Annotated in this window: 114 protein-coding genes (1 of these 114 cut by a window edge); 48 read left to right on the top strand and 66 right to left on the bottom strand. The window is 55.8% G+C overall.

Annotated elements, in window-relative coordinates:
* Positions 1-1,320, top strand: the 3' portion of a protein-coding gene (locus D0C27_RS09905) for an ATP-binding protein (protein WP_137430886.1). 420 nt of this gene lie to the left of the window's left edge; the window shows 1,320 of its 1,740 coding nt (coding positions 421-1,740); its start codon lies off the left edge, out of view; its stop codon occupies positions 1,318-1,320.
* Positions 1,321-1,640: 320 nt separating this feature from the next.
* On the opposite strand, the gene D0C27_RS09900 is transcribed toward D0C27_RS09905, so the two are convergent.
* The 11 genes from D0C27_RS09900 to clpS all read right to left on the bottom strand — a co-directional run bounded on the left by D0C27_RS09900 (position 1,641) and on the right by clpS (position 16,849).
* The gene (locus tag D0C27_RS09900; RefSeq protein ID WP_021446747.1) at positions 1,641-2,378 is read right to left on the bottom strand and encodes an ABC transporter ATP-binding protein; all 738 of its coding nucleotides are present in this window, start codon (positions 2,376-2,378) and stop codon (positions 1,641-1,643) included.
* The gene (locus tag D0C27_RS09895; RefSeq protein WP_170978563.1) at positions 2,375-3,211 is read right to left on the bottom strand and encodes an ABC transporter ATP-binding protein; all 837 of its coding nucleotides are present in this window, start codon (positions 3,209-3,211) and stop codon (positions 2,375-2,377) included. Before D0C27_RS09895 ends, D0C27_RS09900 begins: the two co-directional genes overlap by 4 nt.
* A complete protein-coding gene (locus D0C27_RS09890; RefSeq protein WP_021446748.1) occupies positions 3,208-4,314 on the bottom strand; it encodes an ABC transporter permease subunit in 1,107 nt (368 codons plus the stop codon). Before D0C27_RS09890 ends, D0C27_RS09895 begins: the two co-directional genes overlap by 4 nt.
* Positions 4,311-5,243: a branched-chain amino acid ABC transporter permease gene (locus D0C27_RS09885; protein WP_021446749.1), complete on the bottom strand. Its 933-nt coding sequence runs from the start codon at positions 5,241-5,243 to the stop codon at positions 4,311-4,313. Before D0C27_RS09885 ends, D0C27_RS09890 begins: the two co-directional genes overlap by 4 nt.
* A gap of 128 nt (positions 5,244-5,371) precedes the next feature.
* On the bottom strand, positions 5,372-6,529 hold the full coding sequence (locus D0C27_RS09880) for a branched-chain amino acid ABC transporter substrate-binding protein (RefSeq protein WP_137430884.1): 1,158 nt from the start codon (positions 6,527-6,529) through the stop codon (positions 5,372-5,374).
* Positions 6,530-6,658: 129 nt separating this feature from the next.
* Entirely contained in the window at positions 6,659-10,432 is a 3,774-nt protein-coding gene (gene putA, locus D0C27_RS09875) for a trifunctional transcriptional regulator/proline dehydrogenase/L-glutamate gamma-semialdehyde dehydrogenase (RefSeq protein ID WP_137430883.1), read from the bottom strand.
* Between the two features lie 111 nt (positions 10,433-10,543).
* Positions 10,544-11,158, bottom strand: coding sequence for a PqiC family protein (locus tag D0C27_RS09870; RefSeq protein WP_137430882.1), 615 nt, complete (start codon positions 11,156-11,158; stop codon positions 10,544-10,546).
* Positions 11,155-12,807, bottom strand: coding sequence for an intermembrane transport protein PqiB (locus tag D0C27_RS09865; protein ID WP_115635109.1), 1,653 nt, complete (start codon positions 12,805-12,807; stop codon positions 11,155-11,157). Before D0C27_RS09865 ends, D0C27_RS09870 begins: the two co-directional genes overlap by 4 nt.
* A gap of 10 nt (positions 12,808-12,817) precedes the next feature.
* Positions 12,818-14,017, bottom strand: a complete 1,200-nt coding sequence (locus D0C27_RS09860) for a paraquat-inducible protein A (protein WP_137430881.1) — start codon at positions 14,015-14,017, stop codon at positions 12,818-12,820.
* A gap of 93 nt (positions 14,018-14,110) precedes the next feature.
* On the bottom strand, positions 14,111-16,432 hold the full coding sequence (gene clpA / locus D0C27_RS09855; protein ID WP_035268183.1) for an ATP-dependent Clp protease ATP-binding subunit ClpA: 2,322 nt from the start codon (positions 16,430-16,432) through the stop codon (positions 14,111-14,113).
* 93 nt (positions 16,433-16,525) lie between these two features.
* Complete coding sequence (gene clpS, locus D0C27_RS09850; RefSeq protein ID WP_026482895.1) at positions 16,526-16,849, bottom strand: ATP-dependent Clp protease adapter ClpS; 324 nt, start codon at positions 16,847-16,849, stop codon at positions 16,526-16,528.
* 165 nt (positions 16,850-17,014) lie between these two features.
* On the opposite strand from clpS, the gene D0C27_RS09845 reads away from it, so the two are divergent.
* Both D0C27_RS09845 and D0C27_RS09840 read left to right on the top strand, forming a co-directional pair.
* Positions 17,015-17,260 (top strand): cold-shock protein, encoded by a 246-nt coding sequence (locus D0C27_RS09845; RefSeq protein ID WP_003801483.1) that lies wholly within the window; start codon positions 17,015-17,017, stop codon positions 17,258-17,260.
* A gap of 46 nt (positions 17,261-17,306) precedes the next feature.
* Positions 17,307-17,777: a DUF192 domain-containing protein gene (locus D0C27_RS09840; protein WP_137430880.1), complete on the top strand. Its 471-nt coding sequence runs from the start codon at positions 17,307-17,309 to the stop codon at positions 17,775-17,777.
* Here D0C27_RS09840 and pcaF read toward each other — a convergent pair whose 3' ends face one another.
* Both pcaF and D0C27_RS09830 read right to left on the bottom strand, forming a co-directional pair.
* Positions 17,778-18,983, bottom strand: coding sequence for a 3-oxoadipyl-CoA thiolase (gene pcaF, locus D0C27_RS09835; RefSeq protein WP_060186001.1), 1,206 nt, complete (start codon positions 18,981-18,983; stop codon positions 17,778-17,780).
* A gap of 384 nt (positions 18,984-19,367) precedes the next feature.
* Positions 19,368-20,189 (bottom strand): acid phosphatase, encoded by an 822-nt coding sequence (locus D0C27_RS09830; protein WP_137430879.1) that lies wholly within the window; start codon positions 20,187-20,189, stop codon positions 19,368-19,370.
* 254 nt (positions 20,190-20,443) lie between these two features.
* On the opposite strand from D0C27_RS09830, the gene bfr reads away from it, so the two are divergent.
* Positions 20,444-20,908, top strand: a complete 465-nt coding sequence (gene bfr / locus D0C27_RS09825; RefSeq protein WP_035268187.1) for a bacterioferritin — start codon at positions 20,444-20,446, stop codon at positions 20,906-20,908.
* Between the two features lie 138 nt (positions 20,909-21,046).
* On the opposite strand, the gene sodB is transcribed toward bfr, so the two are convergent.
* On the bottom strand, positions 21,047-21,625 hold the full coding sequence (sodB, locus tag D0C27_RS09820; protein WP_009455685.1) for a superoxide dismutase [Fe]: 579 nt from the start codon (positions 21,623-21,625) through the stop codon (positions 21,047-21,049).
* A 54-nt stretch (positions 21,626-21,679) separates the two neighbouring features.
* Positions 21,680-23,026, bottom strand: coding sequence for an exodeoxyribonuclease VII large subunit (gene xseA / locus D0C27_RS09815; RefSeq protein ID WP_137430878.1), 1,347 nt, complete (start codon positions 23,024-23,026; stop codon positions 21,680-21,682).
* Between the two features lie 425 nt (positions 23,027-23,451).
* Here xseA and D0C27_RS09810 point away from each other — a divergent pair, with 425 nt between their 5' ends.
* The 10 genes from D0C27_RS09810 (at position 23,452) to D0C27_RS09765 (ending at position 31,066) form a co-directional block, all read left to right on the top strand.
* Positions 23,452-24,057: a MotA/TolQ/ExbB proton channel family protein gene (locus tag D0C27_RS09810; protein WP_137430877.1), complete on the top strand. Its 606-nt coding sequence runs from the start codon at positions 23,452-23,454 to the stop codon at positions 24,055-24,057.
* Positions 24,057-24,461: an ExbD/TolR family protein gene (locus D0C27_RS09805; RefSeq protein WP_083053770.1), complete on the top strand. Its 405-nt coding sequence runs from the start codon at positions 24,057-24,059 to the stop codon at positions 24,459-24,461. The genes D0C27_RS09810 and D0C27_RS09805 overlap by 1 nt, the downstream gene beginning before the upstream one ends.
* Positions 24,458-25,537 carry a tetraacyldisaccharide 4'-kinase gene (lpxK, locus tag D0C27_RS09800; protein ID WP_137430876.1) on the top strand — a complete coding sequence of 360 codons (1,080 nt, stop codon included), beginning with the start codon at positions 24,458-24,460 and terminating at the stop codon, positions 25,535-25,537. The genes D0C27_RS09805 and lpxK overlap by 4 nt, the downstream gene beginning before the upstream one ends.
* Complete coding sequence (locus tag D0C27_RS09795) at positions 25,537-25,722, top strand: Trm112 family protein (protein ID WP_009455665.1); 186 nt, start codon at positions 25,537-25,539, stop codon at positions 25,720-25,722. The genes lpxK and D0C27_RS09795 overlap by 1 nt, the downstream gene beginning before the upstream one ends.
* Before the next feature lies 1 nt (position 25,723).
* Positions 25,724-26,488 (top strand): 3-deoxy-manno-octulosonate cytidylyltransferase, encoded by a 765-nt coding sequence (gene kdsB, locus D0C27_RS09790; RefSeq protein WP_115635098.1) that lies wholly within the window; start codon positions 25,724-25,726, stop codon positions 26,486-26,488.
* A 102-nt stretch (positions 26,489-26,590) separates the two neighbouring features.
* The gene (gene adk / locus D0C27_RS09785) at positions 26,591-27,247 is read left to right on the top strand and encodes an adenylate kinase (RefSeq protein WP_035268201.1); all 657 of its coding nucleotides are present in this window, start codon (positions 26,591-26,593) and stop codon (positions 27,245-27,247) included.
* A gap of 63 nt (positions 27,248-27,310) precedes the next feature.
* Positions 27,311-28,075, top strand: coding sequence for a 3-hydroxyacyl-CoA dehydrogenase (locus D0C27_RS09780; protein WP_060186008.1), 765 nt, complete (start codon positions 27,311-27,313; stop codon positions 28,073-28,075).
* 18 nt (positions 28,076-28,093) lie between these two features.
* The gene (gene murJ / locus D0C27_RS09775; protein ID WP_083053773.1) at positions 28,094-29,647 is read left to right on the top strand and encodes a murein biosynthesis integral membrane protein MurJ; all 1,554 of its coding nucleotides are present in this window, start codon (positions 28,094-28,096) and stop codon (positions 29,645-29,647) included.
* Positions 29,648-29,703: 56 nt separating this feature from the next.
* Positions 29,704-29,967, top strand: coding sequence for a 30S ribosomal protein S20 (gene rpsT / locus D0C27_RS09770; protein WP_009455654.1), 264 nt, complete (start codon positions 29,704-29,706; stop codon positions 29,965-29,967).
* A 157-nt stretch (positions 29,968-30,124) separates the two neighbouring features.
* Positions 30,125-31,066, top strand: coding sequence for a 2-hydroxyacid dehydrogenase (locus D0C27_RS09765; RefSeq protein WP_060186010.1), 942 nt, complete (start codon positions 30,125-30,127; stop codon positions 31,064-31,066).
* A gap of 55 nt (positions 31,067-31,121) precedes the next feature.
* Here the strand turns inward: D0C27_RS09765 and D0C27_RS09760 are convergent, their stop codons facing one another.
* Entirely contained in the window at positions 31,122-31,436 is a 315-nt protein-coding gene (locus D0C27_RS09760) for a DUF3579 domain-containing protein (protein WP_009455652.1), read from the bottom strand.
* A gap of 252 nt (positions 31,437-31,688) precedes the next feature.
* Here D0C27_RS09760 and argF point away from each other — a divergent pair, with 252 nt between their 5' ends.
* A complete protein-coding gene (gene argF, locus D0C27_RS09755) occupies positions 31,689-32,630 on the top strand; it encodes an ornithine carbamoyltransferase (RefSeq protein WP_137430875.1) in 942 nt (313 codons plus the stop codon).
* Positions 32,631-32,869: 239 nt separating this feature from the next.
* Here the strand turns inward: argF and D0C27_RS09750 are convergent, their stop codons facing one another.
* The 7 genes from D0C27_RS09750 to D0C27_RS09720 all read right to left on the bottom strand — a co-directional run bounded on the left by D0C27_RS09750 (position 32,870) and on the right by D0C27_RS09720 (position 41,839).
* Positions 32,870-33,577 carry a response regulator gene (locus D0C27_RS09750; RefSeq protein WP_035268214.1) on the bottom strand — a complete coding sequence of 236 codons (708 nt, stop codon included), beginning with the start codon at positions 33,575-33,577 and terminating at the stop codon, positions 32,870-32,872.
* Positions 33,574-36,243 (bottom strand): sensor histidine kinase, encoded by a 2,670-nt coding sequence (locus tag D0C27_RS09745; RefSeq protein ID WP_137430874.1) that lies wholly within the window; start codon positions 36,241-36,243, stop codon positions 33,574-33,576. Before D0C27_RS09745 ends, D0C27_RS09750 begins: the two co-directional genes overlap by 4 nt.
* A 45-nt stretch (positions 36,244-36,288) precedes the next feature.
* On the bottom strand, positions 36,289-38,373 hold the full coding sequence (gene kdpB, locus D0C27_RS09740; protein ID WP_137430873.1) for a potassium-transporting ATPase subunit KdpB: 2,085 nt from the start codon (positions 38,371-38,373) through the stop codon (positions 36,289-36,291).
* Between the two features lie 14 nt (positions 38,374-38,387).
* Positions 38,388-39,062, bottom strand: coding sequence for a potassium-transporting ATPase subunit KdpC (gene kdpC / locus D0C27_RS09735; RefSeq protein ID WP_137430872.1), 675 nt, complete (start codon positions 39,060-39,062; stop codon positions 38,388-38,390).
* Between the two features lie 12 nt (positions 39,063-39,074).
* Positions 39,075-40,778: a potassium-transporting ATPase subunit KdpA gene (kdpA, locus tag D0C27_RS09730; protein WP_060186013.1), complete on the bottom strand. Its 1,704-nt coding sequence runs from the start codon at positions 40,776-40,778 to the stop codon at positions 39,075-39,077.
* A gap of 136 nt (positions 40,779-40,914) precedes the next feature.
* Positions 40,915-41,010, bottom strand: coding sequence for a K(+)-transporting ATPase subunit F (gene kdpF / locus D0C27_RS09725; protein WP_022983188.1), 96 nt, complete (start codon positions 41,008-41,010; stop codon positions 40,915-40,917).
* Positions 41,011-41,086: 76 nt separating this feature from the next.
* Positions 41,087-41,839, bottom strand: a complete 753-nt coding sequence (locus D0C27_RS09720; protein ID WP_035268225.1) for a type 1 glutamine amidotransferase — start codon at positions 41,837-41,839, stop codon at positions 41,087-41,089.
* Positions 41,840-42,044: 205 nt separating this feature from the next.
* Between D0C27_RS09720 and D0C27_RS09715 the strand changes: the two genes are divergently transcribed.
* The 6 genes from D0C27_RS09715 to D0C27_RS09690 all read left to right on the top strand — a co-directional run bounded on the left by D0C27_RS09715 (position 42,045) and on the right by D0C27_RS09690 (position 47,773).
* Positions 42,045-43,109 (top strand): LacI family DNA-binding transcriptional regulator, encoded by a 1,065-nt coding sequence (locus tag D0C27_RS09715; protein ID WP_137430871.1) that lies wholly within the window; start codon positions 42,045-42,047, stop codon positions 43,107-43,109.
* Between the two features lie 149 nt (positions 43,110-43,258).
* Positions 43,259-44,221, top strand: a complete 963-nt coding sequence (locus D0C27_RS09710) for an ABC transporter substrate-binding protein (protein ID WP_240688349.1) — start codon at positions 43,259-43,261, stop codon at positions 44,219-44,221.
* Positions 44,222-44,243: 22 nt separating this feature from the next.
* The gene (locus D0C27_RS09705) at positions 44,244-45,050 is read left to right on the top strand and encodes an ABC transporter permease (protein ID WP_137430869.1); all 807 of its coding nucleotides are present in this window, start codon (positions 44,244-44,246) and stop codon (positions 45,048-45,050) included.
* A gap of 7 nt (positions 45,051-45,057) precedes the next feature.
* Positions 45,058-45,870, top strand: a complete 813-nt coding sequence (locus D0C27_RS09700; protein WP_060186017.1) for an ABC transporter permease — start codon at positions 45,058-45,060, stop codon at positions 45,868-45,870.
* Positions 45,860-46,924, top strand: coding sequence for an ABC transporter ATP-binding protein (locus tag D0C27_RS09695; protein WP_060186018.1), 1,065 nt, complete (start codon positions 45,860-45,862; stop codon positions 46,922-46,924). Before D0C27_RS09700 ends, D0C27_RS09695 begins: the two co-directional genes overlap by 11 nt.
* 15 nt (positions 46,925-46,939) lie before the next feature.
* The gene (locus D0C27_RS09690) at positions 46,940-47,773 is read left to right on the top strand and encodes a phosphodiesterase (RefSeq protein WP_137430868.1); all 834 of its coding nucleotides are present in this window, start codon (positions 46,940-46,942) and stop codon (positions 47,771-47,773) included.
* Positions 47,774-48,026: 253 nt separating this feature from the next.
* Here the strand turns inward: D0C27_RS09690 and argG are convergent, their stop codons facing one another.
* Positions 48,027-49,361: an argininosuccinate synthase gene (argG, locus tag D0C27_RS09685; RefSeq protein WP_137430867.1), complete on the bottom strand. Its 1,335-nt coding sequence runs from the start codon at positions 49,359-49,361 to the stop codon at positions 48,027-48,029.
* 177 nt (positions 49,362-49,538) lie between these two features.
* Between argG and D0C27_RS09680 the strand changes: the two genes are divergently transcribed.
* From D0C27_RS09680 to D0C27_RS09665, 4 genes are all read left to right on the top strand, one after another.
* Complete coding sequence (locus D0C27_RS09680) at positions 49,539-50,129, top strand: peroxidase-related enzyme (protein WP_009455594.1); 591 nt, start codon at positions 49,539-49,541, stop codon at positions 50,127-50,129.
* 2 nt (positions 50,130-50,131) lie between these two features.
* Positions 50,132-50,521 (top strand): YbaN family protein, encoded by a 390-nt coding sequence (locus D0C27_RS09675; protein ID WP_009455593.1) that lies wholly within the window; start codon positions 50,132-50,134, stop codon positions 50,519-50,521.
* A gap of 46 nt (positions 50,522-50,567) precedes the next feature.
* Positions 50,568-50,981 carry an NUDIX hydrolase gene (locus D0C27_RS09670; RefSeq protein WP_035268238.1) on the top strand — a complete coding sequence of 138 codons (414 nt, stop codon included), beginning with the start codon at positions 50,568-50,570 and terminating at the stop codon, positions 50,979-50,981.
* A 157-nt stretch (positions 50,982-51,138) separates the two neighbouring features.
* A complete protein-coding gene (locus D0C27_RS09665) occupies positions 51,139-51,612 on the top strand; it encodes a hypothetical protein (protein ID WP_009455589.1) in 474 nt (157 codons plus the stop codon).
* On the opposite strand, the gene metC is transcribed toward D0C27_RS09665, so the two are convergent.
* On the bottom strand, positions 51,592-52,815 hold the full coding sequence (gene metC / locus D0C27_RS09660; protein WP_137430866.1) for a cystathionine beta-lyase: 1,224 nt from the start codon (positions 52,813-52,815) through the stop codon (positions 51,592-51,594). The two genes, D0C27_RS09665 and metC, sit on opposite strands and share 21 nt — an antisense overlap.
* Positions 52,816-52,960: 145 nt before the next feature.
* Between metC and D0C27_RS09655 the strand changes: the two genes are divergently transcribed.
* A complete protein-coding gene (locus tag D0C27_RS09655) occupies positions 52,961-53,422 on the top strand; it encodes an Lrp/AsnC family transcriptional regulator (RefSeq protein ID WP_009455584.1) in 462 nt (153 codons plus the stop codon).
* A gap of 18 nt (positions 53,423-53,440) precedes the next feature.
* Here D0C27_RS09655 and D0C27_RS09650 read toward each other — a convergent pair whose 3' ends face one another.
* Positions 53,441-54,310 carry an MOSC domain-containing protein gene (locus D0C27_RS09650; RefSeq protein ID WP_137430865.1) on the bottom strand — a complete coding sequence of 290 codons (870 nt, stop codon included), beginning with the start codon at positions 54,308-54,310 and terminating at the stop codon, positions 53,441-53,443.
* Between the two features lie 545 nt (positions 54,311-54,855).
* On the opposite strand from D0C27_RS09650, the gene D0C27_RS09645 reads away from it, so the two are divergent.
* The 5 genes from D0C27_RS09645 to D0C27_RS09625 all read left to right on the top strand — a co-directional run bounded on the left by D0C27_RS09645 (position 54,856) and on the right by D0C27_RS09625 (position 58,106).
* Positions 54,856-55,122, top strand: coding sequence for a hypothetical protein (locus D0C27_RS09645; protein WP_009455580.1), 267 nt, complete (start codon positions 54,856-54,858; stop codon positions 55,120-55,122).
* Between the two features lie 181 nt (positions 55,123-55,303).
* Positions 55,304-56,752: a GGDEF domain-containing protein gene (locus D0C27_RS09640; protein ID WP_060186022.1), complete on the top strand. Its 1,449-nt coding sequence runs from the start codon at positions 55,304-55,306 to the stop codon at positions 56,750-56,752.
* Positions 56,753-56,816: 64 nt separating this feature from the next.
* Complete coding sequence (locus D0C27_RS09635) at positions 56,817-57,041, top strand: hypothetical protein (protein WP_137430864.1); 225 nt, start codon at positions 56,817-56,819, stop codon at positions 57,039-57,041.
* Between the two features lie 24 nt (positions 57,042-57,065).
* Positions 57,066-57,752 (top strand): 3'-5' exonuclease, encoded by a 687-nt coding sequence (locus D0C27_RS09630; RefSeq protein WP_009455576.1) that lies wholly within the window; start codon positions 57,066-57,068, stop codon positions 57,750-57,752.
* Between the two features lie 87 nt (positions 57,753-57,839).
* A complete protein-coding gene (locus D0C27_RS09625; RefSeq protein WP_230940605.1) occupies positions 57,840-58,106 on the top strand; it encodes a DUF3892 domain-containing protein in 267 nt (88 codons plus the stop codon).
* Positions 58,107-58,194: 88 nt separating this feature from the next.
* Here D0C27_RS09625 and D0C27_RS09620 read toward each other — a convergent pair whose 3' ends face one another.
* Positions 58,195-59,346, bottom strand: a complete 1,152-nt coding sequence (locus D0C27_RS09620; RefSeq protein WP_026482930.1) for an ABC transporter substrate-binding protein — start codon at positions 59,344-59,346, stop codon at positions 58,195-58,197.
* Between the two features lie 209 nt (positions 59,347-59,555).
* On the opposite strand from D0C27_RS09620, the gene D0C27_RS09615 reads away from it, so the two are divergent.
* Positions 59,556-60,263: a tellurite resistance TerB family protein gene (locus D0C27_RS09615; protein ID WP_035268249.1), complete on the top strand. Its 708-nt coding sequence runs from the start codon at positions 59,556-59,558 to the stop codon at positions 60,261-60,263.
* A 107-nt stretch (positions 60,264-60,370) separates the two neighbouring features.
* Complete coding sequence (locus D0C27_RS09610; RefSeq protein ID WP_035268251.1) at positions 60,371-61,186, top strand: META and DUF4377 domain-containing protein; 816 nt, start codon at positions 60,371-60,373, stop codon at positions 61,184-61,186.
* A gap of 344 nt (positions 61,187-61,530) precedes the next feature.
* Here the strand turns inward: D0C27_RS09610 and D0C27_RS09605 are convergent, their stop codons facing one another.
* Both D0C27_RS09605 and D0C27_RS09600 read right to left on the bottom strand, forming a co-directional pair.
* On the bottom strand, positions 61,531-61,875 hold the full coding sequence (locus D0C27_RS09605) for a DMT family protein (protein ID WP_021446759.1): 345 nt from the start codon (positions 61,873-61,875) through the stop codon (positions 61,531-61,533).
* A 115-nt stretch (positions 61,876-61,990) separates the two neighbouring features.
* A complete protein-coding gene (locus D0C27_RS09600; protein WP_137430863.1) occupies positions 61,991-62,359 on the bottom strand; it encodes a YgiW/YdeI family stress tolerance OB fold protein in 369 nt (122 codons plus the stop codon).
* Between the two features lie 124 nt (positions 62,360-62,483).
* On the opposite strand from D0C27_RS09600, the gene D0C27_RS09595 reads away from it, so the two are divergent.
* A complete protein-coding gene (locus tag D0C27_RS09595) occupies positions 62,484-63,014 on the top strand; it encodes a hypothetical protein (protein WP_009459867.1) in 531 nt (176 codons plus the stop codon).
* A gap of 45 nt (positions 63,015-63,059) precedes the next feature.
* On the opposite strand, the gene D0C27_RS09590 is transcribed toward D0C27_RS09595, so the two are convergent.
* The 24 genes from D0C27_RS09590 to D0C27_RS09475 form a co-directional block, all read right to left on the bottom strand.
* On the bottom strand, positions 63,060-63,536 hold the full coding sequence (locus D0C27_RS09590; RefSeq protein WP_170978562.1) for a DUF2514 family protein: 477 nt from the start codon (positions 63,534-63,536) through the stop codon (positions 63,060-63,062).
* Complete coding sequence (locus D0C27_RS09585; protein WP_137430861.1) at positions 63,515-63,973, bottom strand: lysozyme; 459 nt, start codon at positions 63,971-63,973, stop codon at positions 63,515-63,517. The genes D0C27_RS09590 and D0C27_RS09585 overlap by 22 nt, the downstream gene beginning before the upstream one ends.
* Positions 63,957-64,181, bottom strand: a complete 225-nt coding sequence (locus tag D0C27_RS09580; protein ID WP_009459872.1) for a twin-arginine translocase TatA/TatE family subunit — start codon at positions 64,179-64,181, stop codon at positions 63,957-63,959. Before D0C27_RS09580 ends, D0C27_RS09585 begins: the two co-directional genes overlap by 17 nt.
* A 118-nt stretch (positions 64,182-64,299) precedes the next feature.
* Positions 64,300-64,725, bottom strand: coding sequence for a hypothetical protein (locus tag D0C27_RS09575; RefSeq protein ID WP_137430860.1), 426 nt, complete (start codon positions 64,723-64,725; stop codon positions 64,300-64,302).
* Positions 64,709-65,125: a hypothetical protein gene (locus tag D0C27_RS09570; RefSeq protein WP_137430859.1), complete on the bottom strand. Its 417-nt coding sequence runs from the start codon at positions 65,123-65,125 to the stop codon at positions 64,709-64,711. The genes D0C27_RS09575 and D0C27_RS09570 overlap by 17 nt, the downstream gene beginning before the upstream one ends.
* Positions 65,125-66,360, bottom strand: coding sequence for a phage tail protein (locus tag D0C27_RS09565; RefSeq protein WP_137430858.1), 1,236 nt, complete (start codon positions 66,358-66,360; stop codon positions 65,125-65,127). Before D0C27_RS09565 ends, D0C27_RS09570 begins: the two co-directional genes overlap by 1 nt.
* A gap of 112 nt (positions 66,361-66,472) precedes the next feature.
* On the bottom strand, positions 66,473-67,969 hold the full coding sequence (locus tag D0C27_RS09560) for a hypothetical protein (RefSeq protein ID WP_137430857.1): 1,497 nt from the start codon (positions 67,967-67,969) through the stop codon (positions 66,473-66,475).
* A gap of 114 nt (positions 67,970-68,083) precedes the next feature.
* Positions 68,084-69,109: a hypothetical protein gene (locus tag D0C27_RS19515; protein WP_240688343.1), complete on the bottom strand. Its 1,026-nt coding sequence runs from the start codon at positions 69,107-69,109 to the stop codon at positions 68,084-68,086.
* A gap of 190 nt (positions 69,110-69,299) precedes the next feature.
* Positions 69,300-69,437 (bottom strand): hypothetical protein, encoded by a 138-nt coding sequence (locus D0C27_RS19275; RefSeq protein ID WP_170978561.1) that lies wholly within the window; start codon positions 69,435-69,437, stop codon positions 69,300-69,302.
* 31 nt (positions 69,438-69,468) lie between these two features.
* Entirely contained in the window at positions 69,469-69,837 is a 369-nt protein-coding gene (locus D0C27_RS09550) for a hypothetical protein (protein WP_137430856.1), read from the bottom strand.
* A 3-nt stretch (positions 69,838-69,840) separates the two neighbouring features.
* Positions 69,841-75,255: a phage tail protein gene (locus D0C27_RS09545; RefSeq protein WP_137430855.1), complete on the bottom strand. Its 5,415-nt coding sequence runs from the start codon at positions 75,253-75,255 to the stop codon at positions 69,841-69,843.
* Complete coding sequence (locus D0C27_RS09540) at positions 75,255-75,857, bottom strand: tail assembly protein (RefSeq protein ID WP_230940607.1); 603 nt, start codon at positions 75,855-75,857, stop codon at positions 75,255-75,257. Before D0C27_RS09540 ends, D0C27_RS09545 begins: the two co-directional genes overlap by 1 nt.
* A complete protein-coding gene (locus D0C27_RS09535) occupies positions 75,857-76,639 on the bottom strand; it encodes a C40 family peptidase (protein WP_021446763.1) in 783 nt (260 codons plus the stop codon). Before D0C27_RS09535 ends, D0C27_RS09540 begins: the two co-directional genes overlap by 1 nt.
* A gap of 53 nt (positions 76,640-76,692) precedes the next feature.
* On the bottom strand, positions 76,693-77,436 hold the full coding sequence (locus D0C27_RS09530; protein WP_060186037.1) for a phage minor tail protein L: 744 nt from the start codon (positions 77,434-77,436) through the stop codon (positions 76,693-76,695).
* Positions 77,433-77,774 (bottom strand): phage tail protein, encoded by a 342-nt coding sequence (locus tag D0C27_RS09525; protein WP_022983190.1) that lies wholly within the window; start codon positions 77,772-77,774, stop codon positions 77,433-77,435. The genes D0C27_RS09530 and D0C27_RS09525 overlap by 4 nt, the downstream gene beginning before the upstream one ends.
* Positions 77,771-80,767, bottom strand: coding sequence for a tape measure protein (locus D0C27_RS09520; RefSeq protein WP_060186038.1), 2,997 nt, complete (start codon positions 80,765-80,767; stop codon positions 77,771-77,773). The genes D0C27_RS09525 and D0C27_RS09520 overlap by 4 nt, the downstream gene beginning before the upstream one ends.
* Positions 80,768-81,169: 402 nt before the next feature.
* Entirely contained in the window at positions 81,170-81,643 is a 474-nt protein-coding gene (locus D0C27_RS09510) for a hypothetical protein (RefSeq protein WP_009459896.1), read from the bottom strand.
* Between the two features lie 11 nt (positions 81,644-81,654).
* Complete coding sequence (locus D0C27_RS09505; protein WP_137430854.1) at positions 81,655-82,578, bottom strand: phage tail tube protein; 924 nt, start codon at positions 82,576-82,578, stop codon at positions 81,655-81,657.
* Between the two features lie 69 nt (positions 82,579-82,647).
* Positions 82,648-83,067, bottom strand: coding sequence for a phage tail terminator-like protein (locus D0C27_RS09500; RefSeq protein WP_137430853.1), 420 nt, complete (start codon positions 83,065-83,067; stop codon positions 82,648-82,650).
* A 174-nt stretch (positions 83,068-83,241) separates the two neighbouring features.
* A complete protein-coding gene (locus D0C27_RS09495; RefSeq protein WP_137430852.1) occupies positions 83,242-83,490 on the bottom strand; it encodes a hypothetical protein in 249 nt (82 codons plus the stop codon).
* Positions 83,487-83,867, bottom strand: a complete 381-nt coding sequence (locus D0C27_RS09490; protein WP_021446766.1) for a hypothetical protein — start codon at positions 83,865-83,867, stop codon at positions 83,487-83,489. The genes D0C27_RS09495 and D0C27_RS09490 overlap by 4 nt, the downstream gene beginning before the upstream one ends.
* A gap of 13 nt (positions 83,868-83,880) precedes the next feature.
* Positions 83,881-84,204, bottom strand: coding sequence for a hypothetical protein (locus D0C27_RS09485; protein WP_137430851.1), 324 nt, complete (start codon positions 84,202-84,204; stop codon positions 83,881-83,883).
* 7 nt (positions 84,205-84,211) lie between these two features.
* Positions 84,212-84,919 (bottom strand): replication protein P, encoded by a 708-nt coding sequence (locus tag D0C27_RS09480; RefSeq protein ID WP_137430850.1) that lies wholly within the window; start codon positions 84,917-84,919, stop codon positions 84,212-84,214.
* The gene (locus tag D0C27_RS09475; RefSeq protein ID WP_137430849.1) at positions 84,903-85,688 is read right to left on the bottom strand and encodes a hypothetical protein; all 786 of its coding nucleotides are present in this window, start codon (positions 85,686-85,688) and stop codon (positions 84,903-84,905) included. The genes D0C27_RS09480 and D0C27_RS09475 overlap by 17 nt, the downstream gene beginning before the upstream one ends.
* Positions 85,689-85,791: 103 nt before the next feature.
* Between D0C27_RS09475 and D0C27_RS09470 the strand changes: the two genes are divergently transcribed.
* Positions 85,792-86,271, top strand: coding sequence for a hypothetical protein (locus tag D0C27_RS09470; protein ID WP_137430848.1), 480 nt, complete (start codon positions 85,792-85,794; stop codon positions 86,269-86,271).
* Positions 86,225-86,914 carry a LexA family protein gene (locus D0C27_RS09465; protein WP_088453217.1) on the top strand — a complete coding sequence of 230 codons (690 nt, stop codon included), beginning with the start codon at positions 86,225-86,227 and terminating at the stop codon, positions 86,912-86,914. Before D0C27_RS09470 ends, D0C27_RS09465 begins: the two co-directional genes overlap by 47 nt.
* Before the next feature lie 36 nt (positions 86,915-86,950).
* Here the strand turns inward: D0C27_RS09465 and D0C27_RS09460 are convergent, their stop codons facing one another.
* Complete coding sequence (locus D0C27_RS09460) at positions 86,951-87,217, bottom strand: hypothetical protein (protein ID WP_035275328.1); 267 nt, start codon at positions 87,215-87,217, stop codon at positions 86,951-86,953.
* Positions 87,218-88,222: 1,005 nt separating this feature from the next.
* On the opposite strand from D0C27_RS09460, the gene D0C27_RS09455 reads away from it, so the two are divergent.
* Complete coding sequence (locus tag D0C27_RS09455; protein ID WP_052159203.1) at positions 88,223-88,993, top strand: Crp/Fnr family transcriptional regulator; 771 nt, start codon at positions 88,223-88,225, stop codon at positions 88,991-88,993.
* On the opposite strand, the gene D0C27_RS09450 is transcribed toward D0C27_RS09455, so the two are convergent.
* Entirely contained in the window at positions 88,932-90,299 is a 1,368-nt protein-coding gene (locus D0C27_RS09450; protein ID WP_137430847.1) for a hypothetical protein, read from the bottom strand. The two genes, D0C27_RS09455 and D0C27_RS09450, sit on opposite strands and share 62 nt — an antisense overlap.
* Positions 90,300-90,303: 4 nt before the next feature.
* A complete protein-coding gene (locus D0C27_RS09445; protein WP_035268878.1) occupies positions 90,304-90,525 on the bottom strand; it encodes a DUF2249 domain-containing protein in 222 nt (73 codons plus the stop codon).
* 248 nt (positions 90,526-90,773) lie between these two features.
* On the opposite strand from D0C27_RS09445, the gene ubiU reads away from it, so the two are divergent.
* From ubiU to ubiT, 3 genes are read left to right on the top strand one after another with little or no spacing between them, the layout of a single operon-like run.
* The gene (gene ubiU, locus D0C27_RS09440) at positions 90,774-91,769 is read left to right on the top strand and encodes a ubiquinone anaerobic biosynthesis protein UbiU (protein WP_009458516.1); all 996 of its coding nucleotides are present in this window, start codon (positions 90,774-90,776) and stop codon (positions 91,767-91,769) included.
* Positions 91,770-91,787: 18 nt separating this feature from the next.
* Complete coding sequence (ubiV, locus tag D0C27_RS09435) at positions 91,788-92,690, top strand: ubiquinone anaerobic biosynthesis protein UbiV (protein ID WP_031232782.1); 903 nt, start codon at positions 91,788-91,790, stop codon at positions 92,688-92,690.
* A 15-nt stretch (positions 92,691-92,705) separates the two neighbouring features.
* On the top strand, positions 92,706-93,203 hold the full coding sequence (gene ubiT, locus D0C27_RS09430; RefSeq protein WP_035268506.1) for a ubiquinone anaerobic biosynthesis accessory factor UbiT: 498 nt from the start codon (positions 92,706-92,708) through the stop codon (positions 93,201-93,203).
* A gap of 5 nt (positions 93,204-93,208) precedes the next feature.
* Here the strand turns inward: ubiT and D0C27_RS09425 are convergent, their stop codons facing one another.
* From D0C27_RS09425 to D0C27_RS09385, 9 genes are all read right to left on the bottom strand, one after another.
* The gene (locus D0C27_RS09425) at positions 93,209-93,958 is read right to left on the bottom strand and encodes an anaerobic ribonucleoside-triphosphate reductase activating protein (RefSeq protein WP_060186099.1); all 750 of its coding nucleotides are present in this window, start codon (positions 93,956-93,958) and stop codon (positions 93,209-93,211) included.
* Positions 93,959-93,976: 18 nt separating this feature from the next.
* Positions 93,977-94,159, bottom strand: coding sequence for an anaerobic ribonucleoside-triphosphate reductase (gene nrdD / locus D0C27_RS09420; protein ID WP_009458520.1), 183 nt, complete (start codon positions 94,157-94,159; stop codon positions 93,977-93,979).
* A 175-nt stretch (positions 94,160-94,334) separates the two neighbouring features.
* Positions 94,335-96,173: a ribonucleoside triphosphate reductase gene (locus tag D0C27_RS09415; protein ID WP_137430846.1), complete on the bottom strand. Its 1,839-nt coding sequence runs from the start codon at positions 96,171-96,173 to the stop codon at positions 94,335-94,337.
* 463 nt (positions 96,174-96,636) lie between these two features.
* A complete protein-coding gene (locus D0C27_RS09410; RefSeq protein WP_137430845.1) occupies positions 96,637-97,095 on the bottom strand; it encodes an HIT family protein in 459 nt (152 codons plus the stop codon).
* Positions 97,092-97,892, bottom strand: a complete 801-nt coding sequence (trpC, locus tag D0C27_RS09405) for an indole-3-glycerol phosphate synthase TrpC (protein WP_009458523.1) — start codon at positions 97,890-97,892, stop codon at positions 97,092-97,094. The genes D0C27_RS09410 and trpC overlap by 4 nt, the downstream gene beginning before the upstream one ends.
* A complete protein-coding gene (gene trpD / locus D0C27_RS09400; protein WP_035268496.1) occupies positions 97,889-98,923 on the bottom strand; it encodes an anthranilate phosphoribosyltransferase in 1,035 nt (344 codons plus the stop codon). Before trpD ends, trpC begins: the two co-directional genes overlap by 4 nt.
* Positions 98,924-98,926: 3 nt before the next feature.
* Positions 98,927-99,490 carry an anthranilate synthase component II gene (locus D0C27_RS09395; RefSeq protein ID WP_021447083.1) on the bottom strand — a complete coding sequence of 188 codons (564 nt, stop codon included), beginning with the start codon at positions 99,488-99,490 and terminating at the stop codon, positions 98,927-98,929.
* 38 nt (positions 99,491-99,528) lie between these two features.
* Positions 99,529-101,049, bottom strand: coding sequence for an anthranilate synthase component I (gene trpE, locus D0C27_RS09390; protein WP_009458527.1), 1,521 nt, complete (start codon positions 101,047-101,049; stop codon positions 99,529-99,531).
* 215 nt (positions 101,050-101,264) lie between these two features.
* Complete coding sequence (locus D0C27_RS09385) at positions 101,265-101,945, bottom strand: phosphoglycolate phosphatase (RefSeq protein ID WP_021447082.1); 681 nt, start codon at positions 101,943-101,945, stop codon at positions 101,265-101,267.
* A gap of 211 nt (positions 101,946-102,156) precedes the next feature.
* Between D0C27_RS09385 and D0C27_RS09380 the strand changes: the two genes are divergently transcribed.
* Positions 102,157-103,959, top strand: a complete 1,803-nt coding sequence (locus D0C27_RS09380) for a GGDEF domain-containing protein (protein WP_060186104.1) — start codon at positions 102,157-102,159, stop codon at positions 103,957-103,959.
* Between the two features lie 26 nt (positions 103,960-103,985).
* Here the strand turns inward: D0C27_RS09380 and rpe are convergent, their stop codons facing one another.
* Positions 103,986-104,681: a ribulose-phosphate 3-epimerase gene (gene rpe / locus D0C27_RS09375; RefSeq protein WP_009458542.1), complete on the bottom strand. Its 696-nt coding sequence runs from the start codon at positions 104,679-104,681 to the stop codon at positions 103,986-103,988.
* A gap of 117 nt (positions 104,682-104,798) precedes the next feature.
* Between rpe and apaG the strand changes: the two genes are divergently transcribed.
* The 7 genes from apaG to D0C27_RS09340 all read left to right on the top strand — a co-directional run bounded on the left by apaG (position 104,799) and on the right by D0C27_RS09340 (position 113,772).
* Positions 104,799-105,173, top strand: a complete 375-nt coding sequence (apaG, locus tag D0C27_RS09370; RefSeq protein WP_021447080.1) for a Co2+/Mg2+ efflux protein ApaG — start codon at positions 104,799-104,801, stop codon at positions 105,171-105,173.
* A 15-nt stretch (positions 105,174-105,188) separates the two neighbouring features.
* On the top strand, positions 105,189-106,484 hold the full coding sequence (mltA, locus tag D0C27_RS09365; protein ID WP_035268486.1) for a murein transglycosylase A: 1,296 nt from the start codon (positions 105,189-105,191) through the stop codon (positions 106,482-106,484).
* Complete coding sequence (locus tag D0C27_RS09360) at positions 106,481-107,674, top strand: FAD-dependent monooxygenase (RefSeq protein ID WP_115634849.1); 1,194 nt, start codon at positions 106,481-106,483, stop codon at positions 107,672-107,674. The genes mltA and D0C27_RS09360 overlap by 4 nt, the downstream gene beginning before the upstream one ends.
* Before the next feature lie 39 nt (positions 107,675-107,713).
* A complete protein-coding gene (locus D0C27_RS09355) occupies positions 107,714-108,445 on the top strand; it encodes a DsbC family protein (protein ID WP_137430844.1) in 732 nt (243 codons plus the stop codon).
* A gap of 311 nt (positions 108,446-108,756) precedes the next feature.
* Positions 108,757-110,373: an EAL domain-containing protein gene (locus D0C27_RS09350; RefSeq protein WP_137430843.1), complete on the top strand. Its 1,617-nt coding sequence runs from the start codon at positions 108,757-108,759 to the stop codon at positions 110,371-110,373.
* Positions 110,374-110,552: 179 nt separating this feature from the next.
* On the top strand, positions 110,553-112,085 hold the full coding sequence (locus tag D0C27_RS09345) for a methyl-accepting chemotaxis protein (RefSeq protein WP_240688342.1): 1,533 nt from the start codon (positions 110,553-110,555) through the stop codon (positions 112,083-112,085).
* Positions 112,086-112,194: 109 nt separating this feature from the next.
* Positions 112,195-113,772, top strand: a complete 1,578-nt coding sequence (locus tag D0C27_RS09340; protein ID WP_137430842.1) for an alpha/beta hydrolase-fold protein — start codon at positions 112,195-112,197, stop codon at positions 113,770-113,772.
* Positions 113,773-113,872 lie beyond the last annotated feature (100 nt).

Genomic DNA, 113,872 nt, shown 5'->3' with positions numbered 1-113,872 from the left:
GTACCTGTTCATGGCGACCGGTTTTTCAACAAACATATTGCTGTTGTCGGTGCTTCGGGATCAGGAAAATCGTCGAGTGTGTCGTCGGTTCTGCAGAAGGCGGTATCCGCAAAAAGCGGAGAGTACCTAGGACTCAACAACTCCCATATCCTGATATTCGATCTTCATTCCGAATATGCTACGGCTTTTCCAAAGGCGAATATCATCACTGTCGAGGATCTTATCCTGCCATATTGGCTTCTCAACGAAGACGAGATGGAGGACATGTTCCTGGAGTCCGGTGACAACAATAACTACAATCAGGAGTCGCTGCTCCGTTCCGTGGTGACTATTGCAAAGAAGATCAGCAATCCTGCGGTCGAGAAGGTCAACTTCGACAGTCCGCTTCGATATGACATTCAGCACATAGCGAACGCTTTCCGCAACCTGACGCGCGAAACAAAGGATGCCGAGAACTCACTGCATATCAAGTTTAAGGATGGAACGACCGAAACGTTCAATGATGTTGAGGGGCAGCTGGAGCACTACTGCAAAGCTTTGCGTGAGTTCGCTGCTCCGGAACGGGGAAAGATCAACAAGGGCTCCTATGCCGACGGCAGCATCGACAAATTCGAGCGGCGAATTAGATCGAAAATCTCGAACTCCCGGCTTGACTTCATATTTGGCACGAAGGCCCAAGCTGCGACCTTGGAGCAGGTGCTTGAACAGTTTACCGGCTATAAGACGGGAGGCGAGTCGAACGTAACAATCATCGACCTCAGTGGCATTCCCTTTGAGCTGCTCAGCATTACCGTTTCGCTGATCTCCCGTCTTATGTTCGATTTTTGCTATTATGCTCGGCGCGTTGAAAGCAAAACTGATCAACCATTCTTGATGGTGTATGAGGAAGCACACAAATACGCGCCAAAGAGTGGTCTCGCCCGCTATAAGGCTTCCCTGGCTGCCATCGAACGCATTGCCAAAGAAGGACGAAAGTACGGGATCAGCCTTCTGATTTCGAGCCAGCGACCGTCTGAAATATCAGAGACTATCTTTTCGCAATGCTCCAACTTCTTGGCAATGCGTCTTACCAACCCCGATGATCAAAGCTATGTCCGCCGACTACTGCCGGATACGCTTGGCAATTTGACCGAGGGCATGCCCGCGCTGGAACAAGGGGAGGCGCTTCTGATCGGGGACGCCGTCATCATGCCGTGCGTCGTGTATGTGGAAAAATGCGACCCCGAACCCTCGTCTAGTGACGTGAAATATCTCACACTCTGGAAAGCGAAGTGGAAGGAGATCGACTTCAAAAAGCGTGCCGATAGCTGGCGAGGATGATGGGGGACATCGTTGCACAAATTAAGTTTGAGGCGAACTACCCAAAACCCTAGTTGTGGCTATACCACGGTGCAAAACGAACTTGCAAAGAAGGTTCAATGCAATGACTGCTTTGAGTGGCAGCAGTCATTGGCCTTGTTGAGTTGAAGGGCAGCAACCAACCTTCACCGGACATCGTGAATCAGCCTGTGAAGTTCCGCTTTGGGTCGAAAGCAGACACCGGTACGTTAATCGCTGCTACTTAATAAGACTCAACACAAAAAACAAAAAAGCCAATCAACCCAAAGCTGGTTGGCTTTTTCTCCAAACCTAAATCCTACCTACGCCGCAAAATCCTCTTCCCCCAGATAAGCCGCCCTCACCTTCGGATCATGCAGCAACTGCGCAGCCGGGCCTTCCAGGATAATCCGCCCTGACTCCATCACATATCCCCGATCTCCCAGCTCTAGCGCCAGTCGCGCATTCTGCTCAATCAGCAAAATCGTCACGCCTTCTTTAGCAATCGTCTGGATCAGCTCAAAAATCCGTTCGACCATGATGGGAGCCAGACCCATGGAAGGCTCATCCAGCAGCAGCAATGAAGGCCGGGAAATCATCGCCCGTCCCATTGCCACCATCTGTTGCTCCCCGCCAGACAAAGTCCCTGCCGATTGTTTTTTACGCTCGGCCAGACGCGGGAACAGGGTATAGATACGCTCGATATCCTGGCGTACTTCGTGGTGGTCCTTGCGGGTATACGCCCCCATGGCCAGATTCTCTTCAATCGTCAGCTGCGGAAAAATCCCCCGCCCTTCCGGCACCATGACCACGCCACGGCGCACCAGTTGGTGCGACGGCAGGCCGACGATGCTTTCGCCTTGATGTTCAATCTGCCCCGCAGCCGCAGGCACCAGACCTGTGATGGCTCTCAACGTCGTGCTTTTACCAGCGCCGTTAGCACCGATCAGGCAAACTAGTTCGCCCTTGCCCACTCGCAGGTCCAGGCCGCGTACCGCCCGGATGCCGCCATAAGCCACATCCAGACCCCGAATATCCAACATTAACGGTTCTGTGCTCATGCTTTTTCCTCTTCAACGGTAATGCCCAGCTCTTTGGCTGCACCTGCGCCCAGATAGGCTTCAATCACGCGCGGGTTATGTTGGACTTCGGCTGGCTTGCCTTCGGCCAGCACCTTGCCATACTCCAGCACCAGAACTCGGTCGCACAGGCCCATGACCAGCTTCATATCGTGTTCGATCAGCAGGACGGTAATGCCGTCGCCACGGATTTTTTCTATCAGCTGGCGCAGGACTACGGTCTCGGACGGGTTCATACCTGCTGCGGGTTCATCCAGTGCCAGCAGCATGGGATCGGTTGCCAGTGCACGGGCAATTTCCAGGCGGCGCTGGTCGCCGTAGGACAAGGAGCGCGCAATCTCGTTAGCGTGCTGGGCAATGCCTACGTAATCCAGTAGCTCGTAGGCACGGGCCTCGATCTGTTCTTCTTCCTGACGGGTAGCACGGTTACGCATCACTGCCCCCAGCACGCCAGCACGGGTGCGGACGTGGCGGCCGATCATGACGTTTTCCAGGGCAGACAGGCTGCCGAACAAGCGGATGTTCTGGAAGGTACGCGCAAAACCGGATTCAGCGATTTGATGGGGTTTGCAATCAGTCAGGTTGCGGCCTGCAAAGGTGCAGCGGCCCGACTCGGGAATGTACAAGCCCGTCATCACGTTGAACAGCGTGGTTTTACCCGCGCCGTTCGGGCCGATCAGACCGTAGATATCGCCCTTGCGAATGCTGAAGCTGACTTCGGACAAGGCCTGCAAGCCGCCGAAGCATTTGGACAAGCCTTCTGCCTGCAACAACACCTCGCCGTTTTTTACTTGTTGGTTCATGCTCAGACTCATGCTTGCACCTGTTTCATTTTGCGTTCACGACGGCGCACTGCAGAGGGCCACAGGCCTTCTGGGCGATAGATCATGACCAAGACCAGGGCAAAGCCAAACAAGAGCATACGGATGCCGTCCGGGTCCAGAATCACGTCGCCGAACACGCTTTGCTGCAGAGGTACGACGACGGAGCGCAGCAGCTCAGGGAATACGGAGAGCAGCAAAGCACCCACAATCACGCCAGGGATATGGCCCATACCGCCCAGCACCACCATGCACAGCACGGAAATGGACTCGGTCAGGCTGAAACTCTCTGGGCTGACGAAGCCTTGCATAGAAGCAAACAAGCCACCGGCCACACCACCAAACGTTGCACCCATGGCAAAGGCCAGCAGTTTGACGTTACGGGTATTGATGCCCATGGCCTTGGCGGCGATTTCATCTTCGCGGATCGCTTCCCAGGCACGGCCAATGCGGGAGTGCTGCAAGCGCACGCAGATGAACACAATCAGCAGCGTGATCAGCAGGAGAAGGTAATAGTATTTTTCTGGCCCCGTTATCCGTATGCCAAAGAGGGTTTCCGCCTTGCCAAAGATGAAGTCGCCAATCTTGAAGGTATCAACCCGGTTGATCCCTTGCGGACCGTTGGTGATGTTGACCGGCGCATCCAGGTTGTTCATGAAGATGCGGATAATCTCACCGAAGCCCAGGGTCACAATGGCCAGGTAGTCGCCTCGCAAGCGCAGGACTGGAAAGCCCAGGAGCACACCGAATACGGCGGCCAGAGCAATACCGGCTGGCAGCACCATCCAGAACGGCAGGTGCAGACCAAAATGCGGCGATGCCAGCATGGCCCAGACGTACGCCCCTACCGCATAGAAAGCGATATAGCCCAGATCCAGCAGACCGGCAAAACCCACCACGATGTTCAGGCCCAGAGCCAGCATCACGTACAGCAAGGCAAAGTTCAGGGTGCGAATCCAGCTTTGTCCCGCCATGCCCAGCACGAAGGGCAAAATGGCCAGCACCACACCAATCAGCAGCGCACCGACCCAGACTTTGGCGGGCGTTGCGGGGCGCTGTTTGGAGCCAGCGCCACTTAATGTTTGATTCAGACTCATGCGCGATCTCCCACACGTTCACCCAACAGGCCCGAGGGACGGAAAATCAGCACCAAGATCAGCACGATAAAAGAGAACACATCCTGATAGTTACTGCCAAAGACCCCATTGGTCAGGTCGCCGATGTAGCCTGCGCCCAGAGCTTCGATCAAGCCCAGCAGCAAGCCACCCAGCATGGCGCCACCCAAATTACCAATGCCACCCAGAACGGCGGCGGTAAATGCTTTGAGACCCAGCATGAAGCCCATCGTGTATTGGGCAACGCCGTAGTAAGTCACGATCATCACGCCTGCGACGGCAGCCAGGGCCGAGCCAATGACAAAAGCGGCGGAAATCACGGTATTGATATTCACCCCCATCAAGCCAGCTACTTCGCGGTTCTGGGCGGTTGCACGCATGGCGGTGCCCAGACGGGTGCGGTGCACCAGCACCATCAGGCCGGACATGATCGCAGCGGCACCACCGATAATCAGAATTTGCAGCAAGCTGATGCGCGCGTCGCCCAGCTGGAACACCATGGGTTCAATAATGTGCGGGAAGCTCAGGTAATTGCGCCCCCAGATCATCATGGCCAGGTTCTGCACAATAAAGGACACACCAATAGCGGTAATCAGTGCGGCCAAACGAGGCGCACGACGCAAGGGACGATACGCATAACGCTCGGCAGTCCAGCCTATGCCCATGCAGACGGGGATAGCGGCCAAGAGGGCCAGCCCCACCATCAACCAGGCGGACAGGCCTGCCGGGTCCGCGCCGACCAGCGATAACACCACTGTCGTGGCCAGCATCGCCCCAACCATGACTACATCACCATGCGCAAAATTAATCAGGCCAATAATTCCATACACCATGGTGTAGCCCAGCGCCACCAAGGCGTAGACACTGCCCACGGTCAGGCCATTTATTAGTTGTTGTATCAGGATTTCCATAGATTGGGACTCGTGGTCATTGCTCCCTGCCCCGGCGCACGGCGATAGAACAGGGAGCGCGGGCCTGCCAAACACAGGCCACGGTAAAGATGAGCCCCGAAGGGCTCAAACTGCAGGATCAAGCGTGCTTAGTTAGCCTGACTGACCATGGTTTTCACCATCGTCCACTTGCCATCTTTAACTTCGTAGATGGTGACGGCGATTTCTTTCAGGTCGCCATTCTGGTCGTAGGCAATGTTGCTGCTGGTTGCGCCGTTGCGTTTCAATGCGGCCAGTTTGGGCAGGTAGTCTTCTGCCTTGGAAGAACCGGCTTCCTTCATGGCGGTGATCATGTTCCAGGCGCCGTCGTAGGCATACGGAGCGTAAACACCGGGCTCAGCCTTGAAGCGGGCCTGGTAGTCTTTGGCGAATTTCTCGCCAGCCGCCATGGTGGACAGAGGCACACCTGCCAAGGAGGCGTAGGTGCCATCAGCGGCTGCACCGGCCAGACGCAGGAAGGTGTCGCTGCGCGTCATTTCGCCCGAAACCAGCGGGGCCTTGATGTCCAGCGTCTGCATTTGACGCTTCATCGGGCCGGACTGAGCATCCAGACCACCAAAGAAGATAGCATCGGGCGCCTTGGACTTGATGTTGGTCAGAATGGAGGTGAAGTCGTTGGCTTTGTCCGTGGTGTATTCACGGGCCACGATCTGGCCACCTGCTTTTTCTACCGCACGGGCAACCTGGTCAGTCAGACCTTGGCCATAAGCGGTACGGTCGTCGATCAAGGCTACTTTCTTGGCAGCCAAATCCTTGACGATGAACTGACCCACAGCCGCACCTTGCTGGGTGTCGCTGGTCATCATGCGGAAGGTGTTGTCGTAACCTTGCTGGGTGTACTCAGGCGAGGTTGCCATGGCGATCTGGGGGATACCCGCGTCGTTGTATACGCGCGAAGCAGGAATCGTGGTGCCCGAGTTGAAATGGCCCAATACACCATCCACACCGTCGTCCACAATTTGCTGGGCGACCTGGACCGCTGTACGCGGGTCAGCCTGGTCATCCTTGGCCACCAGTTCAAAACGGGCGGTTGCGCCATCAATTTCAATTTTCTGGGCGTTGGCTTCTTCCAGAGCCAGCACCAGACCATTGCGCATGTCTTCACCGTAGTGAGCCTGCGGGCCGGTCAAGGGGGCCGAAAAGCCCAGCTTGATTACCTTGTCAGCGGCAAAGACGGGGCTAGCCGCCAATGCACCAAAAACCGCTGTCGAAACCAAGGCCAATTTAAAGCTCGTGATGGACTGCATATTGTTCTCCTTCGTTTTTTAATATAGCCGCGCTACATGTCGGCCCGTGCCGTGAGAATGAACGCAGGGCCGCCGCTCCAGGTGAAATGTGCGACCAAACGTGTGCATAGAAATGGGTGCCATCTGATGTCAACCGACCATCATCAAACTGGCATTGCCCCCAGCTGCCGCTGTATTGGTACTGACCGAGACTTCGCGCAACAAACGCTCGACGAGGTAAGTCGCGCCCCCCTCCAATTCCTGCGTCAACAGCCCTTGAACCCCAACAATGGGGCCACGGCGTTCAGCCACTTGTCCCAATACTTGCCGGAGTTCGTCGCTGTCGCCTTCAAACAAAACAGCATCATAATCTGCCTCACCCAAATCGGACATGGCAATTTGCTCGGCAGGCGCGTCCTGCCAGCCTCCCAGACCCAAACGGTCCAGTAGGATGGCCTGGTTGCCGCTACGTGCGCAGGCCTCGCGCTGAGCTTGCCAGCCGTGCACGCTGACAGGCATGCACAGAACGCGACCTCGTGGGTGCAACTGATAAATATTGGACTCGCCCGTCGGACCAGGCAAGACCGCGCCCTGCTCCTGCCAAGCTTGCAAAGGCAGGTTCTGCGGGCAACGGCTAAGCAGTCGGCGCAAGTACAAGGGGCCGCCTGCTTTGGGGCCGGTACCCGACAAGCCCTCACCACCGAAAGGCTGTACGCCCACCACCGCGCCCACCATATTGCGGTTCACATAGACGTTACCAGCGTGAATGCGCGAAACGACACGCTCCACGGTTTCATCCAGACGGGTGTGAACGCCAAAGGTCAGTCCGTAACCACGTTCGTTGATCTGATTGATCAGGCTGTCCAGCTCACTACGCTTGAAACGCATCACGTGCAGAACGGGACCGAAAATTTCGCGTTCCAGATCCTTGACCTGCTCGATCTCGATAATGGTCGGCAAGACAAAGGTACCTGTCAGGCTGCGGCTTTGTTCACTTTGCGTGATACGGAAACCAGCCTCGCGCATGGCGCTGATGTGCTCTTCGATACCGGAGCGGGCTTCTTCATCAATCACCGGACCTACATCCGTGCTGAGCAGATCGGGATTGCCCACGCTCAGCTCCTGCATGGCACCGTTGAGCATGTTCAGCACACGCTCGGCCACATCTTCCTGAATGCACAGCAGCCGCAAGGCGGAACAACGCTGGCCTGCCGAGTCGAAAGCAGAATTCAGTACATCAAACACCACCTGCTCAGGCAAGGCCGAGCTGTCGACCACCATGGCATTCAAGCCACCAGTTTCTGCAATCAGCGGGACGGCCTGACCGTCTGCCGTCAGGCGTGTAGCCAATTGACGATTCAAGCCCATGGCAACGGCGGTCGAGCCGGTAAACATCACAGCATTAACCTTCTCACTGGCCGCCAAAGGCGCGCCCACGGATGGGCCATCACCAGGCAGGAGCTGCAAGGCACCGGGAGCAATCCCTGCCTTGTGCAGCAGCTCGACAGCGGCCGCCGCAATCAGGCAGGTTTGTTCAGCAGGCTTGGCCAGGACGACGTTGCCTGCAGCCAGAGCCGCCGAGACCTGACCCAGGAAAATAGCCAAGGGGAAGTTCCAGGGGCTGATACACAGCACCACACCGACGGGACGATATTCGTCATTATCAAAGTCGCGCAGAACCTGTCCGGCGTAGTAACGCAGGAAGTCCACGGCTTCACGCACTTCGGCAATCGCATTCGCATAGGACTTGCCGGCCTCACGCACCAGCAGGCCCATCAAGTCCTGCATATTGTCTTCCAGCAGTTGGGCGGCTTGCTGCAGGGCGGCGGCGCGTTCTTCTACCGGCGTGGCCTGCCAGATTGGTGCATAGTGGCTGGCGGCGTCCAAAGCCTGCTCCACATCCTGTGCAGTGGCAAACATGACCTGCCCCACTACGTCCTGATGATTGGCCGGATTACGCACAATCGTTGCCTTGGACTCGTCCCAGACCGGATTGCCCTGCCCCAGGATAGGCTGAGCCTGACGTGGCAAGGCAGCGGTTTGCATCAAGGTAGCGGCCAAAGAACCCAGGCGGTGCTCGTTGCTTAAATCCAGGCCAGCCGAGTTCAAGCGCTGCTCCGCATCCCAGTACAACTGGCGCGGCAACGGAATCTTGTCATGTGGACGACCCAAGGGTTGCAGGCTCAGGGCCTGAGCCACGGGGTCGGCAATCAGCTGCTCCATGTTCACATCGGCATCGCCAATCTGATTCACGAAAGAGGTGTTGGCACCGTTTTCCAGGAGACGACGCACCAGATACGCCAGCAAGGTTTCGTGAGAACCAACGGGTGCATAGATACGGCAAGGACGGTTCAGCTTGCCGTCCTTGATCGGGCCGACTACCTCGTCGTACAGGTCCTCGCCCATGCCGTGCAGGCACTGGAACTCATATTGGCCGGTGTAGTAGTTCTGGCCAGCCATCACATAAATAGCAGCCAGGGTTTGCGCATTGTGTGTCGCAAACTGCGGGTAGACGGCTTCTGGGGCCTGCAAAAGCTTGCGAGCGCAAGCCAGGTAAGACACGTCCGTGTGTACCTTGCGGGTGTAGACGGGATAGTCTTCCAGGCCATCAACCTGGGCACGTTTGATCTCCGAATCCCAGTAGGCGCCTTTCACCAGGCGCAGCATCAAGCGGTGACCGCTACGGCGGGCCAGATCAATCAGATAATCAATAACAAAAGGCGCGCGCTTTTGATAAGCCTGCACCACAAAGCCAATGCCGTTCCAACCTGCCAAAGACGGGTCAAAGCACAGCTTGTCCAGCAGATCCAGGGACACTTCCAGGCGGTCTGCTTCTTCGGCGTCAATATTCAAGCCCACATCGTAGTGATGCGCTAATTGTGCCAAGGACAATAAGCGCGGGAACAACTCCCGCATGACGCGATCGCGCTGGGAACGGCTGTAGCGCGGGTGCAGTGCGGACAGCTTGATGGAAATGCCGGGGCCTTCGTAAATCCCGCGGCCCTGGCTGGCACGACCAATCGCGTGAATGGCCTGCTCATAAGCCTGGTAGTAACGCTGGGCGTCTTCCGCTGTCGTCGCGGCCTCGCCCAACATGTCGTAGGAATAACGAAAGCCTTGCTCTTCAAACTTGCGGCTATTGGCCAGTGCCGAGGCAATGGTTTGCCCGGTCACGAACTGTTCGCCCATCATGCGCATGGCAACGTCCACGCCTTTGCGGATCAAGGGCTCGCCACCCTTGCCAATCATGCGGGTCAAGGCGGAGGACAAATTCTTTTCACTATTTACACTGACCAGGCGCCCCGTCAGCATCAGGCCCCAGGTGGCGGCATTCACAAACAACGAGGGGGACTCGCCCATGTGTGCACGCCAGTCGCCGTGGCTGATTTTGTCGCGAATCAAGGCATCGCGTGTCGCGCGGTCAGGGATACGCAACAAGGCTTCGGCCAGACACATCAGGGCAACGCCTTCCTGGCTGGACAAGGAGAATTCATGGATCAAGCCTTCTACGCCGCCACCACGGCGCTTGGCGCGCAAGGCTTTAACCAGACGAGCGGCCAACTCCTGGGCACGCGCACTTTGAGAAGAACGCGCTGCACTTAACAGCAAGGGCAGACAGTCGGTTTCTGGACGGCGGTAGGCGGCGGTAATGGCAGCGCGCAACACACTTTGCGGTTGCACATCCTGCGCAAAGCCGTAAAACGGGATGGAAGGCATGAGTACACCTTCTTCGGCGGCTTCGGCGTCCCCCCCGCTTAGCAGCGCCAATTCGCTGGGCAACACACCGCGCTCGATTCCTTCGATATAAGACAGCAAGGCCTGCTTATGCAGCCAATGCGGGGTGCACTGCAACTGATCCGCCGCACGCCGCAGGCGCTCGCGCAGTTCTATATCGACTTTAATCCCTAAGGTTGTGCTCGCCATGCTTCTTATCCCGGTTACGCTTTGTTGACTGCGATAAGCCGAAATAATACTGACGGTTAACCCAAATTCGTATTCAGGTTAACCCGCACAGAAAAAAGTTAACCAACAAGGTTAACTAACGCAGAGCATGGCTTTGCTCAGGTTAACCGGGACAGATTTACCTTGCATTTGTGCGGCCAGTGCATCCGCCCAGCGCTGCTGCAATTGGCGATGCGCCTGCACCAGTTCTGGCACAGAGGACGCAGGCTCGGAGTCCAGCCAGCGGCATTGCTGGGCCTCCCCCTCAAAGCCAACTGGCGTCAGTGTCCAGCTCAACTCCAGGGTAGCGCGTTCGCCATAGACAGATTCGAAGCGCTGTACCAGCACATCGATCTGCCACAGCGGTGTTTTCGGAGCAGCGCTGGCCAACTGGGGAACGCCCAGGCGATCCTGCAAACCAGACGCCAAAGCCAGGGACATTTCATCAGGTAAAGGTGAGGCCCACTGGCTATCGTTGAGCAGGTTGACCTGCCCGCCCGCAGTCTGCGTCAGTACAAAGGAGCGGCGATCCAATTGAGCAGGCACATCCATGCGTCGCAGCTGAAAGCCCTTCCACACTTGCGTGGAAGGAGCCGCAGCCGCCGGAGCGGCATTGGACGCTTGCAAGGTGTAGTAAGTGGGCGTGGTCGAGGCGCAAGCCGTCAGCAAACCGGCGAACGCCACGGGAATCAGAAAACGAGACATCATGGCGCAGGCTCCGGCAGCACGTCAGGAGAACGACCTCGCAGGACCGCCGAGGGCTGGCTTTGCAAGGTATCGCTTAAATCACGCAGGGATCGCAAGGAGCGTTTCAGTTCGCTCAGGGTTTGATCCACAGAGGTATTGAAGGAAGAATCCGAATCCAGCATGGCACCCAGTTTCTGAACAGCGGCATCCATGGACTTGAGCGCACCATTCAGTTGAGGCACCGTCGTCTTGTCCAATTGCTTGAGCACCTGACCCAGCTCCGTCAGCCCGCTTTGCAGATTCTTGCCGATCTGATCGAACGGGATAGCAGCAATCTTGGTAACGATATCGCTGACCTGCTCCTGCAAACGATCAAAATCCCCGGCGATCACAGGCACCACCAAAGGTTTGGCGGTCTCGTCGAACTCGGCTTCAGGGGCCTTGTCGAAGAATTCCAAAGCAATGTACTGCTGGCCCGTAATCAGGCTGGCAGGACGCAATTGACCACGCAGACCACGCTCAACCATCGGTTTGAACAAGGCGCTCATTGGATCTTTCTCGTCCGGTCTAGCCTCCACCACCCGCTCGTACAGGCGACCAAAACGCTGCGGGTAGATACGTGCCTTCACCAGGGCAAAGAAGCGCTTGCGCTCAAAATCAAACTCCAGATCCACATCGTAGACCTGCCCCAGCTCCAGGCCCCGGAACTCCACCTTGGAGCCTGGCACCAGGCCACGCACGGATTGATGGAAATGGAAGCGCAATTCAACCGCGGGACCATCCGGCTCAGCCATCGCGCGCTCTTGTGTGGGGAACAGTTCGTATTGCGAATCGGCCTGAGCAACATCCGTAGGCTCGCCTTCCATCTGATCAAAGGCCAGACCTCCTGCCAAGGCAGAGACCAAGGAATGCGTACGCACATTAAATCCGGTGGAATCCAGCGACATATTGACGCCGCTGACGTTCCAGAAGCGCGAGCCCTGCGTCACGAATTTGTCGTTAGGAGCATCGACAAACACCTGCACACGCACGCCATTACCTTCTTCGTTCAGCTCATAACTGCTGACTTGCCCAACCTGTATGCCCTTGTAGTACAAGGGCGAACCCAGATCCAGCGAGCCCAATTCGGGCGCAGTCAACACGTAACGCTTACCAGCACGGCCACTGGTTACTTCCGGCGGACTTTCCAGGCCCACAAAGTCCAGTTGCTCGCCTTTTTTATTCACTTCAAAAGGCGCGTCCACACCGATATAAACACCCGACAACAAGGTGCCCAGACCGGAGACCCCACTTAAACCCAAACGCGGGCGCACCACCCAGAACCGCGTGTCTTTTTGGGTAATGAACTCGGAGCCATCACGCTCGAGCTGCGCCGTGACCAAAACCCCTTTTCGATCCGGAGACACCTGAATGTCCGAAATCGTACCCACATCCACTTCGCGATAACGTAACTTGGTTTGGTCCACGGCCAAGCCCTCGGCTGAATCAAAGCTGATCGTGATACGCGGTCCGGTCAACATCCAGTTGCGCAGCACCAAAGACGCCCCCACCACGGCGGCGGCTATGGGCAAAATCCAGATCCAGGAGAATCGGGATCGCTTGGCAGGAATCAGTCTAGGCTGCGCGGGCTCGGTCTGACCGTCAGGCTGATTAGTTGTAGGATCGTGCACCTTGTTTCCTTCAGGAAGTCGCCTGTGAGGCAGGCGGAGACGGCGTAGTTTGCGGTTCTATTATTGGTTCTTCGTGGGTATCCTGGTCCCAGCCTTGGCGAGGGTCGTAGCTAAGCGCGGCCAGCATGGTCAAAACCACCACCATGCCAAAGCTCAAGGCCCCCGCTCCAGGAATAATCTGCGACAAGCCTGGGAAGTTGGCCAGTGCTGCCATCAGAACCACCACGAATACGTCCAGCATGGACCATTGCCCAATCAGCTCGACCATGTCGTAAATGCGATTGCGTTGACGCTGTACAGCATTGCCACGCCAACGACGCCCCAACAAAAGAATCATCAAAGCCAGGAGTTTGGTGATGGGGACCACAATACTGGCGATGAACACGATCAATGCCAAGTCCCAGGAGCCCAGTTGCCAGAGTTCAATGACCCCACCCAGAATCGTATGCGCGCTACTGCCTAAAATGCTGCGCAGCTCCATGACAGGCAGGACATTGGCGGGAATATAGAACACGCAGGCCGTCAACACCAGAGCGGCCACCCGTGTGCGGCTATTGGGCTTGCGTTTATGCACAGTTGCACCACAACGGTCACAGTCCGGTTTCTGGCTGGACTGCACAAAGCCACAGTGGGTACAGGCACTCCAGATTGGATGCTCTTTCAAGACCTGCCGGGTCGAAACCGGCACCAGATCACGATCCTCTGCCCAGCGCCACAAGCGCCCCGCCGTAATACGGCTCAAGCCGGTCAGCAGGAAGGTCAGAGCAAAAAAGGCGTACAGACCTGGCGCAATCGTCAAATGCCCGATCCCGGCAAATTTCACCATGGCCACAATCAAGCCCAGGAACAGCACAGCCGTCATGGACCAATGCTCCAGATGGCTCAAGGCCCGCAGGCCAATACCGAAATCACCCGGCAAGGGCTTTTCTCGGACAATCAGGCCCAAGGCCCAGAACTGGAAAATCAGTTGAAACAACGGCAGCCAGAATCCCACCAACCCCGCCATGACGGACAAGCCCCAATACCCCTGCTGCCAGATCAGCAACAGGGCTTTGGGAAACGTGGGCGACACTGTTTTACCCGCCATGCTCAGATAGACGACGGGAAACAGATTGGCAATCAGAAAAAGGATAAAAACCGCCAAGACCAGCGCTTGCCATTCACGTGGTGAAAAGCGGCTGTGGCGGTAAAGTTCAGTATCGCAACGCACACAACGAGCGAGCCCCGCTCCTTGAACGGGGACTCGCTCGTGTACGGTGTCACAGTGCGTACAGACGATTAAGGGGCGCGATGCCCTCACGGCTTAGTCGACTAATTCCGGCTCGGGACGCGAAGAGGCCTTGCTACCGGGCTCATCAGGTCCTGAAGAAGGATATTCCAGTACCACCTCGCCGTTCTCGTCCAGATCCACCTCGACCTGACCACCATCGACCAGACGACCAAACAGCAGCTCGTCGGCCAGGGCACGGCGAATAGTGTCCTGAATAAGCCTGTGCATGGGGCGGGCACCCATGGCTGGGTCGAAGCCCTTGGCAGCCAGATGTTCGCGCAAGGCGTCCGAGAAGGACACTTCGACGCGTTTCTCGTGCAGCTGGTTTTCCAGCTGCATCAGGAACTTGTCCACCACGCGCAGGATAATGTCGCGCGACAAAGGCTTGAAGCCAATGATCGCATCCAGACGGTTACGGAACTCTGGCGAGAAGTGACGCTTGATATCCTGCATTTCATCACCCGAGCGCTGGGGCTGGGTAAAGCCAATGCTGGTCTTGTTCAGCGCTTCGGCTCCGGCGTTGGTGGTCATGATCAGGATGACGTTGCGGAAATCAGCCTTGCGACCGTTGTTATCCGTCAGCGTGCCGTGATCCATCACCTGCAGCAGGATGTTGTAGACGTCCGGGTGCGCTTTCTCGATTTCGTCCAGCAGCAGCACGCAGTGCGGCTGTTTGGTAACGGCTTCGGTCAGCAAACCACCCTGGTCGAAACCGACGTAACCAGGAGGAGCACCGATCAGGCGCGACACGGTGTGACGCTCCATGTATTCGGACATGTCAAAGCGCAGCAGCTCTACGCCCAGCACAAAGGCCAACTGACGCGCCACTTCGGTTTTACCCACGCCGGTCGGGCCGGAGAACAGGAAGGAACCAATAGGCTTGTCAGGCAGACCCAGGCCAGAGCGCGCCATCTTGATGGCAGCCGCCAAGGCGTCAATGGCTACATCCTGACCAAACACCACCGATTTCAGATCGCGGGCCAGGGTTGCCAGCTTGTTGCGATCATCACTGGAGACCGTCTGGGGCGGAATGCGTGCAATACGCGAAACCGTTGCCTGGATGTCGGCCTTGCCGATAACCTTTTTCTGCTTGGAACGTGGCAGCAAGCGCTGCGCTGCACCAGCCTCGTCGATCACGTCGATGGCCTTGTCCGGCAAAAAGCGGTCGTTGATATAACGGGCGGACAACTCCGCTGCCGCCGTCAGGGCCGCTGCCGAGTAACGTACACCGTGGTGCTCTTCGAAATTGGACTTCAAACCACGCAGAATCTGGATGGTTTGCTCCACCGTCGGCTCTGCCACATCGATTTTCTGAAAGCGACGCGACAAGGCGTGGTCTTTTTCGAAAATTCCGCGGTATTCCGAGTAGGTGGTCGCACCCAGACACTTGAGCTGACCGGAGGACAGCGCAGGCTTGAGCAGGTTGGACGCATCCAGCGTACCGCCCGAAGCCGAGCCGGCTCCGATCAGGGTATGGATTTCGTCGATAAACAAAATGGACTGTGCCGTTTCCTTGAGCTGCTTGAGCACCGCCTTCAGACGTTGTTCGAAGTCGCCCCGATATTTGGTACCGGCCAGCAAGGCACCCATATCCAGCGCGTAAACACGCGCTTCGCTAAGAATATCCGGGACGTCACCACGCTGAATGCGCAGTGCCAAGCCTTCGGCAATCGCGGTTTTACCCACGCCAGCCTCCCCGACCAGCAAGGGGTTGTTCTTGCGGCGGCGGCACAGCACCTGGATGACACGCTCCACTTCCTTTTCACGGCCAATCAAGGGATCAATGCGACCCAGGCTGGCTTCGGTATTCAGGTCTGTAGCGTACAGATCCAGAGGGGACTTCTGGGCGTCCGAGCGCGTGTCGGCTTCCGCAGCAGCGGCGGCCTTGGGTGGCTCGGGGGCAGCAGGTTCCGGATTGGCCTTGGTGATACCGTGCGAGAGGAAATTGACAACATCCAGGCGCGAGACACCTTGTTGCTGCAGGTAATACACCGCATGCGAGTCTTTTTCCCCGTACATCGCCACCAGCACATTGGCACCGGAAACCACATTTTTACCGGAGTTGCTGGACGATACGTGCATGATGGCACGCTGTATCACACGCTGAAAGCCCAGCGTGGGTTGGGTATCGACCTCGCCTTCACCAGGGAAAGTGGGCGTATTTTCATTAATGAATTTACGCAGATTCTGGCGCAGTGCATCAATATCGGCAGCACATGCTTTCAACACTTCCAGCGTGGAGGCGTTATCGAGCAGGGACAACAGCAGATGCTCTACCGTGATGAATTCATGGCGCGCGGCACGAGCCTCGACAAAGGCCATGTGTAGACTGACTTCAAGTTCTTCGGAGATCATGCTTCCTCCTACACGGCAAGAGTAAAACTAGGGGTTAAAGCTATTCTATGACTAATTTGCCTGATCTGAACAATACGGTAAACCATTAAATGGTCAAGCATCAGGCACCGGCTCCATCACACACTGCAAAGGGTGCTGTCGCGACTGCGCCAGTTGTCGCACAATTTCCACCTTGGTGGCGGCAATGTCGCGTGGATACACACCACAGACCGCCCGACCCTCGTAATGTACTTTAAGCATAAGCTGTTCGGCCTGCTCCGGGGTCTTGGCAAATACCCGCTCCAGTATATTCACCACGAACTCCATGGGTGTGTAGTCATCATTGAGCAAGATGACCTGATACATGGGTGGTGGGGCAAGCCGCGCGGATTGGCGCTCTACCGTTGTGGCGCCTTGCTTATCGATCTCAATGGCCATAATACAGAACTAGGTGCTTTCCATAGGTTGACTGGGGGGAACAAAATTCAGCATCATCCGACTGATCGTGTCAACTTCACAATAAAAAGTGAGGTGCCGCGATCACAGGCCCAGGGAGGGGCCGAAAAAAGTATCAACCATACACTAAGTTGAGAGGCAGCAAGCATGTCGGAAACTACCACCACCGCAGGCACTGGAGACAATCAAAAACTATCCGGGACCGTTAAGTGGTTCAATGATGCCAAAGGCTTTGGGTTTATTACACCCGATAACGGCGGCGAAGATCTCTTCGCTCATTTTTCATCCATTCAGATGAACGGGTTCAAGACTTTGAAAGAAGGCCAGAAAGTTCTGTATGAAGTCGCCCAAGGCCCCAAAGGCAAGCAGGCACTTAATATTACTTCGCCTTAAGATCTCTTGCGCTCTCGATTCTAACAAAAGCAGGTTCGCAACACACATGCAGTATCGCACTACGACTACGGGGCCTGCGCGCCCTGTTTTTTTTGCCTGTCTTCTGGCTGCGCTTTGTTTTAGCGCCCCGGTCCAGGCGGATGAGACTCTTCCCACCCTGACACTATCCCTGGGTTCCAAACAAATCCAGGCGGAAGTGGCCGATCGCGACGAGACTCGTGCACAAGGTTTGATGCATCGAGAAAGCCTGGCCCCCGATCACGGCATGTTATTCGTATTCGAGCAAAGCGGAATGCCTTGCTTCTGGATGAAGAATACGCCTCTGCCGCTGGATATCGCCTTCATTACTGAAGAAGGCACGATCACCAATATCGAGGCCATGCAACCCTTTGATCTTCAATCCCACTGCCCGGTGCGACCTGTGCGCTATGCCTTGGAGATGGAACAAGGCTGGTTCAAGCAAGCAGACAAAAAGGCCGGTGAGACAATCACCGGCCTGCCTGCCCTGCAACCTTAGTTAGACGCGCTCAAGAATCAAGGCCACGCCCTGGCCGACACCAATACACATGGTGCACAGGGCGTAGCGTCCGCCTGTGCGATGCAACTGGTTGATAGCCGCAATCGCCAGACGCGCACCACTGGCACCCAGAGGGTGACCCAGCGCAATCGCGCCCCCGTTCGGGTTCACGCGAGGATCGTTATCAGCCAGACCCAGCATGCGAGTCACCGCCAGACCTTGAGCGGCAAAGGCCTCGTTCAGCTCGATCACATCCATTTGATCCAGAGTCAGACCCGCCAAAGCCAGCACCTTCTGGCTGGCAGGTGCCGGGCCAATACCCATGATGCGTGGCTCCACACCGGCAAACGCCATGGCCACCACACGAGCACGCGGAGTCAGGCCTTGGGCTTCGACGGTTGCCTTGTTGGCAACCAGCAGCGCGCAAGCACCATCGTTCACACCCGAGGCGTTGCCCGCGGTCACGGTGCCATCGGCACGCACGACAGGCTTCAAGCGAGTCAGGGACTCCAGAGTCGTGGCACGTGGGTGCTCGTCCTTATCCACCACAATGGGATCGCCCTTGCGCTGGGGAATGATCACAGGGGTAATTTCTTCAGCCAGAATGCCGGCTTCCTGGGCAGCGGCCGCACGCAGCTGGCTATTCAGGGCAAACACGTCCTGGTCTTCACGGGACACATTGAACTGCTGAGCCACGTTTTCAGCCGTTTCGGGCATGGAGTCCACACCGTACTGCTCTTTCATGGCTTTGTTGATGAAGCGCCAGCCAATCGTGGTGTCATAAATACCCGCGCTGCGGGAGAACGCCGTTTCAGCCTTACCCATGACGAAGGGAGCGCGGCTCATGCTTTCCACACCACCGGCCAGGATGAAAGAGGCATCGCCAGCGCGAATGGCACGAGCAGCCGAACCAATCGCGTCCAGGCCCGAACCGCACAGACGGTTCAAGGTCACGCCAGGCACGTACACGGGCAAACCGGCCAGCAGAGCGGACATCCGCGCCACGTTGCGGTTGTCTTCACCCGCCTGGTTGGCGCAGCCGTACATCACATCATCCAGCTTGCTCCAATCGACTTGGGGGTTGCGCTTCATCAGCGCGGCAATAGGCACCGCACCCAGGTCATCCGCCCTCACAGCGGACAGCGAACCGCCATAACGTCCGAAAGGCGTACGAATTGCGTCACAAATAAAGGCGTCCTGACTCATGAAATTCACCCTGATATCTTGAATAAAATCACGCGAGAGCACTATGAAGAGCGCTCGAAATCTACTGTTTTGATAGTAGCGCTTGAGTACAGCCGGGTTTTTTCTGGTGATTCAGCATGTCCGCAGTGCGGTCATTTTAGCGCGTCCAGTCCCGAACGATCTGGCGGTCTACGCGCCAAAGCGCCTGGTACAGTGACAAGCCGAATCCACACCAGGAAAAAGCTTATTCAATTCTCATACCCGCAACGCCAGGTAATCACGGCATTAAGAAAACAAGGCGCCCTCGCACAGGAAAGCAGACGGAAGCCCTCTTTCCTGCACTCAAACCAATATGAGGGCACTCGTTTTTACAATCGCCAGCCGAACGACCCACTCAAAGCAGCGCTAGAACGGTTCGGTGCAATTAAGCGCTTGACCACTTGAAGCAACTTTCGCTTGTGCCAATTCTAGTCGGGCGGCCAGGATGTCAGCCTGGAAGGCCTCCTCACTCTGCACACGAGCCACCGCGGCGGCGCCTATCACACGCCCCGCCTCCACATCACTTTGCCAATGTACATTGCAAATGACACGGCTTTGACCGAAAGACAGGCCACGAGCCAGCAACTCATTACTTCGTTCGGGGCTGATCTGCGCCAACACTAGTGCCCATGCCCAGCCAGCAGCCGCATGGCCCGAGGGATAGGAACCATCATTGCGCAAAAACTCCTCATCCGCTGGCGTGCATGTATCTTCATTATGAAGATCGAAAGGACGCACCCGCTGATACTTGTTTTTGGCTCCGTAAGTGGATAGACCCGCATCAGGCAACAAGCGACGCATCATCTGATAAATAACCGGCGTGCTCTCTTGGTCGATTTGAACTCCCAATGCGCACGAATAATTCTGAGCGGGCCGTGGAAATACCAAGTCTGCATCTTGTTTAGCCAATGCCCAGCGAGCTGACCCTTTTAGCTGCCCGGCAGCCCGACGCGCTTCTTCATCCCGGGCAAAGGCCGCACTATCTGCAGCCGGCGGCGGATCGAGGAGCATCACACTATCCGGCAGTTCAGTTTGGTCCAAGTAACCAGCCACCCGCTTGACGGAAGAGTGACTTTCCTTGACTTCCAAATGTGTAGAAGGCTGAGCGCTCAACTGACCCGCCGACAAAAACAAGACACTGCCCACCAGGCCCAACAAGGCAGGACGAACACGCAAAGCAGCAGACATAGCAGACCTCGACTAAAGGAGCAAAAAGCCCCGGTTTCGGAAAACGCCAACGGTCGCGTGTGGAGCTCTTGACCCGGCTGAGACCGGTAAACACTGAAGCTGCACCCCGGCACGATTGGAAGACAATCCGCGATCTTGCCATTGCAGCCGCCAAACTGAATAGAGTGCTTGCCATTTGGTGCCACAGATCAAGCACCCTCATGGCCTGCTCATGGCATACTTCCCCCGTTGACATCCTCTACAGGCTCATCACCATGCAAGGCAACCCCGAAGTCCTCGACTATCTGAATCAACTGCTGCGCGGCGAACTCGCAGCGCGCGACCAGTACTTTATCCATTCCCGCTTTTACGAGCATCTGGGCTTCACGCAGCTTTACGAGCGCATGAACCACGAAATGGAAGAAGAAACACAGCACGCTGACGCCCTGATACGCCGCATCCTGATGCTCGACGGTATTCCCGACATGCGCCCCAATGCGTTTGAACCCGGAAAGGACGTGGTCGGCATGTTGCGCAAGGATCTGGAACTGGAATATGAAGTTCGCGCGGCTCTGCAAAAAGGCATAGCACTGGCAGAATCCGCCAGCGATTTCGTGACACGCGACATCATTCTGGCCCAGTTGCGCGACACGGAAGAAGACCACACCTACTGGCTGGAGAAGCAATTGGGCCTGATCGAAAAAGTGGGCCTGGAAAACTACCAGCAATCCCAGATGTAAGGTCTTCAAAAACAAGGCATGGCCGCACACGCCCTATGACTTGTTTTCATTGAAGCCATAAAAAAACCGCCAGCATGCGCATGGCGGTTTTTTATTGCCGGGTAGCCCTCCAATGAGCGCTACCCTCAACCTGGACGATTAACCCAGGTTCTTGGCAGCAAAGTCCCAGTTCACCAGGTTCCAGAAAATTTCCAGGTACTTGGGACGGGCATTGCGGTAGTCGATGTAGTAGGCGTGTTCCCACACATCACAGGTGATCAGGGCGACGTCGTCGGAAGTCAGCGTCGTGCCAGCGTTGCTGGTGTTGACGATGTCCAGGGAACCGTCGGCCTTTTTGACCAACCAGGTCCAGCCCGAACCGAAGTTGCCAACGGCAGACTTGGTGAAGGCTTCTTTGAAGGCGTCAAAGCTGCCCCATTTGGCGTTGATGGCATCAGCCACTTTGCCGGTAGGAGCGCCGCCGCCGTTAGGGGACAGGCTGTTCCAGTAAAAAGTGTGGTTCCAAACCTGAGCAGCGTTGTTGAACACGCCACCGGAGGATTTCTTGACCACATCTTCCAGGGAAGCGTTTTCAAATTCGGTGCCAGCAACCAGATTGTTCAGGTTGGTGACGTAAGCCTGGTGATGCTTACCGTAGTGAAACTCCAAAGTTTCCTTGGAGATATGTGGCTCAAGGGCGTTGAGTTCGTATGGAAGAGCTGGAAGAGTGAATGCCATTTCAATTCCTTCTAAAAAAAAACCGTGTTTGGTATCCAACAAGGACGACGCAGCCTAGAGCAGATCGTGCGTGCGCACCACATCCACCGACACATGACCGCGACTCAACTCGACATCGAGTCGTTCACCAATCTTTAAGTCTAACGCATTTTTTACAACTTTCCCCTCGCTATCCCTGACTATGGCATATCCACGATTGATGATAAGGCGCGGGGACAAGGCTTGCAGCGTTTGCTGGGCCGCGGCCAGGCGCTGGCGACGCAAAACCAGCGCATGATCCAGACCTTTTTCCAGCCGTTGGAAAAGCATATTCAGATTTTGCTGTCTTGACGTCAGCTGAGGAATGCTGCGCTCCAAACGCGCCCTCAAGGTAGTCAGGCGCAACGCAGCAGTATCGGGGACGCTGCGAGCCACACGTTGCAGTCTTTGGGTGAGATGATCCAGACGTTGCTGCTGCTGGGCCAGGCGTTGATGCGGAGAGACCAATTTGGCTACCGCCCGATCCAGACGCAGAGAGGCCCGGTCCAGATGACGCTGCACACCGTGGCTCAACGCGCCCATGCGCGCAAACACCTGTTCCAGTAACTGATCGCGCCCCAGACAGGCCAGTTCGGCGGCGGCGGTTGGCGTGGGTGCGCGCAAGTCAGCTACAAAATCAGCAATGGTGAAGTCTGTCTCGTGCCCCACCCCACTAATAATAGGGATAGGACTGGACGCGATCAGACGCGCCAGACCTTCGTCGTTAAAAGCCCAGAGATCTTCCAGACTTCCGCCCCCACGCACCAGCAAGAGCGTATCAACCTCGGCCCGCTCAATCGCCGTTTCCAGAGCTTGCCGCAATCGCGGCGGTGCTTCTGCTCCTTGAACCGGAGCAGGATAAATAATGATGCGCACGTGCGGAGCACGACGCTCCATCGCTGTCAGGACATCCCGCAAGGCCGCGGCTGCCAGGGAAGTGATAATACCTATGCTGCGCGGCAAGGTGGCGATGGGGCGTTTGCGCTCGGGATCGAACAAACCTTCGCTTTGCAACTGCCCTTTCAGCCGCAAAAAGGCTTCGTGCAAATCCCCCAGCCCGGCGCGGCGCATGCCTTCCACCTGAACCTGGAAGTCCCCGCGTGCCTCGTACAAGGTAACCGAGCAGCGAAACTCGAAGCGCTCGCCCGCACGCGGCACAAAGCCGACGGCCTGGGCACGCCCCCGAAACATGACGGCACGAACCGCGGCCTTATCGTCCTTGATGGAAAAGTACCAATGCCCCGAAGCGGCCTGGGTAAAGTTCGACACCTCACCACTGACCCAAACGACGGGCATGTGCTCGTCCAGCAACTGGCTGACACGGCGATTCAACTGTGCCACGGTCCATACCGCAGGTACTCTAGATTCTTGATAATGCATCATATTCTTTGTTTTTGACTCGCCCCGAACGAGTTTTCCACCGTTCCGTATCCACAACTGTCATGCTTTTGTCAAATAGACGCCAAGACAATGGCTTCCGTTGAACACCTGATGCAGCACTTTATCGAAACCGGATAAGCCATTGAAATTAAAGACTATTTATAAAAACACCAAGATGGTCGAAAATTAGCCAGAGAACCTCTAAACCACCGCCCGAGCCACTATGGGATGTTTTATACACAGAATTATCCACAGTTTTTGTGGATAGTTTTAGCACTACACCTATTACTTCAAATACATCAGGGGTTTGGCCGTGCTTTGTGGGAAAAGACCGCAAAGTGTACCGCGCTCGCGCCGGAACATTCCCGCAATGCGGACAGGGGCTCTACAATAAGCGCTGATTTATTTCGTGACCGGATAATAGACTCGTGCTTACTTTGATCCATGCCGCTGGCTGGCCTGTCTGGTTCCTGCTGGCCTGCTCCATTCTTGCCCTGGGTTTGATCCTGGAGCGTCTTTTAGCCCTGCGCAGTAAACGAATTCTACCGGCCGGACTGGCACGCCAGATCAGCGAGCTGACGGCCCAGAACCGGATTCAGGACGAGTCCCTGCCCCGCCTGTACGATAACTCCCCTCTGGGTCGAGTATTAGCCACCGTACTGAAAAACCGCCACCAAACTTCCGCCGTGCGTGAGTCTGCGGTCGAAGCAGAAGGCAAAGACATCAGCTACCAATTGAACAAGTACATTCCGGCACTGGGCACCATTGCCGTGATCGCCCCTTTGCTGGGCCTGTTTGGTACGGTTATTGGCATGATCGACATTTTTGCCGCCTACGACCCCGCCGGTGGCGACCCCAGCCTGATTGCCCGTGGCATTTCCGTGGCCCTGTACAACACCGCCCTGGGGATTCTGATTGCCGTCCCGGCCATGATCTTTCACCGCTATTTTCGCAGCCGTGCCGACTATCTGCTTCACTGCCTGGAAACGGAAGCGAGTGCGCTGGATCGTCTGTTGGCTCAGAGGGCCGTCTGATGCGCTTTCGCCGAGCCCAAGACCAGGACACGCTGGAACTGAATCTGGTGCCCTTGATAGATGTTTTGCTGGTGGTGCTGATTTTCCTGGCTGCCAGCAGCACCTTCGTGCGCTATCGCCAGTTGGATGTTTCCTTGCCCCAGGCTCAGGCCCAGGCCGCACAAACCACGGAACTGTTACTGGCTATCAGCCAGGACGGGCGCTACGCCTTGAACGGCATGTGGCTGGATGCCAGCAGTAGCTCTCCCCTTAGCCAAGCCTTGTCGAGCGAAAAGACTGACGAAAACAGCAGCCTGCTGATTCTGGCCGATGCCCAAGCCCCCCACTTCGCGGTGGTACAGGCTATGGAGGCCGCCCGTCAGGTTGGCATTCATCGCATTCACTTTGCAACCCAGGCCCCATGAGCGTGCGCGTCCGCCTGACTCATTGGCTTCACCAGCAGTGGCAGAAAAAAGGCTGGTTCAGCCTTGTAATGCGCCCGCTTTCAGCGCTGGCTGCGCTCTTCGTACAGCGCAAGCAGCAACGCTACGAGCAAGATCCCGCCGCATCCTACCGCAGCCCGGTGCCGGTGATCGTGGTGGGCAATATCATCGTGGGTGGCGCAGGCAAAACCCCCGTCGTCCTGGCTCTGACCGAGCAGTTGCGCGCCCTGGGATGGACACCCGGCATTGTCAGCCGAGGTTACGGGGTAGAGATCGGCCCCAGCCCGCGCGTAGGCCAGGGCCAATTAGCCGCCGAACAATTTGGCGATGAACCCGCCCTGATTGCCGCCCAAACCCGGGCCCCCATCGCCGTTCACCCTCGCCGTGCGCTGGCGGCCCAGGCTTTGCTCGAGAAATTTCCGGCAGTCGACCTGATTATTTCGGATGACGGCCTTCAACATCTGGCCTTGCAACGCGATATGGAAGTCGTGGTACAGGATGCTCGCGGTGTGGGAAATGGCTTGCTGCTGCCAGCGGGACCATTGCGTGAAAGCCCCGAACGCCTGCGTCGCGTGGACTGGCTGATCAGCCAGATTGTGGCCGACCAAACGCCGCCTTCCACCCCTCAACCCGCCGAGCCTGGCCGCGCCCTGAGCATGAGCCTGCGTCCTTATCAGCTGGAACACCTGAGTTCGGGCCGTCGCCTAAGCTGGTCGGACTGGTATCAGGAATACGGCCAGCAAGAACTGCAGGCGCTGGCCGCCATTGGCCAGCCCGCCCGTTTTTTCACGATGCTGCGCGCTTGTGGTCTGCATCTGAGCCAGACTTTCCCCCTGCCCGACCATGCCGCCTTGCAAGCTCAGGACTTTCAGGCCCTGCATGAGGGGCCGATACTCATTACCCGTAAAGACGCCGTAAAATGCCAGCACCTGAACGACCCACGTCTGTGGGTTGTGGATGTCCAGCCCGTGTTTTCACGCCCGGACTGGATTGCTGAACTGGATAGCCTGCTGCGCGAACGGCGCTCAACCTTACCCACATTACCCGGAGTTCAATAATGGAAGCTCGCCTACTCGAAGTGCTGGTCTGCCCCTTGTGCAAAGGCCCGCTGCGCCACGACCGCGAACAGCAAGAATTGGTCTGCAAGGCCGACAAACTGGCCTTCCCCATTGTGGACGGCATCCCTACCATGCTGATCAACGAAGCACGTCAACTGGACGCGCAGGAACCTTCCAGCAACTGATATGACTTTTTCCGTCATCATCCCTGCCCGCCTGGGTTCAACCCGTCTACCGAACAAACCGCTGGCCGACATTGCAGGCCAACCCATGATCGTGCGTTGCGCTCAACAAGCCGCGCAAAGCGGGGCGCGTCAGGTCTGGGTGGCGACGGACTCACCGCAAGTGCTGGAGGCTGTCCGGGCGCATGGTTTCAATGCCTTGCTGACCGATGCAGAACACCCGACCGGCACTGACCGTCTGGCCCAGGCCGCTCGCCTGCTGGAGCTGTCCGAGGACGAGATCGTGGTCAATGTGCAAGGTGACGAGCCCCTGATTCAGCCCGAACACATCAATGCCGCCGCCGAGCTGCTGGCACGCAGCGAACAGGCCGACATTGCCACGCTGGCCGCGCCCATCAAGAACGCCGAGACACTCTTTAACCCCAATGCCGTCAAAGTGGTTTGCGACCTGCAAGGCCGCGCCCTGTACTTTTCCCGCGCTCCCATGCCCTGGGCCCGCGACGCGCTGGCCGGTGGCGAACAGGTACTGGCCGACGGGCTTCCCGCATTGCACCATATTGGCCTTTATGCCTACCGAAATCGCTTCCTGCAGCAGTACGCCCAGCTACCTCGTGGGCCACTGGAACACTTCGAGTCTCTGGAGCAACTGCGAGCCATGGAAAACGGCTTCCAGATTATGGTTCACCGCCTTCAGGAGATTCCTGCAGCCGGGGTAGACACCGAACAAGACCTGGAAAGAGTACGCGCTCACTTCGCAAATCGGTTATAAAAGATCTTTTTTCTGCTCTATCCGAATAAAAAATGCGCTAAATATGCTGCAACGCATCATACTGAAGCGAGAATCGGATCGACGCATTTCCTGGAGGAATTCATGCGACTCATACTGCTCGGGCCCCCTGGTGCCGGCAAAGGCACTCAAGCTGCTTTCATCACCGAGAAATTTGGTATTCCACAAATTTCCACGGGCGATATGCTGCGTGCCGCTGTCAAAGCCCAAACCCCGCTGGGTGTAGAAGCCAAAAAAATCATGGACGCCGGCGGCCTGGTTTCGGATGACCTGATCATCGGCCTGGTACGCGATCGCCTGCAAGCAGCCGACTGTGAGCCCGGCTACCTGTTCGACGGTTTCCCACGCACGATTCCCCAGGCCGATGCCTTGAAGGATGCCCAGGTCAAACTGGACTTCGTGATCGAGATCGACGTTCCTGAAGAAAGCATTATCGAACGCATGAGCGGCCGCCGTATCCACGCAGCCAGCGGTCGTAGCTACCACGTCACCTTCAATCCACCCAAAACCCCCGGTGTGGACGACGTAACAGGCGAACCCTTGCTCCAGCGCGACGATGACCGCGAGGAAACCGTACGCCACCGCTTGTCTGTCTATCGCGAGCAGACCCGCCCTCTGGTCGATTACTACTCGCAATGGTCAGCCACTGGCGACCCGCAAGCTCCGGCCTATCGCAAGATTTCCGGCGTGGGCAGCGTCGATGAGATCCGCCAGCGCATTGTGGACGCCCTGGCAAGCTAAGTAAGTCAAGATTCAGCCGGCCCCAAAAGGGCCGGTTGTTTATTATCCAAGGGAGACAAGCTCATGCAAATCAATAACAAGACTTTTATTGTCACCGGCGGCGCATCGGGTCTGGGCGCAGGCACCGTACGTATGCTGGTTGAAAACGGCGCCCGCGTGGTGATCGCCGATATTCAGGACGAGGCCGGTGAGGCTCTGGCCAAAGAGCTGGGCCAACTTTATCAGCGCTGTGATGTTACTTCCGAGCAAGATGCCCAGGCCGTCGTGGATCTGGCTTGCCAGGACAGCGCCCGCCCCCTGTTCGGACTGATCAACTGTGCCGGCGTGGCTCCCGCCTCGCGCACGGTAGGACGCAATGGCCCGCACACGCTGGACCTGTTCCAGAAAACCGTCATGATCAACCTGGTCGGCACCTTCAATATGTGCCGCCTGGCCGCTGCGGCCATGGGCAGCAACACCCCCGAAGCCTCGGGCGAGCGTGGCGTGCTGATCAACACCGCTTCGGTAGCCGCCTATGATGGCCAGATTGGCCAAGCCGCTTACGGTGCTTCCAAAGCCGGTGTGGTCGGTTTGACCCTGCCTCTGGCCCGCGACCTGGCCCAGACCGGCATCCGTGTCATGACGATTGCTCCCGGCATCTTCGGCACCCCCATGATGTTTGCCATGCCTCAGGAAGTTCAGGACTCCCTGGCGGCCAGCATTCCTTTCCCATCGCGCCTGGGTCGCCCTGAAGATTTCTCCCAACTGGTGCAGAGCATCATCAATAATGAAATGCTCAATGGCGAAACCATCCGTCTGGATGGCGCTATTCGTATGGCACCAAAATAACTTTCTGTATCGGCTCCAATGGGTTTGTTTCGCTCGGCGGCCACAATTAGTGGCCTGACGCTGCTGTCTCGTATCACCGGACTGGCACGCGATATTCTGATTGCCCGTGCCTTTGGGGCGGGCCCGCTCACCGACGCTTTCTGGGTGGCATTTCGCATTCCCAATCTGCTGCGACGCCTGTTTGCAGAAGGAGCGTTTTCACAAGCCTTTGTCCCCATCCTGGGGCAGGTGCGCAAGGAGCACGAGCAGGACAAGGTCCAGCAATTGCTGGACCGCGTCGCCCTGCTGCTGACCTTTGCTGTCATGCTGGTCACTGCCATTGGCATTGTTGCGGCCCCCTGGGTCGTCAGTGCCATGGCCAGTGGCCTGACCGCCCCCGAGCGACAAACCGAATTTGGTGCCGCCATCACCATGACGCGCATGATGTTCCCCTACATCATCTGCATGTCGCTGGTGGCTTTTGCCTCTGCGGTACTGAACACCTGGAGCCGCTTTGCGGTTCCGGCTTTCACTCCTATCCTGCTGAATCTGTCCATGATTGGCGCCAGCCTGTTTCTGGCCCAGCATATGGAAACACCCATTTACGCCCTGGCCGTTGGGGTGATGGTGGGCGGTCTGGCCCAATTGCTGGTGCAATGGAGCGCATTGGCCCGTCTGGGCCTGTTGCCACGATTCTCGCTACGACTGGGTGAAGCGCGCCGCGACCCTATCGTGCAGCGCATTCTTAAACAGATGCTGCCCGCCATTCTGGGCGTTTCTGTTGCGCAGATTTCCCTGCTGATCAATACCAATATCGCCACTTGGCTGCAGTCCGGCAGCGTGACCTGGCTGTCCTTTGCCGACCGTCTGATGGAGTTCCCCACTGCCCTGCTAGGTGTGGCACTGGGCACAGTCTTGCTGCCCAAGCTGTCGGCCGCCCATGCCGGCAAGGACGACAAGAACTACAGCGGCTTGCTGGACTGGGGCCTGCGCCTGGTCCTGCTGCTGGGCCTGCCTGCCGCCCTGGGCATGGCCTTGCTGTCCGACGGCCTGGTCGCCACCCTGTTTCACTACGGTGCGTTTGCTGCCGCTGATGTTGCCCAGACCAAATTGGCAGTCGGTGCCTATTCGGTTGGCCTGGTGGGCCTGCTGGCCATCAAGATTCTGGCCCCCGGCTTTTACGCCCGCCAGGATATCCGCACTCCCGTACGCATCGCCATTGCCGTTCTGATCATTACCCAGCTCTTTAACCTGGTACTGGTGCCCACGTTTGCCCATGCCGGGCTGGCCTTGTCGATTGGCCTGGGTGCCACTGTCAATGCGCTGACCTTGCTGGTCATGCTGCGAAAGCGCGGCATTTACCAGCCCAATCATGACTGGTTACGTTTTTTCCTGAAGATTATTCCCGCCCTGGCTGCTCTGGCCGCCGTCCTCTTGCTGGCTGACCGTTATATCGACTGGATCAGCCTGGGAGCCACGCCCCTGCTGCGTGTGCTGTATCTGGGCGGCGTGTTGCTTGCCAGCGGCATTTCCTATTTCGGCATGTTGTTTATCGTAGGCATTCGCCCCTCTTACTTTACAAAGCGGGCTTAGTATCCTAGAATAATTGTCTTTGCCGATTAAACTTTAAAACTTAGGCTTTATTAAAAATGGCTAATTCCGCACAAGCACGCAAGCGCGCCCGCCAAGCAGTGGCTCGCAACAAACACAACGCCAGCATCCGTTCCATGCTGCGTACCGCTATCAAGCGCGTTCGCCAGGCTATCGAAGCCGGTGACAAAACCGCTGCTAACGAAGTATTCCGCAAAGCGACCAGCATTATTGATCGCGTTGCCGACAAGAACATCATTCACAAGAACAAGGCTGCCCGCCACAAGAGCCGCCTGTCTGCTGCTATCAAGGCCCTGGCCTGATTGCTGAAGATTTTTAATGGTTTAATCGGCTCTGGCCTAAAAACCAGTTAGAAAGGGGGTGCTTAGCACCCCTTTTTTATTAGCCACAAAACCATTGCCTGAACATGCAGGCCAATCATGCTAAGTTATGGATTTGCTTTTTCATTAGCGAGTCCCCATGACACGTCCCATCGTGCTGCAACTGGCATCTTTGGCCCAGCACCCTTCTTTTGACGAAATCGACCGTCATTTCGAGCGCATTGTCCTCCAGGACCTGAACCAGCTCTCTGCCCAGCAGATCGAACGCGTACAGGTACTCCTGACCAGCGCTGTCACTGCTACCCCCGCTTCCTTGATGGACCGCCTGCCCGCTTTGAAAGCGATTTGCAGCGTAGGGGTAGGCTACGACTCCATCGACGTACAGGCCGCCAAACAGCGCGGTATTCAGGTCAGTACCACTCCTGATGTTCTGAACGATTGCGTGGCCGATATGGCCTGGGCCTTGATGCTGGATGCGGCTCGCCGTGTGACGGAATCGGATCGCTACGTGCGTGCCGGTCTGTGGGACAGACCCAATGGTTTCGGGCTGGGGACACGGGTCAGCGGCAAGAAGCTGGGCATTGTGGGCCTGGGACGCATTGGCCAGACCATTGCCCGCCGCGCCAGTGGCTTTGATATGGAACTGCGCTATCACAACCGCCGTCCACGTCACGATGTACCCTGGCACTATGAGCCTTCCCTGATCGAACTGGCCCATTGGGCAGACATCATGGTGATTGCTGCCGTCGGTGGCGATGAGACACGGGGGCTGATCAATATAGACGTGCTGAACGCCTTGGGTCCCAAAGGGATTCTGGTCAATATTGCCCGCGGCAGCGTGGTCGATGAAAGCGCACTGATTGCCGCCCTGCAGGAAGGACGACTGGGCTCTGCCGGGCTGGATGTGTTCGAGAATGAACCCCAGGTGCCCCAGGCCTTGCGCGATCTGAACCAGGTCGTTCTGGCACCGCACACGGCCAGTGCAACGCACGAGACACGCGAAGCCATGCTCTCGCTGACGCTGGAAAATGTATTGCAGTATCAAAAAACCGGCAAAGTGCTCACGCCGCTTACCGTATAAAAAACAAGTCGCCTACCGTTTTCGCGGTGGCGACTTATTGAATGCGCTGTCTGAATCAGGAATCGACAGGGTCCATATTGTCGGGATCAATGCCGCTGGTTTTTAAATTATTATCATCGGCAAAGCCACAGACGAATTTCCAGGCCAAAGGTTCAAGCTCTCGCAGGCGCGCATCCACCACCACACATCGCACGCCGTCAATCAATCGCGGCACCACATAGGGCGAATAAGTCAGATGACCACCCATCGCCCCAGCGGGACGAAACTGGGACATTACACCGGCCAAGCGTTCTGCCCAATCACTGGGACGAAAGCGCTGATCCTGCCGGGTCACACCATGGATTACAAGTTGCTTCACTGGCTCTGTCATAACAATTAATCGCTCATCGTGCAGTTCAGGTATGCTGCACCTTTTCCTTTCTCGCCACGCATTGTATCCGATCGCGGCCACGCAAAGCCCGGGATTCAATAAATTAGCCGCTTGACAATTTATTGCTAATCATTACTTTGCCCTCTCGCTTTATTCCAAAACCGAACGGTTTCCCCTTCCCCGCCACAGGCCGGCTTTGCTCTTAATAGCCGGACAGGTTAAGATGGCTTTCTTTATCCGCAGGATTTTTTTATGGATGCCATCGTGCAAGCAGGACCGCTTCGGCACTTTCTGCAATTTCGCGACTTTTCTCACGACGAAATTTTATATGTGCTGGAACGCGCACGCCTGATCAAAGACAAGTTCAAACGCTATCAGCCGCACCACACATTGCACGACCGCACCCTGGCGATGGTTTTTGAAAAAGCCAGCACCCGTACCCGTGTTTCGTTTGAAGCTGGCATGTATCAGTTGGGCGGTTCGGTCATTCACCTGACCACCACCGACTCGCAGCTGGGCCGCTCCGAACCTATTGAAGATACCGCCCGCGTGGTTTCACGCATGGTCGATATCGTCATGATTCGTACCTTCGAGCAGACTCGTCTGGAGCGCTTTGCCTCCCACTCGCGGGTGCCGGTCATCAATGGCCTGACCAACGAATTTCACCCTTGCCAGATTCTGGCCGACATCTTCACCTTTATCGAACACCGTGGCGATATCAAGGGCAAGACCGTGGCCTGGATTGGTGACGCCAACAATATGGCCTACACCTGGCTGCAAGCGGCGGAAATCCTGGGCTTCACCCTGCATGTGTCGGCCCCTAACGGCTACCACCTGGAGTCGGATCGCACCGGCAACCCGGATTCCAGCATTCTGCGTGAATTCGACGACCCACTGGAAGCCTGCAAGGGCGCGCACCTGGTCACCACCGACGTGTGGACCAGCATGGGTTACGAAGACGAAAACGAAGAGCGTCGCAAAGCCTTTGCTGACTGGTGTGTGGATCAGGAAATGATGGATGTGGCCAACCCAGAAGCCATCTTCATGCACTGCCTGCCCGCTCACCGTGGCGAGGAAGTAACCGGCGAAGTCATTGACGGCCCACAAAGCGTGGTCTGGGACGAAGCCGAGAACCGCTTGCACGTACAGAAAGCATTGATGGAGTTCCTGATTCTGGGGCGTCTGGAAGCCTGAGTGCTTCTACCCGGAGCAGACTTTGCTCAATGACATAAAAAGGGGATACGTCGTATCCCCTTTTTAATACCGGATCGCTTCACATGCCTATCCAAATGTGATTCACATAATCCCTTTGAATATACGTTCCAAACTGGCGTACTGCTGATCCTTTAACCGCCAAACTCAAGTTCTCAAAGCGTCAGGCAATGCGATAAGCAATCTCAAACTACACCGCCCACATCAACACCAGATTCGCTTTACTCCTGGATTTCCAAACCCGCCAAACGATAGCCAACCTGCAACTCAGTCAGCAGATACTTGGGTTGTGCCGCATCCTCTTCCAGCTTTTGGCGCAGTTGCATCATGTACACCCGCAGGTAATGAGGCCGATCGGAATACGCCGCTCCCCAGGTTTCATGTAGTAAGTGTTGATGGGTCAGCACCTTGCCATGTCCCCGGATCAAGGCCGTCAGCAAGCGAAACTCGATCGGTGTCAAATGCACCGCCTCCCCGTCCCGCGTGACCTCATGGGAGGCCAGATCCACCTGCACGCTCCCAAAGCGAACCCGCGAAGACGCCGCCTGAACATTCGGAACCAGCTGAGAGCGTCGTAGCAAGGCCCGGATCCGGGCCAGCAGCTCCGGCACGCCAAAGGGCTTGACCAGATAATCGTCCGCCCCGGCATTCAAGGCTGCTACTTTTTCTTCCTCTCGCTCACGCGCCGACAGCACCAGAATGGGCGAATACACCCAGCTGCGCAGATCACGAATCAAGTCCTTGCCATCCCCGTCGGGCAGACCCAAATCCACAATCATCAAATCAGGGCGACGGGTTGCCGCATCCATGCGCGCCTGCGCCAGCGTGCTGGCCTCAATCACGGACATGCCTTCCTGCTCCAAGGCAATTCGCACGAAACGACGAATATTGGATTCGTCCTCCACGATCAATATCTGGGCTTTATTCATGTCAGTAGCTCGTCACCATCCATACGGGGGGCCGCTTTCCAGGGCAGGCGAATCTCGAAGATCACGCCATGGGGCATACGCGGCTTGGCGCTGATCGTACCACCATGTGCGGCAATAATCGTGCGGCACAGGCCCAGACCCAAGCCCACACCTGCCACAGAGGACTCTTTCTGCCCCCGGGTAAACGTATCGAACAAGCGCTCGGGATCACCGGGCGGCAGGCCTGGCCCGTCATCACTGATCATTAAATACATGGACTGACCAGAACACAGGCCGCGCAGGGAAATCGTACTGGTGACGGGCGTATATTTGGCGGCATTATCCAGCAGATTCGTCACCACTCGCTCCAGCAAAACACCATCCACCTCGATCAAAGGCAGGTCGGCCGCAAACTCGGTCACCACCTTGCGAGGCTGCAAAGCCGCTGAGCAACGGGCAACGGCAATCCCCACAATCTCGCCCAGGGCATGCCATTCCTTATGCAACTTCACCCCTTCGCTTTGCATACGCGCCAGATCCAGCAGGTTGGATACTTGGCGGCGCAATTCGTCCGATTCAATGCGGATCGATCGGGCAATATCCGTGCGCTCGGTTTCGCTCAAACCCTTGGGCTGCTCCAGCGTTTCTGCCAGGCCTCGAATCACGGTCAAGGGCGTGCGTAAATCGTGCGAGACAGCAGATAGCAAGGTATTGCGCATTTTCTCCCCCTCCATGCGCAGCACCGTATCCTGGGCGATTTCCACATAATGAATTCGCTCCAGAGCCTGGGCCAAGATAAAGCAACAAGCATCCAGCAAGCGCCGTCCATCCGGTGTCCTCAAGGAAGCGGCTGCGCCGGACTGCACCACCAAGACCCCACGCGGGGCCATGGGACCTTTCAAGGGCAGATACAGGGCACTGGCACCGCTCAGGGTTTCAGTGCCATTACCGGCGGCTTCCATATGATCAAACACCCATTGCGCCACCGATAGCTCTACAAAGCCTGTATGACGAGTCGCTACCAACTGGTTTTGCTGATCCGGCACCACCAGTACCACCTGCATCTCGAACAAAGGTTCCAGCGTATCGCGGCAGACCGCCAGGACTTGTTCCAGGGCCAAGGCTCCGGCCAAGTCCCGGCTGACACGAGTCAATGCCGCAGCACGGCGTTCACCATCACGGGCAGCCCTGGCTTCGGCCTGCAGCTTGGCAGCCAGTTGGCCAATAATCAGCGCCACTCCCAGCATGACGCCGAAGGTAAAGACATATTGGGTATCCGTTACCGAGAAGGAATAGCGCGGCTCGACAAAAAAGAAGTCGAAAAACGCCACTGACAGCAAAGAAGCCCATACCCCCGCCAGTCGTCCCAAACGCAGGGCAATAAAGACCACAGTGATCAGGAACAGCATGATCACGTTGGAGAGCTCGAAAAAGGGCAAGAGCCTCTCGGCCAGCAAGGTGGTCACAACACAAATAATGGACGCAATCGACAAGGCCTTGCCTTGTGCCATGGGTTGTTCCAGCTCCAGGGGCCGTATGGGCCGCTGTACCGTATCCATACGCAGCAGCAGCAAACCAATTTCAGGGTTGCTGCGCGCCAAGCGCTCGGACAGGCGAGTGCGCCAGGGCCAGATAGATCGCGCTGACGAGTTTCCCAAAATCAGCTTGGTCGCATTGCGTTGACGGGCATAGGCCAAAATCGTATGCGCCACATCCTGCCCGGCAATATTGGCAAACTCGGCTCCGGCATGCTGAGCACTGGCCGCCAAGCGCACCAGTGCTTCCTGCGCCTTGATCTGCCCGCTTTCCTGCGGCGTATCCACATGCAGCACAATCCAGGGCGTCTGCAATTGCTGGGCCAAGCGCGCCCCCTCCCGAATCAGAGCTTCCTGGGCGCTATCGGCACTGACGCATACCATCAGTAACTCACGTGTCGGCCAAACTGTCCGGATCGCATGGGAGATCCGATACACATGCACGTCCGCATTGACCCGATCCGCCACCCGGCGCAAAGCCAACTCACGCAGAGCAATCAGATTGCCGCGACGAAAGAAGTTCTGACGCGCGTGGGCCACCGAGTCGGCCAGATACACTTTGCCCGCACTCAGACGAGACAAGAGATCATCCGGCGGCAGATCCACCAGCAAGACATCGGCCGCCCGATCAAAAATCCGGTCTGGCACCGTCTCCCGAACCCGTACCCCAACAATGCCGCCCACCACCTCATTCAGGCTGTCCAGATGCTGCACATTGAGCGCGGTATACACATCAATGCCCGCATCCAGCAACTCCTCCACATCCTGCCAGCGCTTGGCGTGTCGACTGCCTTCAATATTGGAGTGCGCCAGCTCGTCCACCAGTAGCAGCTGATAACCCGAGGCCAAGGCGGCATCCAGATCAAACTCCGTCACCACCCGCCCCTGACGTTGATACTCCTTGCGAGGCAGCACGGGCAAACCGTCAATCAGAGCCTGGGTTTCCTGGCGGCCATGGGTTTCCACAATCCCGATAGCCACGGACACGCCCTCGGACTGGCGTTGATGCGCCTCCTTGAGCATGGCGTAGGTTTTCCCTACGCCCGCACAAGCGCCGAAGAAAATCTTGAGCTGCCCGCGACGAGGCTGGTGCGGATCTTCGCCAATCACCTGCAGCAGCTCATCCGGGTCCGGCCTATCCTCAAGTGACATGAATCTGCGCACTCCATCCAGAAAATTGCTATTGATCTTACGCTCTTATCCAAAAAACGGCGTCAGCAGCAAATCAATCAGCTTGATGCCTATGAAAGGGGCGATCAGCCCTCCCAAGCCGTAAATCAGCAAGTTGCGTTTCAGCAAACGGCTGGCCGGTTCGGCCCGATACTTCACACCCCGCAAGGCCAAGGGAATCAGGGCGATGATGATCAAGGCATTGAAAATGACTGCCGACAGGATGGCGCTAGCCGGACTATGCAGTTGCATCACATTCAAGGCACCCAAAGCAGGATACGTGACCACAAAAGCCGCAGGAATAATCGCAAAGTACTTGGCCAGATCATTGGCGATACTGAAGGTGGTCAGGGCACCGCGCGTCATGATCATCTGCTTGCCCACTTCCACCACACGCAGGAGCTTGGTGGGGTTACTGTCCAGATCCACCATATTGCCGGCTTCTTTGGCCGCCTGGGTGCCGCTGTTCATGGCCACGGCCACATCGGCCTGCGCCAGAGCAGGCGCATCATTCGTGCCGTCGCCGGTCATGGCAACCAGGCGACCTTCATCCTGATAGCGCCGAATCAATTGCAGCTTGTCCTCGGGCGTGGCCTCGGCGAGATAATCATCCACCCCGGCTTCGGCCGCAATGGCAGCGGCGGTCAGCTTGTTGTCCCCGGTAATCATGACAGTCTTGATGCCCATGGCGCGCAACTCGGCAAAGCGCTCCTTGATACCGCCTTTGACGATATCCTTGAGCTCCACCACACCCAGCACCTTATTACCTTCAGTGACGACCAGCGGTGTGCTGCCCCGGCGGGCGACCTCATTGACCAAGGTGTCCAGTTCGCGAGGAAACACGCCGCCCAGGGACTCGATATGGGAGCGCATGGTATTTGCCGCCCCTTTACGAATCTGACGACCATCGATATCAATGCCGCTCATGCGTGTATGGGCGCTAAAAGCAATGGTCTGCGCACCTTGCAATTCACGACCACGCAAATTGAAAAGCTGCTTGGCCAGCACCACAATGGAGCGTCCTTCGGGGGTCTCGTCCGCCAACGATGCCAATTGGGCTGCGTCTGCCAAGGCCTGTTCCGATACCTGCGGCGCAGGCAAAAAGGCCGAGGCCTCCCGATTACCCAGCGTAATGGTGCCTGTCTTGTCCAGCAGCAGAACATCCACGTCTCCCGCCGCCTCGATAGCGCGGCCCGAGCTGGCCAGCACATTGGCTTTCATCATGCGGCTCATCCCGGCGACACCTACCGCCGACAACAAGGCACCGATGGTAGTCGGAATCAGACACACCAACAGAGCAATCAAGGCAGTAATCGTAACGGGCGAACCTTGGCCAGTCAGCACCGTCGCAAAGCTGGAGAAAGGCAGCAAGGTCACGCAAACCAGCAGAAAGATCAGCGTCAGGGCAACCAGCAAGATATTCAAGGCAATCTCGTTTGGCGTCTTGCCGCGCTTGGCGCCCTCCACCATCGCAATCATGCGATCCAGAAAAGCCTCACCCGGTTTGGCGGTGACCCGCATCACGATCCAGTCGGACAGAACACGGGTTCCCCCCGTAACGGAACAAAAGTCGCCCCCCGACTCCCGGATAACCGGCGCCGATTCACCCGTAATCGCGGACTCGTCTACCGACGCTGCCCCCTGCAGCACTTCGCCATCAGCCGGAATAATCTGGCCCGCCTCAACCAGCACATAGGCACCGGGCAGCAGTTCGTCGCTGGGGACAGGCCAGGCGCGGCTATCACGGGCGGGGTCTTTCAGAACCTTGGCCATGACCCGCTTGCGCGTAGAACGCAGCGCGTCGGCCTGCGCTTTACCCCGGCCTTCTGCCACGGCTTCGGCCGCATTGGCAAACAGGACTGTAAACCACAGCCAGGCTGCAATAGACCAGATAAATCCAGCGGGAGCCTCACCCTGCCCCATCAAGGCCTGCACGCCCAGCAAGCTGGTGACGATACTGCCCAGATACACCACACACATCACCGGGTTCTTGAACTGCACCCGAAGCGACAATTTCTTGAAGGCTTCCTTGCACACCGTGCCCCAGGGCACGGCCTGAAATGCCGTCGAACGCTCGGCCTCTTGCGGGGCTTTCAGATCAGTAATAGACATAATGACACCTGCTCCTAACGCACTGCGGGCTGGGCACGCTTGGCCATGTCCAGCGCCAGATTAAGCTCCAAGACCTGCACGCGTGGCTCGCCCAGCACCCCTAATTGACGAGCACTGGTATAGCGATCAATCAGGACCTGGACCTGAGCCAGCGGCAAACCGCGCACTTTGGCGATACGAGCGGCCTGCAAACGGGCATTGGCCACCGAAATATGCGGGTCCAAACCCGATGCCGACGCTGTGACAGCATCTACAGGCACGGGAGCATCCTCTGCCAAACCGTTCATCAGGCGATATGCCTTGCTGCGTTCTGCCACAGCCTCCAGCAAACTTTTGCTTAATACCCCCTGATTGCTGGCACCACTGGCCGCCGCGTTATAGGGCTGCGCAATGCTCTTGGAAGGGTCAGCCGGATCGGCTCCCAACGTCGCGCTGGGACGCCCTTGGAAATACTCGGGCTGACTGAAGTACTGACCAATCTGGCGTGAACCCACGAGCTGGCCGTCACGCAGAATCAGGCTGCCCTTTGCCTGCTCCGGGAACAGGGCGGTGCCGATAAAGGTCGTGGCCAACGGGTAGGCTATGCCCGTCAACAGCATAAAAAACAAGGCGGACAGCAGCACGGGACGCAACAGGCTTTTCATCGTCGGTGCCGCCGGTGTCGAAACCATAAATTGATGGGTAGACATGACAGTCAATCCTCAAAAAGTAATGCCATCGAGCATCAACAGGTGCTCCACAATCGGGCCCAGCGCCAGTGCAGGCAGGAAAGTCAGCCCGCCCACCACCAGAACCACGAAAATCAACAGGCCGGTGAACAAGGGGGTGGCCGTCGACAAGGTGCCTGGTCCGGCAGGAACCGCTTTCTTGGCAGCCAGCACACCGGCCAGAGCCAGCAGGGGCAGCAGGGTCAGATACCGCCCCACCAACATGGCCAGCCCAATCGTTGTATTGAAGAAAGGGGTGTTCGCGTTGAAACCTGCAAAGGCGGAACCGTTATTCGCCGTACCCGAGGTATAGGCGTACAGAACTTCGCTGAAACCATGCGGCCCCATATTGGACAGACTGTCCATGGTGGATGGCAGCACGCTGGCCAAGGCCGTAAAACCCAGAATGCTGAAGGCATGCGCCAGCATGGCCAGCATCACGTACTTCATCTCCCGCGCCTCGATCTTCTTGCCCAAGAACTCCGGGCTGCGCCCTATCATCATGCCCACCAGAAACACCGTCAGAATGGCGTAGCTGACCAGGCTGATAAAGCCCACGCCTATCCCGCCAAACACGTTGTTCAGCATCATTTGGGCAATCGGCACCAGGCCACCCAAAGGCGTCAGCGAAGAGTGCATGGCATCGACCGAGCCGGTAGTCGCAGCCGTGGTCACGGTGGCAAACAAGCTGCTTTGCGCCACACCGAAGCGCAGTTCCTTGCCCTCCAGATTGCCACCGCCCATCGTGCTGCTTTGGGTTTGGTCCACCCCCAGGGAAGTCAGCAAAGGATTGCCTGCCTGTTCGGCGCTATAAATCAGGGACAGAAAACCGATGAACATCACCAGGAAGGCCGCAAAGAAAGCCCAACCCTGGCGACGACGAGCCAGCATGGAGCCAAAGGCGTAAGTCAGGGCCGAAGGCACCAGCAACATGCTGAGCATATGCACGGTATTGGTCAGCGGCGTAGGGTTTTCAAATGGATGAGCCGCGTTCATACCAAAGAAGCCGCCCCCATTAGTCCCCACATGCTTGATGCTTTCAAGGCTGGCTACTGGCCCCAGAATTATCTGCTGCTTGAGACCTTCCAGCGTATTGACCACGACATCCGAGCTCAGTGTCTGTGGCATCCCCTGCCAGATATACAGCAAGGCCAGCAGGAAGCTGCACGGCAAGAGCAAGCGATACAAGGAGCGGGTGAAATCCACCCAGTAGTTGCCAATATCCGCCGAGCTTTTACGGCTTAAGCCACGGATGAAACCTCCTGCCGCTGCCAGACCCGTTGTGGCACTGATCATCATCAAAAAGGTGATGGCCGCCATTTGGGAAAAATTGGACAGACTGGATTCACCCGAGTACGCCTGCCAATTAGTATTGGTCGTAAAAGACACAGCCGTATTAAAGGCCAGGTCAGGCGTTTGTGCGGCGCGCTGCAGGCTGTCGCCGGGAATCCAGCCCTGCACCCGCAAAAGAATATATCCCAGAAGCAACATGGCGGCATTGCTCAACAAGAGCGCCAGACCATATCGCTTCCAGGACATTTTCTCTTCAGGATTCACGCCCAGCAGCCGATACGTGCCACGTTCGATCAGGCTGTGATTGGGGCTACTGAAAAAATGGGCAATCCATTTACCCACCACCACTAACAAGACCGTAGAGACGGCCAGAATAACTAGAAACTGCATCAGATCGTCCAGCATGACAGCTCCTCTTACAGCTTCTCGAGACCAAGAACCAATCCGGTCGCCATCGCAAAGAACGCGAACAGCACCGCTAAAAATAGAAAATCACTCATATGCACACCTGTTCCCACAATGAACACTTGCTGGCCTGAACTTAGAATTTTTCGGCCTTGAGCAAGGCATAGAACAAATAGATAAACAGCCCCAGAGAAATCCCTCCTGCCAGAACCGTAAAAAAGGACGCACTCATCCCGAACTCCTGATCAATGCTGACTTGCAGCAGACAGAGAAAGTCTAGGAGTGGCGGCATAAATTCAGAGCAGTGTTTACTGGCCCGCGTATAAAGACGGCATATGGATTTGGGCCAGGGCGACACCGGCACGCTCCAGCAACTGATCTGTCCAGCGTTGATAAGTCTGTCTGGCAATAAGGTGCAAAGTGCTCAGATGCTGATCCAGGCCCAACAAGATATGTTCCGCATCCTGGGCCGCCGGACCGTATACCTGCTCCAACTCGCAGCGGCCGTGATCACACCACTGACGGATGCTGTCGGCAGTCACTTCCAGGTGGCCTTGAAAGGCCCAATGCGGGCCCAGGCAAAAACCTTTATTCAGGCAATGTGGGCCGTATAAAGTCCGGCTGGCCCCCGAGGGAATCTGGAAGGTGTCGTAATGCCAGTTGAACAGCATGGCACGCCTGGGCAGGCCCATGACACGCCGGGCGTAGGGACTGCTCCAGACCTGGCCCCAGCCTATGTTCGGATACGGATTGCGCTGCACGCGGGCCCCCAGGGAACGCGCCAGCAGTTGTGCCCCGAAGCAATGCCCCAAAACCGGAACATGACGCTGAACCGCATCCTGCAACAAGGCATGCTCCTGCTCTATCCAGGGCAAAAGATCATTGACACTGCGATCACTGCCCAGCACCACCACCCCGCTGTAATCACGAGCCGACACGGGCGCCCGGCCATCCAGCGGCGACATGCACAAGTGATAGGGAAGACCGTGGCTCTCCAGATGATCCAGCAGCACCCCCGGCCCTTGCGTGACCTCGTGCTGCAAAACAAGAATGGGTTTCATGAGATGAAAGCCTGACCGCGCAGGCCTGTTGTTCAGGAGAACTCACTGTAGAACTGGCCGTATCAAGACCAGGATCTGTTTGCGATCAGGCTCGTATAAGTGGCATCAAGGGGGTTCCTGCTGCACACAAAAACCCAGGACCGTCATTTGCCTGACATATGCCTTTGCTCAAATGTAATCGTTTTCATTTTGACGGCTGGGTGTCATGGCCAACATAGGAATACTGGATGTCGCCAGAGCAGCACAGGTATCGGTTGCTACGGTCTCGCGCGTGCTCAATGAGCCGGAAAAGGTGGGTGAGAAAACCCGCCTGCGCGTGCAAGCCGCGATCGACGCACTGGCTTATGAGCCCAATGCCTCGGCACGCAGTCTGCGCAGCCAGCGCAGCCGAGTCATCGGCGTGGTCTTGCCGACCTTGCTCAACCCCGTCTTTGCCGAGTGCCTGAAGGGCATCGCCGATACCGCAGCCCGCGGCGGCTATGCCATCCTGCCCTTCTTTACCGACTACCACCTGGAACGTGAATCCCAGGCAGTGGCCTTGCTCCTGGCCAGTAATGTGGAAGGCATTGTGCTGGTGGTCTCCAACCCGGCTCACTCTCCTGCTTTAGGTCGGCTGAACAAGACACGCTGTCCCTACGTACTGGCGTACAACCTGCATCCCGAGCATCCTTGCGTCACCGTCAACGGCGAGCAGGCCATGATTGAATTGATCAGCCACTTGGCAAGGCAAGGGCATCGCCGCATTGCCATGGTAAGCGGTCATCTGCACGTGTCTGATCGCGCCCAGCAACGCAGCCGTGGCTATCTGAAAGGAATGGACAAGGCTGGCCTGGTGCCCATGCCACTGCTGGAAGTGCCTTTCATGGATCAAGGAGAGCAAGAGCAAGCACCGTCTTCTGAGGACGTGCATCTTGCCAGCGTCGCCCGACTCTTACGCCAACCGGAACGCCCCACAGCCATGATTGGCTCCAACGATCTGATTGCCATTCGCTGTCTGCGCACGGCACAGCAGATTGGCCTGCAGGTTCCCAACGATATCAGCGTGATCGGCTTTGACGGCATCGCCCTGGGCGCTGAACTGTTTCCACGCCCGGCCACCATCGCACAGCCCAATGAAGAAATTGGTCGCCAGTGCATCGGCCTGCTGCTGGAGGCGGTAGCCCAGCAGAAAACAGTTCCCGCGCAGGCCTCGGTTCTGCTGCCCTACACCTTCAACCCGGGCGAGTCCTGCGCCCCTGCCCCTTGTTCACCACGGGCGCATCCAGGATGAAGCCCCTTTCCTCTGCGGGACCCGCTCCCGCCCCCCTGCGTTCAAGCCAATCCCGGCTTTTGCCTGACACCACTTATTGACTGGAGTGATCAACCATGAAACATATGCTGAGCACATTGGCTTGCCACCTGGCACTGCCTCTGGCCCTGATGACAGTGGGAAGCGCGGCTGCCGCGCAAACCGCCATTTGCTACAACTGTCCACCAGAATGGGCCGACTGGGCCAGCCAGATCGAGGCCATCAAGGCACACACCGGCATTACCGTCCCGCCCGACAACAAGAACTCCGGCCAGTCCCTGGCCCAGCTGGTTGCCGAGTCCGCCAATCCGGTCGCCGACGTGACCTATCTGGGCATCACCTTTGCCATTCAGGCCCAGAAAGAAGGCGTGACCCAGGCCTACAAACCCCAGGGCTGGGAACAGATTCCCGAAGGGCTGAAAGACCCGCAAGGCCATTGGTTTGCAATCCACTCCGGCACCATGGGCATCATGGTGAACAAGTCGGCCCTGGGCAATGTGCCGGTGCCTGCCTCCTGGCACGACCTGCTCAAGCCCGAATACAAAGGCCTGGTCGGGTATCTGGACCCCTCATCGGCCTTCGTGGGCTACGTGGGTGCCGTTGCCATCAACGAAGCCCTGGGCGGCAATATGGACAACTTTGATCCCGCCATCAACTGGTTCAAGGCCCTGCAAAAGAACAACCCCATTGTTCCCAAGCAAACCGCCTATGCCCGCCTGATTTCCGGCGAAATCCCCATCTTGCTGGACTATGACTTCAGCGCCTACCGCGCTCAGTACAAGGACGGCGAGGACGTCGCTTTCGTGATCCCCCAGGAAGGCACGATTGTGGTGCCGTATGTGATGTCCCTGGTCAACAAGGCTCCACACACCGAACAGGGACGCAAGGTGCTGGATTTTGTGCTGTCCGAGCAAGGGCAGTCCATCTGGGCCAATGCTTTCCTGCGCCCGGTTCGCAGCAGCGCCGTCAGCAAGGAAGCCCAGTCGCGCTTCCTGCCCGACAGCGAATACGCACGTGCCAAGGCCATTGACTATGAGCGCATGGCACAGGGTCAGAAACCCTTTGCCGAGCGTTATCTGGCAGAGGTCCGCTAAGCGGTCCATGTGGAGTTAGCGTATGCAACGCAAATACCTGCTGCCCTTGTGCTCGGCCCCTGCCGTCGCTTTCTTTGCCGCCTTCTGGCTCTTGCCTGCGGTACAGCTTCTGGCCCTGCCCGCACAAGAAGGCATGCACACCTACTGGGTCGTGCTGACATCAGGACGGTACTTGCAGGCCTTGCTGCAAACGCTGCTCCTGTCCGCCATCGTGACCCTGGCCACCTTGGTGCTGGGTGCCATGGTCGGTATCGTGATGGCTCGCTATCACGTGCCGGCCAAGCGCCTGCTGCTCTCCCTGATGACGTTGCCCCTGTCCTTTCCTGGCGTCATCGTGGGTTTTTTCATTATCTTGCTGGGTGGTCGGCAGGGGCTGCTGGCCCAGATCAGCCAGAATCTGGGCCTGGGGCGAGTGACCTTTGCCTACGGCCTGCTGGGTTTGTTTCTGGCCTATCTGTACTTTTCCCTGCCCCGCGCCATTGCTACTTACACCGCAGCCGCCGAATCCATAGACCGCAATCTGGAGGAAGCCGCGCGCTCCTGTGGAGCCACACGCTGGGACATTGCCAGAGATGTCTGGATACCGGAACTGGCTCCCACGTCCCTGTCTTGCGGTGCCATTGTTTTTGCCACCTCCATGGGCGCTTTCGGTACGGCCTTCACCCTGTCCAGCCGCTACGAAGTGCTGCCCATCACGATCTATAACGAATTTACCAACTATGCGAATTTCACCCTGGCGGCCAGCTTGTCCATTTCCCTGGGGCTGCTGACATGGTTTACCTTGTGGCTGGCCCGGCGTCTGGTCCGCGATCCCTCGGTCGTTATTTGAGGGCACCATGACACTGAAAACGGCTTCAAACCCCCATCGCCCTGCCCCCCTGCTTCTGGCTGTCACCGGACTGACCGTGCTGTTCCTGCTCGGCCCCATTCTGGTTTCCGTGCTGGCCGGGCTGGTCAACAATTATCGTATCGGACTGAAAAGTGGCCTGACCCTGAAATGGGTGGAGCAAGTCTGGGCCAACTACGGCAGCACAGTCTGGCTATCCCTGCAGCTGGCGCTGCTTTGTGTGCTGGCTGTCATTGTGCTGGGCGTCCCCTGTGCCTATGCCCTGGCACGCAGCCGCTCCCGTCTGGCACGCAGCTTTGAAGAACTGCTGACCTTGCCAGTGGCGGTCCCCGGCATGGCCTCGGCCCTGGCCCTGCTGCTGGCCTATGGCTCCTTGCAAGGCTTTCGTCAAAGCTTCTGGTTCATTCTGGTGGGCCACATTGTGTTCACCCTGCCCTTTATGGTGCGTACGACCACAGCAGCTCTGCAAAAACGCAGCCTGATCGATCTGGAAGAAGCGGCCCGCTCGCTGGGAGCCAGCTTTACGCAAATCTTTTTCGGCATCCTGCTGCCGGCCATCCTGCCTGCGATTGTGGCTGGCAGCCTGATGGTCTTCACCTTGTCGCTAGGCGAGTTCAACCTGACCTGGATGCTGCATACGCCACTGACCCGCACCTTGCCCGTGGGGCTGGCTGATAGCTATGCGTCCATGCGTATCGAGGTGGGCTCGGCCTATACGCTGATTTTCATGCTCGTCATCTTGCCCGTGCTGTGGGGGCTGCAGACCTTGGCGCGCTTGCTGGAGAAACACTATGGAAAATAAACACATACCGGTGCGTATCGAACACTGCGCCAAAACCTATGCTGATGGCACACGGGGATTGCATCCCAGCACCCTGGACATCGCCCCCGGTGAAGTCATGGCTTTGCTGGGGCCCTCGGGATGCGGCAAGACCACCTTGCTGCGACTGATCGCCGGTCTGGAAATGCCCGATGCCGGCAGCCGCATTCTGTTCGACGGCCAGGACGTCACCCATCTGCCGATTGAAAAGCGTGAGGTCGGCATGGTGTTTCAACATTACGCCCTGTTCCCGAACATGACGGTGGAAGCCAATATCGGCTATGGCCCGAAGATCAAGGGAATGGATCTGGCCGCACGCCAAAAACTGGTGGGTGAGCTGGTCGATCTGATGCGCTTGAACGGTATGGAAAAACGCCAGCCCTCCGCCTTGTCGGGTGGGCAACGACAACGAGTTGCCATCGCACGTGCCATTGCCAATCAACCCCGCGTTCTGCTGCTGGACGAGCCGCTGGCCGCCCTGGATGCCAAGCTGAAAGTCTCCTTGCGCGACGAGCTGGCCGAGCTGCTGCGACGCCTGCGTATCACGGCCATTCATGTGACCCACGATCAGCAGGAAGCGTTTGCCATTGCCGACCGTCTGGCCGTCATGCACGAAGGCCGCATCATTCAGATTGGCGATGGCGAAAGCCTGTACCGCCATCCGGCCCACCCTTTTGTCGCTACCTTCCTCGGGCGGGTCAACGTCCTGCAACGCAGCGAACAAAGCCTGCTCAATAACGAAATCCGTCTGGCAGACCTGAGCCTGACTTGCCCCGAGACCTTGCGCGGGGCGCAGGAGTTGCTGGTTCGCCCGGAGGACATCAGCGTTTGCATGGATACACCCAGCGGCTGGGCACGTGCCAAAGTGCGACAACGCAGTTTCATGGGCGGACGGGTGCAACTGACCCTGGACGTGGACGGACAAGCCCCTCTGATTGCCGAGGTAGACCGTGATCACGGAGCCGTCCTTGGCAGTACAGTGGGAATTCACATCAACCCCGGCAAGCTGATGCCCGGTACCGTGCCACTCTCTTAACGCAAGCGGATAACGATGCTGAAAACATTACTGATTCAAATGACGGACCCGCATATTCGGGAAGAAGGTCGGCTGGCTTATGGCCGTCTGAATACCGCCCCCTATCTGCAGGACGCCATCAACCACGCTCTAGCCCTGCCACAGAAACCGGATGCCCTGGTGTTGACGGGCGATCTGACCGACTTTGGTCGACCACAGGAGTATGCGCACTTGCGCCGCTTGCTGGCACCGCTGGGCTCCATCCCGGTGTATTTGTTGCCGGGCAACCATGATGACCGCCAGCAACTGCGCGAGAGCTTTCCCGAGCATACCTATCTGGGTAAGGCCGGGCCCGTTTGCTACAGCGTGGACATTGGAGAGCTTAGACTGCTGGCCCTGGACAGTGCGGTATTGGGAGCCAGCGCGGGCAGTCTGGATCAGGAACAACTGGACTGGTTACGTACCGAGCTGGCCCAACAGCCTGAGCGCCCCACCATCATTGCCCTGCATCACCCTCCTTTCAACACCTTGATCGGCCATATGGACAAGATAGGCCTGCTGCAAGGAGCGGAACAACTGGAAGCGATTGTGCGCCGACACAGCAATATCGAACGTGTGATCAGCGGGCATTTGCATCGCAATATCCAGATCCGTTTTGGCGGCACCATTGCCAGCACCGCCCCATCGGTGGCGCATCAAGTCTGTCTGGATCTGGCTGAAGACGCAGCGTCGGCCTGGACACTGGAACCGCCCGGCTATGCCGTTCATGCGCTGGACAGCCTTGGCCAGATCGTGACCCATACTGCCACCGTCGGCCAATTCGACGGCCCCTTCGCCTTCCATGAGCCAAGCGGGAAACTGATCGACTGATTGGATGCACGGCGTACACCAACGGCTGCTTGGCCTTGATGGTCTCGTCAAACCAAGTTGACCATAGGTCCCTCTTTGCTAGCTCAAGGCTGTAGCAAACACTGACAGCATTAAGCAAAGCCGTTCAAGAACGCTAGGCCCATCCCATAAAAAAACACCCCAATATCGGTTGCATCCGATATTAGGGTGTTTTGATACTGCTGCTTCAGATCAAGAGGGCTGCCCAGAGCCACCCCGATCTGCAAGCCATGTCTTACTTCTTGCTGTCTTTCAGCTGAGGCACAGCCGAACCAGCGGCAGGAGCCAACAGGCCAGCCTGGGTGTAGGTGAACAGCTTGTCGCGGGTGTCCACGATGTCCAGGTTACGCATGGTCAGCTGACCGATACGGTCGCGTGGCGAGAACATGCTATCCACTTTTTCCATGCTCAAACGCTCGGCCTTGTAAGTCAGGTTAGGCGAGATAGTGTCCAGAATGGAGTAGTCGTTACCGCGGCGCAGTTCCAGTGTCACTTCGCCAGTTACGGCACGAGCCACCCAGCGCTGGGCGGTTTCACGCAGCATGATGGCTTGTGGGTCGAACCAGCGGCCTTGGTACAGCAGACGGCCCAGACGCAGACCGTTGATGCGGTACTGTTCGATGGTGTCTTCGTTGTGAATGCCGGTGACCAGACGCTCGTAAGCGATGTGCAGCAAGGCCATGCCGGGGGCTTCGTAGATGCCACGGCTCTTGGCTTCGATGATGCGGTTTTCGATCTGATCGCTCATGCCCAGACCATGACGGCCACCAATGCGGTTGGCTTCCAGCATCAGTTCCACAGGGTCGGAGAATTCCACGCCGTTCAGGGCGACAGGCTGACCTTCTTCAAAGCGCACACGCACTTCTTCAGCAGCCACGGCCACATCGTCACGCCAGAAAGCCACGCCCATGATGGGCTTGACGATATTGATACCGGCGTTCAGGTACTCCAGATCCTTGGCTTCGTGCGTGGCACCCAGCATGTTGGAGTCGGTGGAGTAGGCTTTTTCAGCCGACATCTTGTAGTCGAAGCCGTTTTCCTGCATGTACTCGGACATCTCGGCGCGGCCGCCCAGCTCATCAATGAAGGTCTGGTCCAGCCAAGGCTTGTAAATCTTCAGCTCAGGGTTGGTCAACAAACCGTAGCGGTAGAAACGCTCGATGTCATTGCCCTTGTAGGTGCTGCCGTCGCCCCAGATATGGACGTCGTCTTCTTTCATGGCAGCAACCAGCATGGTGCCGGTTACAGCACGACCAATAGGCGTGGTGTTGAAGTAAGTGACACCGCCGGTGGTGATGTGAAAGGCGTTGCACTGCAAAGCGGCAATCCCTTCAGCCACCAGTTGCTGACGGCAGTCCACCAGACGGGCCAGCGTGGCACCGTATTCCTTGGCCTTGCGGGGGATCGCATCGTAATCGGGTTCGTCAGGCTGACCCAGGTTCGCGGTGTATGCGTAAGGGATGGCGCCTTTATTGCGCATCCACAAAAGTGCAGCGCTGGTGTCCAGGCCACCGGAAAAGGCAATGCCGACCTTCTGGCCGACTGGAAGAGATTCAAGGATGGTTGTCATTATCGCGTCAGTAGTGGTGTGCAAGTACAGTTCCGCCCGTAAGGCTCTCTTGTAGAGCCCTGCCCGCGGCAGGATCAATATGTCATTATATCGTCTTGACCGACCCTGGACACCTTTGCGTAGCTGGATTTAATTACTCGATGAACTAGAACATCCTTTTTTACCTGGAGACAAGCCATGCCCGAGACTCACGCTCAACCCGCTATCAGCCGTTATCCCGTCCCCACGCTGGCCGAAATGCCCGAGGATATTCGCAGTCGAATTGAAGCCGTGCAGGAAAAATCCGGTTTTATTCCGAATGTGTTTCTGGCTCTGGCCCACCGTCCTGACGAATTCCGCGCTTTTTTTGCCTATCACGACGCGCTGATGGAAAAGCCCAGTGGTTTGAGCCATGCAGACCGGGAAATGATTGTGGTGGCCACCTCCGCTGCCAATCAGTGTCATTACTGCGTGATTGCCCACGGTGCCATCTTGCGCATCCGCGCCAAGAATCCCCTAGTGGCAGACCAGGTTGCCGTGAACTGGCGCAAGGCCGATATTCCGGCACGCCAAAAAGCCATGCTGAGCTTTGCCATGAAAGTCTCGCAAAACGCTCAGGAGATTGAAGACGCCGACTTCCAGGCCCTGCACGAGCACGGTTTCAGCGACGAGGACGCCTGGGATATTGCCGGCATCAGTGCCTTTTTTGGCCTGAGTAACCGCATGGCCAACTTCATGTCCATGCGCTGCAATGACGAGTTCTACATGCTGGGACGCGTTCCCCGCTAAACATGATGCGTTACGCCCTGTTGTTTGCCGGGTGGATTTGTGTGGCGCTGGCGATTGCCGGCGCTGTTTTACCCTTGCTGCCTACCACGCCATTTGTACTATTGGCCGCGTGGTGCTTTTCCCGTAGCTCCCCCCGCTTTCATCAATGGCTGCTGGATCAACGCCATCTGGGCCCATACCTGCGAAATTGGGAGAACGGCCAGGGCTTGACCCGCCAGGCCAAACGCCGGGCGCTGATCATGTTGTGGCTGTCGCTGGCCGTCTCGGCCTGGCTGACCAGTCACTTGGGCTGGTATCGACTCGGGCTCTTGATTCCGGGCATTTTCGCCACCCGCTATTTGCTGCGTGCCAAAACCCTGGATGACACCCCTTCCGAGCCTGTGCAAAAATAGCCTGCTTGAACCGATCCTGGCTTGTCCCTTTTTGCTTGAAACACCTATGTCCAATCCTGTTATCTTGCTGGCTGCCGCCTACATCACCAACTCTGAAGGCCAAATTCTCCTGGTCCGCAAACGTGGCAGCGCCTATTACATGCAGGCAGGCGGCAAGCTGGAAGCAGGTGAAACGCCCTTGCAAGCCCTGCAACGCGAACTGGACGAAGAGCTGGGCCTGACAGCGGAAGAAACCGCCTCTGCCCGCTACGAAGCATACTTTGAAAGCCCCGCCGCCAATGAACCTGGCCACGTGGTTCATGCCCACGTTTTCACTTTGACGGTAAACCGGGAAATCCAGGCCGCCGCCGAGCTGGAAGAAGCGCGCTGGGTCAGTCCGCAAGAAATCCGCTCGCTGACGCTAGCCCCCTTGCTGGCTAATCACATTCTGCCGCGCCTATGTGCCCAGGCCGCCGCCTGAGCTGCAGCTTGCACAAGACGTCCTTCCGTCTTGTGCCGTCCAAGCCACGAACCGCCTATTTTTTGGCATAATGTCGCCCTTGAGTCCCCTCTTTGGGGACGCAGCTATTTGCCCGACCAGCCCGCAACGGCGGGCTTTCTTTATTGAGCGCTAATTTATGTCCTCTTTGCCCTGTCAAGGCGCAATCGTCACCTTTACCCTGCAGCAGCTGCGTGCCGCCACGCAAGCCGGGGGGATTTTAGGTGTGTCCATCAAAGGACAAGGCAATCATTTTTTTGTACAAGTGGCCACGCGTGCCGGTCAGGCCGTGCTGGTTACAGCCCGCAGCAAAGATCCGCGCAGTTTCAAGAGCCCCTTGCAGGCCATGGTTCTGCTCAAGCAAGTTGGGATCGTCACAGGCCAGTTTGATCTGACCCAGTACTCGCCTGACCAGCACGAAACCGCCCCGCGCAGCCGTCGCCGCCCGGCCAAACCCAGCAAACTGGGACTGCGCTGGAACCGGATTGCAGAAAGCATCTCCAGCCCCGCTCAACCTTCTTTGGATGATCCCAGCCTGGACATCAGTGAAGAACAGACGCGTCGCCTGATCGCCAGGCAGGAAAACCAGCAGTTAAGCCTGCTGGGCAACTAAACGCAGCCCACTTGTGCTTCTGGACGTGTTGAGCGAATAAGCCGCGTCCAAAGCCTGTTCCAGGTCTTGCTGCAAGTGCTGGGGCTCTTCCAACCCCACATGCAAACGCAATAACTGCCCTTCCCCGAACAAGGCTTCCCCATTGCGTTTGGGCATCTCCATGGGCAAAGCCAGACTCTCGAACCCACCCCAGGACAGACCGATGCCAAACAGGCGCAAGGTCTTGAAAAAGCAGGATAACTGCGCTTCGCTCAAGGGTTCCAGCACAAGGCCAAACAAGCCGGTAGAGCCGGTGAAATCCCGCTTCCAGATGGCATGACCGGGATGCGATTCCAACGCCGGATGCAACACCCGCTGAACCTGCGGATGATTCTCCAGAAAACGGGCAATCTGCAAAGCACTGGCTTGGTGCTGACGCAAACGCACACCTAAAGTACGCATGCCGCGCAGCGCCAAAAAGGCATCGTCAGGACCGGCTGTCTGACCAAAATCATGTGCAGCACGGCGCAGCAACGGCCAGGCACGCTCATTCGCGGTGGCAATTCCCAGCAAGGCATCGGAATGCCCGGTCAGATACTTGGTGGCCGCCTGAATGGATACGTCCACACCATGCTCGAAGGGCTGGAAGAACAAGGGAGTAGCCCAGGTATTGTCCAAGAGCACATACGCCCCCACCGCATGCGCACAGCGAGCAATCGCAGGAATATCCTGAATCTCGAAAGTGGCCGAACCGGGCGACTCTACGTACACCACCTTGGTATTGGGACGAATCAGGCTGGCCATACCGTCACCCAAAGACGGCTCATAGAACTGCACCTGAATACCCATGCGGCTGGCCAGCACCTGCTGGGCAAACGCGCGTACCGGTCCATAGACTGAATCCGGTATCAGCAAATGATCTCCAACTTCCAACATGCCCAACAAGGCATGAGTACAGGCCGCCAATCCAGAGGGAAACAAGCTGGCCTGAAAACCGCCTTCCAGCTCGGCCACGGCCTGCGTCAAGGCTTGCAAGGTGGGATTGGTGAAACGGCCATAAGAGGCGTAGGGATTGTCAGGCTCCTTGCGCTGCGCCCATTGCTCCAGATTGTCGGCCAGGATCGTGGAGCCGCGACAAATGGGCACATTCACAAAGCCAGCCGACACGCTGGTGTCCCGTCCTACATGGGTCAAACGGGTATGTTGATAATTGCAGTCCTGCATGCTGTTTTCCTGATCCTGATCGCTAGAGATGAATGGAAACAGTCTACGCAAGAGCCCAAGGGCAATTATTGCGTTTTCACGCTACTGTAGGCAGAATTCGGAGAATAAAAACCTACAATCAGCAAGATTATTGGGAAATTATTTTATGCTGGATAAATTCGACAAGCACATTCTGGAGATCCTCCAAAACGATGCCACCTTGGCCATCCAGGAAATTGCCGATCGGGTGGGTTTGTCCAGCACACCCTGCTGGCGACGCATACAGCGCCTGGAGCAGGAAGGCTATATCGAAAAACGGGTGGCTTTGCTCAGCTCTGAAAAGCTGAATGTCGGGGTGACGGTGTTTGTGGCCATCAAGACCAATCAGCACAACAAACAGTGGTACAGCCAGTTTTCGGCCGTGGTGGAGGCGATCCCGCAAATTGTGGAGTTCTATCGCATGAGCGGCGATACCGACTATTTGCTGCGCGTGGTTGTACCTGACATCAAAAGCTTTGACCGTGTTTACCAGCGCCTGATCTCGGAAATAGAGCTGACCGACGTCAGCTCCAGTTTCGCCATGGAGCAGATCAAGTTCACGACCCGTCTGCCCCTGGACTACGCCTGATCCAGTGTGGTTCAGGGCTTAAAAGCTGTATTCCACATCCAGCGTCTGGCCGATACTCAGTCTCTGAGGTTTGGATTCAACCAGCATGGCCTGCATGCCAAACAAGGTCCCTTGCGGGAACTGACGGCTTTGTGCCAAGGCCAGGCCGGGTTGGGTACCCACATCCCCTGTCAGCTGATTCACATTGGGCATAGGGCAACGAGTACAAGGGCGGATAAAGGCAAAGCTCAAGCCTTCACTGCTGACACCCAGCACATAGTCTTCTTCATACGCGGGCAGGCCCTCAAAAACCACATTCGCGCGGAAACGATTCATGGGCACGGCCTGCTCACCTGACTGTTGCACCAGGCGGTTCAGCTCTTCCAGGGACGCCTCATTGGTAAACAGAAAAGGCAGCGCATCTGCAAAACCAAAACCGTTGATCTGATCACCAATCTGACGCCAGCCCTGGGACTTTTCTACCCAGGGACGCACACGCTCGGTCAATACATAACGCCTGGCGCGGCTATGGTTACGCAATACCCGGCAAGGAGTCTGCAAAAAGTCGCTAAACCATTGCGCGACCTGATCGCCCTCGTCCCGGCCCAAGGTATCTGAACTCCAGATACGCACGGACACAGCGACGTTATCCCCTGCCGGGGCATCCAGAGACCAGGACAAAGGATCCATACCAGGCGCTTGCACAGTAATCTGCCCGTCCTGCACCACTGGCTGAATCAAGGCCATGCGCGGCCAGCGACGCTGCGTCATGAATACGCCCTGTTGGTCAACAACAACCCACTCTCGGTCAAAGGCCAGGCCCGCAACGCTGACCTCCACGCCCTGTGGATGGGCCTGGGCAGCACAGGATTTGATGGGATGGGTAAAAAGGCCAGTGATGGTAATCATGAGTCGCAACAGAAAAGGCAAGTTAAGGGACCTATTCTAAAACAGCCGGAGCGCCTGCCTGCCCCTGCTTTGGAGACTGATTGCAAAGAAGTGGATCAGAAACATCGACTCTGAAAATCTATTTCGCACCAACACTTGACAACAGCGCAAAGCCATGAGTTAATAGTTGATTGATTGCACCAACATATCCATTACATCAAGAAAGTGCGATCAACATTTTTTTGAATGTACCCACGCAAAACAGGTCCCTTTGACCTTCTGGCATGTCCCCAAACATGCGGGTATTCATTCACCACGGCGACGACAGCCACATCCAGACTTATTTTTTGCATCGTAGCGGACTCGCTCCGTCCATTTGCTTGGCAAACGAATAAGGCGCTGTCCATGCTGCCACAGAGCACGTCTGCCTGACATTTGTTCGACCAGCGCGGCTCTACATTGAAATAGCAATGGCTTGGCCTCCGTGTGGAGACCGATCCATCATGGTGTCATCAAATCTCAATAAAAAAACGATGTAATGACGCCACACGATAAGGAAAAAAATTATGAAAAATATCTATCCAACCGGTTTGGTATCGCGCCCTGAGCATATTGCCTTGAACAAGACCGATATTCGCATTGGCGATACCGTTTACTTGCAACCCAAGAACGGCCCTCGCATGGCGGGTACCGTGATTTTCAGCTCGCCTGTACACGGCTGCACCACCTATACGGCAGACGCGCAGAACCAGGACGCCAACGTGCGTTTCCGTTTCCGCCTGCAGGACGTGCATCACGTGGCTCCGCGCCACCCTTTGCCAGCCTTGAACTAAGGCTTTGCCTGCCAATTAATACGGGGAACCCAACCCAATTCCCCGTATTAATTTCATTTACAAACATATAATTACAATTTGCAAGAAACATTCCTGCTTTCATCCTAAAATAGTGGCGGCTTGAAACTTATCCGACGCTGTAAAGCGTCCACGACGAGCGTGCGCTCCTATGGCAACGGATATGAAATCAAAGCAGGCTTCCTGCTTGCGCCCGCCGCGGCGCTATTCCTATCTCTCCCGTTTTTTCCTGTTCAGCCTGGTCTTGATCCTGACCCTGCTGGGCACCAAGCTGCGCCATTACGACGCCCTGACCATCTTCTGGCCTGCCGAGGCCGTGCTGCTGGGCCTGTTCATTCGTCGCCCGGATTGGGCCAGCCAGTTTCTTAACTGGGTCATTGTTGTGCTGGCCTATCTGTGCGCCGAACTGATCGCCCGCAACCCCCTGCCTATTGCCCTTTTGCTAACCTTGGCCAATGTCAGTGGCGTCGGGCTGGCATACTGGCTGATCACCCGCAATCCGCTGCTGGACCTGTCCTTGCGCCGCCCTCAGGCCATGCTGACCCTGGCCGCCTACTACGGACTGGCCTGTATCCTTTCCGCCCTGCTAGGCGGCATTGCCCTGTCTTTGCATACCTCTCAAGCCTTGTCGCTGGCCATCCTGTCCTGGATGCTGACCGGCATGATCTCCTACACCGCTATTTTGCCCGTCATCCTGACTGCCCCGGCCCGCCCCATACGCCGTTTCATGGAGTACTGGAACGAGCCCCATTTGATGAGTCTGGCCCAGTTGGCACCCGCCCTGTCCTTATTACTGACCAGCTTGTTGAGTTTGCTGATTGACGGCCCCGGCTCCCTGGCCTTTCCCGTCCTGCCCTTATTGTGGTGCGCCCTGAGCTACTCGCTCTTTTCCACTACCTTGTTGACCTTGTTCTATGTGCTCTGGACACTGTTCGCCCTGAGCCAGCCGGTCTACTTCCTGCCCAGCCAGCTATATACCTCACTGGATCTGCTGTCGCTGCGCATCGGCATTGCCTCCATTGCACTCGCCTCCATTACCAGTGCCAGCTTGATCTCAGCCCGTAATCTGGCAGTGGAAAAGCTCCAGCGGCTGGCTCACCACGATGCCTTGACCGGTTTGCTCAACAAGCAGGCCTTTTATCAGCAAAGCCAGACCATGCTGACTCAATGTCGCCTACGGCACGTTCCTGTCAGCGTCATTGTTCTGGACATCGACCACTTCAAACCCATTAACGACACCCACGGCCACCATGTCGGTGACCTGGCCCTGAGCGCCATCACCCAGCGTATTTCCCTGGCTTTGCGCGATACAGACTTGTGCGGTCGATTGGGTGGCGAGGAGTTTGGCATCTTGCTGCCCGACTGCAGCGCCACCCAAGCCCATGCCGTGGCCGAGCGTGTCCGCAAAAGTATTGCCCTGCGGCCCCTGGCCCTGGATAACGAGCAGCAACTGACCATGACGGCCAGCCTGGGTATCGCAACTCTGGAAGCCTCCACGCTGGATCTGCATGCTCTGCTTCGTCAGGCCGACACGGCCTTGTACGAGGCAAAACGTGCCGGTCGGGATCAGAGTTTTTCCTATCATTTCCCCGAACCAAAAACGAAGACTTGACGCTATCCGTAAGCAAACCGATACTGATGTGTCAATACGAAACAAAACATCAGGGAGCGGTGATATGGCGTCAGTTTACGGCTCGCCCTTGTGCCAAGCGTGTTTGACCTTGCCACAGGGATTAAGTACTAGCCAAGCGCATGCTGACTTGCGTTTACTGGGACAGCATCCTCCCTCTCCGGACGGGGCTCATGAGACCCAGTACCGCTGCCTGAGCTGCCAGACACACTGGCTGCTACGCACCAATCGCTGGGGCGTTCCCGAAGGCTTTCGCCTGAAACCCGTATAGGCAAAGCGGGGCACATGCACTACCATGACGGCTTTGTCTGTTAGCGATTCCCGTATGTCTGCCCTGCTGTTTGATACTGAAACCACCGGCACTGCCAAACCTCAAGTCATCGAGGCAGCCTGGCTGCGTTTAAGCGACCCTGTCTTCTTGCTGGTCAATGAAGAATTCGAGCAACGCTACCGGCCTGATGAAGCCAATTCTCTGGGTGCGCTGGCCACCCACCACATTTACGACGAAGAGCTGCAAGACTGCCCGTCGCATACCGAGTTCAAGCTGCCTGCCGACACCCAATACATCATTGGCCATAACGTGGACTACGACTGGGGCGTGGCCGGTTCGCCCAATATCAAGCGGATTTGCACTCTGGCCTTGGCCCGGCACTTGATTCCAGGCCTGGACAGCTACAGCCAGTCCGCCCTGATCTATCACATTGATCGCGCCAACGCCCGCGAGCGCCTGCGCAATGCGCACAGCGCCTTGGCCGATGTACGTAATTGCCTGGCACTCCTGCAATACTTGCTGGGCCTGACGCAAAACATCAATACCTGGGAACAGTTGTGGCAGCTCTCCGAACACGCCCGGATTCCCACCATTTTGCATTTTGGCAAACACAAGGGCATGGCCATTGCCGATGTACCACAGGACTACAAGAACTGGTTGCTGCGTCAACCAGACCTGGACCCCTATCTGGTCAAGGCCTTGAAGGTCTAAACCTCAAGGTTCGTAAAATCCCTAATGGCTGTCAGCCATCATATGCCCAATGATGAAGGTCCCAACAAGAACTTCATGAGGTGGCAAATGATCGAGGTTGCATACGTCACGAAAGATATGCGTCGGGACCCTTACGAACGAATCACCCATCTTGGAGGCGCAGGCTGGCAACGCTCTCAACCGGATGTGGTCCAGCAAATTGAGCAGGGCCAGGAGGACTATTACATTCTTCTGGATGGCATTCCCGCCAAACTGATCGTGGCGCTCAGCCGTTTTGGTGCCAAGTACCTGAAAACTGAGCTTGAAGTTGAAGAGCCTCATATTTTGCTCAGCCTTCCCAGCCAGGCCGGTTAAGCAGGCCGGTCCTCCCTCCACTTTCCCTCAAGGAAAACAGAAAACGCGGCTTTAAGCCGCGTTTTTCCATACCTGCCTGTCCACCTGCTTAGGGTTTGAGCAAGTGCCATTGGCCATTACGTACCGTAATCAGCTCGCGACCACGCTCGTCAAAGCCGCTATGGTCTTCGGGCGACATGGTATACACACCTTGGGTAGCCACCAGATCACGGGTTTGCTCCAGCGCATCGCGCAAAGCCGAACGGAACTCCGGCGTTCCGGGTTTGGCCTTGGTAGCCGCCTCAGGAATTGCCTTTTCCAGCAAAAGACCAGCGTCGTACACGTTGGCACCAAATGTAGCGGGAGCCTGACCATAACGCTCGGTATAGCGCTGGATGTAGTCCTGCGCGATAGGCTTGGACGGATTGCTATCGGCAATTTCAGGCAAGACCAACATCAGGCTGGCCGCCAGAATAGTGCCTTCAACCTGCTCGCCACCCAGGCTCAAGAACGCAGGAAGCGCAGCACCGTGCGTTTGATAAATCTGCCCTTTGTAACCTTGCTTAACCAGCGTCACTTGCGGCAGAACAGCCGCAGCGCCAGTGCCGGCTACCAGGACTACGTCCGGTTTGGCAGCATAAATCTTCAAGGCCTGACCTGTTACCGAGGTATCGGAACGCACATAACGCTCGGTGGCCACAATCTTGATATTGTTCGCCTCGGCCAGTTCCTTGAACACGGTCAACCAGCTCTCGCCGTAGGCATCGTTAAAGCCCAGGAAACCGGCTGTTTTCACGCCGGTATCGACCATATGCTTGACCAGGGCCTGAGCAATAATGTCGTCGTTCTGGGTCGTTTTAAAGACCCATTTCTTTTGCTCGGTCATGGGCAGCACGACGGACGCCGCGCCCACCGGTGCCAGCACAGGCGTGCCCGAATCGGCCGCAAACTGAATCAGACTCATGGCATTGGGCGAGCCGGTAGGCCCGATCAAGGCATCGATCTTGTCCTCGGAAATCATTTTCTTGAACAGCGTCACCGTTTGGTTCGGGTCGCTGGCATCATCCAGGGAGACATATTCAACCGTCAGATCGCCGACCTTGGTAGGCAGCAAAGGCACGGTATTGCGCTGCGGCAAACCGACCACGGCGGTCGGTCCAGTGGCCGAGGCGATCACGCCAATCTTGACCTGTGATTGAGCCGGTGTGGCCAGAGCGGCCAGAACAACGGACAAAGCGAAAGCAGTTCGAGTCAATTTCATAATGTGCAGAGCCAGTTAAGCCCTTCCCCCTTGATATCAGCGCAGCCGCGCTTATATGGATTGATCTGGGCATAAGATACCAAATTCCCCGTGCCGCACACGTCTTATTGAACGATTTGCTCCGGCAGGTCTGCTTACAATTGTACGCGGGCACACACAATAAAGTAGTTTATAACGAAGCTACTGTTTACCTTTCATAGAGCGAACCCATGTCACTTCAGCAAATGCTGCAACAAATTCTGCAAAGCGGCCAAAGCGCACTAAAACAAGGTCAAGGCCAATTGAACTCCTCCGGCCTGGGTAAGAAGATCAGTGAACAAGCCGGTGGTTTTGGTGGCGGCGCTGTGGTAGGCGGCGTTCTGGGCGTCCTGCTGGGCAACAAGAAGTTCCGCAAAATGGGCGGCTCCATGGCCGCGTACGGCGGAGCCGCTGCCTTGGGTGCCCTGGCCATCAAGGTCTATCAGAACTGGCAGGAACAAAACGCGGGCCAGCAAGCGGCCCCAACACCCGTGCAAGCGGTCCCAGCCGCCCCGCTGCCGCTGGCTTCCAACGGCCCGGCCGATACCCATGCCATGGTCATCCTGGCCGCTCTGGTCTCCGCTGCCAAGGCAGACGGCCATATCGGTGATGCCGAGCGCGAATTGATTGACGCGGAAATCAGTAAAATGGCCGCCCCCGAACAAGCCCGTCTCTGGCTGTCGCAAGAACTGCTCAAACCGGTTGACCCGCAAGCCATCGCCCAATTGGCGCAAACGCCCGAGATGTCGGCCGAAATTTACTTGACCAGCGCCATCGTCATTGACGAGCAAAGCTATATGGAACGCGCGTATCTGGACGAGCTGGCACGTTTACTATCCTTGCCGAACTCCTTGCGCGAAAGTCTGGATAATCAAGTCCAAGCTTTACCCCAAGCTTGATCGGAAGTGGGACCGTTCCACCAGAACACCCCCACTCTGATTGTTTTATTTTTCAACCCCGGGCTGACACTCCCAATGCAGCCCACGACTCATCAAGGAAACCACTCATGAAAAACACCCTCAAGTTGACGATTGGTACATTGGCCTTAATGGGTCTGGCCGCTTGCGCGGCTCCAAACAACAGCAACACCGCGACTTCCGAGCGCCAAATGGATAAAGAAACCTCTCTGCAGGCTTATCACTGGCGTCTGTTTGCCACTACCGGCAAAGACGGCCAGCCAGCCCCTGCCATACCTGGCGCAGGCGGCGAGCAAGTCACCTTGAATTTCACTGACACCATGATGTCGGTCGACAATCTGTGTAATGTCTTGGGGAGCGGCTACACCATCAGCGGTTCCAAAATCACCTTTACCTCGCCGGTCAGCACCCTGAAAATGTGCTCGGACCCCGAGTTGATGCGCAACGAACAAGCCGTTGGCAAATTATTGCCTACAGCGACAGACTGGAGCATGGCCAAGGCCGATTCCGCACCGGATAATCCAGCACCGGTCCTGACCCTGAACTTTAAAGACGGCACCAAATGGCGCCTGAAAGGTGAGCCTACTGCAACGACCCGTTACGGCAGCGAGCCAACCCGTGTGTTCCTGGAAGTGGCTGCACAAAAAGAGAAGTGCTCCCACCCCCTGATTCCAAACTACCAGTGCCTGAAGGTACGCGAGATCCAGTACAGCGATTCGGGCGTCAAGACCTACACGGGTGACTGGATGTACTACTACGGCGACATCGAGGGCTACACCCATACTCCTGGCGTTCGTAACGTGCTGCGTATCAACCGCTACGAACTGAAGAACGTGCCTGCAGACGCCTCGTCCAAGGCCGATGTTCTGGACATGGTTGTCGAGTCCGAACAAGTCAGCAAGTAATTCACGCAGCAACGTCGTCCAAGCGCTTTTTGCACTGACGACCTGATCACATAGCCCCAAGGTTGGAGTTGATTCCGACTTTGGGGTTTATTTATTTCAGAGGCATTCTTTATTCGGTTCAGATGACAGACTGTCCTGGTTCAGATCCTCTAAACCCCATAAGAAACAGCACATTCGGAGCCACAAATAGTTACTCACTGCTATGCTTTGAACCTAGTCAGCAAGCCTGCCCATCCGTAGTATGGAAATACCGGATAACATTTTTCACCTCCCTATTTATCCGGCTTCAGGCCTTGCGACATGCGAGGCTTTTTTTTATGCCTGAACGGTGATGAGGCTTGCTCTTACTTCAGCGGCCCGTAAAAAATAAAAAACGCGCCGGCACCAATCAGTGTGAAGCCAAGCAGGTGATTCAGCGTAAAGCTCTCTTTCAGATACAACACCGAGAACACCACGAACACCAGCAAGGTAATGACTTCCTGCATGGTCTTTAGCTGCGCGGCACTGTAGACGGTGTGCCCCAAACGGTTGGCCGGCACCGCCAGGCAGTACTCCACCAAAGCAATGCCCCAGCTGATCAGAACGACTTTCAGCAAGGGGCTATTGGGATATTTCAGGTGCCCATACCAGGCAATGGTCATGAACACATTGGAGACGACCAACATCAAGATGGGAAGGATCTTAGCCATTCTGGACACGAAAATAAAAAGCGGCCTGCACCGCGACCCGGCCAGTGTAGCGTCACATTTGAGCAGCGCCTATGGGGATAATCAGGCAGCAGAAAGACGGGGCATCAAGCAAGGGCTATCTGTCCACAACTTTCAAAAAATCCACCTCAATCTCGGGAGGATGCTTGGAACTGGTATCGACCTCGCCAATCAGCTCCACCCTGGTTTTCTCATCCAGAGTCTGACCCGCAAAATGCTTGGCCTTGATCTCCGCCACGATTTCCCCGCTGCCATCAGAGAACAGAAACTTGTCGTGGGCCGTTTGACGTAGCAAATGACCTTGCACCCGCACGTCCTGATCATCGACAGGATTTTTCAGGATCTCCGCAACCGTCGTTTGACCAATCTCCGACGGGCCCGTGTACTGGGCATGGGCAGGAAACGACAACGCGCTTGATAACAAAGCCAGCGCCACGGCCGAGCGCAATTTAACGTAAGCAGACATAATGACTCCTGTTGTTCATGGCTTGAAACTTAACCATAACAGCAGATATCATCAGCGTTCTTATTAAAATGGCGGTGTTGGGCTTGCCTTGTTACCAAGCGCGACATCACACCATCACTGCACCATGCCCCTTCTTGAGAACTTAGGCCCCCGCATCTGCATTCTTGGCCCATCCAATAGCGGTAAATCCACCCTGGCTGACGCGATCGCACGCAAGCTGGCCATCCCGGCCGTGCATCTGGATCAGCTCTACCACCTGCCGCATAGCAACTGGGTGCCCCGCCCCGAAGCCGATTTTGTTGCGCTTCACCAGGCAGCTATTGCGCAAGAACAATGGGTGATGGAAGGCAACTACACGCGCCACCTGGCCCCACGTCTGGCTCGCGCTACAGGTTTCATCGTGCTAGAGGTCTCCACCGCTACCAGCCTGCTGCGCTACTTCCGGCGCACCCTGTTTGAGCGCAACCGTCGTGGAGCCCTGGAAGGCGGTAAAGATAGTGTGAAATGGCAAATGATCCGCCATATCGCCATCGTGACCCCGCCCAATCGCCACAAGTACTTGAGCATTTTCGAGGCAAGCACCTTGCCTAAAGTCAGACTAGGCAGCCCTCGCGACCTGAAACTGTTTTATCAAACCGAAGGCCTGCAACGCTAAGCGCACGAAGCGCTAACTCCTTGGGCTGTTTCCATCCGTGGCGCCCTATTTCCTCAAGGCCAACACATACCCCTGCAAACCGCTTAAAGCGCTCCGGTATCCATCAGCAACTCCTGCCATCTCTGTATATCGCTCTGCGCACAGGCCGACCACGTCGCGCAGCTGGCTGGCAATTCGGGCGTTTGCATCCAGCGCATGTCCGGCTCGGGCAGCCTGAGCGGCGACACGATCATTGGCGGCGGCGAGCTTGCTGCGCAAGCCGTCAAGATCGGCGCGAGCAGCCACAGCAACACGCTGGGCCGCACCCAGCTGCATTTGATAAGTGACTCGAACATCCTCGACCTCCTTTTGTAATCGTTGCTCCATCAAGCGCGCACGAACCTCGGCCTGCAACTGTGCCGCCCTGGTCTGCGCCTGGGCCAGCTCATAGCCTTTGCGATACTGCTCCTGACCATAAAGCGCCCCCCATAAAAAAAGGGCTGCCAGAACAGCAGCCCCTACTAATGCAGACTTGATAGACATAACTGCCTCTCGGCCTGACGCCGCCGCTCCAGCCCCCGCAGTTTGCGGCCACCAGCATAGACCCAACGATCCAGCTCCTGACATGCTCCGGCTATATCCCGAGCCCGTAGCTTGCGCAGCAAGGTCGAATTGGCATAGGCCCCGGCCCCCACGTTGTAAACAAAGCTGCTCAGCGCCACACGTACCTCATCCGGCAAGGGATAGCTAACGGAGCGATCCACCACACTCAAAGCGCGACGAACCTCCTGCTCCGTCAAGGCGTCGCAACGCTGCGGACTGGCCATATCACCCAGCTTGACTCCTTGTGTGTAGCCGTCGCAGATAGTCGGAATGCCGACGGGGTCCACATAGGCGATCAAAGAGCGCCCCTCCCAGGCGGCAACCAAAGCAATCGCCGCCGAGACTACCCCTGCACCCAGCTTAGTCTTCAGATCCATGCTTCCACTCCTTGAGCTGGCGCCAGGCGCGCTGGATCCCGCCCACAATCCGCGCGGCCGCACGAGTAAAGTCCGGCAGCTTGGTCACAATCAAAATCACCACATAAGCCGCCCATAAAGTCAGCACAAAATCCTGCATCGTCCAACCATAAATAAGCAGGGCCGAGCCGGTGCTTATGGGTAGGTGAGCGGCGTCGTTATTCAGCACAGGCCCTTCTCCTTATTTAAATTTGCCCTGTCTGCTGCATCCCTTTTATGGGTGCAGCAGACATAAAAAAACCCGCTCAAGCGGGCCGGGGAGCAATTTTCAAGAAGTAATGGTAAGTCTACGCAGACCACTCAAACTGATCCACTTCGGCTTTGCTATTTGCTTGCTGAACCTGCTCAGCCAACAGCGCATTACGCTGCATCAGACTCACAATGCGTGCCTTGGCCTCTCGACCCAATTGCTGAATCTGCTCAGCCGTATGCATACGCATAGCCCAATCGCCGGCGTGGTTCGCGCACCAAAATGGTGTAGACCAGTTAGCGGCAAGACCAGACAACAATGAATCAGCCAAACTACTGGCCAGATTCAATTGATCAGTTTCATTACTAGGGTATCGGTGAAGCTCACCCAAAACCTCGGACTCAAAGCCGTCCTTGATAGCCGCCCGGCAAGCTGCCGACAAAGCGGTAATCTTGCTTTCCTTATACGTCTGCAGTTGAGCTGCTGCCGTCACGACCTTACTACTATCAATATTGATCTGCATCGGTTTCCTCCTTTACTTCAAATTCAGGGTTTGTTTCAAAGTCAGCTTCAGGAGGCAACTCTGGGGCGGGCGCTGGCGATGGACATTGCTCAGGTAAAGCAACCAAGCCGTCCTCACTGATCACGACCGGCTCAGGAAAGCATGCTGCCGGATCTGTTTGATCCGCCGCGATATGAAAAAGCAGTTGATCAATCTCGACGCTGTCAGCATGACGGGTAACTGAGGCCTGCTTCAATAAGGGATGCTCGATTGCGCCGGCTGGCAGAACATCGCCAGGGGACATAAAGGACAAATCAAGCTCTTCCTGGTTAATTTTTAGAATGGTGCCCGAACGCTCCAGACTGATCTTTTGGACCATATCCACAGGGACCTGGGGGCATAGTTTGATGATGAAATTCATTATTTCCACACTCCAATTGCTACATAGTCAACTGCGGCACTTGTGCCAGTATCCACAATGCCGGCAGTGTCGCGAATAAAGAAACTACCCGCCCCTGAACCCATCCCCATTTGAGGCACGGCATAATATCCAGAGCCGTCAGACAGGGGCTGGATCACCGTGGTGGGAGGCGCTATAAACGCCATGGGATAAGAGATCACTGGACTGGAAGGCTTCCAGCCATTACCACTGAATGTGACTTGCCCACGACAAATTTGAGTGCCATTGGCAAGCCGTATCCAATTGCCATTTGAATTTGACCCCGACTGCACAACCGATCCACCTGCCACATCACCCACAATATTCTTGTCGTGAACCAACTTGCAGGCTGGGCGGTATTCCCTCTTGCCCGAGACCCCACCATTTAAATAAAAGTTATCGGAGTAAGGATCGGTAGAAAGGCGCAGCCCCGCATTCATATTGCTGCCGTAGGGCATATCAAGAAAGAAAGAACCACCACCCCACGTTACCGCCCGTGTTTGGTAGTACCAGCCAAATGGATTGGAACTATCCCTGCCATTGGATGGGGTGGTTGTAGCACCACCTAATCCAAATTCACCGACATTCAAGGTGCTCAGCCAGGCTCGATATGTTCCGGACCGGCGCCCTCGGTGAACCACACCACCATCGGAGGAGACATAAATTTGGGCTCCCACCGTACCGGTCTGACGATGCCATACAACACCAGGCGCTGTGGTCGGTCTGTCGGTAATCGCCGTGCTTACGTAATACATGCCTGCCGGGACATCTACATCGTCAAGCGATGCCGTGGGCCAATGATCATATGAGTTTGCCGCCCCAAAACTACCCAAGCCGAATGCTCGACCATTAGTAAGAATTTTCCAGGCTGTCGGATCGTTAGGAGCAGCTTGCAAATCTGTCTTTTTTAAAACCGAATCCCACTCCCATTCAGTTTGGGAAAGCAGAAGTAGCGACGCGACGCGATCTGCCAACTCCTTGACGTAACCCTGCATGGGAGCCAAAGCATAGGCCTGCCCACTGGCAGACGCACCACGATAAACCTGCGTCAGCGTTAACGATGTGTCTGACGCAATATTCTTTACTTCATAAAGCTGCCCATCAGGTGCCACAAATGCCTCACCCTGACGCGCCCCAGAGAGCCACTTTGTTCCGGTTCCGGTGACCGTGGCATTGTTTGCGGCGACCTTGACGGTCCCGGCGGTATACCAAGCCATTGCTATCCTCCTATGTATCGTATGCTTGCCACCTGGCTACAAACAATCAGCAAAAAAAACCCGCATGTGCGGGAATTATTAGAACTAGGCACTACTGTCGTAGCCTCAAACGTCATGCTTTCCACCTTCCGATAGCGATGACAAAAAAATCGGCCCAGTTATCGTTCTCAACTGAACCGGTCACTTTTCTGAAAATCACTCCTGTATTTTGGATCTCCAAAATTGGCGCTGCCGCAAATCCGCCATTGTCCCCTCCACCACTGACAGCAACGACAGGTCTGGATATGAATGCCAAGGGATAGTGCCAAGGTTTGGCATTCCATCCGTTGCCAGGGAAATTTTGATTGCCGTAGCAAATTTGGGTGCCATCTGCAAATCTCAGCCATTGACCACTTGCATTGCTCCCACTCTGCACGACGGACCCACCAGCAACATCCCCAACAATATTTTTATCGTGAACAAGTTTGCAGGCATTGCGGAACGTCTTTTGACCAGATACCGCACCATTCATATAAAAGTTATCGGTATAGGGGTCCGTCGAAATACGCAGACCAGAGTTAAAGGAGGTTGTGTTATAGGCCAGGTCTAGGAAAAACCCCCCGCCCCCCCAAGCCGGTTTAGCTCCAGATCGGTAATACCACCCAGTCTTTTGGGCGTCCCATGAGGTTGGGTTAGCTTGAGCACCACCAAATCCGTATTCACCTACATACATGGCCTCGCGCCAAGTGTGATAAGCACCAGCACGCCGACCGCGCCAACCTAATCTGTTACTGGAGCTGACCGCCACTTGCCCCCCGGCTGTGCCCGCCTGCCTATGAAATAAAACCCCAGCGTTGTATCCGGTCACATTAGGGTCAAAGGGCAATTTCGACGCATCACCAACTAGGGGACCATAGTAGTAGGATCCCGCCCCCACACCCAGCGCATTCAGATCTGCTGCTGGAAATATGTCTAAATTGGCGTCTGCGCCCGAGCGGCCCACGCCATACTGCCCCACTGTCATAAGCTCTTTCCAGGCATTGGGCTTAGCGTTATTGACTGTGCGTATGTAGAACTTGTCTTGAACCGGCGATGCATACAATAGACCGTAATACGTACCGCCCCACCCAAACTTGAAGTAGCTTGATCCGGAGCTGGTGCCATCAGGTTTACCCACATCGCTTGAGCCCGATCGGTAAATCCCATTAATGGGGTTTTTCAGAATGTCTTGGTCTGCAACCGCTCCCGAATTACCTCCAAAACCCCAGTCTGCATTGCGCATCACGCGCCCTGGGACAGGATCGATCGTTGATGTGGCCAGAGTACCCTTGGCGGCGCTCCCCATATCCGACAGTGCGGGCAGCAATTCTGCTGCACGATCTGCCAACTCTTTGACATAGCCTTGCATGGGGGCCAAAGCATAAGGCTGACCTGTAGCCGTAGCACCGCGATAAGGCTTAGTCAGCGTCAAGGAGGTATCCGACGCAATATTCAACACCTCATACAGTCGACCGTCAGGGGCAACAAAGGCCTCGCCCTGCCGGGCACCTGCCAGCCACTTCGTGCCGGTGCCCGTCACAGTGCTGCTATTTACGGTGACTTTTACAGTCCCCAAGTCATACCAAGCCATTCCATACTCCTTGCTGACAGTGATGCCCCTCAGCCGCTACTTGGGCACATACTAAAAACGGCGCACCAGAATGCTGAGTGTTCATTATTCGTACTCCATAAAAAAAGCCGCTATTCAAGCGGCTGGATACTCGACAGGATCACAATCCTGTAAAGCCGGAGATGGCTCCTCGGCAAATCGCAAACTTACAAAACGGTCGGGAAGGATATCAAGGGCTTTGCCATTGATCGCTGGTCCAGTACTGTAATCAGGCTCATAGGTACGAATCGTCAGTGTTTGGTCCTGCTCGCACTCTTCGTAGTCCAAGGTGAAATACACATTGCCATTTCGATCTTTCGGGGTTTCGATATACCAGCCGTCACGACTCAGTAGCGGTACCTGGCGCAAGAGATAGTGGCCAGCTCCAAGGCGCTCAAACTTGGCTGCGGCAATTTCAGGATGCATGGTCTTCTCAATGCCCGTACTACCAAGCTGAATGACAGGGGATGCCTTTTTAATAAAGCCATTGCTGTCGACCATCGTATTTCGATGCGTCAAGAGTTCCTGCCATGGCTTGGCAACCCGGTTCTGGACGTTTCGAATCCAGAGCTTGTCGCTTATTGGAGAGGCATATAGCAAGCTATAGTAGGCTCCACTCCAGCCAAATTTAATGTAGCCAGCACCGGTATTGTTGTCAGGGGCTTCCGTATTGCCCGAACCAGATCGATAAAAACCGTTGACTGTGTTGTTAAGAATATTAGGATCAGCCGCGATTGAGCTGCCAACACCAAACCCCCAGTCACCAATGCGTGCGACTCGCCCTGCAGTCGCGTCCTGGTTGGAGTCTGTCAGAGTTGCTTTGGCTGCCGTGCCCAGATCAGCCAAGACGGGCAACAGTCCTGCTGCTCGGTCAGCCAGCTCTTTGACATACCCCTGCATCGGCGCAAGTGCATATTTCTGAGCGGTGCCTGTGGCACCTAAATAAGGTTTGGCCAGGGTCAACGAAGTATCAGAAGCAATATTCGCTACCTCGTATAGCCGACCATCCGGGGCTACGAATGCCTCACCTTGTCGAGCACCTGACAGCCACTGTGTCCCGGTTCCTGTAACAGTCGCACGATTTACCTTGACTTCAACTGTTCCTATGTCATACCAGGCCATGGCTCTCCCTTTGCGTGTTCAATGCTTTGTTCTGGGCTTTCCTGACTCGTGGCGGCCACTTGGACTCCGGCAGCCAAAATAGCTACTAATCCACGAATCATCCCAGCCGCCAGCTCAGGCGTAATACGGTTTCCCATATTGCTCTCAAAGAGCTGAGAAATTGAGTGCTGTAGATTCACTTGTCACTCCTTCAGTTTTTCTTGAATTCTGTCTTTACCGATTCGCAGTGCTCAATCCATTTCACCGTTTCCTCTGGTAACGCTATACCTTGCATCCTTAACGCTTGTGCCATCTTGAAAATAGCATCCAGCTGATCAGACTTCTCCATATAAGATTTCCTGCGCAACGGCGCATAGGGTTCACAATGCTTGAGCTTCAAGGACAAACTCCTTATCAAGATAAGGCCAGGCAATGACCTTAATGGTGTACATTCCCGGTTGATCAAACTCCAGCTCGGCACTGACACTTTCCCAAGCGTAAGTCCTGGTTGTATTGATCACGATCTCGCAGGGCTGTGGCAAATGATGCAATGTATTGCCATCCAAATAGGTCTCTTGAGGCGGACGATCCTGCAAGCCCTGCTCAGTCACGAATTGACGACTTGGATCAGCATGACCACGGATCAGCTTAAGAGAGCCTTGATTGACTTGGAAAAACTCTTCATTCTCCGTAAAAACACCGGTGATTCGACCATTTTTATCGTGTGTATAGAAATTTCTTATATCCATTAGTTATCTCTGAATAAGCAGGTAATCCAAAGTGAGACTAAAGGGGCCACCAACCAATTGCGACTTGGAGCTAGGGGTTTCAAAAGAAACTCTACTCGAGTACACAGTGACATTAACTTTCGCGTAAGGATCGATGAGACCAAGATCTACCCATCCAGACAGCCCTCCAAAATCGTAGGTATATGTACTTCCCCAATCCATCCCACCTGGCACGATGTGTTCAATCACAAGACTGCCCACAAAAATTTTGAACTTAAAATAGACCCGATCGCTGTTGTAATAGTTGTAGTTATACGTGTATTGAAACTTCAATTTCAAAGCGATCAAACCTGGAACAGCATTAGTGAGTCGATAGCTTGGGAAGGTAGTCTCTCCGCGACTATAGCCCTCTGTATAGTGTGATCCCAACTTGGTAATCGCCCCCGGCTTCAAGTTCAAAGTATCGATTGTTGCGGTACCAATCTTGGCACTTGTAATGGACGCATTGGCCAACTTGGCTTCCGTAATCTGGGCATCCACAATTTTGGCAGTTGTAATTGCCGCATCAGCAATTTTGGCTGTACCAATAGATGCATTGCCGATTAAGGCCGTATTCAGGATACTGGCGCCTCCTTGTACAGAAAATACACTGGTAGGATTCCCGTTAGCCGCATGCATCACCGCAAACCGATCCGCCAAAACAGCAAAGGTCGACTGCATGACGCCAGATTCATTGGTCAAATCCAAACCAACACCGGAGACATACTTCACCCCACTCTGGTTTGCCTGCAGCTTCACGCCCCAGCTGGAAGCAATCTTCCCATCCAGCTCCGTCAAAGAACGCGCAACCTGCTCAACAGCCGCCGAATTACTGCCGATACCTGTTTCCAGCGTCGTAATAGACTCAGCCAACGCACGATTCTCGTCAGCCTGGACATTCTTGAACTCAGCCAAAGACGCCCGGATTTGGGTTTGCTCTTTCTGAGTATCAAACTGATTCAGCACTCGTTCCAGGTCAGCATCCTCACCCGCCTGTTGACGTTTGATTTCTGCATTCAACACCAGCTGACTGGTAGCCAAGGCTTCTTGCTGGCCCTCTACGCTAGTTACCCGAGAGTTGGTTTCGTTCAAGGCCCCCGCTGTAGCTGCCAAACCCGTCTTGGGATCATGGACGGTATTTTGTAGTGCCGTGATATCCCGACCTTGAGAGGTGATTGTGTTCCCTTGCTGAGTCACCTTCCCACTCAACACACTCACAGATTCAGCGGTCGCAATTTCTGCTGGATCAATATCATCGCGCTGCGTTACAGCTGTGACGCGATAACCCTGGATATCCGCCCACCCAGCAGTGTTGATATAATTAATCGCAAAACCAAAACGGACGCCGGTAAACCCGTCAGCAACCACAGTTGCATTCGGTTTATAGACAAAGTTCACAAGGTGCCACTCACCATCAGCAGGTACTTGGGAGGTCACATCCATTGAACTGTAGTTCGTCTGCAAACCTGAATCAGCGTCAGTTGTCTTGCGATATTTCGCGGTAAACCGCATCGTGCCATCAGAATCGGGGGATCGACGCATCCAGGCCCGCAACCTGTATCGCCCTGTGATGGGTACAGTCACTCGGTTGAAGTTGAAATTGCGAGTCGTTGTCTCCCAGCGGAAAACAGTATTCGCAACCTTGCCATCAGCAACTTTTACAAAGTACGGACTTAGATCCCCACCTGACGCAGAGTAGTAGCTATACCAACTTCCCGGATCTGCCATCATGTAGTCTGGTAGCAAAGAATCACTATCCAAACCAGCCGTCAAACGAGCATCAATTTTTGTGATGCTATCGCTCTGCGCACTGACATCCTGCTCTGTCGCCGTTACACGATTGCTCAAGGCCTGTACCGCACTGGCATCCGCTTTCTGATTTGCAGTAGCCTGCGCCGCATCAGCTGCAGCTTTTGCAGCCACCGCAGCGGCTGCCGCGTCCGTTGCCGCTTTATCCGTTACGGCCACCCAGGCACTGCCATTCCAGCGCTTGGGAGTATTGGCATTGTTTTTTGTGTCGATCCACAGATTTTGTGCCAGGCGCTTGGCAGCCGCAGGAGCTGCTGCTGCAAAGATCACCTCCCCTTTTGCCCCAGCGGCAGTGGCGGCAGCCGCTGCCGCATCTTGCGCCGCAACGGCTTTGGCATCGGCGCTGTTCACGCTGGTCGTCAACTGCGTGATACTGCTTGCTTGTGCATCAAGCTTGCCCTCGGTCGCCGTCACACGGGTACCCAAGGAATTAACGGCCGTTGCCAAGCCACGCTGCGCGGCATCCAGACCATCTACCTTGCTGGCCAGCGCCGTGGTGGAGTCAGACAAGGAGCGCAGGCCACCCTCCAGTTGCTCAACCTGAGTGCGCATGGATTGCACGGAGGAAGCCAAGGCACCAAGGCCCGTTGCCGGATCATTCACCTGGCCTGCGACCGTATTGATCTGCTGAGCATTAGCCTGGATCCGGCCTTCTGCACTCTCTACTCGGCTGATCGTCTCCTGCGACTGGACCGCCAGAGCAGCAAGACCATCAGTGATCGAGGCGAAGTCTCCGATCAACACCCAATACGCCGCATCCGTTATCTTCTTGCCTGCCGGCACAGCCTTTTTAGCGCGGTACATCTTGTCATTGGCAAAGACGACAGCACCTACTGCATAGGTTTTTTTCGAATCCCATTTATCAGCAAGAAGCAGCTCTTGCACTTGGCCATTGACCTCATCAACCCGTTGATTCAGCTCACCGAGCTCAAGAGTCAGATCTCCCACGGAGTCGCGGATTTTGGGGATGTCGCGGATGTTACCCATCAGCAGCTCGCCCAAGCCGCCCTCCACAATGGATGGGGTGATCAGCTCGTTATAGTCACTGGCCGATGTAGAAGGCACACCCCGAATGCCGGGTTTTGACTCTGCCGGAAACCACGGTCCTTGAGTCCCGTTTTTATCAATCAGACGTGCCCAGAAGAAATGCTGAGCCGTCACCGCCAAACCTGTTTGCTCGAATGAGTCCGTCGGATACGCAAAACCACCGGCACTCAGCGAATCTGCAAAGCTTTGTGTCGAGCTATACCTGATCTCGGTGCGCTCAATGATGTTCGGATCCGCTGGAAAACTCCATTTGACTTGTATACCCCAAGGAATGGAGCTGGTCCTCAGGTCGGTCACAGGCAAAGGCGCAGACAGCTTGCCAGACAACTCTGTCAGATCTGAATTTCCCCACAGGCTGGACACATCCAGGACGTTAATCGCGCGTACACGCGCACGATACGCACCGGCATAGATGTTAGGAACCTCAACACTGGTGGAGCCCGTACGCGGGACTACAACCCACTCGGAATTATCCCGACGCCACTGCACCTCATAGGCGACAGCATTGGGAACGGCATCCCAGGAAATCACCGCATTATGTCGGGCCTGCCCCTGATCAATGACATGATAAGAGGTGATTGAAACATTACCCGGAATGCTCTGAACAGGCGGGGGAACAACGCTAACCGGTGGAGTTTCCACGCGGGTTTCATAGTCGATCGCGGCATGTTTGCCATCCACATACTGGACAGCTTTAATTGTATATTTCAGGCCGTCCCCTTCCGACAAACTAACTACTCGGTACTTCTGAGTCGACAATTCAGCCGAGCTGATAGACCAAGCCGACTCTGGCTCAGGAGTCTGACTAAACGGTGAGTCAACCAGCAGGACTTGTCCTTCTATTTCTTCACCATCCTCAACAACCACAAGGCGAGACTGAGAAACACCATTCGGTAATACGACCGTCAAACGATCACCCGATACGACTCGAACAGAAGCATCCAGTGTCACTTCAACATCAGTTGCTGCTTGAATCAAACCACCAATACGACGCCCAGCCAAATGTGAATCGGCAATTTCAATAATTTGCCCTGGCTGAGCCAAATTACCTGACAAACCCACCGCAAAAGTAACTGCCTCAGTTTCCATACGGGAGGTAAACAAAGCACTCCGTCCCATACGTTGGGCCTGACCTTGAGACGTACACCCAAATGCTGTTAGCTCAACTTGTCTTACGCCGTAGCGGACCATGCCTTCCGGGTCTTCAACAACCTCCACCTTGGCCCGCCCCATATCAGTCTCATCATTCCAGGAGACCAAAGCAACAGTGTGACGAGTCGCCAAACTGGATCCGACATAATTGAACACGCCATCAATTACGTTGGCATTCGAGTAGGTATAGACCGGATCCCGTGGCATATCGGCTACTGCTTGCACCGACCCTTGAGCGTAATAAGCAATCCCACGAAAAACCGATGCCAAATCCTGTAAGACTTTCCATGCTTCCGCTTTATCCTGCAAATACACATTGCAGGAGAAGCGGGGCTCGGTACCACCTTTTCCGTCGGGCACCTGCTCATCACAATATTGTGCAATTTGATAAAGAGACCACTTATCCAACCAAGCTGCGGGCAGAAGACGCCCCAAGCCATCACATGCATTCGTGGCCAGGTCATAGAAGATCCAGGCAGGGTTGTCTGTCCAGGAAACTTTAAAAGTACCATCCCAGCTCCCGGAGTAAGTATGTGTCCACGCATCATAGTTGCTAGGTACTCGTACCACCCGTAAGTACAAATCAAAGGCACGCGAAGGAATACTCTGAAACTGCTTGGCATTCACACGCAGACCAACACAAGCCGACATCGGACGACGCAACTTGGCATCAGTGACCTCTGTAATGGAATCAACGTATGTAACGTCACTCACCGTAGAGTTGTTGGCATTAACGGTAGTCCGACGCACGCGCAGCATCCAACCTACCTGCGCACGTGGCAAATCAATGCGATGAGAACGTGCATATTGCTGGGTTGTCTTACCGTCGAAGGCAGCTCGTAGCACTTCTTCAAAAGCTGAGTTATCGGTAGACAACTCAATCACATACTCAACACGATAGCCAGATATGTCACCGGTTGTAGCGGATTGCTGTTTCAGACCACGCACCGACAACCCAACTCGTACAGCCGAGATATGTATGTTCTGGATAGATCGTGTGAATGGCTGGTCTGAACGTAGCTCTACATTCACCGCCGAACTAGCTTCCACAGCCGGGAAACCAGGAATGTACCGTTGGTCCTGTGTACCCGCACGGAACTCCAATTGAACATCTGTAAAATTCAGGCTGCCATCGTCATTCTCAATAGGCGTTTTGTCCAGGTATACAGAGCGCAAAGGGCTGCTACTGTTTGCAAACCCATGAATAGGACCAGCGCTGACCAGATCGATAATCGAGGCATAAGCAATACTGTGCAGATTATCCTGGTCCTCAACCGGTGTACGAGTCGAGCCACCGCCCCCCTTCCCGCCCTTGTGACCTTTGACGCTGTAGCCCCCAGAAACAGGAACGGCGCCCGCAGGCGCCGCAATGTTGTAATCAAGAAGTCTCATCACATCTGATCCTCTGAATAAATCCCAGCTGAAACTACAGCACTACCTACTATTTTTCGCCCATACCCTAGCGGAACAGGGTTCCCCTGGGCCGTCGTATTAATTGGACCATTAAAGTTGTAGGACGCTTTATTCTCTGCTTGATCCGCTGTTCCTAACCCCACCTGCATAGGCATGATCATTTGAAATACCCCGCCCAGGGTCATGCCAGCACCAGCAGCCATCAACCCATATCCAAGCACAGGATGACCACCGACAACCAAAGCACCAACAATGACTAAGCTCACACCCAGTATTGTTTGAAAAAGCCCCCCTCGTTTCGAGCCTCGAATCACGGGCGCAATCCGTATTTCTTCCTGGCCTACGGGTGCTTCCAACGCTTCCTCGTTGATATTCGTTGTGGATAGAAAGCATGCATAAGAGATGCCTCGGTCCCCCGAGGTCAGTAGTTCTCGCTCAAAACCAGGCAATAACACACACAAAGCCCGCACACCTTCTGCCAGAGAATTAACTGCCAAATGATGAACCCGACCAAAACGGGTACCGAGCTTGCCATACAACCGTATCGTGCGTAGCTCTTGACTCACCGATGCTGTGGCCATCACAACAACTCCTTATGTCGAATAATCTTGCGAGTAATCTGTGCCCAATAACCGCCGTAAGGGACTCGTTCAGATAAGTAACCATAGGCATGGTGCAGCATTGCATCGGGCACAGGGTGTAAATGCGAGGCTTCAGCCAAGGAAGAGGCCCCCAAATACACCCCCGCATGATTAACCCGATCGCTACGCAGCTGCATAAGGATCACATCACCAGTTTTGGGACCATCCTCAACTTCTACAAAACCAGCTTTGGCAAAGTTATCAAGATACAGTTCTTCATCCCCCTCCCACCAACCATCCTCACGTTCAAAGTCTGGCAAAACCACTGCCCGTTCACGACGATAAAAATCCCGCACCAGGGTGTAGCAATCTAGTACCCCGTGATAAAACTGACGACCAATCAGAGGGGCCTGATAACCTTCTGGGCGGAAGGACTCCATCTCGCGTACCTGAGGAGTACCTGCACCTGGCATCACTGAAACAATCAACCACTCCAAAGGTTTTACATATTCAGCCATTGCCTCGCATGCCACACGATCCGCCTGGCTGGGCGCAGCCGACATATTCGGATGTGAGTGCACAAAAGCGATCAACTCACCTTGCTCCTGGGCTTGCACCCAATCCTCCGGACGAGTTATGAAAAAATTTTCAGGCTCGCTAGCCACATTCACTCCGGGCACATAAATTTCCTTGCGTCCTTTAGCCACCACAAAACCCACTGCCTCACGTGGATACTCAGCCAAGGCGTGCGCATTAATCGCTTCTATGGTTTTTTTATTCATATGACACCCATAAAAAAAACCGCCTATAGCGGTCATCCAATACATCGCAATCGTTAACGGAGGCGATCAGCCGCCGGTTCACCACCAAATGAAATCTCTGCTTCCTCAGGTTGACAGTTCTGAACACTAGCCCACCGCAACTGGCAACTACGGACAAAACCAGGACAACGATCTAAAGCAGGGTCCTGCACTGGCTGATCATTCTTATCAAACATGGCTGAACCTGTGTAACCACAATAAGGCCCACGATAGCCACCGATACGCGTCCAAGAGCAATACGTCATAATTTGGCGTCCTGGCAATCGCTGCCCCTGGAAATCCAACGGGCTGGATAACTCAAACTCTACCGCTTCGGCATTACTGGCAGACCTCTGCTCAATCAGCCACACCTCAAGAGGAAAAGACTGCGTAGGATCTGCCCCAGGATTACCCTCCGGGAAATTAGCCTCATCAAGATATTTCACTAAGGTACGATGCCGAATAAATCGTGTACCAACTAAATCCCCATACATCCGGCACAAGGCGGAAATCACCCCTGGCACAGGCTTGCCCTGAGCATCCACACCAATGTTTCCCACCTGCACTTTAGGAGTCGCTTGGCGCCCTTCACCTGCGCGTTTAAATCCTGTCGCTTGAATAGCCCATGGCTCATACCTTTTTCCTTGCCACCAAATCGGTGTATCTTGCGAATAGCCATGAAAACGAAACGTGCCAGCACCAATTTCTTCAGCATCAAGCTCAAACAACTCCACGATGGCACCAGGCTCCAACTTTTGTAGATCTGCAGTAATCGTCATGGTTGAAACCCCTTCTCAAAAGTTGCGGACAGTCGCCAAACATCGGCGCCTTGATGTTCCTGCGAATAGGCACCACAAGTGGTAACAATCGCCGTGCTCTGCCCAGGTGGGGTCCAAAGAAAAGAGCACCATCCAGCATGTTCATCCAAAAACTCTGTGATCTCATCAATACGCTGCTGTCGCCCCAAAAACACCAAAGACCACTTGGCGTCTTTGGAGTTCATCCCTTTGCCCACCCGTTGTACATAACCATCACCCAGCTTGGCTGACAAAACCTGGAACTCAACCTCTTGCACCATATTTTGCTGTTCCGCCGCCCAAGTAAATGTATTCATCATGCATACCCTTGTTGTTGATTCCACAGTAAGCCGCCTTGCCGCATTTCACTGGCCAGCACTTTCTGAACTTGCCCGGCAATCAATTCACCTAGTTGCCTGGCATCTGCCTGACTGCCACCACTAGTCTGCATTTGGGCTGAACCATTACTAGAAATATTCACCTCGACATTAATTGGAGCTGACTGTGCGCCCCCTGCAGAAGTCTTGTTAGCTCTTTGAAGATAAGAAGTGAGATCATTATTTTGTCTAGAACTAAGCACCCGCTCACCTTTATCCAGCAACCAGGTGCCCTCACGCGGTATCTGGTCAAGACCGTCATGAGCCATCCCGCTCAAAGAAGTAGCCGCAATCATAGCGACCGAGGCGTAGCCCATCCCGCGAATCCACGGCGCTATTGCCAGTCCCTTTCCACCTGGAATCGCCATAGCCTGGGTGTAAGCGACTTCTGTATTAATAATTGCTTGGGCAATGCTAGCGGCCTTATTGGCATAAAAAAGAACCTTATAAGCTGTCGATCCCTCTTGCCCCAACGCTTTCAGCATTTGCATAGCATCACTAGTCACAGTCGAAAAACTAGATAATGTCGCTGACCGCCATGCTTCAGATAGAATCGACTGCTGCTCGTTGTAACGCGTATTTATTTCCAAAATAGCTGCAGCATGTTCCTCCTCCATACCTTCCAAGGTCTCAAAGTACGCAGCCTTTTCTGCCAACTCTTTTGCACGCCACTCATCCAGTGCAGCCTCACCTCGTGTGACATTCAATAACTCTCCAATCCCCCCTCCCAATGTACTGGTAGGCTCATTGAACTGAGGTGCTACAGAGATGCTGCTTTGCACCAGCTTTTGTATTGCATTGGAATATTCATCGGCAGACAATCCCGCCTCATTCAAAACACGGACTCTATTTTTAAAAGTATCCGTACTGCGCTCTTCCTCTGTGCTCAACTCCAACATAAGCGACTTATATGCGTCCTGGGCTACTTTTGCCTGCTCAAAAGCCTCTTTAGTTTCGAACAACGCATTTGCGAGCCCCATCTCCTTCTCTGAGGCTCCTGAAAGTCGCAGCTGATAGTTAAACATCTCACGCTCAGACATCCCGAGCACTGCTACCTGATCCTGCAACCCCTGAACTAACGGATTCACTCCCTTCTTTTGCTGACTTCCCATATCAGCCCCAGCAGCGTTGCGAGCAGCCTCTTCCGCACGCTCAACAGCTTCTAACATCTCGATCTTCTCAAGGGCTCGCTTGTGCTCTTCATCACTCATTTTCCCAAGCAGACCCTTTTCCAGATCATATCGAAGCAATGCAGCATTACTAGCTTTACCAGTGAGTGCAATCTGACGATCTATCTGGGATTCAAACTTCACAAAGTCCTCCGATGCTTGTTCCACACCAGCACTGATAGGAGCACTGAGCAACTCTGTAATCTTTTCAAACTTTAATCGCAAGCCCTCCGCCCGCGTCATCGCTACTTCGTACGTCTCAAAAAGATCCCTACTCTGGCGACTCAACTGCTCATATAGAGGCGAACTCTTATCTGGCATCGCATGCATCTGCGAGCCCAAACTCTGAAGCTGAATCTTGTAAAAAGCTATGTCCTTCCCTAAACCAACCAGTTCTTCTCCGATTTTCCACTTGGTATTCTCAAGTGCAGCCCTTCCCATTTTATTGAGTGACACACTAAGCAAATCGACCGAGCCACGGAAACTATTTGCACTTTTCTCTGCAGTATTTGCATTATTACTAAAGAGCAAAAACGACCCAGCTGCGAGTGCTGCTGTAACACCAAGCCCTACCGGCCCCCCCAACACGCCCAGCAATGCTCTACCAGTACTTACACTGGTTGATTGCACGGCTACCAAGCGCTTTGTGGCAGCCTCGTCCGCCAGCTTTGCTGTTGCCACCTGCGCATGGGTCGTAGTCAACCCAAGATTCGCTTGTGCGCTTGTCAAAGCCGCAGCCGCAGCTTGTGCTTCCGCTCTGGCAGCAGCAAGCGTAGCAGCAGCCTTGGTATGGCTCGCCACAGTGGCACTCACAGTTGCCGCAACAGCACCAATCGTCCGCGACGTATAGACCCCCAGTGCACCCAGGGCCACAGTCCCCAGAACATCTGCAAACGACTCAAAATTCTGGGAAATGAAGTTGATTCCCGAAGCCAACAATGTCGTTGCTTGCAAGGAGTTATTCGTATTGCCTACGTACTCGCTAAATGCCGAGTTCAAGTTTGTCAGCGCGCCACTGACTGTCTTGGGCATCAACTCCAGTTGCTGCAAGGCAGGGATATAAGAAGATGCCAACCCTTGAGCCAACATCTGGGCAGACATCTGCCCACTCCTGCCCAACTGATCAATCTCTGCCGTCGTTTTCCCTGTGCTGTCGGCCATATGGGAAATCAGGGAATCAACAGTACCAGTAATCTGCGCCCAGTCACTGGCATTAACTGCACCGGTACGAAACGAATTGGCAAACGCCTCCATGGCGACTGCGCCGCTATCTGCACTAGCCCCATTCGTTGCCAACAGTCCAGAAAAAGCCCCTACTGCATCCATGCTTTGATCAAAACCAAGACCGATCTCCCGCAAAGCCGGGGAAAGTGCGATGAATGCTTCACGTGTTTCATCAATAGGGCGGGATGTCGCCTGAGCAAGCTGCGCCACCCGTGCCTGGGCCTGGTCGTACTCGCCTAAAGACTGCGTCGCAACCGCCATGCGCTCGGCATAGCTATCCCACTGCTCGGCCATCTCAATCAAATCCATGGCCGAAAAACTACTTAAGGCAGACTTCAACACTCGGTCCATCACAGCGGCTGAGGCAGCACTTGAGAGGGTCGCATGACTGACGCCTGCCATACTGCCATTGACTCGATCCGACATGGCCGCAACACGAATGCCAGCCGCCTCCATTGCATTTAGGGCAAGCGTCAGATCTTTGGCACCTTGCTCCGCCGACCGAGTATCGAGCGTAATAGTCAATCGAGACTCTTGCGCCATTCAAATTCTCCAGATAAAAAAAACCCTGCCAAAGCAGGGAAAACCGCACATAGACGCTGATTCAAATCTCAGGACCTGAACCCTATCAAAACAATTGGGCCAGCCAGGTAAACGTGCAACCCCAGCTGGCCCACCTCCTGCTCCCACCACCAGGCAATCAACTGCGTTCCAAGCGATCAAGCTCAAACACAGCCATATCCAACTCTTGCCGGGGCAGTGGGGTTCCGTATGCCTGGACCACGGCGCTTATGTTCTCGGTAGAAAGGGGCAATGGCACCGCCCCGCCCATTCCGACAATCACACTTCGACAACGGTCTGCAGCACAATAAACACGGATGACATGATCCGTAATGGGATCACTGGGAGGTTCATCCGGGATCTGAGCACCGAGAGTCGAATGAATCAGCTTGCGCTTTTCATTTTGCCCGGCCCACTCTTTTTCCCACTGGAACCGGGCGAGGACTTTTCCACGGTTTCCTGGGCCTCCTTCTTCGCATTGGCCGCAACATGGGCCGCTGTCGCAATCACCCAGACAAAAAGGTCTGTGTTCTCTGACAACAACTTGGTCGCATTCTCGGGCGAATAAGGAATGACATTGCCCGCTTCATCAAGGACCTCACCCTTCCAGTCCTTGACGATATACGTGCTCAACAACTGGCACTGAACATCGTGCTCGCGGACATCGTTACTTGAAACACGAATAGCCGCCAGTGAATGCCCTGCATCTTCCCGTGCAATCAAGCGGCGAGCTCGCTCCAAGGCTATTTGATAAGCCTCGGTATCAAGCGCCGCAATCTTGAAAGACACGTCCTCGTCATAATCCTCCCACCGCTCCTGACTCAGCACCGATTCCAGGCGATTAATCTTCAAAGCCATGCCATCACTCCTTAAGGTGCAGGCGCAGCAACAGGACTACGCGTCAGCACAGGGGTTTGCTTGGCCACAGTGAAGTTCAGCTCCACTTTCAGAATGTCGCCCTTGGCACCGTTAGGCAGGTCACCATCGACCTCAATGGCGGGCAGATCGATCTCGTACTTGTTGCCAAGGGAGTCGGTGATCGGGAAGGAAATGGCGATCGGGGTGCGTTTGAACTGGTTCTTCCACAGCTCCCAAGCCTTCTGGGACCAAGCCAGGGTCACTGTGCCGGTGATGGCTGCTGCGGTCTCAATCAGGGCGCCGGGGCCCAAGCGCTCGGCACCAAAGCAGCGTTGGGTCTGCAACTGATTGTCGATGTTCAGGGTCAGGCCCGATACGCAAGCCTGACCAGCCAAAGACACACCATTGGCTTTCACATCGCCCACGCTGATCGAGGACATGAAAGGTGTTTGGCTGGGCTCGGCCGGATCGGTGGCAAAGGGAGTTTCCTTGTCTTCGTAATCCAGGCAAGACATGGTGAAGGTTACGGTGGCTTTGCCTTCTTCAGGCACTTCCAGGGCAAAGGTGCTGACATGTGCACCCTTGAACAGCGCGTAGACATCCACGTCACGATAGGCTTTGGCCAGGCTGAAGGTGCTGCGGGTCTCGCCCACGCTCAGCTTGCTCTCTTTCCACTCGCCGTAGAAGGCAGCGGCCAGCAGCTCGTCAAAGGTGCCGTAGGACAGTTCGCCCGTGATGTCGCCACCAATATCAATACTGGTCACGATCGAACCCTGACCAATACGCGAATCGGTGATTTCTTCGGACTCCTCTTTGTTCAGGGTAGGAGTCAGTGTGTTGCCGGTAACGCGCAGCGTCTGCCAGCCCGAACCGGGGGTTACACCGGGAACGGTTTCTTTAACCAGGTAGCTAGTAACTTTAGCGCCAGAACTCATAATGCATCTCTCCTGTATGCAGGCAAAAAAAAACCGACGCGAGGTCGGCACAAAAAAACAGGTAAAAAATCAACCGGCCCGAAACGGGACGGTCAGGTTGATCTGGTAAAACTCTTCGCGTTGTGGCCGTTTTTGCGGGTCATCCGCTGCCACGTCGACCTGGCTCAGGCCCAGGCATTCCAACTCTCCTTCAGACCAGAAGGAAAAGTGTTCATCTACGGCATCGCTCAGGCGATCCAGCTCCTGACGGCCCTGACCCAAACGATCAAAACACTCGATCAGAATCTCGCCCAATTTGCGGGTGTAGGGTCTCGCACCCATGCCCGAGATTTCCGAATCGGTATTCTTGATCAGCAAACGGCACCAGACGCCCGTATCCGGCGGGGTAAAGACTGCATGGGCATTGGGATACTCGATGCGCTCCTGAGCAATCCCGGTCAATGCCACCATGTGATCAATAATGGCTTTACTGATCTGTTCAAAGTTCATCTTGTGTAGTTCTCCTGAACGGTCCTGGCCATCTGCTTGACGGCCAATCGACGACTGTGCGTGGGTTGCTGTGACCAGGCATAAAAAAACCCCGCAGCAATTTCTTGCTCGGGGTTGTTTCGTTTGCATTGGACGCAACTTTGCACGCCCATTATTGCAATTAGCCTTGCAGATTCATAGCGGACCATGTTGCAGACTGCAACGCCAGGCGTAAAAGGCAGAGGTTTCACCCTCTTTGATCTTGTCCACCTGACCTGAATCCTGCAATTGCGCCAGCACACGCTTGACCCCTTCGCGCATGGCGTTGCGTTGGGCCGTGGACAGCTCCATGCCTTTGCTGACGTGCCGCACAATCTGGATCATGCGGAACTCTCGTCCCGGATAGGCCGCTAACAGGTCTATGACTTCGGCTGCATACTTCACCGCAAAATCTCCTTCTCGACTGTGATTCTGAAATCCATCAAATGGCGGCGGTAGTCTTCATCCCGAAGGACCGCGCCAGTCACCTTTTTGATCCACAAACGGGCTGTGGCCTGGCGTTCGCTGGCGGTCAAATGACCGTACTGAGCGTTCTTGCGCGGGTACTCGGCCTGGATGACCATGGCTTGGTAATGCGGCAGGCGCTGGTAGAGGGCGTCAACCGCCAAAGCGTGGTCTTGATGTATGGGCCGAAAGTCCTCTTGCCAGGGAACGTAGCGTTCCATATTGCCCACGGTCTGCCCGGACCAGCACCAACGGGCCCAATTCCAGAGCAAATCGTCGCCGCTCAGACCCTGCTTTTTTTCTGCTTTGATTGTCATGTGGGTTCCTCCTTCAAGCCCGATGAACGGTGATGCCGTGCATCCGGGTCAGCAAAATTCGTTTGATGCTTTGGAACAGGCTTTCTGGATCGCCGCTTAGCTGCACAATGCGATCGCCGCTGCTGTTGTCCGTGTAGGCAAAATCCGCGATATAGCAAATCCTGCCGGCAGGTATCAGGTGGCTGAAAAGCCGTGGCACCAGACTCCAGGATGGCTGCTGTACCAAATGCCTGATCTGGCCGCTCCGCTGCAAAGCCAGCAGTGCTCTGTAGCGATGGGCAGTTGCTCCGGTGATCGCCTGATGCACCTCTTGATGAAGTCGTGTTGTCAGATCCATGGCTGGTTCACTCCTTGCCCAAGGCTGCTTTGGCCATCTTCAGCACGGCCAAGGAACACGCTTCCGGGCGGGCCAAGATCCGATTCGCCCAGACTCGCGGGTCCTTGTTGGTGTCGCCCGAAATCACCTGAGCCAGATCGCGCACGCGTCGTTGCCCTTCCCGGCGCCCTTGCTCCCAGTCTTGCGGGGAGGTCAGGGCCAATCGAGGCGGCGGGATTTCTGGCCACTGTCCTTTGGCCAGGTGATCTCCCAGCACTTTGTGCCAGCGTTGTTCCAGCTGCGTGTAGGCCTGATTCAGCATGTCAAACTGTCCAATGCTGATTGCTGCGTGATAGATAGCCGGGTGTGACCACTCGCCCATTTCTCCTCGCACTCGTGCTTGCATGCCACGCACAGCCTGGAAAAAGGCGGTTTCTGGTTCCAGTTGAGGGCGGCACGCGCGCAAGAACTCCGGCAAGCTGGGGGGCCAATCAAACATGCGACGGCAATTCTTGATGCCTAGTGCCACGTCATTGGGCGAGACACCTTCCTCGTCAAAAGCTTCGGCCCAGGCCTGTTTCCAGTCTTCAATGGCTTGCTTGTCCCGAAAGTTGGAGCGGAACTTGTTCGGATAAATGCCATTGAGCCGGTTGTACAAATGGTCCATCAGGCTGATGCCTTCCAGCTTGGTATGACGCAGCAGCCAGGGGTTGGAAAAATCAGATATCGATGACATCGTCTATCTCCTCGCGTTGCCGATGACGGTTCACATAAGCCAGGGGATCAAAGCCCGACGCCTGACCTGCACGGGGCTCGTTGCGTCCTTCCAGCCAGCTGGCCTTGCCCCCGCGCCAGCCACGCAACATGCACTCGGCCAGAAAGTCGTCCACGCTGTAGCCCATCTCCAAGGCACGGTGGGCTTCGGAACCCAGGCGGTTCAGGGCGGTTTGCGTCAAGGGCGCTTTGATCTCGCGGCGATGGCGCAGATAATCTGCGATCACTTCGGCACGGGGTTCAGCAGGCCAGGCAGAGAACTCCAGCGCCGGAGCCTTGCGACCTGCTTTTGTTTTTTCTGTATCTGTCTCTCCTTCTTTATCTGTCTCTTTATCTAGCGCGTTACCCGGCCGTTTCGGTAACGTTACGGACGCGTTACTACCCTCGTTACCGTCTTGCTCCTGTTTTTTTCTGGCCCGAAAACGCGCCACCCGCTCCGCGCTGCTGTCGGATTTCATCTGGCGTTTGTCCCACGCCAGAGGCTGCAAAGTTTCCTGGTCGATCAGGCCCACTTCGCTTAAGCGGCGCACCACATCGTCCAAGGTGCGCAGGTCCAGGCCCAGCTTGACGGCCACCTTGCGCAGCATCAGCGTGTCTTCGCTGTCTAGCACGCCCTGCCCTTTAAGGCAGAGCAAGGCCACGTAATGCCATCTGTCCTCGAAAGCCAGCAGACGCAACTTCTCGTCGTCCACCATCTCGGTATAGGCGCGAAACCACGGCATATTGCTCATAGGCACGCTCCTGACTGTGTGAGCCATCGACAAGCAAACTCGTGTCGATGGTTGTGAATACGTGTTTTCATGGCACCCCCGCCTGAAAAACCGCACGCCTCTGATGTATTTGCAAAAATATGACGCGCAGCAGGACCCCTGGCCCAAACAGGCCACGAACATCCGATTGATAGGCAATGCCCCAAGGGCACAAGAACTGCGTCACCCCATGACGCAATCGAACTGTCAGGCATGGCTTGCAAGCCAAACCCGTCGTAAATGCTTAGATATTTCTAGAGCTTTCTTTGGGTGCTGGGGCGGGCACCACCGGGTTCATGTGATGGAAGACCAGTTGCCAGACGCGCGGTATGACACCAGCCTTCTCCCATTGAGATATGCGGCCTTTGCTCAAGCCTGTGATACGCAATACGGCTCGGCGACCGCCCATTTCTTCGATGATGTGTTTAGCGTTCATGCATTGAGTATAGATAGTTCTAAACGTAAAGAAAAGAAATATCTAAACCTATGTTTAGTTTTTTCTTGTTTTAATGTCGGGTATGGATATTTACTCGATTCGCCGCAGAAACCTGCAACGCCTGATTGAAGACCGCGCTCACGGCAACGCGGCTGACTTTGCGCGCTCTATTGGGCGCACACGGGCGCAACTGGCCCAGTACCTGTCATCCACCTACAACGGTGGGCGCAGCATTGGCGAACGAGTGGCGCGAGCCATAGAAAAAGAAGTGGGTCTGGAAGCGCATAGCCTGGATCAGCAAGGCTATGGTTTTGGGGCCAAGCACGGTTTTGACTCCAACGTGCAAGACGCCATGATGGGCGAGCGGCGTATCCCCCTGCTGAACTATGTACAGGCAGGTGTGTTTCGGGATCCCGGTCAGAACTTCACGTTTGAAGAAGTGGAATATCTGCTGACGGACCTGTGTCTGTCCGAGCGTTCCTTTGCCTTGCAGATCAAGGGCGATTCCATGTTGCCGGACTTCAAGGAAGGCGACCGGATTATTGTGGATTGCGAGCTCACGCCCCGCCCCGGTGATTATGTGGTCGCCAAAAACAGCGAAGAAGAAGCCACCTTCAAGAAATACCGGCTCTTGTGCATAGATGAAGGTGGGCAAGAAATCTTTGAGCTGGTGCCGCTGAACGAAGACTATCCTTCCATTCGCAGCGACCAGCATGCTATTGAAATCATCGGCACCATGGTGGAGCACCGGAAATACTATCGGCGTTCGTAAAAAGCTGGCAGCGCAGGCTGCCATGCATGATGCGGCTTAACGCTTTTTCATTTCCTGATCAACCTTCTCCATCCAGGCCTGATCACAAGGGACGGGCTGTGCTGAGCGCTGACCATACAAACGGATATGCACCACGTTGCACCACTCCTGCGAGCCATAGTCAGGGCCATGCCCTTGTCCATCAGAGACAGCCAATTGACGATCCACCTTTTCCAGCCAGGCTTCGCTGCCGACTTTCTCGGTGGGCGCCGTAGTTTGGCAAGCGGCTAACAATAAAGCGGGGGCAAGCATCAAGATTCGCATGGCAATACCTGAAAAGAAGAGGCGAAACGTCCTTTATAGCAGAGTGCAAGAGGGTGGGTTGGGTTTTAGGCGGCGACAAAAGCGCAGGCTACCGGCCTGTCTCGGATTGCTCGAAGGCCTGACCCTGGATCACCCGGTTCAGGCGCACCGCCACCCCTCCTGGCCCGTTCCGGGCTGTTTATATTCCGTGTTCTTACCGACGCCGTTTGGCCTAAGCCTAGTAGGTTGGTCATGACATTCTGTCCCGGCACCATAGGATTGACGGACAATGCGTCGCTGTTTACCTTCAGAATGCTCGGTCGTTCTACTCTTGCTGTGCCGATTGTTTGTTGTTGAGACGCGGCGACAGACCACTTCTTCTTCTTCTTCTTCTTCTTCTTCTTCTGCTGCTGATTGCCACGGGTAGTGACTCTAATCGGCATGCACGGTGCCTGTTCTATGATTGGTGCGCATAGCGTTTAATGCTTTAGTTGCAGACAACGTGGCTGGATCATCGCTGCAGAGTGGTCGCTCTACTCTTCGCGCTCGTAGCATTAGCAGCTGAGCTTTTCGCACCAATCAGCTTTGTCTACCAAGATGGGGCCTGCAACTGCCGACATCTGTCTCCTTAGCTTAGGGCTGTAGCGTACTTAGTCACTGCCTGTATTCGTCCTCCCTGAGCCCTCCGAAATTCCTACTCAGTTTTCTCTTTAACGTCGACGTAGCTGGCTCTGCTAAGGCCTATTGCATCCATTCAGAATTCAAGTCGATTTGGAAATGAGGCTGTCCCCAATCAGTTTCCCCTCTCAATATTCCCTACCTCTAACATGGTCAAATTTGACCGCTTCTTGCTTGGATCTGTTCCTAAGTCATGCTGAACTAGCAGTTCTGACTATCTTTTTACGTCCTCTTTAAAGCCTCGATTTATCTGTTTGACGTGTATCAATCAGGCACCGAGCTAATCTGAACAAGAGGGAACGGAGTATGTCAGTCTAGCTATGGTTCTATTTGGCATACGGAAAAGATATGGCGGCTCAAGATATGGCCTCGCAGGCAAGCAATGAAGAATTGTCAGACACCAGGCTAGTGCAGGGTGAAGGGCCGGGACGCTGGAAGCGGATACAGGCCCAGCTGGCTCATCTGCCTATATTCAAGGAGCTGCCACCGGAACAGCTGGAGCCCATCGCTAAAGGCACTCAGGAAATACATGCTTTGCGTGGGACGACTTTATTTCACAGTGGTGACCCTTGTTTGGGCTTTCACATGTTGGTCTATGGTCGGGTGAAGCTGGTATTTGTCTCGTCCACGGGCTCAGAGCGCGTCGTTCGCCTGGTGGGGCCAGGAGAGGGGTTTGGTGAGGCGCTGATGTTCATGGGCCGTAATTACATTGTGACGGCCCAGACTTTGGTGGATTCTCTGCTCTTGCATATCAACAGAGACACCTTGATGGAGCAGCTGGAGAAGGGCAGTGATGTTGCTCGCCTGATGCTGGCTGGTTTAAGTGAGCGGCTTTATCGCTTGATGGGCGAGTTGGAGGCCTATACGCTGCAAAATGGTGTGCAACGTCTGGTGAATTACCTTTTGCAGGAGTGGCCGGGCGAAGAGGGTGTCCCCTTCAGGATCGATGTCGGTAAGTCCGTCATTGCTTCCCGCCTGAATCTGACCCCGGAGCACTTATCACGTACCTTGCGTGATTTGATGGACCGGGATCTGATTCGGGTTCAGCGACGTAATTTTACGATTCTGGACAGCGCGGCTTTGCGGCAATATGGTGCTCTGCCTGATATGCGCGGATAGCGCGCAGGCTACGGCGATAGCGCTGCCAGGCTGTGCATAGATTCCAAGTCAAGCTTGCAAAAGACAGCAGCAAAGCAGGAGCAGCTATCCAGGCGAAAGACTCGATCCCCAAGCTCGCACCTGTCCAAAGCACCAGACTTAGGCTATGCAAAGCCCAATGTGCTCGGGCGCTGGATGCCGGGATGTAGTTGGCAGTCTTGGGAATAAGGCGCAAGAGGGCACGCGTGTGCTCGGTATTGTCCGTATCCATGCTGACATACTCCTGGGCCTCTCGCCAAAGTAGAAAGGGCACGATGGTATAGAGCATCCCACAGACGACGGAACCCAAGGCTCCCATAATGAGCAAGACACCAATCGCCAGCTCTGCGTTGGAGGCGGCGGGATTGTGGGTCCAGAAGTTCAACAGAACAGCAATCAACAGGCTGCTTAAGGAGCTATACCAGAATAAAGTGCTGGCTCCTGCTGTCGGACGCTTGCGTTTCCAGAGGCGCGCCCACGTAATCACCGCCCATAAGCCGTAGCTTAAAAAGATCAGGTAGGTGACCAGATCACGCACAGGTAACCAGGAGCCAGGTAAGGAGGCCAGGGCCCACTGTGCAATCAACAGGGCTCCTACGACCCAAGGTAGCCAACGTACTAGAGGCGCTGGGTAGAGTTCGGTGATTTGAAAAATAGGCAGCAGTTGGAACGACATGGCAATCAGCAGCAAGCCTGCCCAAGCTGCCAGGCCCATCGTCATGTGCAGATTCAGCAAATTGGCGACGGCTTGTTCGCTTGCCAGGGCGACCAGCATGGCAAGCCCCGTTGAGACAGTCAGCAACAGTCCCAGCAAAGCCAGTCGGATAGGAGCAACTATTTCTTTGGCGCCGCGAAAGACGTCGCGCCGAGAGCGCCACAAGGCCAGCATGGCAGTCAGTAGATAAACCCCCAAAGCAAAGGCAAGACAAGCGCCTGCCAGCGTGTAAGCCCAGCTTTGCCAGCTAAGAAAGCCTGTCATCAGAAATAGTGTGCCAGCGCTGAGCAAGCCCCAAAAAGCTAGCGCCTGACCGCGTGACACCTGAATACGCACATTGCAGGCCACGGCCAGAATATGTGCCAAAGAGGCAAACATGGCACTGCCCACGATCCCCAAGGTCCAGGCATGGGTTATGGCCAAGGTGGCGGGGTGCCAGCGGGAGTTGAATAATTCCGGTCCGCTATAGAGCGCCAGCATGGCAGCCAGCAGTCCAAAAAAAGGGACATTCGCAAACAAGGGCAAGGTCAGTGACAAAGAGGGTGACTGATCCAGCGATAAAGCGCGTTGCATAGACTTAGTTCCTGCGGATGATGAGCTTGAAGCCGTTTTCTTGGTGGGTGCCGTGATACTTGAAGCCGCTGCGTCGCAGGATTTCATACAAGGGGAAAGGTTCTCGATCCAGCCACATGAGCAAGGCCTGGGTGGGAGCCAGTTCAGCCAGTGCTTCCAGGCAATGCTCCAAAGGCTCGGGTGCGGGCAGGCCGCGAGTATCCAGCGTGATCTCAGTTTGTGTCATCAAGACTCCAGCACGAAAGGCTTGGAAGGCATTGTGGACCATTCTGCCCGCCTATGGCGCAGGCAAAGTGGGACTTGTTTGCCACGGGTCAGGAGGTGGGAAGAATTTGATATGCGTTAAGGCCCCTTAATTTCAGAGCAGGCATAGTGGTGGTCTTGTCGAGCCAGGATCCACCCTGGCCAGATTGCTGATCGGGGAGTGTCATGAATACAGCGTCCACGGCTTTAGCCGCGTCCGATAACCCGCAGATGGAACTGGTTTGCCCAGCGGGCAGCTTACCTGCCTTGAAAGCAGCCATTGATAACGGAGCCGATAGTGTCTATCTGGGGTTCCGGGATGCCACCAACGCCCGGAACTTCGCCGGGCTTAATTTTGATGCACAGGCGATTGCACAAGGGATTGATTACGCACACCAGCGCGGCCGCAAAGTTTTGCTGGCTCTCAATACCTACCCGCAACCCAATGCCTGGCAACAGTGGCGCGACGCGGTGGACCGAGCTGCCCAGGCTCAGGTCGATGCGGTCATCATGGCAGACCCAGGATTGATGGCCTATGCCAGTCAGGCACATCCCAATCTGCGCTTGCACTTGTCGGTGCAGGGTTCAGCCACCAATCCGGAAGCCATCAAGTATTACCACCAGAACTTCGGTATTCAGCGCGTGGTTTTGCCGCGTGTCCTGTCCATGACCCAAGTGGAGCAGGTCTGTGAGCAGGTCCCTGTTCAGGTTGAGGTTTTTGGCTTTGGCAGCTTGTGCGTGATGGTGGAGGGCCGCTGTGCCTTGTCCTCCTATGCCACTGGTGAGTCCCCCAATACACATGGAGTCTGTTCCCCCGCCGGGCATGTGCGCTGGGAGCAGACAGATCAGGGTCTGGAGTCGCGTCTGAATGGTGTGTTGATCGACCGCTATCAGGATGGTGAAAACGCGGCTTACCCCACTTTGTGCAAAGGGCGTTTTGATGTGGCGGGCGAAAACTATTACGCACTGGAAGAGCCCACCAGCCTGAACACTTTGTCCTTGTTGCCACAACTGTTGGCGGCGGGTGTCAGCGCAATCAAGATTGAAGGCCGACAGCGCAGCCCGGCTTATGTGGCTCAAGTTACTCAGGTATGGCGGCAAGCCATTGATTCGGCCAAATCCACGCCAGCCCGTTATTCAGTCCATCCGGCCTGGATGGGTGCTTTGAACAAACTGGCCGAAGGGCAGCAACATACGCTGGGTGCCTATTCTCGGCCCTGGAAGTAGAGCATGGGAGGCTCAATCATGAAATTATCTTTAGGCCCCTTGCAGTATTACTGGTCCCGCGTTGCCACGATGCAGTTTTATGAGTCGGCCTGCGACTGGCCGATCGATGTGGTGTATCTGGGCGAGACCGTATGTTCGCGTCGTCACGAGCTACGACTGGATGATTGGCTGGATATTGCCCAGATGCTGGCCCAGGCTGGCAAGGTGCCGGTTCTGTCTAGTCAGGTCTTGCTGGAGTCCGGGCGGGACGTGAATACGCTACGCAAGGTCACCGAACAGGCTGATTATCTGGTCGAAGCCAATGATATGGGAGCAGTACGTTTGATGCAGGGTCGGGACTTTGTCGCCGGCCCTTTTTTAAATGTTTATAACGGGCCAGTGCTGGATTTGATTGCTTCTCAAGGCGCGGTGCGTTGGGTGATGCCTCTGGAAATGGGCCGTGCAGGATTGGCGCAGTTGCAGCAAGACAGACCTGCCGGTTTGGAAACCGAGGTCTTTGCCTTCGGGCGTTTGCCCCTGGCTTTCTCGGCCCGTTGCTTTGCGGCGCGTAACCGCAATCTGCCTAAGGACAATTGCCAGTACGTGTGCATGGACTATCCCGATGGCTTGCTGCTGGAAACCCGTGAAGGGCAGGGTTTTCTGACGATTAACGGTATCCAGACTCAATCCGCCTGGGTGTACACCTTACTGGAGCAGGTACAGGATTTGCGCGATTTGGGTGTGAATATGCTGCGTTTGAGTCCGCAATCTCAGCATATGGATGCGGTCGTGCATTTGTTTAATGACGTGATTCAGGGGCGTATTCAGGCAAGGGATGCCCACGAGGATATGCTGCCTTTACTGCCCGCTAAGGCCTGCAACGGTTTCTGGCATGGTCGCCCCGGTTTGGAATGGGTGTCGCCGGTGTCAGAGCGTTTTTAAGGGAGGGATGGAAGAATGAATGAAATAACGACTCCCCGTTTACCCGCTGTTGTGGCGGGTGTTTTAAGCCGATTACCTCCGTGGCCCGGCTCCCGCTTGTTTTGTACGGGCTTGAACGTGCTGATGCGTCCGCACTTGCCGGCTGACATTGCGGAACGGTTGGAAGGGCGAGCTTTACGCATACAGGTGGCGGATGCCGGCTTAGCGTTTGACTATACGTGGCGCCAAGGGGCTTTTTATCCTCTGTCGGCACGCGTACAACGTCCGGATTTGACTCTGAAAGCGGATCTTTGGGCTTTTTATCAGCTTTTGCAGCGGCAGGAAGATCCGGATACCTTGTTCTTTAATCGACGTCTGTCGATTGAGGGTGATACCGAATTGGGTCTGATGGTGAAAAACACCCTGGACGCCTTGGACCCCGATATTCTGCATCCGCGTGCAGTGCTTAAACAGGGTAAAGCGGCTTTACAGGATGTACTGCGCCGCCCGATTCGCACCCCCGCTTCTTCCTGAGACAATTAAGAGCGTCGCACTTCAAAGTGCGGAAACAGCTTCTGGAGGTTTTCCAAAATCTCCGCTCCTGGGTAGGCCTGCAAAGCCTGCCCAGTTTCATTCAGGAAATCGTCATCACAGCCTTGTGTGCGGAAAATCTGCACGGCATAGCGCTGGACGCCCAGCTCATGCAGGTGTTGTCCCAAAGCTTGTACCGAGGCGGGACTGTGCAACTGGGGATGAATAGTGCTGCGGCACTCAAACAGAACGTCTTCGTTCAGCAGCAACTGCAAACTGCGTAAGGGCGCAGCGGCACTATTGCTGCGTTGAGTAATGGCGTCGTAGTGACTGAACTCTGCCTTGATATCCAGGCCTATCCAGTCCACCCAAGGCAGGATTTCCAGCAGTCTGGCCGGATGTGTGCCGGCCGTGTGTAAACCGATTTTGAAACCCAGCCTGCGCACCGCGCGGATGGCGGGGCCCAGGGCCGGGTCCAGTGTGGGCTCGCCGCCGCTAAACACGACGGCATCCAGCAGGCCGACGCGGCGATTCAGAAAGTCCAGCAAGGCGTTCCAATCAATAGCACTGTCTGGTGTGCGCTCTTGCAGGTGGGGATTGTGGCAGTAGCCACAGCGCCAGGGGCAGCCTTGCACAAAGATGACAGCGGCTAATTGGCCGGGGTAATCCGTAGCCGAGAAAGGGGCGCAGCCACCCACTTTCAATGCCACTTTGTGGGCAGGCGTGGCCGGGTAAAGATGGCGCGTGGCGTAAGTCATGGAATTTGACCGGGCTGTTTATAGGGTGGGGACGGCATTGCTTGCGCAGGCGCTGGCTTCGGTGAAGTAGCGTCGCTCATGAAACTCACCTTGCTTGCCAATATTGAAAGACGACATGGGACGGTGATAGCCCATGACGCGTGTCCAGATTTCGCAAGGCTGGCGTTCGGAATCTTGAAGAGTGATGGTGTCGGTATTCATGAATAACTCCTTGGAAAAAAGGGCCGTCACGCTATGCGGATGTGACTAGCCTGGGTGTGTGCCAAGAGGCTGGTTGTAGATAAAGGCTGAGGACAACTAAAAGCCTGGTTTTAGTTGAGCCAAGTGGATTGGGTTTAGCCTGTCTTGGTAAAAAGTTGACTTGAAGAGATCGGCTTTAATGGACTGATGTCGGTGTCGGTGTCGGTGTCGGTGTCGGTGTCGGTGTCGGTGTCGACGACGGCGTTGACGTGTCCGCAATAACTTCGTTTTGAACGTCAGCCTCGGCCCGAGCTTGAGCTATCTTGTTGGCCAGCAATTCGCTGTCGCAATGCGGGCAAAACTCATGTTTTCCAGACAGATAGCCGTGCTTGGGGCAGATAGAAAATGTGGGCGTAACGGTGATGTAAGGCAAGGAAAAATGGTTCAAGGCTCGTTGCACCAGATTGCGGCAGGCATCAGTGCTGGACAGTGCTTCGGTCATATAGAGGTGCAGCACGGTGCCGCCGGTGTATTTGCCTTGCAGCTCGTCTTGTCGCTCCAATGCCTCGAAGGGGTCTTCAGTAAAGCCCACCGGCAGTTGTGAGGAATTGGTGTAGTAGGGCATTTGCTCGGTCCCTGCTTGCAGAATGTCGGGCCAGCGGGCGCGATCTTCTTTGGCAAAGCGGTAAGTGGTGCCCTCGGCAGGGGTGGCTTCCAGGTTGTACAGGTGGCCGGTACTTTCCTGAAACTCCACCATGCGCTCCCGAATATGGTCCAGCAAACGCAGGGCAAAGCGGTGCCCCCACGGCGTGCAAAGATTTTGCTTGTCCTGGGTAAAGTTGCGGATCATCTCGTTAATGCCGTTAACTCCCAGTGTGGAGAAGTGATTGCGCAAGGTGCCCAGATAGCGGCGTGTGTAGGGAAACAGCCCTTGGTCCATATGCTGCTGGATCACCGTGCGCTTGATTTCCAGGCTGTCGCGGCCCATTTCCAGCAGTTCATCCAAACGGGCAAACAGTCCGGCTTCATCGCCTTGATACAGATGACCCAGGCGGGCGCAGTTCAGGGTGACCACTCCCAGGGAGCCAGTTTGTTCGGCAGAGCCAAACAAGCCATTACCGCGTTTGAGCAGCTCGCGCAGATCCAGCTGCAGGCGGCAGCACATGGAGCGGATCATATTGGGTTCCAGCTCGGAGTTAATGAAGTTCTGGAAGTAGGGCAGGCCATATTTGGCCGTCATGGCAAACAGGCGCTCGGCATTCGGGCTGTGCCAGTCAAAATTCCGGGTGATGTTGTAGGTGGGGATCGGAAAGGTGAAGGCACGGCCACGGGCATCGCCCTCGCTCATGACTTCGATATAGGCCTGGTTGATCATGTCCATTTCGGTCTGCAGATCCCCGTAGCAAAACGGCATTTCTTCGCCACCGATTTGCGGAACTTGCTCGCGCAGGTCGTCGGGGCACACCCAGTCAAAGGTCAGATTGGTAAAGGGCGTCTGTGTCCCCCAGCGCGAGGGTACGTTCAGGTTGTAGATCAGTTCCTGCATGCATTGGCGCACCTGCTTGTAGCTCAGGCCGTCCTTGCGGATGAAGGGCGCCATATAGGTATCAAAGGAGCTGAAGGCCTGGGCACCGGCCCATTCGTTCTGCAGGGTGCCCAGGAAATTGACGACCTGACCGACCGCACTGCTTAGATGACGGGGTGGGCCGGATTCGATTTTTCCGGGTACGCCATTGAGCCCTTCGTTCAGGAAAGTGCGCAAGGACCAGCCGGCGCAGTAGCCAGAGAGCATGTCCAGATCGTGGATGTGCAGGTCGGCCTGACGGTGTGCCTGGCCGATCGCTTCGGGGTAAACGTGGCTGAGCCAGTAGTTGGCAATCATCTTGCCCGAGCTGTTCAGAATTAGACCGCCCAGCGAATAGCCCTGGTTGGCATTGGCTTGCACGCGCCAGTCCTGGCGGTCCAGATATTCAGTAATGGAACGGATGATGTCCAGCTGAGCAGCTGGACGCGATGCAGTTTCCTGGGTAGCCATATTTTTCACCAAAACCTATATGTAGTGATTTTTAGGATTCACGACACTATATATGGTGGTTTTTGGAGAGGCTAGGCGATTGTCGTCCAGGCTTGATCTAGGTTAATTTTGTGCTCGAAGTGACTGGATCAAGGATTTTGTCGGAAAGAAGTCGTTGGGCACTCCTTAGCCTGATCGTTCGTAGGTGGAGATTTATGAAGTCGAGGTGGTCGTGCTGCCAGGTATAAAGAGTTGGCTATGGCCATGCTATGCAAGCAAGCAAGCTGTTTATGTGGGTTGCGTGCAAGTAGCACAACAGCAGCTTGGCTCCTGCCGGTGGAGTCGCACTGTAGCGGGCTCCACGGATAAGCGGTGTACTTGTCTGTTACAGTGCGCCGTCTCTTTTCCGAGAGGCAAAAAAATACCCGCTGACTTTTTACAGGCCAGCGGGTATTTCTTGAATAGCAGGACTTGAATAGCGGGTTTAGTGCTTGAATCGTGCTTTTAGCGCAATACAAAGTGCCTGCTGATACTGGCTGACTTGCTCAAGCAGGCGTTCTTCGTGGGAAGCCCAGCTTTGTTTCTGCTCTTCGGTGCGTGTGGGGGCGGGTGACCAGGCAGAGTCCGGAAAGAAAGGGTCGTCCTTCCAGCGAGGGATGATGTGCCAATGCAGATGCGGCACTTGATTTCCGAATTGAGCCAGATTGATCTTGGCGACTCCCAGTTGTTCACGCTGAGTCTGCTCAACCACATATACGGCTGCCATGATGTGCTGCCGTTGTTCTTCAGACAGGTCTGTCATTTCAGCCACATGATCTTGCCAGATTACCCGTGTATAGCCGGGAAACGGGCTGTCCGTGACGGCCAGTACCTGCAGCCCTGCACCCGACCATAGCAATTGATCGGGTTTCAAGGCACACAGGGGGCAAGTGTGGGTGCTCATGCAGGCTGACCGAAGAACAGGTTCTGCAAGGCAACGCCTGGATCAGGTTCACGCATGAAGGCCTCACCGACCAGGAAGGCCTGCACCTGGTTCTCGCGCATCAGGGCCACATCTTCAATGGTGTGAATACCGCTTTCGGTGACAACGCGTTTTTCGCTGGGGATAAAAGGCAGCAGGTCCAGCGTGTTCTGGGTGCTGGTTTCAAAGGTGCGCAGATTGCGGTTATTGATGCCCAGCAGGCTGGTCTTCATTTGCAAGGCAATATCCAGCTCGGCGCGGTCATGTACTTCAACCAGTACGTCCATGCCCAGTTCGTGGGCCATTTCTTCGTACTCCATCAGCTGATCCTTCTCCAGCGCGGCGACGATCAGCAAGATGCAGTCGGCACCCATGGCTCGGGCATGGATGATCTGATAGGGGTCAATAATGAAATCTTTGCGCAGTACGGGCAGTGCGCATACGGCACGGGCCTGGCGCAGGTGGTCGTAGGAACCCTGGAAATACTGGATATCGGTCAGGACCGACAGGCAGGCCGCGCCGTGGGCGGCGTAGCTGGAGGCAATCTCAGTCGGGTTGAAGTCGGCACGGATCACACCCTTGGACGGGGAAGCCTTTTTGACTTCCGCAATAATGGCAGGCTTGCCTTGAGCAATCTTGTCTTCAATGGCGCTGGCAAAGCCGCGCAGGTCGTTCCGGTTCTTCGCTTCGCGCAGCAGATCGGACTCGCTGCGCAGTTGGCGGGCGGTGACGACTTCAGCTCTTTTGGTGTCGAGGATCTTGGCCAGAATGTCGTTCATGGATTTAACTTCCTTGTATAAGCGCGGAATTGTTCGAGTTTTTCGCGTGCGGCACCGTTGGCAATGGCCTCAAAAGCCATGCGCAGGCCTTGTTCAATGGAGTCGGCGTGGTTGGCAGCATAGATGGCCAAACCAGCATTGAGGCCCACGATATCACGAGCCGTACCCTCTTGGTTATTGAGGGCTTCCATAATCATCACGGCAGATTCTTCCTTGCTGGAGACGCGAATGCTGCGGTTGGAGGTCATGGCCATGCCAAAGTCTTCGGGGTGAATTTCGTATTCCCGCACCTGACCGTCTTTCAGTTCGCCCACCAGGGTGGCCGCACCCAGAGAGGCTTCATCCATACCGTCCTTGCCGTGCACGATCAGCACGTGCTTAGCGCCCAGGCGTTGCATTACGCGCACCTGAATCCCCACCAGGTCCGGGTGGAAGACGCCCATCAATTGGTTGGTTGCTCCGGCCGGGTTGGTCAGTGGGCCCAGAATATTGAAAATAGTGCGCACGCCCAGCTCTTTGCGGACAGCAGCCACATTTTTCATGGCGCCGTGGTGAGCGGGGGCGAACATGAAACCAATATTGGTTTCGGCAATGCTTTGCGCCACTTGCTCGGGCGAGAAGGTCAGGTTCACGCCCAGGGCTTCCAGCACGTCCGCACTACCGGACGAGGAAGAGGCACTGCGGTTGCCGTGCTTGGCTACTTTCACTCCTACGGAGGCGGCCACAAACATGGAGGCGGTGGAGATATTGAAGGTATTGGAGCCGTCGCCACCTGTACCGCACATATCCAGCAGTTCGTCCGGATTGGGCGTAATGACGGGGGTGGCAAATTCGCGCATCACCTGGGCGGCGGCAGAAATTTCACCCACGCTTTCTTTTTTCACGCGCAAGCCCATCAGCAAGGCAGCCGCGATCTGAGGCGACATTTCGCCGCGCATCAGCATGCGCATCAGATGCAGCATTTCGTCGTGGAAGATTTCCCGGTGTTCGATACAGCGCACCAGTGCTTCGGTAGGAGTGATGGTGTTCATGATTTAAAGGTCCAGAAAGTTCTTCAGTAAGGCGTGGCCATGCTCGCTTAGCACCGACTCGGGGTGAAACTGCACGCCATAAATAGGCAATTCGCGGTGACGGACACCCATGATCTCGCCGTCTTCGGTTTGCGCGGTTACCTCCAGACAGTCGGGCAGGCTGTCGCGCTCGATGGCCAGGGAGTGATAACGGGTGACGTTAAAGGGCGAGGGCAAGTTGCTGAATACGTCCGTGCCCTGGTGAGTAATAGGGGAGACTTTCCCATGCATGATTTGCTGCGCACGGATAATGCGCGCACCAAAAGCATGCCCGATCGCCTGATGACCCAGGCAGACGCCCAGAATCGGTAGCTTGCCGGCAAAGTGCTGGATCAGTGCAACCGACAGGCCCGCATCCGCAGGGGACTTGGGGCCGGGCGAGACGCACAGATGGCTGGGATTCAAGGCTTCAATTTCTTCAAGTGTGACTTGATCGTTGCGTCGTACCACTACTTCCTGACCCAGTTCTCCAAAGTACTGGACCAGGTTGTAGGTAAACGAGTCATAGTTATCGAGCATGAACAGCATGGGAATACTCCGGCAAAAAAAGGATGGCAGTGGGGCGATTAAATAGGCTCGTCCAGACCGAATTGCACTTGTTCGGCAGCGCGGATTACGGCGCGTGCCTTGGCTTCGGTCTCTTGCCATTCTTTTTCGGGATCGGAGTCGGCCACGACACCGGCGGCGGCCTGCACATAAAGCATGCCGTCCTTGATGACGCCGGTGCGTATGGCAATAGCCAGATCCATTTCGCCCGAGTAGCTCAGGTAGCCAGCGGCACCACCGTAAACGCCACGGCGCACGGGCTCCAGTTCATCAATGACTTCCATGGCGCGTACCTTGGGGGCGCCGGTCAGGGTGCCCGCGGGGAAGGAGGCGCGCAGCACGTCCATCTGGCTCATGCCGTCTTGCAGTTCACCGCAGACATTGGAGACCAGGTGCTGAACATGCGAGTAACGTTCGATTGCCATGGTGTCCGTGACTTGTACCGAGCCGGTTTTGGCGATACGGCCAATATCGTTACGGGCCAGGTCGATCAGCATCAGGTGTTCGGCGCGTTCTTTAGGGTCGGACTTCAGCTCGGCGGCCAGTGCGGCATCGGCTTCAGGTGTGGCACCGCGTTTGCGAGTGCCAGCCAGTGGGCGAATAGTGACGCGCTCCATGTTGCGGCCATCCTGACGGTGTTCTTCCTGACGCACCAGAATTTCTGGCGATGCACCCACGACCTGGAAGTCGTCGAAGTTCCAGAAGTACATGTAAGGCGATGGGTTCAGCGAACGCAGGGCGCGGTACAGGGATAAGGGCGAGTCGCGGAAAGGTTTGGTGATGACCTGGCCGATCTGCACTTGCATCAGGTCACCGGCTGCAATGTATTCCTTGGCGCGGGCCACGGCCTTCAGGTAATCCTCTTTGTCGAAGTCGCGCTCGCATTCGGTTTGCATGCTGGCGTAGGCGTAAGGGATCACGACGGGTGAACGCAGCTTTTCGCGCAGATCTTTCAGACGACGCTTGGCCAGTACGTAGGCTTCGGGCTGGGCGGGATCGGCGTAGACCAGCAGGTAGGTGCGACCAGCCAGATTATCCACAATCACCAGCTCGTCCACTTGCAGCAGCATGATGTCCGGCACGCCTTCTTCCTGGTCGGAAGGGAAGGGTTTGCGGTTCATACCCAGGGACGGTTCGATGTGACGCACCGTGTCATAGCCGAAGTAACCAGCCAGACCACCCGCAAAGCGGGGCATGCCAGGACGCAGGGCTACTTTGAAACGGGCCTGGAATTGCTCGATGAATTCCAGCGGATCGCCTTCGGCTGTTTCGACAATCTTGCCATCGTGCAGCACTTGGGTATGACGGCCGTAGCTGCGGATCACGGTACGGGCAGGCAGGCCAATAAAGGAGTAGCGACCGAACTGCTCGCCGCCCACAACCGATTCCATCAGGCAGCTGTAACGTCCGCCTTCGGGGCCGTTGTGCGCCAGTTTCAGATAAATCGACAGGGGCGTATCCAGGTCGGCATAGGTTTCCGCAATCAGGGGAATGCGGTTAAAGCCTTCTGCTGCTAGGGCATTGAATTCTATTTCTGTCATTGGGATCTCGAGGGTCAGTGGGTACGACGAGCCGGACAGAAACAAAAAAAGCCCGGTCGTTGTGATTACCGGGCTTATTTTCCTGGAGGCGGTCCGCTGTGTACTACTTTGCAGGGACGCCAGACTTCAAGGTTATATCTACCCGATACACGAACGCCACCAGCGCCAATAAGCGCCGTAGATTGTGGATGCGTGAGTGCGAGTAGACATGAATTTTATGACGTAAATATGGTGTTGCGTTTATTGCGCAGCCAGGTGGCCGCGTCGGCAATAGAGGCAACTATACCATCGGAATCCAGGCTTTGCACATCCTTGCCTTCGTTATAGCCGTAAGGAACCAACAGTACGGGGATGTTCGCCGCACGCGCTGCCTGGGCGTCATTCATGGAATCCCCAATGACCAAAGCCTGTTCGGGAGCCAGTTTCATTTGCTCGCAGGCGTAGACAAAAGGCATGGGGTCGGGCTTTTTGCGCGGGCAGGTATCACCGCCCACCACCAGTTCGAAGTACGGGCCCAAACCTGTTTGTTCCAGTAAGGGGCGGGCAAATTGTTCGGGCTTGTTGGTGACCACAGCCAGACGCAATCCCTGGCTTTTAAAGTCATCCAATCCTTCTAGTACACCCGGATACAGGCGGCTGTGTTGGCCATTACATAATTGGTAATGGTAATAAAATGATTCCAATGCCGGGGTGTAGTCGGCAGGAGGTTCAGGTAGATCGGTCAGAGCGCGTCGCACCAGGTTTTCCGAGCCTTTACCCACGAAAGTGGCGATGCGCTCCTCTGGGAGCGGGGGTAAACCCAGGTCGATACGCATGGCATTACATGCCGAGGCCAGATCGGGAATGGTATCGAGCAGGGTTCCATCCAAATCAAACAGCACAGAGAAAATATTCATCTTTTTGTAGCGGACTTGTGACAAAATATTGTCAAATTCCTGTTAAGGTCGAGCAGAAAAAAGTTTTCGGAACGTCGGGTTTTCATTTCGTTTGATTCATCATGTTAAAGCTCCTTACTGCACGCGGGCTTATCAATTTAGTGAGCAAACCGTATTTTGGTACAAGATTGGCTTTCGATAGTCCGTTCAGAAAGGCCCTAGGAGCGGAAGTATGATGCTCGATACATTTCATCAGATTCTCGTAGAAAAACAAGTTACGCCGGTCTTTCAGCCCATTGTGGATTTGCAGTCCGGCTTGATTCTGGGTTACGAGGGTTTGATTCGAGGGCCAAAGGACAGCAGTTTTTATTCGCCCTTGGCCTTGTTTGACGCCGCCCGGCAATGTGGCCGCTTATGGGATCTGGAAGAGCTGTGTTGCCATACCTTGGTCAGCAGTTTCAAGCAGCAGGGTTTGGCGGGCAAACTGTTCTTGAACTCCAGCCCGGATGTGGTGATGCGCATGTTGCCTTCGGCCCGCATCGAACCGCGTACCGGTATGCCACAGCTGGATGGCATTGACTGGAGCCGGGTGGTGGTCGAATTGACCGAGTCCGAGCGTACTGACAGCTACGACTATCTGAATCAGGCTATTGAGCTTTATCGAAAAGAAGGCCTGCAGTTTGCCATTGATGATCTGGGTGAAGGCTATGCCTCGCTGCGTTTGTGGTCCGAGTTGCGGCCCGAGTACGTCAAGATCGACAAATACTTTGTGCGCGATATTGATACCGATGTGCTCAAGCAGCAATTGGTACGCTCCATTTGCGATATTGCCAGCCATGCTCAATCCGTTGTGATTGCAGAAGGGATTGAAACCGGCGCGGAACTACGCACCTTGCGCTACTTGGGCGTGGCCTGTGGGCAGGGCTATTTGCTATGTCGCCCTCAACCTAACCCCCCGCCTCAGCTGGAGCCCGCTCAAGCCGCGCTGTTTGGACCCTCCACTGTGCGCACTCAGCGTCAAGTGCAAGGCCGTGATTCCATGAGCGTGCGGCGTTTACTGCGTGCCGCGCCAGCGGTGCCTGATAATACACCCACGAATCGTGTGTATGAGCTGTTTCAAAGCCACCCAGATCTTAGTGCCGTGGCTCTGGTGCGAGGGGATCGACCGACGGGTATTTTGCGTCGTAGCCAGCTTTATGATCAGCTTGCCCGGCCTTATCACCGCGAACTGTATGGCAACAAGCCATGCTCCCTGTTTATTGAAACCCCACCGCTGATTGTTGACTGCGATACCAGCTTGCTGGAGTTGGGCACCTTGATGACGCAGGGAGCGGGGGATGCCTTGAGTGATGGTTTCATCATTACCGGGGCGGGTGAGTATCTGGGCCTGGGCTCCAGTGTGGAGCTGATGCGTGAAATTACGCAGATTCAGATCATGACGGCGCGTTATGCCAATCCACTGACGCAATTGCCGGGTAATGTGCCGATTGATGAGCATATTGATAGTTTGCTGCGTAATCGGCAGAACTTCGCTGTGTGCTATGCGGATCTGGACCACTTCAAACCCTACAACGATTTGTACGGCTATCGCAAAGGCGATGAGCTGTTACGCTCCATGGCCGAGCTCTTCACCCGTTACGCGGTGGCTCGCATGGACTTTGTGGGCCATGTGGGGGGGGACGATTTTATTTTGGTGTTTACCAGCCCGGACTGGGCCGAGCGCTGCCAAAGCATTCTGGACGAGCTGGAAAAAGAGCTGGAGTCCTTGTATAGACTGGAGCATCGGCAAGCAGGCGGCTATTTGGCTGAAAACCGTCAAGGCGTGCTGGTGTTTCACCCGTTGGTGAGCCTGTCTTTAGGTGTGGTCACAGTCGAGGAGCCCGAATTGTATTCGGGCTCTTTAATTGCGGAGCTGGCCAGTTCTGCCAAGGCACAGGCCAAGCGGGTGCAGGGCAATGCCTTGTTTGTGGAGCGCCGCCGCCCCGACAGTGCGGTTCGGCAGGGCAGTTATAGCCGCAATACGATGCTGCAGTAGCGGGAACAGCAGGCCGAACGCAGGATTTAGGCCTGCTCTGCCAGAGCGATTTGCGCGCGCATGTCGCGGATGACCTGAGCGTAGTCGGGCTGACCAAAAATAGCCGAACCGGCCACAAAGGTGTCAGCACCGGCTGCACGGATGGCGCCGATATTGTCCACCTTCACGCCACCGTCGATTTGCAGCAGGATGGGCTGACCACCTTCTGCAGTCCACGCATCAATGCGGGCGCGGGCTTGGCGCAGCTTGTCCATGGCGCTGGGGATAAAGGCCTGGCCGCCAAAGCCGGGGTTAACGGACATCAGCAGGACCAGATCCAGCTTGTCCATCAGGTGATCCATCCAGTTCAGCGGGGTGGCCGGGTTGAATACCAGGCCGGCCTTACAGCCGTGGTCACGGATCAGCGACAGGGTGCGGTCCACGTGGCGCGAGGCTTCGGGGTGAAAGCTGATGTAATCGGCACCGGCTTTGGCAAATTCGGGGATCAGCGCATCCACGGGCTCCACCATCAGGTGTACGTCGATGGGGGCAGTGGTGTGGGGGCGCAGCGCAGCACAGACCATGGGGCCGAAAGTCAGGTTCGGTACAAAGTGGTTGTCCATGATGTCGCAGTGAACCCAGTCGGCACCGGCGGCGATAACATTGCGGACTTCTTCACCCAGGCGGGCGAAGTCGGCCGATAAAATACTGGGAGCGATACGTGTGGAGCTGGCTTGGGACATAATAGGTGCCGTAAAGATTAGACATCACGAAAATCGTGGCCATATGTCATCATTATAGTTTCAAGCGGGGGGCTGTGCAGCGCCCCGTATTTGTACAGCCGTAACCTGGAATCCATCATGAAGCCTGACGATATTGAGGTGCAGATCACGCCCCAGTACCTGCCTGAGCAATCCGAGCCCGATAGCAATCAATATGTTTTTGCCTATACCGTACGGATTACCAACAATGGACAGCAGACGGCCCAGATTATCAGTCGTCACTGGATCATTACGGACGACAATCAGCAGGTTCAGGAAGTGCGTGGCCTGGGCGTTGTAGGACAACAGCCGGTGCTGGCTCCAGGTGAGACCTTTGAATACACCAGTGGTTGCCCCCTGAACACGCCGTTTGGCACCATGCGCGGCAGCTATCAATGTGTTGGTGAAAATGGTGTGCCCTTTGAGGTCGCCATTCAGGAGTTCATCCTTTCCTCTCCCCGTACCTTGCACTAAGGGCCAAACCCAGCCATGAAGATAATTTATTGCGTGCCAGCCGTACTGCTGGCATTAAGTGCCTGTTCCACCATTCCTGGGGATCAGGGTTCTTCGTCAACGGCTCCGGGTACAGCAGAAGGCGGTCCTGATATCGCTCTGCAACCGTTGCGCGTGCCGTCCTTGTCGGCACTGCCGGAAACCCCGGCGCGTGCGTTGGCAGGGCGTTATCAAGCTGTGAACTGGTCCGCCTTGCCGGGCTGGCAGGCTGATTCGCTGGACCATGTCTGGAAAGGTTTCATCAATAACTGCAAGGGCCTGATGCGCCCTGTCAGCGGTTCGCTGGCCATGCCCGCACGTGCCAATCCCCGTGCCTGGCAGCCCGTTTGTCAGGCTGCGGCTTCTGCCGGTCTGAACGCTGACACCAAAGATACGGCCGCTGTACGTGATTTTCTGCAGCAACAGTTGCAGCCCTGGCGTTTGCTGACCGGCGACGGCAAGGTGGCCCAAAATACGGTCACGGGCTATTACGAGCCTTTGCTCAAGGCCTCGCGTACCCGTAGTTCCAGCTATCAATGGCCGCTTTTCGCTGCGCCGGATGATTTGCTGACGATTGACCTGGGTAGCTTGTACCCCGAGCTGGCTGGCAAGCGTATTCGCGGCAAGCAAGTGGGCAAACGCATTGTGCCCTACGACACACGCGAGCAGATCGTGTCCAAGCAGGATCGCCAGCCACCCGTGATCGTGTATGCGGAAGATCCGGTAGAAGGCTTTTTTCTGCAGATCCAAGGCTCGGGTCGTGCGGTCCTGCCCGATGGCAGCGCCGTGCGTCTGGCCTATGCCGACCATAACGGTCGCCCTTATGCCTCGGTAGGCCAATGGCTGGCCAAGCAGGGCGAGATGCCTTTGGCGCAGACTTCCATGCAAAACATCAAGGCCTGGGCCAAGCGCAATCCGCATCGCGTTCAGGAAATGATGAATGTAAATACCGCTATGGTGTTCTTCCGCGAAGAGGCCATTGTGGATCCGGAGCTGGGCCCTAAAGGTGCCTATGGCATTCCCTTGATTGGTCTGCGTTCCGTGGCTATTGACCCCACTTACGTGCCTTTGGGTACGCCTGTGTACTTGGCTACCTCGCAGCCTGCTTCTAACCAGCCTTTGCAGCGACTGGTTTTTGCTCAGGACACGGGCGCGGCGATTAAAGGTGCCGCACGTACCGACTTGTACTGGGGCACGGGCGATCAGGCTGGTGCGCAGGCAGGGCGCATGAAGCAGCAAGGTCAAATGTGGCTGTTGTGGCCACGTCAGGCAGGAGCACCGAGCGCACGATGAGCAAAGAACGAATTGTGGTGTGTGGCGGGGCCTTGGCCGGTATGGCCAGCGCTCTGGGTTTACGCAAGGCCGGGTTTGATGTCAGCATCTTGTCCCCCGCTTACAAGCCTATGGAACTGGCGGCGGGGCAGTATCACCCCCGTGTCTACGCCGTCTCGGTCGCCAGCCAGCGTTTTCTGACGCAGTTGGGTGCCTGGAACTTGATGTCGGCCCAGCGCATTTCGCCAGTGCAGGCCATGGAAGTACATGGTGATGGCGGCGGTTGCCTGAATCTGCATGCTTGGCAGGACGCGCAGGATTATCTGGCCTGGATCGTTGAGTCCGGACAGATGGAGCAGGCGCTGTATCAGGCCTTGCAAGTGTTTGGTGTGCCCTGGATTGAAGACCGTTTCGAGCGTCTGGAAGGCAATACCATCATCACCGCCGGACAGAAGCGCATCAGCGCCGATTTGTTTGTGGGGGCAGATGGTGCCCGTTCCGGCCTGCGGTCTGCTGCTGGCATTGAGCATCATGGTCGTGAGTATGGGGACGCCGGTTTGGTGGCCCACTTCAACGTGGAGCGCCCGCACCAGCAAGTCGCCTTGCAGTGGTTTACTGGCGATTCGATTCTGGCCTTGTTGCCTATGCCGGATGTGGATGGCAAACCGCAAGTCTCCATGGTCTGGTCCGTGCCGCAAGCGCAGGCCGACAAGGTGTTGGCCATGCCCTCAGAGGAGCAGGCGCAGTATCTGCAAAACAGCTTGTTCTCTTTATCCAATGGCCGTTTGGGGCAGTTAAGCTTGCGTAGCCCGGTACACGGTTTCCCTTTGACCTTTGAGCGTAGCGGCCTGGTGTCGCCCGGTGTGGCCTTGGTGGGTGATGCGGCGCATCGCGTCCATCCTTTGGCTGGCCAGGGTTTGAATCTGGGTCTGGGCGATATCGAAGCCCTGATCAAGGTCTTGTCCGAGCGTGGCCCGCATTATTCGGTCGGTGATATGCGTGTACTCAATCGCTACAAGCGCGCTCGCGCTGAACCGATTGCGGCCATGCGGGCAGCCACCGATGGCTTGTATCGTCTGTTTGCGGCACCGGGAGCACCGGCTTCCATGCTGCGCAATGCCGGTATGCAAGTGGTGGACCGCCTGCCCTGGGTGAAACGCCGCCTGATTGCGCATGCTGCCGGCGTCAGCCCCGGCGCGCTCTTGTTCTAAGGCCGCTAGGGTCTTGTCGATTAGCAAAGGAAGTACGTCATGATGTTGCACCTTCGTTCTGTATTGGCTCTGGCGTTTTTGTCGCTGTGCAGCCTGGCTCAGGCCGCCAGCCCCGCCAAAGTAGACACACGTTTCGAGACTACCCGCCAGGCCTTTGAAGCCGCTTTCCCCGGCGTGACGGTCGATGGTATTCGCGCCACACCATTTCCCAATTTGCTGGAAGTGGAAGTGGGCGGCACCTTGCTCTACACCGACCCGCAGGCCAGCTTTGTGATGCAGGGTTCTTTGCTGGATAGCAAAACTCGTGTTGATCTGACCGAGCAGCGCATGCAGGAACTCAATCGTGTGTCGCTGAATGACTTGCCGCTGGATAAGGCCATCAAGCTGGTAAAAGGCGACGGTAGCCGTCAAATGGTGGTTTTTGAAGATCCCAATTGCGGCTATTGCAAACGTCTGCATACAACTTTGCAGGAGATCGACAATGTTACGGTTTATAGCCTGATGTTTCCCATCCTGGGACCGGACAGTCGCCGCAAAGCCGAGGACATCTGGTGCGCCCAAAACCCCGCTAAAACCTTGAGTGATTGGATGGGGGGCGGAGCGCGACCCGAGAAAGCCTCGTGTGAGCATCCATTGGATCAGTTATTGGCAGTAGGACAAAAACTGCGCGTTCAAGGCACCCCGGCCATTTACTTTGCTGATGGCAGCCGCGCTGATGGCTGGCTGCCTGCTGCCCAGTTGCAGTCTCGCCTGGACGCTGCCGCCCAGTAAGTATTCTGGTTGGTCTTGAGCTAGAACAACCCGCTTTCGAGCGGGTTTTTTATGTCCCATCGTTATGGAAACTATAATTATTTGTGGGGCATGATTTTAAAAGAGCAGCGATTAGAAAATAATCCCGAGATGGTTCAGGCGGTAAGGCGGACGTTATTTTGAAGACAAAAAATTTCAAACGCCACATTTGACCATTCTTTACTTTGTGCTCCGTATTCTAGAAGTGATAATTCTAACTATTGATAAAAATAGTATTGTCGGCCCTCGCCGGGACCGTCGTGGGACTGACAATAATTAAATAGTAGGCGCTTATGGAACATGCACGCTGCGTGTTGATTGTTTTGGAAGAAGGCGAAGGCTTGCACTACTGGCTGGAGCAACTGCGGGTTTTCGGTACCAAGACAAGCGTTGTCAGATCCCTGGAGAAGGTAGCCGAGGCGCGTCTGAGCCAGGCCGATCTGTTACTGTTTCCTGTTGAGACGGGCTACGTGCCTTTGATGGTGGCCAAATTGCGCAATGACTTTGGCTCGCTGGGTATTGTGGCCGTTCAGTCCGGCCTGTCTGCCAGTGCTCGTGTGCAGTTGCTGCTGACGGGCGCTGATGCGTGTCTGGCTATGGATGTGCAAGTTCCCGAGCTGATGGCCTGGTGCCATGCCGTGCGCCGCCGTAATGTTTATGCCGCCGTGGGTGCCGCCCAGGCGATGGAAGAGGTTCAGGATCAGAGTGGCCAGCAGGAATGGATCTTGCGCGATAAAGGCTGGACTCTGGTGGCTCCCAATGGGGTGGGACTGGAACTGACGCATAGCGAACGTCAATTGATGGACGCATTCATCCGCCATGCGGATGCCCGTTTCAGCCGTGAAGACCTGATGCGCGACAAAGGCCTGGCTGCCAGTGACAGCCGTGCAGTGGATTCCCTGATCAGCCGTTTGCGCCGCAAGGCCAGTCAGGCAGGGGTGGCCTTGCCGATCAAGTCGGTGCACGGCTGGGGCTACACCTTTACGGGCAAGTTGATCGCCCAGCAAGAGCCGCAAGATACTGAAATCATGGAGTTTTACGCCCAGCGCGACGAGCAGGAAGCATCCCAGCCCACGCCGCTGGAACTCTTGCGTGCGCTGGAAACTCTGGATGTGCTTGATCCGCAGGCCAGCGAAGCGCTGTCTTTCTCTTATCAGTTGCGCGTGGCGACCAGTACGGGCCAATACAGTGGTGTGGACGCCCAGGTGTTCTGGACCTCGCCCACAGGCTTGCGTCTGTCATCGGATCTGGTGCTGCGCCATATGCCTGACGCCATTCACCGTCAGGCTTTGTGCGAATGGATGCTGCGTACTCTGATGGCTGACGTGCGTCGCTGGTGGCAGGAGTATTCGCTGCGTGCCAGCCATATTGGCCTGAAGTTGCCCATCGATATGCTGCTGCCTATCTATAAGCGCATGCCCAGCATGTTGCGTCAGTTCGAGCTGCAGCCTTGCTGTGTGGAACTGGACTTGTTCAGCGACGAGGAATTGGAAGAAACACCAGAACTGATCCAGGCTTTGCAGTTTCTGAAAGAACAGGACATTCAGGTCTGGCTGACCAGCCCCGATATTGAGAACAACAAGCTCAACCGTTTGCGTGGCTGGCCAATCAGCGGCGTCAAACTGGAAGCCGAGGTTATTCAACGCGCCTGCCGTGAACCGACGTTCAAGGCATTGCTGGAAACCGCGTGCCATTTACTGAGCGAGCAGGGCTTTGAGCTGGTTATCAAAGGCGTCGATAACCTGGAACTGCGCGATCTTGCCTTGAATCTGGAGCTGGGTCATTACCAGGGGCGTCTCACCTCGGAATTGATGTCTGAAGATGGCTTCTTGCTGACTCTGGCCAGCAGCGAACCCTCTTTTGGCCAAGGCCATGAAGCTTCCCGACGCTTGAGCGGTAGTGTTTTATAAGCCGCCTTAGCATCCAATTATCTCGATATGTAACTTTAATTAAGTATTTCAAGCCCGAGGCCGTTACCCAGCTTGTTCGATGGGGCCTCCATGTAGGCCGACCGTGGTGACACGGTCGGTTTTTGCGTACCTGGGACCTGTCTTTTCAGCGTTGCTCGGGGAATATGATGCGTTTGGGCTTGAAACAGAAGTTGTGGTTGCCATTGATCTTGTGCTTGATGGCGTTGGTGGCGGTTTTTGCGTTTGTGAACTATCAGCTCTATCAGGCACAGATGGAGGAGCGAAAAAGTAGTTTGCAGCACATCGTCAATATTGCAGCAAACATTACGCAGGACTATCAGCAACTGGTCAGCAAAGGCGTTCTCAGCAAGGAAGAGGCGCAAAAGCAGGCGCTGCAACGCATCGCTAGTATCCGTTTTGGGCAGGAAGGTTATGTGTCGGTGTTATCGACCGATGTGGTGTCCATCATGAATCCCAGCCGACCGGAGCTGGACGGCCAGGACGTCAGTGCCGTGGTCGATAGCAACGGCGTGCACCCTTTTGCCGAGATGAGCCGCATCGGCCGCAATGGTGGCGAAGGTTTTCTGGAGTATCACTGGCCCAAACTTAGCGACAAGAGCAATGCCCCCAAACTGGCCTTTGGCAAAGGGGTGACACAGTGGGATTGGGTGCTGACCTCGGGCGTATATATCGACAATATTCAGGCGCGCTTCCTGAGCAATCTGCTCAGCTCGTCAATCGTGTTTGTTCTGATCGTGCTGCTGGTATCAGCGGTTACTGTGTTTCTGGCGCGCCAGATCTTTGCCGAGCTGGGGGCTGAGCCCAAAATTTTGCATGAAGCGGCCCAAGCCATTGCCAATGGCGATTTGCGTGTGACTCATTCCCTACGCTCGATTCCGGACAATAGCGTGATGGCCTCCATCGAGCAGATGCGCCTGAAATTGAACGAGGTTATGCGCACGCTGCAACACAGCAGTGGTGTGATTGCGGACGATACCGCGCAACTGTCTGTGGGCAATCTGGAGCTGTCCAGTCGCACGACTCAGCAGGCCGCGGCCTTGCAGGAAACAGCATCGGCCATGGAAGAGATGACGGGCACCGTTCGCATGAGCGAAGAAAACGCCATGCGTGCCGAGGAAGTCTCCAGCCAGGTGCAGAAAACGGCCCAGCATGGTGGTCAGATGGTCAGTGAGCTGGTGGACCGCATGGGCGCGATTCGCGATACCAGTGGCAAGGTGGCGGACATCACCACGGTGATTAACTCGATTGCCTTCCAGACCAATATTCTGGCCTTGAACGCGGCTGTGGAAGCGGCGCGAGCCGGTGAGCAAGGTCGAGGCTTTGCGGTGGTGGCGGGTGAGGTACGTGCTCTGGCGCAGCGCACGACGGCGTCAGCCCAGGAGATTGCTCAATTGGTGGAAGCGTCCTCCAATAGCACCCGCGAAGGCGTGCAATTGATGGGGCAGGTCGGTGAGGTTATTGATGAGATGGTCACCGGCAGCTCGCAAGTGATGACGATTGTGCACGAGATTGCGGCTTCTACTCGCGAGCAAACTATTGGTATCGAGCAAATCAACGTGGCGGTGGGGCAGTTGGATTCGGCCACTCAGCAAAACGCGGAAATGGTGAACCAGGTGGCGCACACCTCCAGCGAGTTGCAGGAGCAGGTGCAAGAGCTGGATCGTTTGATTCAGGCTTTCCGTCTGGGGTGATAAATGGCGCCGCCTCGCGCCAGCCAAGGGGTGCGCTGATTATTTTTGATCGTATACTGCTTCTTGGTACTGGGCTTGTCCTGCGGCAAACCGGCATTTAGGAGGATGTATGTTGCGCGCACCTGTTGTTGCTGTATTGATGGTGGGAATGGTTGGGTCGGCTTGGGCGGCTACGCTGCCTTCGGCTCAAGGTGAGGTTCAGGCGCACGAACATCATGAACGAATACTGAGCTTGCAGCAAAATGAGCTGGTGCAAGGCAGTTGGCAGCACAGTGGTGATGTGGCGCTGGAATTGTTCGGCCCGGATGGCAAGGCGATTCGTCATTGGGCAGATGCACCGGAACGGGGTGGCCCTTTTGGCTTTATTGCCAGCACGGCGGGCGAGTATCGTTTGCGTGTGCAAGGGCAGGGCGAGTATCAGTGGCAGGTTAAATCGGTTACGGCTCCCCAGGCGCCGGCTCAGGCCGAGCCTTTGCAAGGCGATGTGATCCGTCAGTGGAGCATGCGCTTGCGCGCGGGCGAGCCGTCTCGCGGTTTCTGGGACTATGTGCAGCGTGTAGGTTCGCCTTTGGTGGAGCGCTACAGCACTACGCATGATCGCGTCACATTTGTCTGGCGCGGTGCCCAGAACGAGGTGCGTCTGCATGGCGGGCCTTTCTCGTATACCGATCGCATGCATCGTTTGGGTGAGTCGGATATCTGGTACATCACCTACGATTTGCCGCGTGATGCCCGCTTTGCCTATCGCATGGCGCCGGATGTGCCTTATGTGGGCCAGAACCTGGCGCGCGAAGTGCTGCGGGCGGCGTTGCAGCGCGATCCTCATAATGCCAAGGCTTTGCCGGAAAACAGCAAGGATCTGTTTGATGGTGAGTCTGTCTTGCGTTTGACGCAGGCACCTGCCGAGGTGGTGAGCCTGGAGCCGCAGCAGTTGGGGCAGGGGCAATGGCGTACGGAGCGCTTGCCCAGCGAGGCTTTGGGTGTGGAACGGCAGGTGCAGATTTATCAGCCTGCGGGCACTCGGGCTCAGGAAATTGATCACACCTTGATTTTGTTCGATGGTCGGGACTATCGGGATTTGGCGCGCGCGCCGGCCATGCTGGATACCTTGATTGCGCAGGGGCGCGTGGAGCCTATGTGGCTGGTCCTGGTGGACAATCCGGGCATGGCGGAACGGGCTCGTGAGTTGCCGCCTAATGAAGCGTATATCAAGTTTCTGGATAAAGAATTGATGCCTTGGCTCAAGGCCCAAGGGGTGCAGTCGACAGCGGACAAGACGGCGATTGGTGGCTCCAGCTACGGTGGTTTGGCTGCCATGAATGCCGCCTGGCGTTTGCCGCAGTGGTTTGGCAACGTCTTGAGCATGTCGGGGTCGTTCTGGTGGGCTCCGACGGGTGATGCTCGTGGGCAGTGGCTGACGCGGCAGATGGCGGACTCAGAAGCTGTGCCAGTGAAGATTTATATGAGCGCCGGGGTGTTTGAGTCTTCAGGCTCCAGCCGGGATGTCAGCCTGGTGCAGGCGAATCGTCATCTGGATGATGTGCTGCGGGCGCGGGGGTATGACGTGCGTTACGTGGAAAGTGCGACGGCGCATGATTTTGTGGCGTGGCGGGATGCTTTGGCTTTGGGTTTGGAGCATTTGTTCGGGATTGAGCAGGTTGAGGCTCCGGTCGAGAACAAGAAGTAGCTGGACTTAAGCTGTGAGGGACGGGCTATAGGCGGGCTCAGGAGGCTGGACCGGGGGGCTGTTCGGGTGGGGGGGGGGCGGGGGGGGGGGGGGGGGCAGG

It is taken from the genome of Alcaligenes faecalis (genome assembly GCF_005311025.1).
Taxonomy (GTDB): Bacteria; Pseudomonadota; Gammaproteobacteria; order Burkholderiales; family Burkholderiaceae_B; genus Alcaligenes; species Alcaligenes phenolicus.
This window is presented reverse-complemented; position numbering and strand designations above follow the sequence as displayed.

Excerpts from the sequence above, each read along its gene's own strand:
- D0C27_RS09900 (WP_021446747.1), bottom strand. The coding sequence starts at position 2,378 with ATGAGCACAGAACCGTTAATGTTGGATATTCGGGGTCTGGATGTGGCT.
- D0C27_RS09895 (WP_170978563.1), bottom strand. The coding sequence starts at position 3,211 with ATGAGTCTGAGCATGAACCAACAAGTAAAAAACGGCGAGGTGTTGTTG.
- D0C27_RS09890 (WP_021446748.1), bottom strand. The coding sequence starts at position 4,314 with ATGAGTCTGAATCAAACATTAAGTGGCGCTGGCTCCAAACAGCGCCCC.
- D0C27_RS09885 (WP_021446749.1), bottom strand. The coding sequence starts at position 5,243 with ATGGAAATCCTGATACAACAACTAATAAATGGCCTGACCGTGGGCAGT.
- D0C27_RS09880 (WP_137430884.1), bottom strand. The coding sequence starts at position 6,529 with ATGCAGTCCATCACGAGCTTTAAATTGGCCTTGGTTTCGACAGCGGTT.
- putA (WP_137430883.1), bottom strand. The coding sequence starts at position 10,432 with ATGGCGAGCACAACCTTAGGGATTAAAGTCGATATAGAACTGCGCGAG.
- D0C27_RS09870 (WP_137430882.1), bottom strand. The coding sequence starts at position 11,158 with ATGATGTCTCGTTTTCTGATTCCCGTGGCGTTCGCCGGTTTGCTGACG.
- clpA (WP_035268183.1), bottom strand. The coding sequence starts at position 16,432 with ATGATCTCCGAAGAACTTGAAGTCAGTCTACACATGGCCTTTGTCGAG.
- clpS (WP_026482895.1), bottom strand. The coding sequence starts at position 16,849 with ATGGCCATTGAGATCGATAAGCAAGGCGCCACAACGGTAGAGCGCCAA.
- D0C27_RS09845 (WP_003801483.1), top strand. The coding sequence starts at position 17,015 with ATGTCGGAAACTACCACCACCGCAGGCACTGGAGACAATCAAAAACTA.
- D0C27_RS09840 (WP_137430880.1), top strand. The coding sequence starts at position 17,307 with ATGCAGTATCGCACTACGACTACGGGGCCTGCGCGCCCTGTTTTTTTT.
- pcaF (WP_060186001.1), bottom strand. The coding sequence starts at position 18,983 with ATGAGTCAGGACGCCTTTATTTGTGACGCAATTCGTACGCCTTTCGGA.
- D0C27_RS09830 (WP_137430879.1), bottom strand. The coding sequence starts at position 20,189 with ATGTCTGCTGCTTTGCGTGTTCGTCCTGCCTTGTTGGGCCTGGTGGGC.
- bfr (WP_035268187.1), top strand. The coding sequence starts at position 20,444 with ATGCAAGGCAACCCCGAAGTCCTCGACTATCTGAATCAACTGCTGCGC.
- sodB (WP_009455685.1), bottom strand. The coding sequence starts at position 21,625 with ATGGCATTCACTCTTCCAGCTCTTCCATACGAACTCAACGCCCTTGAG.
- xseA (WP_137430878.1), bottom strand. The coding sequence starts at position 23,026 with ATGATGCATTATCAAGAATCTAGAGTACCTGCGGTATGGACCGTGGCA.
- D0C27_RS09805 (WP_083053770.1), top strand. The coding sequence starts at position 24,057 with ATGCGCTTTCGCCGAGCCCAAGACCAGGACACGCTGGAACTGAATCTG.
- lpxK (WP_137430876.1), top strand. The coding sequence starts at position 24,458 with ATGAGCGTGCGCGTCCGCCTGACTCATTGGCTTCACCAGCAGTGGCAG.
- D0C27_RS09795 (WP_009455665.1), top strand. The coding sequence starts at position 25,537 with ATGGAAGCTCGCCTACTCGAAGTGCTGGTCTGCCCCTTGTGCAAAGGC.
- kdsB (WP_115635098.1), top strand. The coding sequence starts at position 25,724 with ATGACTTTTTCCGTCATCATCCCTGCCCGCCTGGGTTCAACCCGTCTA.
- adk (WP_035268201.1), top strand. The coding sequence starts at position 26,591 with ATGCGACTCATACTGCTCGGGCCCCCTGGTGCCGGCAAAGGCACTCAA.
- D0C27_RS09780 (WP_060186008.1), top strand. The coding sequence starts at position 27,311 with ATGCAAATCAATAACAAGACTTTTATTGTCACCGGCGGCGCATCGGGT.
- murJ (WP_083053773.1), top strand. The coding sequence starts at position 28,094 with ATGGGTTTGTTTCGCTCGGCGGCCACAATTAGTGGCCTGACGCTGCTG.
- rpsT (WP_009455654.1), top strand. The coding sequence starts at position 29,704 with ATGGCTAATTCCGCACAAGCACGCAAGCGCGCCCGCCAAGCAGTGGCT.
- D0C27_RS09765 (WP_060186010.1), top strand. The coding sequence starts at position 30,125 with ATGACACGTCCCATCGTGCTGCAACTGGCATCTTTGGCCCAGCACCCT.
- D0C27_RS09760 (WP_009455652.1), bottom strand. The coding sequence starts at position 31,436 with ATGACAGAGCCAGTGAAGCAACTTGTAATCCATGGTGTGACCCGGCAG.
- argF (WP_137430875.1), top strand. The coding sequence starts at position 31,689 with ATGGATGCCATCGTGCAAGCAGGACCGCTTCGGCACTTTCTGCAATTT.
- D0C27_RS09750 (WP_035268214.1), bottom strand. The coding sequence starts at position 33,577 with ATGAATAAAGCCCAGATATTGATCGTGGAGGACGAATCCAATATTCGT.
- D0C27_RS09745 (WP_137430874.1), bottom strand. The coding sequence starts at position 36,243 with ATGTCACTTGAGGATAGGCCGGACCCGGATGAGCTGCTGCAGGTGATT.
- kdpB (WP_137430873.1), bottom strand. The coding sequence starts at position 38,373 with ATGTCTATTACTGATCTGAAAGCCCCGCAAGAGGCCGAGCGTTCGACG.
- kdpC (WP_137430872.1), bottom strand. The coding sequence starts at position 39,062 with ATGTCTACCCATCAATTTATGGTTTCGACACCGGCGGCACCGACGATG.
- kdpA (WP_060186013.1), bottom strand. The coding sequence starts at position 40,778 with ATGCTGGACGATCTGATGCAGTTTCTAGTTATTCTGGCCGTCTCTACG.
- kdpF (WP_022983188.1), bottom strand. The coding sequence starts at position 41,010 with ATGAGTGCGTCCTTTTTTACGGTTCTGGCAGGAGGGATTTCTCTGGGG.
- D0C27_RS09720 (WP_035268225.1), bottom strand. The coding sequence starts at position 41,839 with ATGAAACCCATTCTTGTTTTGCAGCACGAGGTCACGCAAGGGCCGGGG.
- D0C27_RS09715 (WP_137430871.1), top strand. The coding sequence starts at position 42,045 with ATGGCCAACATAGGAATACTGGATGTCGCCAGAGCAGCACAGGTATCG.
- D0C27_RS09710 (WP_240688349.1), top strand. The coding sequence starts at position 43,259 with ATGACAGTGGGAAGCGCGGCTGCCGCGCAAACCGCCATTTGCTACAAC.
- D0C27_RS09705 (WP_137430869.1), top strand. The coding sequence starts at position 44,244 with ATGCAACGCAAATACCTGCTGCCCTTGTGCTCGGCCCCTGCCGTCGCT.
- D0C27_RS09700 (WP_060186017.1), top strand. The coding sequence starts at position 45,058 with ATGACACTGAAAACGGCTTCAAACCCCCATCGCCCTGCCCCCCTGCTT.
- D0C27_RS09695 (WP_060186018.1), top strand. The coding sequence starts at position 45,860 with ATGGAAAATAAACACATACCGGTGCGTATCGAACACTGCGCCAAAACC.
- D0C27_RS09690 (WP_137430868.1), top strand. The coding sequence starts at position 46,940 with ATGCTGAAAACATTACTGATTCAAATGACGGACCCGCATATTCGGGAA.
- argG (WP_137430867.1), bottom strand. The coding sequence starts at position 49,361 with ATGACAACCATCCTTGAATCTCTTCCAGTCGGCCAGAAGGTCGGCATT.
- D0C27_RS09680 (WP_009455594.1), top strand. The coding sequence starts at position 49,539 with ATGCCCGAGACTCACGCTCAACCCGCTATCAGCCGTTATCCCGTCCCC.
- D0C27_RS09675 (WP_009455593.1), top strand. The coding sequence starts at position 50,132 with ATGATGCGTTACGCCCTGTTGTTTGCCGGGTGGATTTGTGTGGCGCTG.
- D0C27_RS09670 (WP_035268238.1), top strand. The coding sequence starts at position 50,568 with ATGTCCAATCCTGTTATCTTGCTGGCTGCCGCCTACATCACCAACTCT.
- D0C27_RS09665 (WP_009455589.1), top strand. The coding sequence starts at position 51,139 with ATGTCCTCTTTGCCCTGTCAAGGCGCAATCGTCACCTTTACCCTGCAG.
- metC (WP_137430866.1), bottom strand. The coding sequence starts at position 52,815 with ATGCAGGACTGCAATTATCAACATACCCGTTTGACCCATGTAGGACGG.
- D0C27_RS09655 (WP_009455584.1), top strand. The coding sequence starts at position 52,961 with ATGCTGGATAAATTCGACAAGCACATTCTGGAGATCCTCCAAAACGAT.
- D0C27_RS09650 (WP_137430865.1), bottom strand. The coding sequence starts at position 54,310 with ATGATTACCATCACTGGCCTTTTTACCCATCCCATCAAATCCTGTGCT.
- D0C27_RS09645 (WP_009455580.1), top strand. The coding sequence starts at position 54,856 with ATGAAAAATATCTATCCAACCGGTTTGGTATCGCGCCCTGAGCATATT.
- D0C27_RS09640 (WP_060186022.1), top strand. The coding sequence starts at position 55,304 with ATGAAATCAAAGCAGGCTTCCTGCTTGCGCCCGCCGCGGCGCTATTCC.
- D0C27_RS09635 (WP_137430864.1), top strand. The coding sequence starts at position 56,817 with ATGGCGTCAGTTTACGGCTCGCCCTTGTGCCAAGCGTGTTTGACCTTG.
- D0C27_RS09630 (WP_009455576.1), top strand. The coding sequence starts at position 57,066 with ATGACGGCTTTGTCTGTTAGCGATTCCCGTATGTCTGCCCTGCTGTTT.
- D0C27_RS09625 (WP_230940605.1), top strand. The coding sequence starts at position 57,840 with ATGATCGAGGTTGCATACGTCACGAAAGATATGCGTCGGGACCCTTAC.
- D0C27_RS09620 (WP_026482930.1), bottom strand. The coding sequence starts at position 59,346 with ATGAAATTGACTCGAACTGCTTTCGCTTTGTCCGTTGTTCTGGCCGCT.
- D0C27_RS09615 (WP_035268249.1), top strand. The coding sequence starts at position 59,556 with ATGTCACTTCAGCAAATGCTGCAACAAATTCTGCAAAGCGGCCAAAGC.
- D0C27_RS09610 (WP_035268251.1), top strand. The coding sequence starts at position 60,371 with ATGAAAAACACCCTCAAGTTGACGATTGGTACATTGGCCTTAATGGGT.
- D0C27_RS09605 (WP_021446759.1), bottom strand. The coding sequence starts at position 61,875 with ATGGCTAAGATCCTTCCCATCTTGATGTTGGTCGTCTCCAATGTGTTC.
- D0C27_RS09600 (WP_137430863.1), bottom strand. The coding sequence starts at position 62,359 with ATGTCTGCTTACGTTAAATTGCGCTCGGCCGTGGCGCTGGCTTTGTTA.
- D0C27_RS09595 (WP_009459867.1), top strand. The coding sequence starts at position 62,484 with ATGCCCCTTCTTGAGAACTTAGGCCCCCGCATCTGCATTCTTGGCCCA.
- D0C27_RS09590 (WP_170978562.1), bottom strand. The coding sequence starts at position 63,536 with ATGTCTATCAAGTCTGCATTAGTAGGGGCTGCTGTTCTGGCAGCCCTT.
- D0C27_RS09585 (WP_137430861.1), bottom strand. The coding sequence starts at position 63,973 with ATGGATCTGAAGACTAAGCTGGGTGCAGGGGTAGTCTCGGCGGCGATT.
- D0C27_RS09575 (WP_137430860.1), bottom strand. The coding sequence starts at position 64,725 with ATGCAGATCAATATTGATAGTAGTAAGGTCGTGACGGCAGCAGCTCAA.
- D0C27_RS09570 (WP_137430859.1), bottom strand. The coding sequence starts at position 65,125 with ATGAATTTCATCATCAAACTATGCCCCCAGGTCCCTGTGGATATGGTC.
- D0C27_RS09565 (WP_137430858.1), bottom strand. The coding sequence starts at position 66,360 with ATGGCTTGGTATACCGCCGGGACCGTCAAGGTCGCCGCAAACAATGCC.
- D0C27_RS09560 (WP_137430857.1), bottom strand. The coding sequence starts at position 67,969 with ATGGCTTGGTATGACTTGGGGACTGTAAAAGTCACCGTAAATAGCAGC.
- D0C27_RS19515 (WP_240688343.1), bottom strand. The coding sequence starts at position 69,109 with ATGGCCTGGTATGACATAGGAACAGTTGAAGTCAAGGTAAATCGTGCG.
- D0C27_RS19275 (WP_170978561.1), bottom strand. The coding sequence starts at position 69,437 with ATGGAGAAGTCTGATCAGCTGGATGCTATTTTCAAGATGGCACAAGCG.
- D0C27_RS09550 (WP_137430856.1), bottom strand. The coding sequence starts at position 69,837 with ATGGATATAAGAAATTTCTATACACACGATAAAAATGGTCGAATCACC.
- D0C27_RS09545 (WP_137430855.1), bottom strand. The coding sequence starts at position 75,255 with ATGAGACTTCTTGATTACAACATTGCGGCGCCTGCGGGCGCCGTTCCT.
- D0C27_RS09540 (WP_230940607.1), bottom strand. The coding sequence starts at position 75,857 with ATGGCCACAGCATCGGTGAGTCAAGAGCTACGCACGATACGGTTGTAT.
- D0C27_RS09535 (WP_021446763.1), bottom strand. The coding sequence starts at position 76,639 with ATGAATAAAAAAACCATAGAAGCGATTAATGCGCACGCCTTGGCTGAG.
- D0C27_RS09530 (WP_060186037.1), bottom strand. The coding sequence starts at position 77,436 with ATGACGATTACTGCAGATCTACAAAAGTTGGAGCCTGGTGCCATCGTG.
- D0C27_RS09525 (WP_022983190.1), bottom strand. The coding sequence starts at position 77,774 with ATGATGAATACATTTACTTGGGCGGCGGAACAGCAAAATATGGTGCAA.
- D0C27_RS09520 (WP_060186038.1), bottom strand. The coding sequence starts at position 80,767 with ATGGCGCAAGAGTCTCGATTGACTATTACGCTCGATACTCGGTCGGCG.
- D0C27_RS09510 (WP_009459896.1), bottom strand. The coding sequence starts at position 81,643 with ATGGCTTTGAAGATTAATCGCCTGGAATCGGTGCTGAGTCAGGAGCGG.
- D0C27_RS09505 (WP_137430854.1), bottom strand. The coding sequence starts at position 82,578 with ATGAGTTCTGGCGCTAAAGTTACTAGCTACCTGGTTAAAGAAACCGTT.
- D0C27_RS09500 (WP_137430853.1), bottom strand. The coding sequence starts at position 83,067 with ATGAACTTTGAACAGATCAGTAAAGCCATTATTGATCACATGGTGGCA.
- D0C27_RS09490 (WP_021446766.1), bottom strand. The coding sequence starts at position 83,867 with ATGACAATCAAAGCAGAAAAAAAGCAGGGTCTGAGCGGCGACGATTTG.
- D0C27_RS09485 (WP_137430851.1), bottom strand. The coding sequence starts at position 84,204 with ATGGATCTGACAACACGACTTCATCAAGAGGTGCATCAGGCGATCACC.
- D0C27_RS09480 (WP_137430850.1), bottom strand. The coding sequence starts at position 84,919 with ATGTCATCGATATCTGATTTTTCCAACCCCTGGCTGCTGCGTCATACC.
- D0C27_RS09475 (WP_137430849.1), bottom strand. The coding sequence starts at position 85,688 with ATGAGCAATATGCCGTGGTTTCGCGCCTATACCGAGATGGTGGACGAC.
- D0C27_RS09470 (WP_137430848.1), top strand. The coding sequence starts at position 85,792 with ATGTATTTGCAAAAATATGACGCGCAGCAGGACCCCTGGCCCAAACAG.
- D0C27_RS09465 (WP_088453217.1), top strand. The coding sequence starts at position 86,225 with ATGGATATTTACTCGATTCGCCGCAGAAACCTGCAACGCCTGATTGAA.
- D0C27_RS09460 (WP_035275328.1), bottom strand. The coding sequence starts at position 87,217 with ATGCGAATCTTGATGCTTGCCCCCGCTTTATTGTTAGCCGCTTGCCAA.
- D0C27_RS09455 (WP_052159203.1), top strand. The coding sequence starts at position 88,223 with ATGGCGGCTCAAGATATGGCCTCGCAGGCAAGCAATGAAGAATTGTCA.
- D0C27_RS09450 (WP_137430847.1), bottom strand. The coding sequence starts at position 90,299 with ATGCAACGCGCTTTATCGCTGGATCAGTCACCCTCTTTGTCACTGACC.
- D0C27_RS09445 (WP_035268878.1), bottom strand. The coding sequence starts at position 90,525 with ATGACACAAACTGAGATCACGCTGGATACTCGCGGCCTGCCCGCACCC.
- ubiU (WP_009458516.1), top strand. The coding sequence starts at position 90,774 with ATGGAACTGGTTTGCCCAGCGGGCAGCTTACCTGCCTTGAAAGCAGCC.
- ubiV (WP_031232782.1), top strand. The coding sequence starts at position 91,788 with ATGAAATTATCTTTAGGCCCCTTGCAGTATTACTGGTCCCGCGTTGCC.
- ubiT (WP_035268506.1), top strand. The coding sequence starts at position 92,706 with ATGAATGAAATAACGACTCCCCGTTTACCCGCTGTTGTGGCGGGTGTT.
- D0C27_RS09425 (WP_060186099.1), bottom strand. The coding sequence starts at position 93,958 with ATGACTTACGCCACGCGCCATCTTTACCCGGCCACGCCTGCCCACAAA.
- nrdD (WP_009458520.1), bottom strand. The coding sequence starts at position 94,159 with ATGAATACCGACACCATCACTCTTCAAGATTCCGAACGCCAGCCTTGC.
- D0C27_RS09415 (WP_137430846.1), bottom strand. The coding sequence starts at position 96,173 with ATGGCTACCCAGGAAACTGCATCGCGTCCAGCTGCTCAGCTGGACATC.
- D0C27_RS09410 (WP_137430845.1), bottom strand. The coding sequence starts at position 97,095 with ATGAGCACCCACACTTGCCCCCTGTGTGCCTTGAAACCCGATCAATTG.
- trpC (WP_009458523.1), bottom strand. The coding sequence starts at position 97,892 with ATGAACGACATTCTGGCCAAGATCCTCGACACCAAAAGAGCTGAAGTC.
- trpD (WP_035268496.1), bottom strand. The coding sequence starts at position 98,923 with ATGAACACCATCACTCCTACCGAAGCACTGGTGCGCTGTATCGAACAC.
- D0C27_RS09395 (WP_021447083.1), bottom strand. The coding sequence starts at position 99,490 with ATGCTGTTCATGCTCGATAACTATGACTCGTTTACCTACAACCTGGTC.
- trpE (WP_009458527.1), bottom strand. The coding sequence starts at position 101,049 with ATGACAGAAATAGAATTCAATGCCCTAGCAGCAGAAGGCTTTAACCGC.
- D0C27_RS09385 (WP_021447082.1), bottom strand. The coding sequence starts at position 101,945 with ATGAATATTTTCTCTGTGCTGTTTGATTTGGATGGAACCCTGCTCGAT.
- D0C27_RS09380 (WP_060186104.1), top strand. The coding sequence starts at position 102,157 with ATGATGCTCGATACATTTCATCAGATTCTCGTAGAAAAACAAGTTACG.
- rpe (WP_009458542.1), bottom strand. The coding sequence starts at position 104,681 with ATGTCCCAAGCCAGCTCCACACGTATCGCTCCCAGTATTTTATCGGCC.
- apaG (WP_021447080.1), top strand. The coding sequence starts at position 104,799 with ATGAAGCCTGACGATATTGAGGTGCAGATCACGCCCCAGTACCTGCCT.
- mltA (WP_035268486.1), top strand. The coding sequence starts at position 105,189 with ATGAAGATAATTTATTGCGTGCCAGCCGTACTGCTGGCATTAAGTGCC.
- D0C27_RS09360 (WP_115634849.1), top strand. The coding sequence starts at position 106,481 with ATGAGCAAAGAACGAATTGTGGTGTGTGGCGGGGCCTTGGCCGGTATG.
- D0C27_RS09355 (WP_137430844.1), top strand. The coding sequence starts at position 107,714 with ATGATGTTGCACCTTCGTTCTGTATTGGCTCTGGCGTTTTTGTCGCTG.
- D0C27_RS09350 (WP_137430843.1), top strand. The coding sequence starts at position 108,757 with ATGGAACATGCACGCTGCGTGTTGATTGTTTTGGAAGAAGGCGAAGGC.
- D0C27_RS09340 (WP_137430842.1), top strand. The coding sequence starts at position 112,195 with ATGTTGCGCGCACCTGTTGTTGCTGTATTGATGGTGGGAATGGTTGGG.